The organism is Sulfitobacter sp. R18_1 (assembly GCF_017743915.1).
Lineage (GTDB): Bacteria > Pseudomonadota > Alphaproteobacteria > Rhodobacterales > Rhodobacteraceae > Sulfitobacter > Sulfitobacter faviae.
Window position 1 is genome coordinate 712,564 of record NZ_JAGHRG010000001.1, and the last position, 107,021, is coordinate 819,584.

A 107,021-nucleotide genomic window follows, 5' to 3' on the forward strand; every position below is an offset into this window, starting at 1 on the left:
TTCCGAAATCTCTTGCTTGCCAGGTATCCCGGAACAGCAACTGGGGAGCGGCGGCACAAGACATCCAGCAAGCAAGAGGCCACCAAAAGGCGGCCTCTTTTGATTAGTATCCGTTGCTAATTTGCGCTAGCTCCCTACTCCCAAAATTTGGAATTAGGTTGCCAAAATGCAACGAGGGTTTCTTACATCTTGGGAGTGCTAGTGGAGGCCTCTGGTTGCCAGGTCGCAGAAGTGTAGCTGGTGCCCTTGTAGAGATTGCCTAGAAGGCCTGCCTCATAGATCGCAGTAAACACCCGCTCTGCCTCAGCCTCTGTGGTGGCCTCCGCTTTCTCTTCGCGTTCCTCCTGAAGGATGTAATCGCAGGTGCCCTCGAAGTTACGGGGCTTGATGGTGAGATAAACGTAGCCGTAGCCACCTTCGTCTTCACGGATCTCAAGGTCGTGAAGTTCGCTATGTGCAATTGCGTGGCTTCGTGATCTCTGGTTGAAGCCTGTCCAGGTAAAGTCATCGGGTAAGCTTTCCGCAATGTCTTCGAGGGCATTATCCCAGGCGAATTCACGGCCATCGATATCTTCGGAATCGAGCTCTTCAAATGGCTCGAAGTGAATAGTGACCCCTCGGGAGTCGTGATAATGTCCAATACCCATCTTAGTACCTCTCTCGTTCACTCATTAAGTGATACGTTGGGTGCATTGATCAAGTGAGGAGTTATCAGAAGCTCAGTTGGCTGGCGAACTTGCTTTTCCATCCTCCGGTATCGCCAAAGCAGCCTACGGAGATTTCAACGTGCTGCGGGATTTTTTCGCTATCAATGTCTGCCCAGTATGAAATCAGACCGAACATGATGCTCACTTTCTTCTGTAGCACATTATAGCGGGTGTAATCGCCCCAAGCGTCACCATCCTTGATCTTACGGCCGACTACACGATAATTGCCATCATCCATTGGCTTTTGGGTCATAAACTATCACCTTATTGCTATCAATTGCGCGAATATCCAGCGGACAAACTGCTTAAGTTAGCTGCGCTATAGTAATTAGATTATAGATAGATTGTCAACTATTCAAGAATATTCGTAAGGGTTGCCAATCTAATCTTGGTATCCTTCATGGCCCCGGGCTGCTGGGTTCTGCGTAATGGTCCCTGGCGTGGTTTTCCCACAGAAAGCGCTGAGCTTCATCAAAAGACAAGGTGGAGCACTGTTGGTTGCCACAGATGACATAGTATGCTTCCGGATCTTGGGCTTGATCGACAACAATCCAGCTCCCATCCTCGTGTTCGATGATGTGAGTGTAGTCTTCCATCATGTCTGCGACGGCAGTGTCTTGGGCTTCTTCCATCGGAACGGTCTTGGCCGTTCCCTTCCATTCATCAAATGTCATATTTTCCATCCTCCTAGCCTAAATCTACGCCAGTAAACCAAAGTGGCAAGGGAAATTATTGCAGCCTCATTGTACTTGTCTATAGTTGACATTGCATGGTCATGATGTGATAAATAAAGAAATATAAGGGTTTTCGATGTGAATAAACTTGGGAATTTGGCTCCAGGAACTGTTTCTAGACTTCGTCGTGGGGTCTTTCTCGATCTGGAGGCAACCGGCTTGAATGAAGGCAGCTTTCCCATCGAGATTGGGTTTGCGTACATCCATACTGATGAGGTCGGCCGCGATAGCGTGCGCTCATGGTCGTACCTGATCAAGCCCCATAGAAGCTGGGATATTGAAGCTGTCTGGAGTACGGAATCCGAGAAAATTCATAAGATCCCGATGGCTGATTTGGCCTTTGGTGAGCCTGTTGAGAGAGTTGTAGAAGACTACACGAGAATGCAGAAAATGCGCGAGTGCTTCTTCTCCGATGCGCCATCTTATGACTGCCGATGGTTGGCCCCGGCAATGAAGGCCGGTCATAAAAGCGAGGCTTCATGTGAAGAGATTAGCATGCAGCTGGAATTTGGGTTTAAGCATCTGTTTTATGAGGGTCTGTACGATGTGCCGAGTGAGATCGTGGGCAATGTTATTAGCTATCTTGATCAAACGGCGCCCAATAATACTCCACATAGAGCGGGGCCTGACGCCGAGCTGATGGCCTTGCAGGCACTGGGGTTGGTTAGGCATCTCGAGGCGGGAACAATTACTCAATTCGAGAGCGCTTACGAATAGGTAGATGTTAGCCTTGCTCGATGTTTTTGTCGGGCAACTTTCGAGAAATATGACGATATATCATTTAAGCAAGACAGGCGATTGTATGGATAACTTTAGAGAAATGATCGAGCTTACCCCAGCTCCGGGCGAATATATCGACTTCGAGCGCATTTGGAGTATTTGGCCATATCGAATGACAGCGATGGACGGGTGTCCTCAGGATCCTTCATACCATGCTGAAGGTGACGTGGGTGTCCATACGCGTAGTGTGATGTCAGCTCTTGTTGGCTTGCCCGAATGGCAGCAGCGCTCTGAGGTGGATCGCTTTGTTTTGTTCTGGGCTACCGTACTCCACGATGTAGCTAAGCCTGTTACGACTGTGGTGGATGACGACGGGCGTATCAGTGCCCCCAATCACTCTCGTATCGGCGCTCAGATTGCCAGAGAGCTGCTCTACAAGGCGGATGTCGATTTCTTCATCCGTGAGCGTATCTGCGGGATCATCCTGGCCCACCAGCGACCCTTCCATTTCATGGAGAGCAGTGACCCAGATCGTGAGGCGATCAAGATGTGTTATATGGCCCCGGTTCGGGATGTGGTGCTGCATGCCAAGGCGGACCTGCTGGGACGCGATGGAATCGGGGTGGACGATGCGATGGAGAGCACTGAAATGCTTCTATCAGTTGCCGAGGATCGCGGCTGTGAGAGCCGCAAATATTGGTTCGATAGCTCCACCGCTCGGCTAGGATTTCTGCGTGATAACAAGCCGATCTCCTATATTCCTCATGTAGATTTCGGCAGTAAGGTTACGATGCTCTACGGTCTTCCTGGGTCTGGCAAAGACACATGGATCAAAAATCATGCGCGTGATCTTCCTGTGGTATCGACGGATGCTTTGCGGGTGGAGTTGGGTATCAAACCAGACTCCAAGCGGCAGGGTGAAGTGATGCAGGCTGCCAAAGAGCGTGCACGTGAGTACCTGCGTAAGAAGCAGGATTTCGTCTTCAATGCGACCAATATTGATAGCCGCATCCGCACGCCTTTCGTGGACCTTTTTCACGATTATGGAGCCCATATCACCGGGGTAAACATTGAGGTCGGATACCGTGAGTGGCGGCAGCAGAACGCTAAACGGCGGCATAAAGAGGTTGTGCCAGATGTCTACTTGGATAAGTCGGTTGCCCGTATGGAGCCGATAAGCTTTCGTGAAGTCCATGATGTAGATAACTTCGTTCAGCGGTTCGACCACAATCTGAGCCCTGAATTGCCCGCGTCCTCTATGGACGCAGGGCTATGAGTGACCTGATGATTGAGCTAGTTACCTGTACGCCTTCTCTGAGGGCGTACAGGATATAGTTTCAGTGCTTCGACCTAGTTAGGACAAAAGTACGTTAGCGATCCACTGTAGTGTCTGGTGGTCAGATGCAGATAAGACGCGCTTCAAGGCTTCTAGAGGCTTTCTCAAATAATCGAAATACTCGTATAGTGATATATTTAAGTCCAGAGCCGCCACCATGACCTCACGGTCAAGTACTCCTAGTAATTTTAGCGCTAAAATGGTGGTAAGCAGAATAAGAATTCCTAGTATATCCATAGCGTGTTCCGCTGACACGGGCCGCCATTTTAACCCTGTGAACAAACTATCTCGAAGAATGCGCTTTCCAATTGGCTCTTTTAAATAAAACCAGGCGATCCCGAATAGAAATGTATAACATAGTAATGTAGCTGGATTGCTCATCTTTAGTTTTCCTCTTAAGTTGGGGCAAAATTGCCTTCTACTATAGTAGATGATGACATTCTCAGGTTTTCCAACTTAGATGAGCAAAAAAGTTGACTCTATGTCGGTTTCATTTGCGTTATGTTTGAATGATCAAGTGGTCTCACTAGGATTATGCATGCTAAAGTTATACCTAGGTGGGGTATGAATAGACAAAAATATGATTAGCAATTTAGAAGATGGATGCCGTATGAGTGACCTGATGATGGATCCTGTTACCCGAGATTGGCTGGAAGATGACCGTGAGGGCGTATATCCGGTCTCTGACGAGCTTATGGCAGTCGCAGCGGCGTTCTGCCTAGAACGGTGGAGAGAACGCGCTGAGGAGCGTGGTTTGCCTGTCCCTCGGGATCTATCTTATGCCTGTAAGTTCACAAGCTTGTTTTTGCGTGAGCTTATTGGTGGCGAGATCAAAGGGAACTGGGATCATCAGTTTGTTGAACTCGATGGTGAGATTTATGATCTCAACCGGTCAGCCGAAGATGTAGCCAACTTGGTTGATCCTTGGCATCATGATCCTGAGTTCATGGGCAATCCAGAACATGTTGAAGCTCTGGAGAGCTGCATTCCTAGAGTGCGCACATGGGTAGAGAAATTCATGTCTCAATATAGTCCGGAGCCTGGCGCCGACTTTATCGGGTCAGAACCCTGTAGTATTAGCATGTAATTTGAGGAAGCAATTATGAGCGATAAACTTGTCCTAACCTACCAAGACTTCGAACTCACTCGAGTGGATGCGCCCAGAGATTGCTTTCCTAAGGGCAACCTTTTCAGTGCTGGTCCCCTGATGCCGGATACTCCGGTTCATATTTTCCATCAGGATTTCTTTGTTGTCAGGAAGCCTGATGGTCAGTGGTTTTACACCTCTGAAGCCCAGAAGAACGGTAGACTAGCAGAGACCTTTGATGAGGCTGTCTGGCGCCTCTACATGGATGATTACATCCTCAGTAGCCTGGATCCGAAAGATATCTCTGAGCCAGTAGTTCAGTCGATCTACCATAAGTATGTCGACCGTGAAGGCTTCCCTGACCTTGGTGCGGAAGAGCTGCTAGATGATATCACCAGTGGAAAGATTGAACTTTCTGAGGCTGATCGTCAGCATCACAAGATGATTTTGCTCCTCATCATCGAGCTTTATGAAACCGTAAAACAGTCAGCGGAAGACGAGGAAGAAGATGAGTGTGATATCATTGATAGTATAACCGAAACCGACATGCACGAGTCTTTAGTTACCGTGTGGGCCGCCCTCAACGACTACCGCGAAAAGGTGCTTACTGCCGGTGACCCGGTAAGCGATGAGAAGTGGAAGAAGATCCGCAGCGCGATGATCGATGTCGCGGAAAGCGTGGATGATGAGCCTACTTACGGAATGGGCTTCAGGTAAGGGATTTATATGACTGATTTTATCGAAACTTTTAACAAGCATGAGGAAGCCTGCTCAGGCATGATCCTTTGGCTCAACGAAAATGCCGATTTCCTGAGCAAAGAATGGGCTCTCCATCATAGTGGTGGTGGTTTCACTCATTATCGTGCTGAAGGTGACGTCGACGGACGTCAGTGCTACTTCCTTCTTTGCCATGACGGGGTAGCAGAGCCAGATCCCATGCAAGAGGAGGCATGCTGGACACTGAGTGCCAATCAGACGGACAAAGCCGGGGAGGATGTTTCCTTTGCGGTCTTGGCTGAGGACTTCAAGGATGCCCGGGACGCCGTTAAAGCTGCCAAAGAAGCTGTAAAGAATCCTGAGTGGGAAGATCTGTCAGCGCCGCCTGCCCCGCGTTGATCACGGGATCATCTTCATCCTGTCTTCCAATCCCAGCCCAGATCTCTCTAAGATGGAGCGCAGCCCTGCGTCACCTGGGCGCCAGGCGGTAAGTTTCTTGTCCGGCGCTTCCATCGTTAGAATGGTGCCGTCCAACAACGACCAAGCGTAAACACCACGAGCCCCTTCTGTCAGAGGTTTCATGGGAAGCTCGCAGAGCTGCTTTAAGATATCCGGATCCTGAGTGGGTGTCTCGATTTTAGAAGGTGGCAAGAAATCAGCGATCTTTTCACCGCTCCACTCTTCGAGGGCCTCCTGATCCAAAATTTCTGTGAACACGAAGCTTAGAAGATGGATGCGCGCAACGGGTTTGAGGTCCTCGGAAGGAGCTGATCCGTAAGCAATGCTGGGTGAGCGAGAAGCCAGGCGTCCAGCTGCGCACTGGCACCTTTCATAATAACGTTCAAGATTGGCGGCTTGATTTGCGTTGCCTTCAAATGCGAAGCGAATTTGACCGTTCTCTGAAATCACGGGCTTGCCATCTACCGAAGCGCACACAAGCGCTGATTTTGGCAGCACATCCGTGATCATCATGCGTCCACTTAAGAAAGGTCCGAGATCTTGGACGAGTGCATTTGGGCTAGGAACAAGGATCAATCCTTCAGTGGTGGGTCCATCGAAATTAGCAGGCCAGGACATCAAGAATACCTCTTTTGCATATAAGCCCTAATTATCCTCGTTCCCCTTAACTTTGCAATAAGCAAGTTCCTGTATCCTAAGAAGATACCAGTTGGGAATGAGCCAGTGATCGATAATAGAAGTTGGGATGCGCAGTTCGAGACAAAGGTCTTTGGTGGAATCAAAGACATCTTGAGAACCCGCTTTGGGGACAAGTCGGTGACGGATAATGTGGTGGGTGCAATCCTAGAACGGTACAAGTCGCAGCCTGCCATGATCAGAGATCGCGTGCATGCGGCTGCAACTCTGTTTGAGATGCTCCGCCATCAGGATTCTGGCGGGTTCTCTGAGCAGGAAGCTAGCGTGCTGGAAATCTCCTTGCGGCCGTCCATGCTAAAGCTGTCTGAATCCCGCCCAGAGTATTGATGCTCTCTAGTCTGACTTAGTGGATCGCCGGGGCAATAGAGATGTCCAGCTCATCTGCGCGTTTTTGAAGGGAATCCTCTTTATTTTATGGTTCTGGGCGTCTTTGAGGTAGGATTTCGAAGACTTCGTCATCGGTCATAGCTCCGACGTAGTCCTGGATGACGCTCTTAAGGTAGTCTTCATCGGACTTGGCGCTGTCGAGCATGTCACTACGCACGAAGTCACGGATGGAGTCCCATCCTTCAAGCATGTCGATTGAATCGGCTCCATAATGGTTGGTCATGTGGCTCTCAAGATCTGTTTTGCTCATCTGTGAAGTCCGCTGGAAAACGATCCCTTCGATGTTTCCGCTATCTTCAAAGCAGTCCTCCATCAGGAGATCGACGGCTTCTAGGCGCTCAGGTGAATTATTATTCATAGGTGTCATCTTCCATATTGATTGAAACACAAGAATAGAGTATCTCTCTGTCATGTATTATAATTGATAGTGCGAAAACTACAAGCATACTTGAAAGAGCAGGATACTTTATGACGTCGCCAATGACGGGTGATAAGCCCACCTTCAAGATCAGTGCCCCTCTCCTTGAGGGCTCCTCCCTAGCGTTCGCTTATGAAGTGGGGACGGAAACCGCAATCGTGAGAGAGCGCCTTATGCCGACACCGGTAAGCCGCTTCATCTATTTCTCTGACAAATCTGAAGCGATGGCTGAAGCCGCCAATATTCAACTCGGGATTCTTCGTAAAAAATATGATGAGGTCGATACGCGCTATAAGCGCAAGGAGCGTGCCGCAGCTCGTGAGAACCTCGATGCGCTGATCACGGAGGTCGATGCGGGTGTGGCTTCCGGCGACTACCGTTCAGTTGAGTTCATCCCTTCGCCTGCGCGTGAAATCGACGGTAGCTACCTGCCTGTTGGAGCGCCAATCTATGTGATCGATAACGAAAGCGATGATCCTAAAATCGATACCTACAAGGTTTCTCAGTATCTCTATTTCGGTGGTCGCGTACTCTACTACCAGTGCATGCCGGTAAGCACAGAAGATGACGAGGCTGCCGACTTCCGGATTACTTCTGATTACCTCCGTGAGGATGGTCAGGTATTTTTGCCCGCTTCCCGGGGTGAAAAGGTGTCCATGTTCTGGACGAAGTTCGCCGCTTCTGAGCGGCTTCACGAGCTTCTTAATTCAGATAAAAACCTGAACGAAGGCGATGCCGAGATGACGAATGCAGAACAGCTTGATGAGCTTTTGTCTCAGCTTCTGAACCCGCTTGGGGATGACCTTGACCAAGAGTCAGAAGGTCCCTCGATGTCGATGGGGTGACGAGATGATCAAGCGTTTGAGAGATATCTGTCTTCTGAGAATTCGAGCTGATGGCACCGATTGGTTCTGTGTGTTCGTGGTAACCTGCCTCTTGAGCGGTTTGGGGCTTATCGTCCTGATGGGTATCTATCAGGACGAACAGGCGCCAGGCTGGCCTCTATTGCTGATTTTATCGATGCCGTTTCTGCGCGGCATCTATGAAATCGTCATCTGGCTTGGTAAGATCAAGTTCGACCCACGCGGCCGACGGTTGCGCTGACTTAGAATTCGATAGCCAGTGTCAGGCAGGGAACGGCTGTAGCGACGATATCCATCGCCTCGACGTTCCCGCGCCCGGTACTGTCATAGAGTTCTTTACCCACACCGAGCGCCACAGCCGTCGCACAGGCGGCCTTACGGCTTTTTGTGACCTGGTACGCCCCGAAGGCGCCAGCGCTTCCTGCGGCCATGTGCATGTACTTGTCTTGAGCACATCCCGACGTCAATGTCAGTACGCCTAAACTCACAGCTATAATTCTAAAACGTGGCACACCAATCTCCTATGACTGATGTCTAATTGCGCCCTTTTGGTTTCTCTAAGTTGAATTCATGTGCCGTGTAAATCGTCCATTAATCACTGTTTCCGAATGTAGAACGATCACGCCAAATTAATGGACGATTAACCATAGAGGCGGTGACCTTAGTAAATCCTATTCATGTTCAAAGAATAGGATTTACTTGTGACACACTTAAAAAAATATGTGGCAGGCGCTGCTATAAGTACTGCTGCTCTCACTGCTGCCCTGCCCGCACATGCGAATGAAGCCGTGTTCGTTAATAACATGCTGGCGACCTATGAGGCGCATGCGATTGACCAGGATTATTGGAGGCATCAAGGCTTCCGCAGTAATAGCATTGTTGAAAGCGGTGAATACCTAGGCGCCCGTGCGGTGGAAGAGTTGTCTTATCGGCTAAGAAATACCTCGGGCGGCAACTCTCTATTGTTCCTCGCACAGCTGGTAAACTTTCAATATCAAACAGCCAACGCCATCATGTTTGGCCATGAATATGCGCATTTCGCGATGCACGACTGGTACGGTTTGGGTGAACACTACTTCTATAATCACGACGACAACGAAGAGATCAGCTTCGGTCAAGCTTATGGCTACACGTTGCTGTTCGGCGGACCTGGCGGGGCGTCGGCAACTTCGCGTAGCGGTGGCGTGTCTTACGGTGACCCGGCAAAGCGTATCCGTACCACGATGTCTGGTGTGAACTGGCAGATGAACTATTCCGAGAAGTGGCTACAACGCAACCTTCAGGGCCGCCCAAACCACGCCTATTCCTGGCCTGGATATGTCGCAAACCGAATTAAGACATTCACCTATACCCTTGGAGATCATCGGGAAAGTGATACTGCGGTCCAAGGCGACATGGTTAAGATCGCAGCTCATTACGAGGCGCGCGGATACAGTGACGCAGATGACGCTTTGGGTGAGATGCTTCTCTACAGCGGTATCGGTAACCTGCTGTCTCCAACCCTTTGGCAGATTCCTAAATCAATCAAACATGCTCGTAAAAATAGATTCGAGATGTCTGACCCCTATTTCCACCTAGGAAATGGTCTTCAGTTTACTTGGGATGTGCCTCAGTACCACAATCCGGATGGCATGACCCTCGCCCCTGCCTTCTATCTAAAAGCCGGACCTTTTGTTGGGGGCGTTCAAGTGGAGAAGGCTGTGATCGGCGATGCGACAGATGAGTTTACTGGCATCATCTTGAGTGATTTCCACAATGCTCAAGCATCCTTGAGCTATACTGTGAACCCCGATCTGGAAGGATCTCACATCGAGGCGAGCTTGAGCTATGACTTAACCGAGTTGCTTGGTTTCGAAATTCGCCATATCTCTAGTGATGGCATAACCCTGCGTGGTGATCGCAATAACCACAGTGGTACAGACGCCACTATGATTGGTGTTAAGTTGCGCTTCTAATTCACTAACTAAAAACGATTTACCCCTGAGAGCTTGCCTACCTAATATGGAGGACTATGCTCTCAGGGGTAAATTATAGGTGACTTCATGAAAAAAGGTTTTGCAGGTGCATTGGTAATCGCGCTGCTGCCATGTCTGGTCTCCGCAGAAACTCTTCCGAGTGATGGTTTCTGCGAGCGGATAGACAAGCTGTCCTCAGGCCTGGCTATCAGGACTTCCGTCGAGTGGAAAGATGGCAAAGCTACCGTAAATCACTATAGCAGGGAGATTTCTGGCGAAGTTGTCGGCATGAGATCATTCGATGGCGGATTCCGCTTTTCGGTCCAGTATATGGATGAATGGGGACTTCAAGAGATTGCAGTGTTCCAGCGCGAATATGGTGGAAAAACTTCCGCATCACTCGGGTGGGTTGGTTACGAAGAGCTTGAGAATGGTGAGCGGGTGGTAAAGACCGTGCAGGGATTTGGGCCTGCTACCTGTATTATAAATAGGGGCCTGTAAGTAGTCCTGGCCCCTACTATCAGTCTAGAAGTGTCTGCTTGCCATGCAGTCCGGTGCTCGCCTTCGCGATGGTGGCAGGATCGGATTTCCAGCCATCGAGAAGATCAATAATGGCATCCGCATCTCGTTTTGTAAGGAAGTTACCTGTCAGCGATACCGGCCGACGTAGGTCTCCATATCTTGCTCTGATAGCGTATCTGCGCGAGTTCGGGTACTTCGGTGGCCTCATTTGGTCAGGGTCATCCTCATCGGCGATCACGGTGGCATAGAAATCGTGCAACAGTTGTTGGCTGAGGATCCTTCCATCCGGGTTGATAAGCATCGCTCCCGAAAATCTTATCTGGTTCCTTTCATAACCGCGACGACTTTGCCGCCACAAAGGAAACCCTGTGATTGCGAGCGATGCAACACAAGACCAGAACACGGCCGCGCCTTTGCTTAGAAATGGAAGCAGATCGAACACAGCTGCAAACAATGCCGCCGCAGTCAAGGAGAAGGAGCCTGCGATGGCTATAAGTAGGTGTGGGTCCGTTAGGGGGCGTGCCCTACGGAAGCGAATGACATAGTCACCGCGATGTCGAAAAACGTCTGGTTTTCCTTTGTCTTTTTTCTCTGAAGAACGCGGGCCCCCACCCTCGTTCTTGGCAGCAGTAATCATAACTAGTATCCTTGTAGATAAGGCCTCAGCTTATGATATATACATGCTTCTGTCTATTGATGTGACATGGATAGAAGCCATACGTTAAGGTTCTGGTAAGCTTTAACGTATGGCTTGGCAGCTATCAGCCCATGCTTGGACCGTCGTTCATTGGCGGACTTTGTTGTGCTCTGATTTGGTTGCGAGACATGATTACGTCTACGAGTCTTGTGTTGGCCTCTTCCATAATTGCGAAGTCTTCTATGTCGACTGCATCCACAATCCTGGCGAGTTCACTTCCGGCGCCCAAAGTGGAGATGCGTGCAATACCAGTAAAGGGAGGCATGCCGGTTGCGGGGATCATCTCTATTTTCTGATAGGACGGCTGTGTTTCATCATCGAATGTTAGGGCATCTTGCCCAGGCTCCATGCTGCCTAGACCCACAAACATGCCACCTGCATGAATTGAGGCCTGCAACAGGGCCTCAACATCGGGACGGCTCCAATATTCGTGGGGTCCCATGTCGATATCCACGATGCAGCGGCCATCCACTTCATTTATGGAGTGATCGATCATGTACTCGATAATCTGGGTTTGCAGCTCAGGGCTGCGCGCGGGTCCTTGTATGGGATAATCGTAAACCTCAATGATCCGCTCCAGAAGATCCTCGGTGCAGGCTTCGTCGATTTCTGTCTTCAGGTTTTTGATAACTTGTGGGTCTTCGTCGGTAGCGATCAAAATTCTCATAATAATATCCTCAAAAATATGATTTCTTACATTGAAGGTGCGGCTTCCATCGCGTGGTCGTAGTCCACCTGTATTTGCGTCTCGAGGGCCTGCATTGCGCTCAGTACGTTTTCATATCGCCCTACAAGGCCTTGGCTGTCTGGATCGGTCTGGCGCAGGTACTGTGAGCGTACTGAGTACAAGGTGGCGCCAAATTCAAAGCCTGGATGACGAGAAGCAATAATTGCGTAGCCATCGTTTTCTTTGTCGAACAGTGCGAAGTGGGCACCCTTGCCTTCCGGGGCCTGTTTGAAACGTGTTGCCTCGGCGATCACATTCCAATCTCTAACGAGATCTTTCGCATGAAAGATGCTGGTGATCTTGGTTGCATCAATGAAGGATCCATCCGGCGCCACGAGAGCGATCATGACGGTGCTATTGGTTTCTGGATCGAACTTCTTGGGGTTCTTCAGGTCCCATGCCATAGCTTTCATGCCGCCCTCAAAGGTACGGGTCATGAAGACGTCTTTCTCGTCATTCTTGGTTGCCTTGAACTCCAGGTCCTTCAGGACGCGATCTAGGTGCGACATCGTAACTTCCTTCTGTCTCTAAGCGGAGATGCTTGAGAGGACGCAAGTTACGATGTCCTGGTTTCGTCAGAATGAATTTTTGAAGGAGATCAGGGCCAGGTTAGTTGGGACCCTCATGAACTCTGGGGCTATCTACTGACTTTCGCTCTCCATGTATTGTTGTGTAGGAGAACTTAGCGTTAGTCCCGAAACCCAGGCTTCATTGAAGCCGTAAGGCACCTGAAAGAATGAGCACCCCGGTAAGCACTATTTCTGTACCGGGGTGACGACCAAGCTTAGTCGGCGCCGATCATCTTTCTGATAATAACTGTGGCAGCCATTGCATTGCCGGTAGCATCTACAATGGCGGAGTGACGCTCGGCTACACTTTTGGCATCTTCTGCGTTCTCAAAGAAGCCGACCCGATGGTTTTCTTCGGAGAGGAAGTTGTGCACCAGATTCAGCGATACATGCGAGGTGGAGTTCGAGATGGATTGGATCTTATAAGACCAACCAGCCACATGACCCACCATGGCACCCCCTCCATCCTCGGTGATGTTACCGTACCAGTTAACATGTGGCGCTAGCGAGCCCGCGCCCCGATATTTTCCGATAGTGTCCCTGATCTCAATCAAGGCAGACTGCGCGCTTGCCAGGAAAGTGTCATGGTGAGCGTGCTTGATCTGTTCTAGCTTATCTACGGTAGTCATATTTTGCTTTCTTCTTGTCTGTGACCTTCGGCATCTGACTAAGGTCAGTCCTGCGGGGAAACACCGTGGTAGTCTTCATCCACACAGGTGATGTGATAGCGCGAACCATCTACGGTGACGCTATGACCCAACTTATCGAGTGCCATCACCAGAAGATCGGCCGGGCTGTAGTCCTTGCCATCATAGCAGGCAGCCTCACCCGGTTTATTGATGACTTCCTCACCATCAACGACAACGCGACCGCCTTCGGCCCATGCTTGACCACAGTCATCGCATTCGTGCTCGTCTTGATCGGTGGTGATCTCAATCTTCATACTTATTCAGCTTTCTACTTATCAATTTAACATCAAACAATGCCGGTTATCGGACATCTAACTGGAATTAATAGTAAGGCTAAATCTGAACAGTTGTCAACTATCTATGGTTAGACAAGAATACTTATCGGCCGGGCCCTGAAGGACCGTTATCTTGATCCGCGCTGGGCATTCTCACCTCTGGTTTAGCGGGCTTGCCGAAATGATTTGGGCTGGGCTCAACTTCCATATCGAGCCTGATATCGCATTTTTCGAAGCCTAGAGGATGGCCTTGAATACCAGCAGGCGACAGGGTTGGTTTGGCGTTCTTCAGGAAGTCTACGGGATGAAGCTCGTCATAGATTTTTGAGAGATTAATTGAAATCTTATCATCCCAGTTCTCGATAAAATACTTCGGGTTCGGATCGCGTGTAATCAGCTTCCATTCCTGGTTTTCAGGATCCATGTTTGGCTCTGCCTCCTCAGAGGTCGCGATCCACGCCCAACCATCTGAGTGCATCAATGTGTGGACTGTGAGAAAGCGGATATCCGAAGAGAATTCATTGCCACCATTAGCTCTCTCCCTGGCGCCACGGGAGACAGAAAAGCGCATGGTAGAGATCATCCCAGAAGGTTCTTCGACATCTTTTGTAGCGTTCCGGTTGGCCTTAAACTCGTTGAGCAAGGTTCCTTTCGCAAAAGTGCATAGGGATCGAATATGGGAATGAGCAGAGATGGTTGCGGTCGTGTTTAGAAGGTATCTTCTATCAGATGATGACATTGGTTCTCTCCTGTCTGTATGGGGGTAGATATGGCACCGATTTCTGCAAGCGGCCATCCTTGAAAAGAAAAAGAGGACCGCACATGATGCAGTCCCCTTTCAGTTCAAAAGAAATCCCACACGAAACGGGTGGTATCCTGACGACGAGGCGCGGCAGCCTCATCATAATAGTCTTCGTCGGCCGCATTCCGGCAATAGATAGCGTTCTGACGACGCAGGTGCCGAGCGCACTTCTTCTTAAATGCCTTACGGCGGCCACTTTCGGCGTAACGGCCATCCATGATGGAGTGCCGGTAGTCCAGTTTTGCCTCAGCCCAGATTTCCTCCTCGGAGGGGCGGGACAAGAGGCTCCAGTTATAAAGCCCGTTAAGCCAGCGATACTGGCCCTCTACAGAACGGCTCAGCTGGCTACGACGATAAGTTCGGCTCATGTTGGTCTCCTATGTATTTACCTACATAATCGACCTCCTGGGCTGTATGTTTTCATGATATAAACTCACACTTATTTGAACCTTGAATATACAAGTTTGACAGGTATCAGTCAAGGTGAGAGTCTAATTAATTGAAGGCAATATTTTATCTAATCATGTTGACACATGTATAGTTTGAATATAATGTTGACACTAACGGCGGTGATCATTGTCTATCGCCATTGGTTTTGGATTTATGGAGAATATAGATGGCATATGGTGATTATAACGGTCCTGATAAGGATGACAAAGGCCATGAAGGTGGTAGCTGCAATCGCACGCTGTGTCAGGCCCCGGACGCCATCTGGTACAACCATGGTTCCCTTTCTTGGTATTGTGCGGATTGCCGTCATGAGATCGAGAATGACATCGTAAATAAGCGCGACTGGGCGCTCAACTTTGAGCAAAAGTGCGGTCATCCGATGTTCGAGACTCGTGAGATGATGGATGATCGTGAACAGCAACAGCGCGATGACCGCGAGGCCGCATTGAGCGAAGCTTACCATACGAGACATTTGGACGGACTGCGTGAGATCATTTTGGAGAATGATGAAGAACGATACCAGTTCCCAGAGTTCTTCGGCACAGAGACAAACGCAAATTCCGGTCGTAAGGCGCGTGAGCAAGTCCGTGCTGCCACCGTTGAGGCGGGCGTATTAAAGGAAACCCGTCAGCAGCGTCGTGCTCGTGAACGGGATGCCGCTAAGGGGCGGTAAGCCGATCTTTAACCGACTATCTAGGGGCAAGCATCAGGTACGATGCCTGCCCCTAGATAGTCGGTGATCGTCTCGATCAGGTGCTCGAGAAATGTTAGATGTTTTGCTTGCTCATGCGCAGAGCGGGTACCGCAAAAGCAACAGCTGGTATCCAAAGCCAGAAGGTGACGAAAGCTCCCGCAGCAGCGAGGATACCAGCAATACTTGCCAAGAACCCGGTCATAACGATCTTCATGATTTCTGCCTTGCTCAAAGGACTTCCTCTCAACATGAGTTTGGGAGTTGGCTCCCTTGTGTTTGGGGCAACTAGCACTGTCCTTGTCTGTCCGCAAGCTGGTCTTGTCTGATTTTGACAGATGCCGTTACATCTTGGGACCGGAAGGTTCCGGGGCAGCTCTCTTTTCACCTAGGCGAACAGCGTTTTCCATCGCCATATCCAGATGTTGGAACTCACCGCAATCTTTTACCCAAAAGGTGGCATCATTATTGGGGTCATCCTGACCGTACTCGTTCAATACGTAGGAGGTGCCTTCTTCATAGGCACAGACCTGGATCCTGATATTTTCATCGGATTTCAGGACGTATTCATCGTCTTCTAGTTCAGGATTTCTGGCTTGGTTGAAGTTGAAGAGGTCTTTGGTCATCGTGGTTGCCCTATGTTTCTGGCTCATGCTCCCCTGTATTTGTCAGAAAATATGAAATCCAAAAGGGGTTTTGCGTCCGGCCTTCCAGGTGGCGTCGATCTGTTTATTCGCTAGCTAACGGAACTACCCCAACCTAGGTGAGTTAAATCAACACTGAAGATCATCAGTTCACTCCCACCTAAGATGTCCCCTGTGGCCCCTTGCTGAACGCTTGGGGCCACTTCTCATTTGGCTTTTGCAGTCAGTTGAATATAGCCTTAAATCGTGTCCACAGCTTCTTTTCGTGGGCTTCCTTTAGGGCGCTTTCCTTAGGAGCTGAGGTATAGGTGTAGTCTTCACGAGCGCCGGGTATAAGATCTGCGAAGCCCCATAAATCGAGCTGTGGTGCGTAGAGTTGCACTGCACACTGAGCGAACACGTACTGAAGTTTGCCCTCACCTAGCTTGAAACACTCAGGTGTCATCTCCAGGATAAATGCTGCCCCAAACGCCCGGGATTGAGCGATTGCAGTATCGAAGGATTTTTGTGAGACTATTTCCTCTGTTGCCGGTGCGATGATCGTAAGCCTACGGTTGCTAAATGTACCGTTTTTAGATGCGTATCCAAAATATGATGTTATATGGGCGATCATATCTTCTTCCGGAACGGAATGCTCACTTTCATATCCTTCACGATACCATTCGACTTTAGCCAGCGCTTTCTCAGGGGACTTGGAGTACCACATCAGCGCATCATGGTCTGCGTCACTTAGTGTCGTTTTTCCTCGAAGGTCGATAATGCGCTCCAGCTGCCCCTGCTCACTAAGGTGGCCCGACCGTGCAGCCAGAGCCTTGCCGACTAGGTAGTCTGCCTCATGTTTGATACGGCTAACCGTAAGTACTGAGAATGCCTGAAGATCTGCGCCCTTGAGTTCTTCAATCGGGAATAATTTTGATGTCATATTTTTGCTCCAAGTAATCCTTGTTGTGGATCTACCACGCTCACTCTTAATGTGGGTTTTAAGCATTAGATATGATTGACCTGTTTTGATTAGGCCAACATTCTGACCTGAATTCTGAGGAGGTAATTATGAGAATTTTAGGTTTATGCTTGGTGGTGTCCCTATTGGTGGCCTGCGCTCCAAACACAGTCGGGGATCTGAGAAAGTCGCCCGGTTCGGTCACTGAGATGCACCTGAACGAAAACTATCAATCTGTCTATCGACGACTGACGACCCAGGGGCGTGCTTGCTTTGATGTGAACCTAGTCACGGCTCAACGTATGATCCGCTCTGAATTGTATAGTGATCTTGGGGTGGCCGAGATCAGCTACGAGATGTTCGGGGTTAACAACGAGGTCTACGCAGTCGCAGATATCGTAAAGGACGGGGACGGTACGACGCTGAAGATTACTTCCGCCAAGGGAGCTGAAGAGATGGATGGGGTGATCAAGAAACACCTAGCCGGACGCTGCTAAGATCGCAACAATGTCGCTCGGAACATTTTCCAAAGTGAAGTGTTGGTAAGATACGGAAAACGTTCATTTTCGTGTGCGATCCTCAATAGATATCAAACTGGTCCCTAGCATATCAGCTAGGGGCCTTTTTTCTTTTTGTTTTTAGGCGTTACCACCATATTAATTATCGTTCCCTTTATTTTAAGAATTGGTTCTACGTGAGCTAATGGATTGAATAATATACAGAGGTTTTTTCATGAAGAAATTAGAAGTCGATCAGCAGATGCTTATAGAACAGCGTGTAGCGAACGAGGCAAAAACGCCTGTCGTGGCATATTTGCTATGGTTTTTCCTTGGGAGTTTTGGGGGGCACCGGTTTTATCTAGGTAAGAAAACCTCTGGCATCGTGATGGCGGTCCTGACCCTGGTTGGTATTCTGACCACAGCTATTCTGATTGGATTCCTCATCCTTATCGGGGTCGGCGTCTGGGTTCTGATAGATGCTATTATGATCCCTAAGGTTCTGGCTGAGCACCGCGAAGAGCTCCGCAAAGAGCTCGAGGCCGAATATGGGGCAACAGATGCTCCCAGCGAAGACGACGAGATCGGTTTAGCCTGAAGCCATCTTGAATTAAAACGTTTTAGCGGGTCTCCTTCGGGGGCCCGCTTTCTATTTTTCGAATGTTAAAGCATTATACGCAAAAAATTGACATGACACTTGCTTCGCAATCCCTTGAAAGCAATATAAAATACTGAAAGGGAGACTTATGAAATCACTTACAGATAGAGAGCAGGCATTTGAGAAGAAATTTGCTATCGATGAGGAAATTCAATTCAAGGATGCAGCGCGAAGGAACCGCCTTTTAGGCCTTTGGGCGGCCAAATTGCTAGGCAAAGAAGGATCAGATGCCGAAGACTATGCTGAAGATATCGTCAGGCTGAGCTTTGAAGCCACCAGCGAGCAAGGGGTTGTTGACCGCGTGTCTGCTGACCTAGGTAATAAAGTCGGAGATAGCGGCGTTAGCATTAAGATGTCAGAGCTAATGGCCGAAGTTATCGCTGAGAGAATTAAATCAGCAGCCTGATCAAGGTGTTCAGCATGCCAATATCGTCAGTGGTTTCCTGCTGACGATATTTTTATCTGCATATACCATACTGGACGATGAGACTGTCATGAGGGTGACATAACCCTCATGACAAGGCTAGCTAGGTTCGAGGTGTGAAGGAACCATCCTGCGTTTAGATGTGCTATATGAGAGCTGAGCCATAAGGATGCCATCAATGAACATCGAACAGATCAAGGCCCGCGCAGTAGAAGTGATAGGATCCGAGGAGGCCGCAGAGGAGTGGCTATCCTCCCCCGCTATTGGTTTGGAGAACCGTAGGCCTGATGATGTGATGGCTACCTCTGAGGGCGTTCAGAGAGTTGCTGAGTACCTCGTTCAGATCGAGTATGGGGTCTATGCGTAAAGATGTGTGGCAGCCCGCTCTGATGCGCAGCGGGCTGCTTAAGGTGCTATCGAGACGCTGTAATAGACGCTGGCAAATCTTCCGGCTTCTTCTTGAAGTAAAGTAAGAACCCTGTGGGCCTGACTTCATTGAGGTCCGTCATCATGTCTGCGAAGACATCTACCATCAGGTCTCTCTGATCGCCTTCTAGATCAGCTGCTTCCATGGCGTGACTTAGCATGTGAGCAATCACACGCTGGCGTTCTCTATTCATTCGTTGGGCTGCTTTGGTCGTGGACATCTTACTCTCCTATCGAAATGGAAAGCAGAGCCATCCGGCTACAGGCGTCATTAGCAATTATAGCTTACGATTAAGCGCCTATCCAGGCGCCGCCACTACTTGTGGTTAGCTTATGAAAAGAGGAAGACGGTGTCAATATGATCACCGGCTTCTACTTCTAATTTTGGTCTCAAGTAAACAATCAACGGTTTCTTTGGCTCCAAATTTCTTATGGAAGAGATCATTCACTTCTTTTCGATGTAATTTCAGCAACTCTTTGGCGTCCGGTTTTGAAATGCCTCTTGAGTAAAGCTCAGATAACATCATGATCCTGTGTTGAAGCGAAAGGCATATAGTCACGCAGGCCATAATGGTCACGATTGATAAAATGAATATTAGGGTTCCGGTTATCATAGTCCCATTTAACCTTTGGATGCCAATTCTCACTCCATCCATATATGGAGTGAGAATTCTCGACAAATAATCAAATGTTCAGATTTCGAAGTGGACTAGTTATGAGGGACCGAGCGACGGTGAGCTATTCAGTTCCTCTTCAATAGATTGAACTATTTCCGAAAATTCGTTTTCCGCTCGTATTTTTTCTGTTTTTTGAGTTTCTTGCGCAATCCTATTGCGTTCCTGAACAGCATTATTGTGGTAATTTCCTAGTGGTGATGCCGATTAGATATCGAGACAGGAAGAAAGTAACCAGTTGTATCCGGATCAATCCATAATGTCGATGTGGCGCATCGAATGTACGATTTGCGCCCCTTTAATTCTATTCAGGCATCCTCCTAAGTATCCATAGGAGGAAGACCATGACACTAAAGAGCAGCTTGAAGGATAACTATTTCTCGTTTTCAGGAAGGGCTTCTCGCTCTGAATACTGGAAGCTACATTTGTGCTATATAGTCATCAATGTAATCATGGGCGCTTTCATTGCGGCCTTTGGAACCAGCATGGCGTCCCCTAACGCTATCGGCGGAGCAGTATTCATCACCATGTTGTTTGTATCTGCCTACTTCTTCATTCCATTGATCTCAGTCAGTGTCAGAAGGCTGCATGATCTGGAACTCTCGGGGTGGTGGTCCCTTGTTCCAGCGATAATAGGCGCCCTTCTGTTTGTAAGAGTGTATGCGTCAATATTGTGGTCGGTCTCGTTGTGCTTGTGCATCGCTTGGCTGATCCTGGCCTTCATAAGGGGGACGCATGGGGAGAATGAGTATGGTGATGATCCTGCAATAGAGGCGGCGAAGTAAGCCGTGGTTCTACGTTGGAGAGCTGAAGCTGAAAATCAGCATTCTTAACAACTTTTAGAATGTCTTATGCCACCTGATCCTAAGGGTCAGGTGGCTATATCGATAAGCTCTGCCTGCCCTTGTTTGATGGGGGCGGCTTTGAACATCGCAGAGATCGAAACAGCAGTATCTGATCTCGCAGCAAAGCCGTTTGACTGCGATACCTTTTTCTATGATCTCATTGATGCCTATGGAGCACCCGCATCTACAGTTGCCCGGATCTTATCAGGAAGCTCTGGTAAAACCGATGTGGATGGTGCGTTGTTATGGGCCCCTAAAATACACTACGCCCACAGTACAGTAGTTGAAGTCCCCGATCTCTTGGATGAGTTGGCTAAGGGAAAAGCGGTTGGCTCCAAGGCTGCCAGGTTCTTGGTTGCCACGGATGGGGAAGATCTGGGGATCCGTGACACGAAACTGGATGAGACCTTATATTTTCCAATCAGCGATCTTGGGGAGAGGTTTGGATGCCTTCTTCCGGCGGCCGGTTTCGAGAGATACTCAGCCATTGAAAAGAACCCGGTAGATGTTAAAGCATCCAGCCGTCTGGCCAAATTTTATGATGCGATCATCAAGGAGAACCCAGACTGGGAGGATGAGGATCGACGTGATGCCATGAGCCGCTTTATGGCTCGCATGGTTTTCTGTTTGTTTGCTGACAGTATCGGAGTTTTTGAAGGCAATGCCTTTGCTAAAACGCTTGTTGATTATGGTGGTCGGGATGGGAGCGATGCCCCTGCCCTTATAGAGCGCATCTTCATATCACTGGGGACATCTTCAGGCGCCCGGGAAGAACTGGGATACCCAACCTATCTAGCATATCTGCCGTGTGTGGGTGGCGATCTATTCTCGGGCAGGATTGAGTGCCCTTCTATATCCAAGACAGCTTGGAGGCACCTTAGAGGAGCCATGGACCTCGACTGGGGAGGTATCAATCCAGACATCTTTGGCTCCATGCTTCAGGCTGTAGTGAAGCCCAATGAGCGCGATGACTTAGGCATGCATTACACGAGTGTGCCCAATATTATGAAAGTCCTCGGACCTTTGTTTTTGGATGGCTACAAAGCCCGGTATGAGGCTGCTGGACATAACGTTGAGCTGCTGCGCACCCTCTTGGTTGAAGTACGGCGCACCAGAGTGTTTGATCCAGCCTGCGGATCCGGAAACTTCTTGGTCGTTGCCTATAAGGAACTACGATCACTGGCCGAGATGATAGAGGGCCGCCTACGCACGATCTCCGGGCGCCCACTCCCTCCTGGTCGGATTCCTCTATCTAATTTCTATGGCATCGAAATAGATGACTTTGCGGCCGAGACAGCCCGGATAGCTCTCTGGATCGCGGAGCTTCAGGCTGACAAACATCAAGCAGATAGCCTTGATCAACAGATAAGGTCGCTTCCCCTTGGGTCGGGTGCAAACATCAGTTGTGGCAACTCCCTGCGATTGGATTGGTCTCAGGTCTGCCCCAGACAAGATGGCTATCATACTTATGTGGCAGGCAACCCGCCCTTTCTTGGTTATGGCCAGCAAAGCCCTGAGCAGAAGGAAGACATGAAGGCCGTGTTCGACGGCCACCTGAAGTCACCAAAGCTTTTAGACTTCGTGTCCTGCTGGTTCTTCAAGGGGAGCCAGTTTCTAAAATCTGGTCTCTGTTCTGGTGTGGCTTTCGTATCCACCAACTCGATCTGTCAGGGAGACAGTGTGCCAACCCTGTGGCCTCATATTTTAGATGGATCGGTTCGCATCAGCTTTGCTCATAGGTCCTTTAAATGGTCGAATAACGCCTCTCAAGGATCAGTGGTGACCTGCGTGGTGGTTGGGCTGGAGGCAAAAGGTAAAGAGGATGATAGCGATAAGCCGGTCATCGGGCCCTATTTGACCAGCTCTCTATCTATAGTGACGCCCTCTAGGACCCCTGCTGAGTGCTTGCCGTCCATGTTGCTGGGTAACGTTCCCAAAGATGGTGGAAACCTATTCCTGACCTCGGAGGAGCGAGAAGATCTGCTTTTCTATCATCCAGAGGCAGGCCGCTTCATCAAGAAGTTCGTGGGCTCCCAAGAGCTGATAAAAGGCATCCAAAAATATTGCTTATGGATACCTGATGAGGAAGTGGAGCTGGCGAGCAGCATTCCTATGATCTCTAGGCGCATAGAGGCTGTCCGCACCATGCGTCTTGCCAGCAAAAAAGAAGCGACGCAGAAGCTATCTGAGCGAGCGCACCGGTTTGGTGAGATCAGATGTGCGCCTTTTCATAGCTCTATTGTGGTACCCAGAGTGTCATCTGAGCGCCGGTACTGGATACCCATCGGCCGGTTGGGTGCGGATTACATCATTGGTGACAGGAATTTCGCTTTGTATGATGCTCCGGTTTGGAACCTGGCGATACTGTCATCTCGCCTGCATCGCGTTTGGATTGGCACGGTATGCGGTCGCATGAAGACTGATCTCAGCTACTCGAATACTTTGGGATGGAACACCTTTCCTATACCGAAGCTCACGATAGCCGAGAAGCATGATTTGTCCGCCTGTGCCCGCGCTATCCTGATAGCACGCGATACACACCCCACCAGATCACTGTCTGAATTATATGATCCCGATAAGATGCCAGACAATCTGCGAACAGCTCATACATGGAATGATCTCGTGATCGAGAAGATCTACGTTGGCCGTGTTTTTAACAGTGATCTAGAGCGCTTGGATCATCTCTTTGAGCGATATGAAGAAGCAAATTTCATCGCTCCCCAAACTGACTAAGACCTTTAACTCACGTTTCAAAAATAAAACGCAACTGACCCTTAGGGGTCGGTTGCAAAATTTCGCACAGCTGCTTGCCCCTTCACGACTTAGGGAGCAAGCCATTGAATATAACAGAGATCGAAACCGCCGTATCGGACCTCGCAGCTAAACCATTCGATCAGGAGACCTTCTTTTTCGATCTCATCACAGCCTATGGGGCCCCCTCCTCTACCGTTGAACGGATCCGGACAGGAAGCACCGGGAAATCAGACGTAAACGGTGCCGTTCTTTGGACCCCTAAGATCCATTACGTCTACAACAAGATGTCGGAGCTGCCTGCACAGCTGGATGAGCTGGCAGCCTCCAAAAAGACGACAAGCAAGAAGGTCCGCTTCCTGGTTGCTACGGATGGTGAAGACATCGGCATCCGGGACACCAAGCTTGATGAAACATCATATTTTTCGATTTATGAGCTAGCAGAGAAGTTTGGGACCCTTCTGCCTGTGGCTGGTTTCGAACGCTATTCGGCCGTGGAAGAAAACCCGGTTGATGTGAAGGCTTCCAGTCGTCTGGCCAAGTTCTACGATGCGATCATCAAGGAAAACCCGGAGTGGGCGACGGATGAACGCCGTCATGACATGAACCAGTTCATGACCCGGATGATTTTCTGCTTCTTTGCTGAAGATACGGGCATCTTTCCTCAAGAGAATATGTTTGCCAAAACATTGCATGAGTATGGTGGCAAAGACGGCGCCGACGGCCCTGCCCTGATTGAGCGCATCTTTACGATCATGGCGACCAGCATTGATGGCCGGGCTGAGCGCGATGATCCTCCGTATATCCGGCACTTCCCTTATGTGAATGGCGGCCTCTTCTCGGGGAGTGTTGAGTGTCCTGTTCTATCCAAGACTGCTTGGCAGTATCTGCGGGAAGCAGGCGATCTCGACTGGGCTGAGATCAACCCGGATATCTTTGGCTCCATGCTTCAGGCCGTGGTGGATCCCAAGCAGCGCCATGAACTCGGCATGCACTATACGAGTGTGCCAAATATTATGAAGGTTCTGGGCCCCCTATTCCTGGATGACTACAAGAAGCGCTTCGAAACCGCCGGACGCAACCGTAAGAAGCTACGTGACCTGCTTCGGGATGTGACCCATACCAGAGTGTTTGATCCCGCCTGTGGGTCCGGAAACTTCCTGGTGATCGCCTATAGAGAACTGCGGATCCTGGAGGAGCGGATTGAAACCAAGCTGGGCGAGCTAAATGGCGGCGCAAACATGATGATGTTCACTCACATCAACCTTGAGAACTTCTACGGTATTGAGATCGATGACTTCGCGGCCGAAACCGCAAAGCTAGCTCTTTGGATTGCAGAATATCAGGCAAACAAGCTTCTTGAACAAGCAATCGGCCGTCGTGTTCCATCGCTGCCCCTCAGGGCTGGTGCGAACATCCATTGTGGAAACGCTCTCAGAATAGACTGGGCCGAGGTCTGTCCGAAGAAGGATGAATATCTGACATATGTGGCTGGGAACCCGCCGTTTTTGGGGTCAAAATTCCAGGATAAAGAACAGAAATCCGACATGATGTCTGTGTTTGATGGCTACATTAAGGCCACACGCAACCTAGATTTCGTAGCTTGCTGGTTCTTGAAGGGCAGTCAGCACCTCAAATCCGGGAAATGTACAGGCGTCGCTTTCGTGTCTACCAACTCGATCTGCCAAGGCGACAGCGTTCCTACGCTATGGCCTCATATCCTTGATGGCTCTGTCCACATCACCTTCGCACATCGATCCTTCAAGTGGTCGAATAATGCATCCAAGGGTGCAGCGGTTTCTTGTGTAGTAGTCGGCTTAGGGAATTCGAACAAAGATGCAGTTATATATGATGGAGATGCTGCCAAAGATGTTTCGGTTATAGGTCCCTATTTAACCGGCTGTCTATCCTTTGTGACGCCTTCCCGCAGTCCTATTTCCTCACTCAGTAGTATGGTGCTCGGGGCTACCCCAAGAGATGGGGGTAACCTAATTCTGACTTCAGATGAAAAGGATAAGCTGATTTCTCGTCAAACTGAAGCGGGTAAACTAGTAAAAGATTTCGTAGGATCTCAGGAATGGATTAAAGGAAATAAAAGATACTGTATTTGGATCACTGATGACAATATACTATTGGCCCAAGAGATTCCAGAGATTGCGGATCGGCTAATCAGAATCTCTAATATGCGCTCTTCCAGTAGTAAGGCCGCAACCCGAAAATTAGCTAACGTGCCGCACAGGTTCGAGTACTCCAGTGGTACTGCCTGTCATCATTCTATTGTCATTCCAAGAATCGCGTCTGAGAGGCGAAAGTACATTCCTGTCGGGATCATTAATTTTGATGCAGTCGTTAGTATGAGTATGTTCGCCATGTATGACGCCCCCATCTGGAACCTATCCATCCTGTCATCGCGGCTCCATAGAGAGTGGATCGGAACCGTATGTGGACGCCTAAAAACTGATCTCAGCTATTCGAACACCCTAGGTTGGAACACGTTCCCCGTCCCTGCTCTCACAGATGTCGATAAGGCCGATCTGGAAGCCTGTGCACGTGGCATCCTTGAAGCACGTGACATGCATCCAACGAAGACCCTGGCTGATCTCTACGATCCGGACAGGATGCCCGACAATTTGCGGGCTGCGCACGAGCGCAACGACGAGGTGCTTGAGAAAATCTATATCGGCCGCCGATTCAAGAACGATACCGAGCGCCTGGATCATTTATTTGAGAGATATGAAGAGCTGACCAAGGATGACTGAAGAAGTGACGACAAGCACAGAGCTAGGTGAGCCCTCACTATGGGAGTCAGGGTTCACCTTTCTTGGGTTCCTGACAGGGTTTGCGATCAATGTGGGGCTGACCCAGAACGGGATACTGCCAGCTAAGGCGTACACGTTGTTGGCTGGTAGCACTGTCATACTAACACCCCTGATCACAGCGATGGTATTTAGTTGCGCCTACTGCTTTGTGATGGGGCTTCTGGCTGGATCTGATAAGGTGGCGGCCAAGCAAGGCTAGAGCAAATGGAGACTATCGATGTCTGATGAAGCTGGGAGAGTATTTTTGGGATCGGATCTAACCTCGAGACTGGAAGCTATAGCAGAGCGAACGGGTATCAGCGCCGAAGACTTGGCCGCCCGTGCGGTGAAGATGTATGTCGACCAAATCGAAGAAATTCAGGCAGGCATTGATCGTGGTTTGGCTGATGTAAAGGCGGGTCGAACGGTGACTATGGATGAAGCCAGAGAGACCATTCGAAAGTTAAGAAGTGACCATATTAAGGGTGGTGGTAATCACTGACCTGATCTCTTCAATATTCAAAGGTCATCTTGATGGTTTCTATCTGTGTCCAATCTCCTAATTATAATGACGGAGACCTGACATGGGGATTGAGCTTAGAGATCGTGTAAAACGCTTATTCGGATTGCAGTCAGTTCGGGTAACGAGCGATAGTGGTCCATCATACCAGATCGACACCCCTTCCCCTTACGAGGCTGAGATCAAAGAAGCCTATAGTCATCTGCAAGCGCTTCGTCGGAAATGCAAAGACTTCCAAAACCACGTTTATGCAGCAGAGGTATCCAACCCCAGGATCGAATTCTTGGACGACGATGAACTCGGTGAGGTGAAGCGGTCTGCACGAGAGATGTCCGGTCGAGTGGTTGCAGAGGCGCTACCGGGTGTTGTGAAGTCCTACGGCACATTGTTAGGCGACTACACGTCTGTCCTGATGGAAATCAAATATAGTGCCTCCGTTGGTGACGATCCTAGCTTATTGAACACTGATCAGAGGCTCCTGGACTTCAAGAAAGAGATCACTGGTTTGATTGATCATCTTGATCACGAAATGGCTAACTATGATGCGCAATCACCCTTTCAGTATCCTGACAATGAGGATCAAGTCCCCGTTCTCTCACGGCCCTGATAGAGATCCTCAATCCTTTAAGATCGGTTAACGACACCCGCATAGGTTACTCATTATGGCAAGCCTTTATGTTTGCTGGATAATAATGAGGTGATCGATGAGTGACATTGGGTTTGCACGTACAGGGCGCAGCAAGAAATCAGATGAGCGCGGAATGCGCCCGATGCAGGCAGAGGTCTATAAAGAGCGTGGCGCCCAGTATCTCCTTCTGAAAGCTCCTCCGGCCGCCGGTAAGTCACGCGCGCTCATGTTTGTGGCTCTCGATAAGCTCCGGCGCCAAAAACTCCGTAAGGTCATCGTTGCCGTCCCTGAGAAATCTATTGGGGGTAGCTTCAAGGATACAGACCTGAAGTCCTTCGGATATGACTTTGATTGGCACGTCGACGAAAAATATGATCTCTGCAAAGCCAGCTCTGAGACCTCCGCAGGTACAGTAGCTACCTTTCTTGAGTTTCTGGATGACGACCAGGCTGAGGTTCTCCTCTGTACCCACGCCACCCTCCGCTTTGCCTTTGAGAAAACCTCAGTAGAGAAGTTTGATGACTGCTTGTTGGCGGTGGATGAATTTCACCACGCAAGTGCGTCGGATGGGAACAAGCTCGGCAATGTAGTCCGCCTGCTCATGCAGCGTGATCGCGCACATATCATGGCCATGACGGGATCATATTTTCGAGGTGATAGGAACTCGGTCATGCGCCCCGAAGATGAGGAGCGCTTCACACCTGTGACCTTTAGCTACTTCCACCAGCTGGACGGATACGAACACCTCAAGAACCTCAACATCTCCTACCACTTCTATAAGGGCTCCTATCTCGACAGGATTGCTGAAGTCCTTGACCCCGATAAGAGAACTATCCTGCACATCCCGAATGTGAACTCAGGCGAAAGCTCTGGAGACAAGCGTGATGAGGTCGGCCGCATCATTGATCTCATAGGTAAGTTCACAGGCACTGATCCTGAGACCGGCTTCCTACTGGTAGAGCGGCCTGATGGGACAACCTTCAGGATCGCAGAACTGGTGGATGATGAGCCTCTTAGACGGTCCAAGGTTGTTTCCGCGCTTCGCAATATTGAAAGCCGCGAAGAGCTAGACATGGTAATTGCGCTGGGCATGGCCAAAGAAGGCTTTGACTGGGTGTGGTGTGAACGTGCCCTGACCGTGGGTTACCGAAAATCCATGACCGAGGTTATCCAGATTATTGGGCGGACAACACGGGATGCACCGGGCAAAGAAACCGCTGAATACATCAACATGATAGCCGAACCTAATGTAGAGGATGAACTGGTTATCTCGAATGTGAACAACCTCCTGAAGGTCATTTCAGCCTCCCTTCTGATGCACCAGGTGATGATCCCCAAAATCCGGTTCCACGAACCCGATAAGGACAAGGAGGATGGCGAGATCACAGTCGATGCTGAGACCGGCGACATGGATGTTATCATCAAGGGTATTAGAAAGCCGACCTCTGAAAAAGGTCTTCATATTTTGGAGAACCAGTTGGACGATGCGCGGGTCGCCATCACTACGGATCCTGTTCTCATGCGTAAAAGCATGGCCGGTGTTCCCGCTAGTGCTTTGATAGAAACCGATATGGCTGGCGTTCTGATCGAGAAGTTCCCAGGTCTCATCCAAGAGGATGCTGAAGCGATTGCCGAGCACCTTGTAGCTGAGAAGTTTGTCTCTCGCATGGCCGATGAGATGCCCGGACAAGGATCGAACAAGTTCCGGAATATCGGGCTGGATGCTGACCTAACAAGGCTCAATATAGACCTCATCAGAGACATTAACTACTTCGAAGAAGCACATGAGATCATGTCTAAAAATATGGATTCAGGTTTGCTTTCGCAGGTCGATTCATTGTTATCAGATAGACGTGGAGATCCAGCCCTCTCACCTGAAGAAGCCCGTGCTCTCTACGATAAGATCAAGGCTTTCATTGCCAAGAATGGCCGAGAGCCGAGTGTCGGCTGTGATGATCCCATAGAGCGCCGTCTGGGCCAGGCACTGCGTGAGCTGCGCCGGTTGGTAGCTGAGCATAAGGGAGGCGCCTGATGCCCCCTAGATCGATAGAAGAGATCATTGAACTCGACACTGACGGCCTTCTAGCAACCAAGCGGAAGACGAAGCAGACAACTGCGGAGCAAAGGGTGATCGCGATCATCAATGAGGCGAACAGTTTTTATGAAACTCACGGCCGCCTTCCCAAAGATCCGAGCCCTGATGATGACCTTGCTGAAGCCTCTATCGTAATCAAGCTCAAGCATCTTACTGGTCCAGATATGGACATTGCGAAGGAGTATGATGCCTGTGGCTTCTTTGAGGATTCAGAACAGCATGTGGAGGACATTGAAGCCCCACCAGTATCTTTAGATGCCTTGCTCAATGATCCTCTGTTCTCCGAGGGCAATATTTTTGAGATGAAGCATGTCACGGCTGTTGCCAGTGATATTAGAGAGGGAGCTAATATCATCGGGCGCCGTGAGCCTTGCAAGGATTTCTCGCGCTACAGCGCTGCATTCCAAAGCGTCAGCGATGATATCGATAAAGGTGTCCGTAAGGTCATGCCGTTTAATGCGGACTACCCTGATGAGGGAGATTTCTTCATCCTGAATGGTGTGACCGTCTATATAGCTGAGCTTGAGGATTTCTACTTTGAAGATAACGGCAAGATGAATGCCCGGGCCCGCTTTATCTTTGAGAACGGCACAGAGAGCCGTGGTCTCCTTCGGTCATTGCAGCGGTCACTATATGATGATCCCAGGGCACGTTTCATCACCCGAAGGAATTTCGGATACATCTACGTGGTCTCCAGCCTTTCTGACAACCCACAGATATCTAGACACGATGGCATGCTCTATAAGATCGGGATGAGCACCACCTCGATGAAGAAGCGCCTCGCAGGCGCAGATAAGTCCAGCACCTACCTCAAGGCCCCCGTTCGGCTTGATAAGGCCTACTATCTGAGTGCGCCTGAAGATGTGGCGCTAAGCACATGGCTGAAGGAACGCGAGGATAAACTGCATGACTTCTTCAGAGTAGTATGGGCCGACACCATCGTTCCTGAGATCGGAAGATCAGCTAGACGCCCCAGAGAGTGGTTCTTTGCGCCCCTTGATGCGATCAATGAAGCGGCCGAACTACTATGGCAGGACGAGCTTCACAACTACCGCTATGACCCGGACCTTCAGGAGGTTGTTAGGTCGTAGAAATCTACCGGTTATCAGGGGGATCCGAAGGGCGCGTGGTCATCAAATATCTGATCGAGCTCCGGGTCTCCATCAAGGCGATCACGCGAGATATAGCCGTTATCAATCCCGCTGTAAAAGCGATCCCTCGAATTCTCCCAGTGATCCTTCAGCTCATCCGTTGAGAGATCACTCAGTTTTGGAAGTGTCTCGAAGTGAGTTACAGCAGCCTCAACCTTTTCAGCTTCAGAATCGTAGTCCTCCAGGTCAGCAATAAGCAGATATGCGTCCGATAAGCGGATGCGATCCTCAAGATCAGCCCGGGAAATTTCGAGGTTTCCGTATTTACCATCGATAGTAAGCTTTGCTCTTCTGTCTTTGGACATCGTTCTCTCCTTTGAATTCCTTTCGTACGTTGCCCACTACCGGAAACCCACAAGACCTGATACGATTTTGGAGCGTATTTCCCGGAAACTCCATCCTGAACCGTCAGGTTAGGGTGGAGTAGTTCATACACTCTGAAGGCCAACACCGGCACGCTGGTCTTCAAGGATACTACTTGCATGAGTGCTGAGGGTGTCGCGCTCGATGTAAACAAGATGATGATCGCAAACCGCATCACAGCGCGTTACTCGCATGCCGATGCGGCCTTCTTGACGAATGTCGAGGATCACAAGCCAGGCAGCATGTTGCAGGCTCGCGGGATCTGCATCCAATCAAAAACCTATCCGGCTATCGGAGTGGTGCTCGAGTATCAGATCGAGGGTGACCATATTACGGGTGTGAAGCACGCTATGGCTGTGCAGGGGTGCAAGAAGTAAGGCGAGATCCGGGCGCAGGTATCTGTGTAAGCCGCCTGCCCCGCTTGTATATTTCATCAACATATCAATTTGATATCTAACTATTTTAAGTAGCGAGATATCGATATGACCCCGAAACTATTGGAAAGAGTTCAAGATTTTTTTGGGATGAAGCCCCAGGTTTTTAAGGCCAAGGAGGATACGATCACTCCTGATGCAGTGGTCGACTACAAGCCCACCCTTGCCCAGAGGTTTGCTCATGAGCTTCAGACCATAGTAGACCAGATGCTTGAGTTTGAGCGCGAGGCTGACCGGTTTAAATCGCACACCTACATCAATGAGCTTGGTAAGAAGAACTTTGGAAATATGAACAAGGGGCCTGCGCCGAGTTTCCAGCAACAGGCTATGCAGCTCGCTGAGAAAGCGCTTGATGATGTGGTCTCCTCGTTCGGAATGCCATTTGGGACGCCCTCGATGGCACTTGGGAAGCAGCGTTCAAAGCGCGACAAGGATGCATACGGGTATGACGCATCTAGCGATGCTGATCTCGATATGTCTAACAAGAGATCCTCAGTCACCCTCTTTGACGGGACCGTACTGACCTACACCAAAGAGGTCGCGTCTGACGGTGAGATTAAGGCCACCCAGCCTAAACTTGAGATCCTCACCACCGATGGTGAAAAGCTAACTGCAAACCTGTCTGACAGAGATGGGATCCAACGGATCATTGATGAGGTTCCCGAAGGGCAGATGGACAGCATCCTTTCGCAAGAAATGAGGTCACTTAAACAGTCCATCAATGCTTCTAGACATGCACTTGCAGATGCCCAATTTGGTGACTTTCTGCCGGGTCCAGATTTGGACAAGATGATGCTAGACGCTCGCCCAGGACCGAATGGACCCAACTAAGGTTTGATAAAGCTGGCGACTTGATCCGGCAGCAATAGTTGCCATTTGAATTCATAGTGTGCAAACTCTCCTTACCTTGGAGACGCTAACTATGAGCCCAGTAAGAGAATTCAACCCCGAAGACCTCGTCAACGCTTGGAAGGCTGCTTGGACTAAAACAAGTAAGCCAAAGCCGGTTGGGGGTAAGTATTCATATTTTATCGACATGGTTCACATGGGCTTTGACCAAAGCTTCCTCGATGAGAAGTTTCTCGGTGAGGTGGGTAACCTTATGTCAGCCCAAGATTTCTGGAAGCTTAGGCAGTCAGTGGAAGAGGTCGCAAGTGCATGGGCAGATGAGATCGCCCTCCCAGGGGGAAAGATGACCAAATACTTTGTCGAGACCTTTGTTATTCCGGTTGCTGGTAGAGCAGAAGATATCTCCAATATGATCTCTGCGGAGGATGGTGCAGGGATCATCCCCGAGGCGATGGCAAGAAGCGGGTTTTGTGGGTCAGGGTCCATGGTCCTACTGGTGAGCGGTAGCTTTGCGCCAGGCATGCTGAGCGCGTTCAGTCCCTTAGATATCTTCCGGCTTTCAGGGTACGTCCGTGATGCATACTTTGATCGGAAAAATCAGACCGATCACCTCAACAAGATGCATGATCAGATTGCAGATTTGATCGAGAAGTGCCCCAATTCTGAAATGCCAGATTTTGGAGATCACAAAAGTGGAGATGTTCACTATCTGATGGGCGTTTCTGTGCGGCCGGTAAGAGACGGGATGGATCACAGCGGTCTCACCAAGGCTCGTAAGAGCAGAGATGTGCTTCCGATCTTTGCGAAGTGGGACACACTTATCGGTAAGGCGTCAGATAAGTATAAAGTTATCTTCAGTATGCCTACTCCGTGGGACATGTCATCAGAATGCGTTGCCAGTACGATGTTCAATCATCAGTTGGCAGCTTTAACCCATAAGGTGATCTCCGTTGAGAATATTAGGGATCTTATGGTCTTTTGTCAGTTTCTACCAGATGGCCTGCACTTCACTCTATTTTACGAGAAAGAGTATCTCGGGAAGATTGGCATCCCTATGGAAGTTATCAAATACTCGACCCGGGAAATCCTGAGGTCCCTTGATGCGGTATTCAATATCGAATTTATGATGCCGGACGAAACTCTACCGGCGGCCAGGGTTCATTAGCGCGAAAGGGCTTCGACGTGATGATGGAAGTGGCCCTCTTCTTTAAAAATCACTTTAATATTAATTTAAGACTTCTTGTTTATGATGCCTCCAAACAAAGGAGTGTGTCGATGAGAACTATGAGAGAGCCGTGCCGAAAATGTGGAGCCAAGCCAAGTGAAAGCTGCCGTCATTCGATAGGCTGGACGAAGTCTTAATAGAACATATTAATCCATCAAAGGGGCTGGGATTACACTCTCGGCCCCTTTTCTTTTAGACGGCGATAAATCGAGTCTTGGATAAGAAATATACGTGAGTAATCGTGTTTTTCGAAGATTATGCCTGGTGATATCCGGCATTCATAATGACCACCGCATATATAAATACCAAAGCATTGTTACCAGCCATGAATCCGCAAGCTTAATTCTTGCGAGATTAGGCTCACATTTAAATGACCATTAATGCAAGCAAAGCATATGGCCATTGTATACGCGGGAGACATTTGATGTCGGAAGAAAAGAAGTTCAACGTCAAGAGTGAGGCAACCAGCATCGTAAAGGATGATTTTCTGGGTGCTGATGAGTGGAAAAAGTCCAAGGTTGGATACATTACCGGTGTATCGGGCATCGCTTCGGGCGTTAGAAAAGTTGGCTCGTTGGGTGCAGGTAGCATCAAACGCACAGCATCAGCCGCCAAGTGGCTGTTCTCCCGCGATAAGGCGCAACCCTTGCCGACCACTTCTGATGATCCCGCCCAGAGGTTTCAGGTTGCTATGCAGTTTTATGGTCGGACAGAAGAGGATATTCAAAGAATAACGCGCGCATCCCGCACGCACGCGTTCACTTGGATGTTCATTCTCTTGGCTTTGACGGTATGGGCATTCTATCAAATGCCGTTTGGCATGCAGGGTGTCAGCCTACGCCACTGGCTGTTCCCATTCTTCGCACATCTGTTTGTCGTTCCGATGACGATGCGTTCGTTGTTCTGGAATTGGCAGCTTAGAACTCGACGATTGGGTTCATGGAGCGAGTTTAAGTCAAACGCTTCCGATTGGCTCCCAGGTGTCAGTACGGTCACTAAGGCTATGCTGGGGATCGTTGCAGTGTCGGTGGCCTATGTTGCCGGTGCCCCGCAAGCCTTGGCGAATATGGACCCCTCAGATGGGGTCGCCGGTGTTCCAGGCGTTGCTTCGGGAGCCTTGGACTTCCTTTCCAACGCAGATAGCGGAAAGATTTTCTACCAGCTCCTGCAAACACTAGCGCCGGTTGGTCCAATTGAGCCTGGTGTTCGACTAAGCCCATGGGCTGGACCTCTTTCAAATGCTTTCGGCACTTTCAATACGATCTTGCTTACCGTGTCCGCAGCAATGCTGGGTTGGCAGACAGTTGCAGGTATGATTGCGACTGCGCACGAAGGTAAAATGCTGGGCCAGAGATGGCACCAGATCTGGGCTCCAGTTCGTGTTACCGCCGGTGTTGGTACCCTCGTTCCCATCGCAGGTGGTTTCAGTGCCATTCAGCTAGTTGTCCTTCAGATCGCTCTGTGGGGCTCAGGAATGGCTGATGTTGTCTGGAATAGCTATATTGAAACCTTCAGAACGACCAACTACCTCACGGAGCTACTCGATGGTCGAAATCCGGGTGAGCGTCAAGAATATGGAGCGGCTGTGCGCGAGATCGCGGACGGAGGTGATGCTCAAGATATCGCATTGGGTCTTCTTCAGAAACAAGCCTGCGTCGCAGGTATATCTCAAATTGCTACCCAAGCATCTAAGCTCCTCGCGGCTCAGGACCCAACCTGGGATCGAGATGTAGAACTCTATAGCATAACTGAAGCAGAATTTGACAAGCTCTACAACAAGATGTCGCAGATTGCTCCACAGCTTTCTGCGGGTATTACTTATGACGGTGCAGGATCTTCCTTGAAATATCAGGAAATGCTCACAGGCGCCGTGAGCCACAAAATTGGCTTCAATATCGGTGGTCAGAAGATTGCGATTGGGTCCGCACCTCCGTCCAGTGAGGATACGCGTCAGGTATTCCTAATGCAGGCTGCCCCAACGATTTCATGGTCGTTTGGTTCTTGTGGTTCGCTTAGTATGGACTTCATGGATGTTTCCGCTCTCGAGCAGAAGCTTGCTTCATCTGATCCCACTCGCCACCAAGAAGAAGCCGAAAATGTCTGGTTCTGGCAAGATGAAGGTGAAGTCGACCAGGAGCTAGTGGACGTCGACTTGGAAACCCACAAGCAAGCCTATGACTTGATCATGGCCTCTGCTGAGAGAGTTGGGGCCGCCATTGACGATAGTGTGCTTCCGAATACAGCAATAGCTGCTGATTTGCTAGTCAAAGCGGCGGTGGGGGATTCTGATAATGGAATACCTACGCAGCCTTACAAGCAGCAGCTTCACTCGTTCAATGGACCAGCTGTTCAAAGTTTGGCACACGCATATCAGTCATATGTTGATATTGTTGAATCCGAGAGATTTTCCGTCAACGAGTCAATCTTCGAGCTGACTAGAGACCGAAGTGCCTTCGAAGCATATATCGATAAATCTGTAGAAATGGGCTGGGCGTCTGCCGGGTCGTTCTATATGATCATTGCGAGAATGCAAGAAATGAACCACAATCTAGACAAGATTACTCTTGCAAATAGTGGTAGTTGGCCTCTTGCATCTTTTGATGCTGGTGAAGATGTTCGGGAAACTTGGATTAGTATTACTGAGGAATATTCAGATTTTGCTGAAAAAGCTCTATCCATCACCAGCCCAAGAGAGCTTCAAGAGAATTTCGCCTGGGATCTGAATTCTAGCCAGATGGCCGGTGACTCTGCACTAGGTGGAGTAATTGACAACCCAATCGTCGACTTTATCAGAGCTTGGGCTGGTAAGTTGCTAGACCAAATCGGTGAGGCCTTCGTGCTTCTGATCCTACAGATGGAGCCTGATCCTTACTTTGCATTGGTCGATATGGTAGAGTTTGGCCAAATGATCGTTGGCATTGCTGCACTCCTATTCATTGCGAGTATCGCTGTATCCCTCTTCTTCGGAGTTGGTGGTAAAGTGGTAGAGGCTCTCGCTCCAAAGAGCGTAGACAATCTAGTATCAGGCATTGGTTGGCTGCTGAAGATGACAGGTATCATCATTCTAGCTATCGGCGTTGTCCACGCCTACATCCTTCCAATGATCCCGTACATCATGTTCAACTTCTTCGTGGTTGGCATGTTGATCCTGATTGCTGAAGCACTGGTTGCGGCGCCTATCTGGGCATTCATGCACGTTCGTATGGATGGTCAAGAATTCGTCGATCAGGTCCAGAGACCAGGCTATATGATTGCCTTCAACCTGTTCCTGCGTCCTACACTGGCGATCTTTGGTCTCATCCTTAGCTTCTCAGTGTTCAGTGCTTCGATCTGGTTCCTGAACGCTACCTTTGAGATCGCAATGCGCGCTACGATGGCTGAAGGAAGTACGATAGTTGGTGCTTTGGTTATGCTGCTAATCATGACGTACATGCACTATCAGCTCGCGATCCGTAGCTTTAAGCTGATCAATGAGCTTCCAGATCGTGTTGTCCGCTGGTTTGGTCAGGGCGGTGAGCAGCTTGGTGAAGCTGATGAGGCGAACCGTACCACCGCACTATTCGTCGGTCAGGCTGAGGATCGCATGCAGAAAGCAGGCGCTGGCTTCCAAGCTGATAAAGACGGCGCAAAGGCACCTGGAGATACTCCAACGGATACTAACCCAAGTGGTGGAAGTAAGCCAAAACCTAATGGAGACCTTAAATAAAAATAAAGAGGGCGGGTTTCCCCGCCCTCTTTTCATATAACGGATATTTTCCGTATGAGGCTTTTCCAGCTGCCTATGTGAGGGCAGTTGTTCTCGATTATTCGCTTCAAAGAAGTCAAAAATATTCGATCCCGTTCCTGGATATTTTCACCTTCACGCTCACCATTCGGAATAACGACTTTAGTTTTGCTTTCCGCGCGGTAAGGGTTGTTCTCAGGGCCACCATGTTGAGCATCTAATGCTTCTAGAAGGGTGTCGATTACCTCACCCCGTGCTGAAGCCACGGCCGCCCATCCCCATACGTCATTTTCCAGCTCTTCAATTCGATCATTCTTTTCGTTGATGATCGTTTGAGCCTTGTGACCATTATGGCGAGCGGTGCGGGCCACGCTATTCGCGTACACCCGGTTGTAGGTATCAAACATGTCGCTCATCTTAGTTCTCCAGTTCCTCTTGGCGATCAAGTTATCCGCTTAAGTCGCTTCGGGCAATGACTGCCTTCGAAGGATTTGACTTCTAGAATAACTTCTTCACGTCGCCATTTATTCCTCTTTGCTTACACTTAATATAGCTTAATAAAAGGTTAACGTCAATAGGAGGCATGGATATTTGTCAACTTTATTTGCTTTATCTTGTGCAGAGGCCCCGCCCATCAACGAAATTGCACTGGCGATCCGGTAATCACTGATTATTAGCGGCTGATTAACGCATGTGTAGCCATATATTCACTAAGTTCACTCTGGAGTTCCTGATGAAAAATATAATGATTGGCGCCGCGCTTTCTCTACTGCCAACAATAGGGCAATCATATGAATATAAGCCTATGTTCACGGCACAAGACCTTGATGTCATGGCACCCATATATCAGGAGATGACGGGGGATCAGCCAACCTCTATAAGGCGACTACGCGCGATGACCATTGATCTAAATGGAGATGGCGAAAGCGAAGTTCTTATCAGAGATGAGAGCAAATGCAATGGGACCTACTTCTGTAATATTGTTATTGGTCAATTTGACGAAGAGGATCGCAAGTGGAAACTGCTGGGAGAGAGTTATGGGTATCAAGTCTCGCTCGGTGAGTTTGGTGAAGGCTACAGAAATATTTCTATTGGGTCATATTCACGTAGTGATGTTAATCACCTGACATATCAAGATGGTCGCTATAAGCGTGACCTAAGCAGATATGGTGAAATGGTTGCTTTTACCGACGCAGAGACCGCATTTGAAGGGAAAGAGGATTACCTTCAACGCGTATTGGCTCGTGGGTTGGGATCTAGATTTACGATGATAGAGCAGGCTATTTCTGACGATGATCGTACACTGGTAGCTGGGGCAGACCTAAATTATGATGGCGAGCCGGAATATATGATCTACGCAGATTATGCGGCGATTTGTGATAATTCAGGATGTCCCCTTATGATATTCAGCGACCTCGGTAAGAGGCCGTTTGCTATTCTTCACATAGCGGATACCCATCTGGCGATATCAGATGAAGTTAAAGAGGGAAAGCTGAAATCAATCATCAGCGAGAAAGGGTCCTTTGAATGGGATACTACTGGATACGAATTTAAGGAAGTCGATCAATGAAAGACAAGATTATTGGCTTCTTTAAAGGTCCACACTTCAAGAGGATGCTGTTAATTTGGATGGGGATCATGCTCTCTCCGCTTTGTATGGTCGGTATGGTTCTGGGTCGTATTAATGGTGCTTTGGAAAGGCTTATAATCCTCTCTGTAATTGGAGGGCTTCTCGGGTTTGCAAACATTCTTACAGCACAGTTTATCAATGTTACATTAGGTCATATTGAGGGCTTAGGTACTCACATAGACCATGTGATAATTTTCACTATAGCGGAAGTGGTTGCGCTACTTTTGGGTTGTATATCTGTGTCTGTTGCTCGCAGGATTCCGGGATCAATCCAGTTGGTTGGCTGGGGAGTACAAAAGTCTACATTGGTTTATGCTTGTGCGGCCGTCATGTCAGCTGGTGTCTATTTTGGGTTAGATGCCCAAGGAGGAGATGCATTCGCGAAAGCTTTCCGCGCCGCGAGCGTTATCAAAGATGCTGATGAAGAGACCCAACAAGAAATTCGTAATCGCTTAGCACCTTATACACTAATGAACGAGACGATGTCCTCTGAGGGTACTCAGGCTGAAGGGGAACAGCCATGACTGACGAAGTAAGCTCTTCAGACATCAAGGATGCCATGGATGTGTTGGCAGCCTCTATCGAGATCGAATACCGCCACATGACCGAAGAACAGGTAGCTGCAAAGTGGTACTTTGAATTCGATCCGGATAAGAGCGTGGAAGCCAACATGTACTCTTTTAGCCAGCACATAGAGATGTATCGCAGCTCATGCCGCAGATGGGAAACCATGCATCATGGCAGCAGCTGTGTTGTTGAGAGAGTACGCGACAAATACCTGATGCCGAAGATCAAAGAGTTCTCCAGGCAGGTTCTGACGACTTATGGTCACTGACTAGGGTCAGTGACCTGGCGGCTCTTAGAAGGCCTCACAGCCGCCAGGGATAGCTTTCAGGCATCGTGGATGGGCTCGACGGTTTTGAAGCTGGTGACAAAGCTACGGTGCGTCTCTGATCCATCCTGATCGTTATCATTTGAGGTTGACGTGATATACTGCATCATCAGGTTACCAGAGATTAGCACAGAATGATGAACACGCACGGGTTCGCCCTCCATCATAATTTCATATATGACCGTCCCCAGGCCCTGCTCATCGCCATCCTTGAACATCGCCGTCTCAAAGCTTACAGCAGATGGATCAATGAGGGATTGCCTAACGCTGTCTTTAATGGCGTCCATCACCATTTCAGTTTCCGGGACTGATCCAACGGCAATCATCTCAACAATGAGTTTCGCAGCTGTGCGATTGGTTCGCCACACGAACAGACCTTCAGGGGCATTCTTGTAGTGCATGCGCTGCCAAAGCTTTTTTGGGCAGAATTGGTAGTCCATTAAGACTGGATCGCATTCTTTTGGTTTTGCAGCCAAGGGGCCTGCGAGGCCCAATATAAGGGCAGCGGTCGCAACATATTTAAACATGGTATCTCCAACAATAAGTGGAGCTACGCTATCCGAGGATGATTAACGGCAGTTTAATGTAGGCGCCTGTTCATTGGTATGCGCGGAAACCTGCATTTCAACATCTCGGGTGAGATGGCGCCGATCAGATTTTTGCGAGCCTTTTCGAGCGAGTTAGTGTTGTCTTTCCCGGGCATTCTGCTCGCCTAGTCTCCAGTAGTCGCCTATGGGCTCCGCTTGGCTTTTGTAACCTCGAGATCCAGGTAGACACCCTCATCTGACAGGTACTTGTCAGGTAGCGGACCATTGAGATCCTGATAACCAATACTAGTCTCAGGATCGCCCTGCCACATGAACACGCGAGGCTTCTTGTCTTCCCCTTCAAAGGCTGACCGTAGATCGATCTTCGAATCCATGAACTTTTTCAGGTCTTCCTCTGAAATCAGTACCGAGGCGAAGATGTCATCCCCGATATCTCTGTTCTCCACCGGCTCGGCATCTGCGATCAGAATGCAAAGCTCCTGCCCGCGATCCGAAATCATCGGAAATAGTATCGGCCGATCATACCAGTATAGGTCTTCCTGAACCTCTACTTGGGTATGCGATTTGAAGTCAGATGGTTTCTTTGAAAATGTCATTGGATGTCCACTAATGTCTTACAGTTTGTACTCTGACTTTGCATGCTCATGGTCCACGTACGCCCCCTCTTCACACAGATATTTCTCCGGCAGAGGACCTCCAAAATCCTGGTATCTGATCGCGTTTACTCCGTGTCCAGCCCAAACAAAGGCCCTAGGATTCTCCACATCTTTGAAGGCGTTACGTAAATCGGTACGGCCCTCAAGCACTTCCTTGAAATCTTCATCAGAAATGGGAATGGAAACGAAGATGTCGTCACCATAGTCGCGATCTCCATAAGGATCAGTATCGTCGACCAAGATGCAGAGTTCCCGTCCGCGATCTGTGATCAGAGGAAAGAGGATGGGGCGGTCATACCACTCAAGGTAAGGCAGTACTTGGACACTGATTTTGTCCGCAAAATCGGTATATTTCTTTGAAATTGGCATCGTTGTCTTTCTAAAATTTTGGTTTTTATGGTTTCGGCCCGGACTGGGCAGGCTGCGGTTCAATATTATGGCGAGCCAATACCGCGTCTAGGATTGCGTTGGCATATTCTTTGTGTTTGCCGACGCAGCGGATGGGCACGAAAGGCTGCATGTCGGTCAGTCCGATAGCCTTAAGAGCTACCTGGATATCTTCAGCACCATGCTCGATACCAACTAGGGTGTTCATCACCCTGCCCGGCTCTTCGATCCGTTTGCGGAATTTGGCCTTCGTCTTATCACTTGCCGAAGTCGAAGTTCGGCCCAGCAGAATGCCCGCATCAATCATCTTGAGCATGGTTTCATCATCAAAGCGCTCAGTCAGACCCCCGTCACCGGAAAAGCTGAACAGAACCTGACCACCAACAAATTTGCCGTGACCATCGAAGACGTCTTCATCAAACATGACACGAACCTGATCTAGATCATGATCCCCGGTCTCGAGCTTGTCTGAGAGCCACTCCATGTAACGAACCGGGCGGGTCTCATCATCACGGTGTTTGATTGTCTGGGAGGCGAACAGAAAGGATGGATCGCTTGTAATCCATTTTGCTTCCTTATCGTCTGATGTGCAGAATTCGCCTACATCCTTAAGGAAGGCTTTGTCGTAGATGTCTCTAACACCATGGCGATAGTCATCATTGTGCTCTTCAGGGATGTCGAAGGCGACATCGGCATTCATTCTCACATCCATCTGCTCTGACTTGGGAGCAAACCATTGTCCGTTATGGCAATTGGTTTTTACATGGCCGAAGAAACGCATTTGCAGTTTATCGCTGAGCGCCATTTCGAACTCGAAGTGAGTATCCACGGAGGCCATCGTGATCGTGGCGAACTTAGGGTTCAACCCAAGAGCCTCCGGCTGCACGGCGGCAGGCAGGTTTGCATGAATCTTATCTAGAATTGTTTTGCTGTTCGAACTATCTGTCATGACTATCTCAATTTATTCTTTATATTCTAACTTTTATACATGTTGAGGTCAATCGAATTTAGCAAGTTGACGTAAGGGTTCTGGTGATTGACCGCCCTGCCCGGTTGTGAAACTTAGCAGGCATCAAACATCTGGAGACGACACATGAAAATCCTGCAAGTTGACTTCCCCATGCTGGGGCCTCTTGATAGCGAAGCTGAGAAGCAGTTCGAAGAACTGGCGCAGTCCATCAATGATGAGCCAGGGTTCCTTTGGAAAATATGGACTTGGAAGACAGATCCTTATGAAGGTGGTGGCATCTATGCCTTTGAGAACGAGGAAGCTGCTCAGAGCTATCTTGAGATGCACTCTGCCCGCCTGCGTGGGATGATGGGCGCCGATCTAGAAATCCGGGCGCGCATCTTCTCGGTGTCCGAGCACCTGTCTGGCATCAATAAGGCCAGCGAGATGATCGTTCGATAAGAATGCAGAGCTGATTAATTGGAATGCTATATTGATTTTCGTTCTCTTTGTTGATACATTGAGATCAAGATGATGAGTATATCCTAGAAGCCCTCAAGTGTTGCTGCGCTTGGGGGCTTCGTCATTTCTGCCTTTCATAAAATAAGGCTATCTATATCTGAATTATAATGGAGCACTTTATGACACTAACCTTTATGACACCGGTTGTTGAACTAGGCATCATCATCTTTAATGAAGGCGACGAAATTGGCGACGACACAATCTTGGTTGCGGCTGATACAGAGCATCAGGCTCGCAAGGTCTGTGATCGCTATCTTGATGATATTTGCCACCTGTGGGATGACAGGCTGCATCATAAGGCTTGTCATATTGAGTTTTCCCTGGTCGAGGATGCGGAGCCTGACGCGAAGTTTTGGTGCTTGGAGTCCAGCTCTGGTGATGATGACCCCAAAAATATGAAGCTGGTATCCAAAACGTTCTCTGAGTGCATTAGCACAGCTGGGATGACCCCCTAAAAAGGGGTGGTAGGTCATCTGAAATATAACCTATGCGGGTATATGGGCATCTGCTAGGCTCTTGGTGTTTTAACCAATCATAGAGACCTATTATGTCTATTCTGAAATCCCAAAATTCGTTTCGAGGGTTCTTGAAAGAGCACCTTTGTTTTCTTGTAGTCTCCTTTGTCTGCTATAACACGATGCCAGCTGTCGTACATGCTCAAGGGACTGGATCACCTACAGTTTTTACCGAAGCCCTCCCATTGTCGCGGGGAGAATATGTGCCGGGATCCCAAGGCGGTTTTGTGGTTCCTAAGTCGATGTGGTGTCCAATGGTTCTTAATGACTGGGGATGGGAATCATGTGATGGCATCGACAAGCTTCTGGTGGCTACCCAAGAGGGGTTAGACACCCTGCTTATCGAGAAGCCTAACTCGGAAGGCTATGTGAGCTTTGAAGACTGGGAGAGCAATGAGCGCGAAGAGGTAATTGACGACATTGAGGCTCATCTGCGTGCAGGTGCTAAGTCTCAGACTGCGAACACTGGGGGCGATATCCGGTTTGAGGGGTGGCAAGTCTACCCCACTCTCAATAAGGCACGCGGCTACATGTACTACGCATCCAGATACAACTGGGATGGGCGTGTCACGAGCAACATCACGGCTATCGTCTTTGATCGGAAAGGCTACGTTGAGTTCGGTATCGTACCAGAAAACAGCAACCTTTCAGAGCCGCAGGTTGTTGCGATGATCAATGGGGCCCTGGACAGCTATAAACCTGCCCCTCAGCAGAGCTACGCGAGCTTCGTGACCGGAGACAAGGTGGCCGCTGTAGGTGCGGTTGGCGTTCTTGCGGGCCTCGTGGGCGTCAAATATGGCAAGGCGGCCGCTACGGGCCTCATGGCGCTTGCTATGCTCCTTCTCAAAAAGTTGTGGATCCTTGTCTTCCTACCCTTCATCTGGATCGGTAAGCTGTTCAATCGTAAGCGCCCAGAGAGTTGACTGCCGCAAAGCGTGTCCTCAATAAGGCTGCCATCAAGGCGGCCTTATTTGTATGTGACGTGATATAATTCTTGCTTGACCTTGTGTTCTAACTTCTATAGTTGTCTTAACTTAATTTAAAACTTGTTCTAAGAGAATTTCTAATGAATAGCTTCATTGATGGGCCCCTTACCGCCGATACTGGCTTCTTGCTGCGAGAAGTGGGCGGTTTACTGGGTATCGAGGCCAAGCGCGTCGAGTATATCCGCAAGCGAGAGGTGTTTTCGGATGCGATGTCGTACCGTCTTAAACATCGCCTCAAAACCCATGTGATGGTTCGTGCCTGGGGCATTCCCCTGATTGCGTTCTCTTTGAAATATGAGGAGAAGATGTCCTTCTCGCTGCGTCATTCCTTATTCGCTGAAATGGGTGGCTACCTTCGTGATCACTGGGATGAACTCTGTTCTGATCCTTCGGCAGCCAAATTTTTCGTGTACGAGAATGAATCTGTTCTCATCGCCCCGGGAGAGGAAATCGAAGCTGTTTTGACGGATGCCATTCGTTTTCATGCTGCGATGAACAAGTTTACCTCTGACCCCGACGTCCAGGATGACAAGGCGATCTTCAGAGGTACAGAAATCAACGCCTATGAGGTCGCGAAGTTGGTGAAAGAAAGTGGTCTTGCCGCCACCCTAGAAGCCTACCCAATGCTTAAGCGTGATGATATTAAGGCCGCCCTGCTGTATGCGACCCTTCATCCTCGCGGCGGGCGCCCTAAGGGGGTTCCCAATAAACCCAAAGAAGAACACCTCCAGAGCACCTGAGTTGAGAAAGAGAGATATCGCATGTTGAACATTGGAACATATGAAGGCTTCGGGGCAAACTCGGTGATTTCTTTCAAGGAAGCGTCAGTGGTTCTTGGGTTCGACCATGACCATGTTCAGAACCGTATTGGGAATGAATGGTTTCCGGAACAAGCTATTGCGCGCAGATACCGCAGCCGTGCCTTGAAGCTTTCGGTCATTCCAGTGATCCCGTTCATTATCGATGAGGGAGAAAAATTCACGTCACCTTTTCGGTCACGCCTCGTTGTCATGGTCCATAATTTCTGCGCAGAGAACTGGGATAAGCTCAGGGTCGACCCTAAAGTCGCACAAGACCTGGTGATCGATAGCGGGTGCATGAAGATCCGCTTCGGAAATCGTGTGAGCGATGCCATGGCCGATCTGAACACCAATATCCTTTCGTTTCAGCGTATCTCGTTTGATACCAATGCAGATTGGCAGGCTCCCACTCTTGGAAAGCAGAAATATTGTGCCTTCGATATCGCGAAAGAGTTTCGGGATAATGGGATCGAAAAAACCTACGCCCGTTTCCCGGGTCTGGTTCAGGAGGACGTGGATGCGGCTGTACTGTATGTGAGCGCCAATCCTAAAATTGGGGCTGCTAGCGAGGCCGCTCGTGCAAGCCGAAAAGCCAGGATCACCGCGCCAAAAAGCGTATCAGCGCTGCAATGTTAGCTTTCGTATCTTCACATGCCGTAGCCTTGGTCTGACCCCATGTCAGGTCTCTCATAGCTCCAATCCCAGCGGGTCTTCTGGATCTGTTCAGCGAACCAAGCAGCGGTACGCCCCATTGTGGGAGCCTCATCTGTCTTTTCGATGCCAATCAGAGCGTGGAATGGGTGGTCGTCCTCATCCCATGGACGGCCGGGGTTGCCCACCAGCTCCTGAATGTCGTCTAGGCCGATCTGACCTGGAATGAAGTATCCAAGTTCATCGGTGCCCAGCTCAATCCCAACGCTGTTGTTGTCTAGGCAGGAAATGATCTCGCCTATCTCAGCGACAGATAGGGTGCCTTCCAGGATGATATGGCTCTGGGCACTGTACCCGGCGTGATCGGTGTAGCGATAGGTGATCTTGGTGTTCTGGCTCATGATGTCTGCCTCCTGTTTTTTATTTAAGTGCGCGCTACGGTGAAATCGGCAACCTGCTCTTGTGCTTCTTAGTAATCGGCGTGGCGGCTTGGCGAGTGGTTTATTCTTTCCAGGTGGAGACTCCCTTACAACTGAGTGGAAAAGTTTTATTCCTTCTTTGTCAACTTTTCATGATTAAGGGGTTTATTTTAGCATCATCTATGTTTAGATTTCTTCTATTCATGGATGTTTGCATCATTTGGCTGATATCCGATCTTGATTATAGGAGACTTTGATAATGAAAGAGCAGACACTTAAGGCGCTTGAAGAAGCAGGCATCCAGGATACAGCCATGCTGGTGAAGCGGCGCACCGCTTCTGGCACCGCCCGGGCCTATTTTACGGAAGCGGGTGAATATGTCGATCATAACGGAGAGGTGTTGACCATCAGTGCTGAGCAAGCTGAAAAGGGCGCCGTTGTAATTACGGCCGGAGATAACATTGGGGTCTTTACCTTTGAGGAAGCTGGCCTGACGGCTGAGGATCCCAACGTCATCCATGGCTTCAGCCAACACCTGCCTGCCTTCGATACATATGCCGATGCCGAGTACATTGGCGTGAACGATCAAGGTGATGTCGTCAGCATGGACGATGATGGTCAGCTTTCTGACACCTATACCGAAGAAGACGAAGATGGTTATGAAGAAACCTACACCGATAAAAAGGATGAGGCCTTTATTATCCGGGACATGGTTTTCGTGGACTCCGACGAGAATGTGGTTGTCAATCCAGCTGGTAAACCAAGCCTCAACGTGCAGCAGACACGTGAGCGTCTGATTGCGAATGCTGACAAGCTGGCACGTGACCCCCGCCCCTTCCTGAAGGGTATCCTGAAAAAGTATCAGGCTAAGATCGATGCGGCCGACGCTGAGTATGCCGTCACAGGCGCGATGCGTGAAGCTGTCCTGCTGAACAACACTCTGAACCCGCTGCCTGATGAGCTACCTGGAGAAGGTGTACGTCTGTCTCCGGTCCACGAAAAGCAGACCAAAGAAGCGTTTATTAAAGCGCACCCCGGTCTGAGTGCAGTTGTCGAAGGTACGCGCGATCTGGGCAGCTCTATGATGCAAGGCATGGGGGATGCGATCTATCAGCGGGCCCGCCTGATCTATGCAGGTGCAACCCAGACGCCGATGCAGGACATTCACATGAACATGGGTCATAGCGATTACGACTATGATACCGGTGAAGATCACAGCATGTCTCCACCTGAAATGCTGAACCTGATCAAAGCAGCTGGTGGTGTCGAGAAAGAGGTTTCCGAAAACACCTCTGTCGCGGTTGCCTCGATGTATGGCCGTGCTCCGAATACAGGTGAAGGGAGCGTGCAGATCAAGCAAGCTGAATTGGACGGTATGTCCTTCATGCTCGTGAACGACGGTATGAGCGGTGATGTCATGTATCTCTGGCCCACTACCCCCTTCTTGGTCAATGAAGCCGACTATCAGGACGAGCTGACGTATATGGCAGAAGAGCATAATACTGATCCGGAAGCACCTGTCCCCGGACAAGGCTTCTACTAAAGCCTAGGACATAAACTACTCAGCAGGCGTCTTCGGGCGCCTGCTTTTGTTTTGCACCCTACCCTTCTTTTTCTTAGCGTTCTGACAATTGGATCTGGGTGGTTGGCTGCTTAATAGGTATAGGCGCCCTCTACAACTGAGTGGAAAAGTATTTATTTTACTCAATAAGATGGTAGTGATCCCCTAACCAGAACACATGATTAGTTGACAATTATACCTGAATTGATGCATAATTTCTTTAACAAATAAGGTGTATTCATGTATTTCGAAAATCATAATTTTCCGACCGTTGGCTCTTTGCTTAAGGCTCTTGAGCCAAACGCGTTGAAACCGGTACGTTTCGAAGTTGATGGCGAGTTCCTTCATCCCGTCCGGTTCGGCACCTATGCTGATCCTATGGCTACCCCTACTCAGTTCATCTTTGTAGCCAAGGACTCAAAGGACACGCCTTTTATACCCGTTCATGAGCTGGTCGAGATGATCCAATACAAGCTCCATACCAATATTGCTGAGGAGACCGGCGGGATCGACGGTTTGGTGCACGAAATGGTGCATGTCATGGGGATGGTATCAACGCCTGAGAAGGAGGCTCACATGCCCCTCTCCCTGCTCAATATGCGTGTCGACGGTCAATGTGTGACCATCGAAGCTACCAGCGAGTGGTGGATCACCTTTGAGGCCTACTACGCTTACCGTAACACGGAAGCTGGCGCCGCGCGTATTAACGTGGCCCGTCTCAGTGATTTTGATCTTACCGACTTCTGCCCGAATGACGGAGATCCTAAACCTGATCTGGAGAAGCTCTATTCAGATGAGTATCATCCCCTAGGGTTTCGCTACCTGCATACGGAGGCCCGTGTGCGCCTTGGGGTAAAGAACCCGAACTGGACTATCGGCGATATCTGGGTTCGCTTGATCGGATGCGAGCAGCGCGGTCGCGATCTTGCCTATATCGGATTGCTGGAGTCACCTTTTACGGATGGAGAGGTGAAGTTCCGAGCCTCTAATGTTCTCGAGATCCACAATCAATATATCGACACCCCCTTTCTCTGAAGGGACGTTACCCTCTACAACTGAGTGGATTTTTGGTAATTTCATCCTTAGTAGGTGGAGTAAATGAACAAGATGATAAGATATTAAATATGAGTGATTATAAGATGACCGATGATCAAGTTAATGGGCCGATTGAGCTTACTCCTGAGGCTTTTACGGTTCCTAGAGGTAAGATCGAGGCGACCTACAAGAAGGAGGTTGAGTATCCGGATAATCCCGGCCAGGCTTTCTACCTTCATGAAGGCGAAGTAATGGAAGTTCCAAACGGCACGGCATACTACATCAAAGGTGATACCAAGTGGTATCATGCTCAGTTCTTCGAAGACGGTAAAATGACCGGTCCCGTCGTTTATGCCGAGGCAAAGATCGGGTGCATAAAAGATGTCTATATGAAGGATTTGGGTGGAAACGCCACACTCGTGGTTGGTGTCCCGTTCGCTGTTTGTGGAGGCATTCTCTCTTACGCACTGTCCCTCAACGTATCCCACGCTATCGGATTTGGGGGAGTACTTTCCATACTATTCATAAGCCTGATGCTTTTGACATTGTGGGTGTTGGTTAGCGGCGTCTGGATTTCATTTGTTACATTGCGGTGTAAGAGCAACAGTAAATATGCCATCAAAGCGATCAAGAAGGCGGAAAGCAAGTCGAGCCCGTATATTACACCTGGTGGTGTGAAGGCCGCTCATTGATTTTGTAGTTTGCCTTTTCAAGGATGGCTGCCAATTTCGCAGATCCACTGGATTTCTCAAGAGTGTTGTTTAGGTTGTTTACAGACTTATAACATCCCTCTAAAGTGGAATGCACATTATTAAAACTAGGATCGGTATAATGCGTCTTATTGGTAAAGCTTTGGTGGGTTTGATGCTTCTCGGCGTCATTCAATCATTTATTATTATGGCCAACGAGCGGGGTGGTGGAAGCTACCTGGTCTTTGCTATCATTGCTCTAGTCTTGGGATTCCTCGTAGTTGGTTCTTACAGAAAGGCTAACGATTCATTCGTAAGGAAGTCCGAAGGTACTGACGGAATTTCTAATGACAAGTTCGTCGAACGTATTCTGGATCGTGCTGAAGATATCTTGAATGACAAGATGCCTGACGGTGACTTCTCATTCAAGTTGGCAGATGTTCAGACGCGAGGCGCGAAGGATGAGTTGCAGGCGTTCTTCTACAAACTCTCAGATCCAGATATCGATCAACAGGAGGATCATGCAGGCAAATCCTATGGCTTTAGCTTCCTGATGAGCAAGAGTGCCAATTCATCATGCGTGATTGAAAAGGTTATGGGCATGAACGATCAGATGAAGGCCCTTGCAAAGAAAAGCACCTCTTCAGTCGAGCAGGGCGCAGAGTTTGTTGCGCAGCATTCCATCTCTGTTTCTAAGAATGCAGCGCAACGGAACAAAAAATTGTCTCGGGCAGCGTAATCGAACCGTAAAGGCAAAAATTTTCATCCATTCTTGGTGGACACTAGAGCTTTGATGTGAGAGCACTGTACACGGATAATGGCTCGTGAAAGCACCCCACTGATGGCAGAATATGAACTTCCTAGCTTCATCATCGAAGGCGTAGCCGAGCGCCTTCGACACGCAAGGCTGGCGGCGGGATACAAAACCCAAGCAGAGTTTGCCAAGGCCTTAGGGGTCGGTAAAACTACCTACAATGCCCACGAGAAAAGCCGGAACGGCATCCCCGTTCCTTGGGCGCTGCGCTACTCTAAGATGCTGAACTGCGATCTTGCATGGCTATTGACGGGAGAGGGCGCAATGCGCCCTGACGTTGTTGATGATAACGCCCTGCGCCTTCCTGAGACCTTACCGGAAGATGTTCAAGAGGCCTTGCGATTATTCTTATCACGGCTTGGCGCCAGATCGTTTGCAATCACAGGAGATGACGGTACGTCTTTCACTGATGTTGAGGTATCGATATTGCGAGAAGCCATCGATCTGTTCGAGCGCGTCCATGGTGATGCACGTCCGAACGATGCCAAAGTGGCCAAGTCAGCACTCGCCAAAGTAAAAACGTCTGGCACCTCTTAAGCCACTCGGAACGACACCCCTGCCCTCTGTCTACGGCATGCCAACTCCGCATGCTCAGTTTTCCATAGTTACTTAAACCTAATGAAATCGCAACCTAGTATAGGTTGCGCATCGTATTGTTTAGGGAATTATGGAAGGCAATAATTATGCGCGATGAAACGGTAGTCAAAGACACCTCTGCTCCAGTTGGACGGGAGCTGCCGAAGCAGGCGGTGCTTGCCCCCAAGGGCCAGGTGAATGCAACAATTAAATGGGAGGTAAACGAGCCTAATAATATCGGCACGGCATACTTTCTTGACGAAGGTGAGACCATGCGGGTCCCAGAGGGTAAGGCTTACTACATCAAAGGACGTGACAGCTGGTACGGAGCTCAGTTCTATGAACCAGGGACAATGATCGGACCGGTAGTTTATGCGGAGGGGAAAAGCCGTAAACCGACGGAAGTATATAAGTCCCTTGGTGGCGACTCCGGGATATTTTATTTTATATTTGGATGGTGTGTTATCGCTCCACTGATTGTATTGTTTGCAGCGAATTATCATTCGCAATCTGGCCTACCAACAGCTGCGGAGACTTGGTCACCATTTCAAGTCGTAGTAGCCACCCTCGTGAGCGTGTTCTTATTCTTGGTGGGTGCTGGTGGCCTCAAGGATATTTGGGAATCACGTTCTAAGGATGATTGTGCAATCCAAAAATTGAAAATGATTGAGAGCAGAAACAGTCCCTACATCCCGTGTGGAAAAATCGATATACCGATGGATGAGATTACGGCTTAAGATATATAATATGAGGGGGCGTCATATGTTAATGACGCCCTTTTTTATAGGTGGACTTCAGTATTGCTCACCTGATTTCACTGGTCGATGGATTTTTCGAATACATTAATTCGGTAGAAATGAATTTTCTATATCAATGCAATCGTATACGAAAATTACTTGAGGTATAAGATGACAAAGAAGACAGCTAATCCCCAGAAGAAATCTTCTGGTCCTATCGAAATAACGGCGGATGACGTCCCTAATTCTCTCGGAACAATTGATGCCACTATATCTTGGGAGCTAAGATGCGAACCAGAGGACTCGGGACGGATGTTTTTCCTGCCTCTGGGTGAAGTATTGGAAGTATCCAAAGGTGAGGCGTTCTACATCAAAGAAAGCGATGGAAATTGGCATTTTGCACAGTTCTTTGATGCAGGCACAATGAAGGGCCCATTGGTTTACGCTGAAGCAGAGATTATGAGTCCTAAGAGGGCAGTTGAAATTTATGAAAGTGTAGACCTTTATATACCTTTGATTGCAGGTATTCCCGCTACTATTCTCCCGGTTTGCCTCGCTATCGGTTTCCTCATGGATGCGGATAAGGCAATGGTGCGATCAGATTTGTTAGGCCTTATGTTTGTGTCTATTATGTTTGCAGCTGGAGTTACCTTCATTCGTCACTATTTCAAGATTGCTGTGAGCGATAAAGGCGCGTTAAGCCATCTGCGTAAAAGAAAGACCTGGATGAAGAATAGCTTTAGATGTAGCTATAACCCAAAAAATGATTTGGCGCCCAACGAATAAGGTGGTCTTAGGCTTATAACCTTACTGTTCCGAACGGCCACTTCCAGAAATGGGGTGGCCGTTTCCTATACTTGAACTTGATGTATTAACTTACTCGACTTATACTAGAATGAGTTGTAAAGGATAAATTATATGAATTACTGGAGTTGGGATGGCGTCCGTTAGGTAACAACCTAAGGAGAGCCAAATGGCCCGAACACATAGAAAACGAAACTTCCCCCAGTTCTTCTTTTCCTGGACAGAAGAAGACGTAAAAGAATGGGAAGATAACCTCGCCGGTCGTGATGGGAAATCATTCCGGTTCTGGAACCCAGAAGTGAAGGCAGTGACACGTCGTGAGCGTCGTCGTGACTGGAAACGTGCTGAGCGACAGATAATGAAGATCGACGATTATGAGGAAGTAGATGTCCCCCGCCTCGAGAAGAAGTATCTTGGGGAAATCTGGTTCTGGGACTGATCCTAAATTTCAGGTCTTTGACCACTCTCGTAGCCAGGCTAGAGTTGCTGGGTTACGAGAGTGGATCGCTTTGTGGTGTACGTTACAAACTGATATTAGGTTCTCGACCTCATTGCTGCCGCCATCCGCAATCTCATGAATATGATGGAGCTCTATGGTGAAGCGTGGGTCCCCTTCTGATCGATCTGCGGTAGACCAGTTACATCCTGGGTGCTGGCACCTCGACTGGTCCCTCTGTAGCACCTCTAACCTTACCTGATCACTGATGCCCCGGTCGTGCGGCTCGTCTTGCTCTGCGCTCTCTAGCACGTATACCCCGGCTGGGAGATCTGGTCGGCCGGTCTTTTGGGTTTTGATTTTCCACCCCAGCTCAACGCGAAGCTCTCTGATGCGCCTGGGCCATTCTGATATACCGGCGATTGTGCGTAGAGCTTCTCCTTCTATGGGCTGCCCGATACGTTGAAGAAAATATGAAAGAATTCTGCCACGTGCATCCTTGTCATCAATGCCATTGAGAGACATCCCCAGACTAGATAGTAGCTTGGTGGCGTGTTGATGATCGGGAAGCAGGTCGGCGTCCAGGTCACCTTTATCGACCTTATTAGACATTCTCTTCAAAACGCGGATGATGTCTTCAATGTGGTGCTTGGTAAGATTATCTTCTCCAAAGAGAGAACCTGTGGAAGACATAGCGAAATACCCTTTAGTAGGGCATGTTGCTTTCACAGTTTAATTCATGGTTTCCGGTATGATGAGTGTTTTGGTGTCATGCAAACCGTCGTCTAGATACATAGTCATTGGATGAAATGGATATAGAAAATATGACTGATTATAGCGAACATCACATGGTCGTTGAGGTCACTATGTTGACCGACGAAGAAATGCTTCACGAAAACGATGTTGATTCAGACGGAAACTGTAAAGTGGACGGTATGTATTTCATGAAGCTCGTCGCCTGTGATGAGGCCGACGTTGACCCCGTCAAAAAGGCACAAGAGATCGTCGAAAAATCAGGGCACATCGACTGTGTTTCCGACTTCGATTTTCACATTCGGACAGCTACGGCCGATGAGATCGATAATGCTAAGATTAGCAGTAGTTACTTCCGTGATAACTTGGGTTCCTACACCCTGCCGCTCTATACGCCCCGCCCGGGCATGTAACTGAGGTTTTCTGATGCAAAAATTCTGGCTTCTATCTCGTCATGATGACGGCGCTTCAATTTATGAGGTTTACGAGCCGGTCATGGCCCGGTCAAAATCTGAAATCGAAGGCAAGATTCTGGCTTGTGCGGAAGAAGTCAGGAAAGGGTATCGAGCGTACCATAAGGCAGATATGGAACTGCGGGACACAAAGAGAGCGGACGCGGATCCAGCCCTTCTTGATGCAGCGGTAAAGCGCGTTATGGAGGCCAAAAAGAAAGTGGTGAGGTATGTCGACATCAATGGCTTCCAAGTAGACCAGATCGTTGATGGTCAGGGTTCGATCTGCGAAGATTTTGAAATACTGAGCAATGATGAGTTCTTCACCTATAAGGCCAATCGGACCCCCCGTCTCGATGCTGAGGGAAATCCCGTACGTAGTGTTGAGGTATCAGTAGAGCCCCTGGTGGCACCTAGTGAGATGCATCACGATGACTTGGATCTGACAGGCCGCCTAACGGTAGCTAGGCGCTACCTGGTGATCATTGAGGGTGCCGACAAGGACACAACCAACTATGGCATCGAAGATGCGGCGCTTAATGCCTTCCATAGTGAGGTTTCGATATCTGGCCCGGAGTGTTTCTCGATTACCGCCAAGTGTACCGATCAGACAGACCCGGATCACCTCTATGGCGAAGTGATCCGGACTAGTTATGCGGAAGAGGCGCCCTCCCCTAAGTTCTAGTAAGGCGCCTTCAGGTAATCTCGATATCCATTCCGAATGACGCGCGATAGATTAGCTTTCGCATCATTGTCCTTAACTCCTGTAATGCCAATTTCGATGGAAGCATCATCTTCAGGACTGTGGGTGAACTTCGCCCGCACTTGGGCGCCAGAATATGGACTGTCCGATTGAGCCACGCCAAAAATATATCCGGAACAGATATCCGATTGCCTGACTTCAATATCAGCGTCTGAAAAACCCTGTTTGAGTGCGAACAGGCGCTGCCGGTTTTCTACCTGGTTCGGGCATGATGCGATCTTTTTGATGGTCTTCTCGGAGCGAATGTCAGTCTTTGTGTTCGTACAGGCCGCCATAGCAAGCCCTGCGAGCATGGCGGCCACCAAGTATGATCTCTTCATTACTTAGCGGCCCTTCATCTTTTTGTCGAAGCCTTCACGGAACTGATCCATAATCATTTTTGTCGTTTTCTTGGCATCCAAGGCTTTAATTGTGTCGGTTTTTGATCCGGTCACAGACATTAGCACACGGATGTTATCACCCTCCTCCGAGAAGAAGGTGTTAACCTCTGCGTCGTGGACGGCCGTGGATTTACCTTGAACGTATCCATCCGCAGGATTGTTCAACTGAACGCCGATATCTGCATGTTTCATGCCAGCAAGAACAGCCTCATAGACCTGAGTGATGTTTGCATTAGGAACCACCCACTCTGTGGCGTTCCATGCCTCGAACAATTCGGTTGCTTCCTGCGGTGCTGCTTCCTGCGGTGCTGCTTCCTGCGGTGCTGCTTCCTGCGGTGCTGCTTCCTGCGGTGCTGCTTCAGAAGGGTTGGTTTGGGTGAAAGACGCGCAAGCTGCCAGAGCAAGAACGGAAGTGAAGGCGACAATAAGTTTCATGTGTGTGTCCTGTAATTTCGTGTCCCCTTAATAATGGCAGAACATGAATAATATTGATTTAACGATGATCTATTGTCTCCAAAATCTCTCTCTTTCTTAGTCAATACCTAAGAGATGAGAGATCTCCTGTCCTAACTAGGTTATCAAGACTCTCTACGACTGAGTGGATTTTACTTATTTCTTCTCACATTAAAGCTGCCTTAAGGCAAAATTGTTACCTCACGAGAAAACATAGATATCATGGAGAGATGTATGGCGACTGAAGATTATGTAGTATTTGGGGGCAAGCTGAAGATGCCTGGCACCTTGGAGTTTCATGACCCAGACAAGCTGCATGTTGTTGGCAGATTTGCTGAGTATGACGATGCCTATAAGGCATGGCAGTCGCATGCCTACAGCACCATAGACGATGCCCACGCCTGCTATGTTGCTAAGAAGGTAAGTGACGAGGTTGTGACCTGGCATGCAGAAAAATGCCCTGAGTTAAAGACTATCCTTGGTTAATCCAAGATTAGAGTTGACTGAAGCCCCATCTATCCTTATTAATTCACGAAATTCAATGGTAGATGGGGCCCATTATGGCTGATGAAACAGATTATCGAGTGTATGCGCTGGTTCGCGATGACGTGAGATCGCTTGTAGAAGACAGCGGTAAGCCTGCTGCTCAAGCCATGCACGCTCAAAGCGCCTCGATGAAGCGTGTTTACTGCAATAAGCAGTGGGGCGACGAATGGGCAAACCTCTACGATCAGTGGCTCAACCAGTGCGAGGGCGACTTCGGTACTGTGATCGTGCTCAAGGTGCCGATGGAAGAAATCTATGGTCTGACGAAGGCGCTGGTTTCCAATCCTACTGGGATCATCCACGACCCGAGTTTCCCCATCATTGACGGTTCTGTAGGCACCACAATGCCGCTTGATACCTGTGGCTGGATCTTTGGTGATGCCAACCATCTTGCACCGTACATCGGTCACTATGAACTTCTGTAAATTCGTTTTCTAACAAGGAATTATGATGACAACCTCAACCTCAACTAAAACAGACAAGGGCATGGAAGCGCTGGCGGCAGCCACAATCCGTGCTCGGGAACTGGCTAACATAGCAACGCCCAGCGCTCCTCGTCAGATGCGTCCGGTAGTCCTGGACTGGGTTCAGTCTTCCCAAGGTCTCCATGAATCTTGGAACGCCCGTCACCCGGTGATTGGCAGCTATCAGATCACTCGCAGCGGATACGAAGGCCCCTACGAGATCGCCACCCCCTTCTTGGCGGGTAAGGTTATCTATACGTCTCGCGAGACCCTTGAGGAAGCCAAAGAGTTCGCCTCCGAGCATCTGTTTAGCGTGGCATGCAGCCTCCTTGCAGATAGCTGATCAAGAGAGGCAACGAGCATGAGCAAGAATAACGAGAAGACCGAAGCCAAGGTGCGCAGCCTTCATTGGGAAAGAAACACCACAACTGCGGTGGATACTTGGGAGGCTGTTAGCCCTCTGGGCCGCTTTACCGTCGCCCGTCGTTTTATTGGCAACGAAATGTACATGTGTACGCCCCCTCTCAACGGAGTGGTCCACGAAATCAGCTGTGTCGACTTCGATGATGGCACCCAGAAAGCTGAAGGTTTCATCCGAGACCTTATTGCTGAGCTGTCAGCTTAAGGGGGTTAGGTGTGCAGGCCTTGATCAAAATTGGAGTTGACCAAGTACTACGTCCGTTCGAATGGGTCGTCGCAGACGATGGATTACTTCAGCGGGCGCGCACCCCTGTAGGTGATTTCGAGCTAAGAAACACCGAAGGAAGCTTCGTTGTGAATGTGCCGGAAGCCATCAGCTTAGGCACCCCAGCGCGTGTCATTGAACGTTATAATCTCGTGCGGGAGAGTGAAGAGGCAGCGAAGAAATGTGCGGAAACGCGGCTGTCTCTTCACGTCCGCTCAGTCTTGTCGGGCCCCTCCATTCGCTTTACTAGCCAGAAAGACAAAGGCTGCTATTCTGCACAGCGGTTGGATAGTGATCTGGGTCCTTGGCTGGTCGGATTTCTGAGCGCTAAAGATGGCGCTGCTGGCTTCATGCTTCAAGGCAGTCAGTATGATAAGGAAGCGGCCAATCACTTCCCTGGCCCAATTTCTTGGAAAGAGCTTCGCGATCTCGCTATGGAGGAAGTGACCAGGCTCGCTCGTTCCTGCTTGGTAAGCGTATCTTCCCTTTTCGAAAATATGATCGACGATGAGGGTTACCCCAAGTTTGTTTGGCAGCGGTGTTCAAACAGTGGCCATCTGCATGCTGACACTCCCCTTGGCCGGTTCACAGTCGCTCCTGCGGATCTAAAGGAAACCATCTGGTCTGCGAGCCTACCAGCCATCGTTCGAGAGAACCTTGGTGTATTCAAGGAGGTCCATGCCTCTACTGAGGAGGACATCTGCGACGCGACAGAGAACCTTTTCTTACAGGTCGCCACCTATTTCATAGGTAAAGAGAGAACGGATCACTGAGATGCCTGATATCAAACCTCTTATCTGGAAAGATGGCCCCAAGCCTGGAATGTGGGTTGCCCCCACCGGTTTTGGAGACTTCCGCATCACGCAGTCCATTAGGCGATCTGAGTTCTACTGCGTGATCCCGGATGACATGGTGGGGCATGTGGTCACTGATAGCCGGGATGGCGGTCACTTCACCCGAGACAGCCTTGAAGGCGCTCAGGCGGCCGCTCAGGAGCTTGTGGCGTGTGTTGTGCAGGATATCGATGCTTCCCTCTCCTCTTTACTGGTGTCTTGGTCGAGAGATCCCAGAGTCCCCAGCCGAATGTATGTGGTTTCCCCTGTTGGGGTATGGACGATCAAACCGGATAGCCATCAGGGGTTTGTTTGTACGCCCCCTGCTTCAATGACCCGCATGAGTGAGCCTCGCATTTCAAATCAGAAAGCGGAGACGGTCTCCCGGCTTCAGGAATGGGTGCTAACGAAGCTCTCCGCTCTCTCAGACGAGATGAAGGCCCTTGAACCTCGGCTTTCAAAATCAACCATTTAAGAAATCATATTTTTGGAGATAGTTTATGTCAGATAACAAAATCACTTTAGATCAGCCACCAGTTCAGATGAAATACAAGAACTGGCGCGGTGAGACATCCGTTCGCACGATCATTCCGATCTCAGTGCGCTACGGCAACACTGAGTGGCACCCTGAGATGGGTTGGCTGATGTTGGCCTTTGATGTCGACAAGCAGGCAGAGCGCGAGTTTGCCCTGAAAGATGCCGACTTCACGGATGTAGGGTAAGCTATGTCCACGGGAAACGGATACTCGTCCCTACAGGTCGCTTACACCCTGCTGGAGCATGGGCCTGCGTCTCATATGAAGCTGCAAAAGCTGACGTTCATCGCCTATAGTGCTCATCTTTATAACGGCTTTCTTAGCAAGGCAGAGACCGTAAGTCTCCTGAATGAAGAACCAGTCTGCTACAAGTATGGGCCAATATTTCCGTCCATGTACCGTATTCTGAAGCCGCACGGGAAAAAGGAGATTGTACCCCCTGGAAGCGATGAGGGTGCGGTGTCCTTCTCGGTCCCGACGTCTCATCGGGAGACACGCGAATTTTTGAACGATATCTATCAGCAGTATGGCGCCTGCACTGATCTTGAGTTGTCTACGATGTGCCATATGAAAGACAGCGCCTGGGAGCGGTTTGCGCATAATCGCAAGTACCTTGTAGGTGAAAACGAAACGATCCCGGAGAACTATATAATCTCAGGGTACAGATCATTAATTAAAGGACATATGTGATGAAAAAGAACATACTTCGAATATTGATTACGGCAGCGGCAGTGGTATCAGGACCGGTTATTGCGTACGGTGCGGTTGCGATAAGCAATGCTCAGGGTCAGATTTTTACCGAAATGGCACTAACCTTCGCGGCAGAAAGCACTTCGAAGATCCAGTATGACCACGAACCTAGTGGTAGCAGCGTATTTAGATTTGGATTAAATGGAGCTTACTCAGTAGAATGCCAAGACGGATCCGTCGTTAATTCCATATTGCCGCGAGGTGCGTCCCTTCCCAGAAACGGCTCTGCTGAAACTGTTTGCGGTAAAATTAGCTGATAGTTCACCGCTACAGGCACTCCCAGAGTGAACCGATAGATTTTTAATAAAAACTGCATAAAAAATGCTTGCTTTTGTTTAAGGCTAGCATTTATGCTTGTCCTACGGCTACACTATCGACGAAAGACTTCTTCTATGAAATCGCTAATTCGATACTCGTGGGTCGTGGACTCGCCTTAATCATTTGGCGGAAAAATCAAGGAGAAGACGAATGCCTACTGGCACTGTAAAATGGTTCAACACGACAAAAGGTTATGGCTTCATTGCCCCCGACGCTGGCGGCGGAGATGTATTTGTTCACATTTCTGCGGTTGAGCGCTCCGGAATGACTGGCCTCGCAGACAACCAAAAAGTTTCCTATGACCTCGAAGATGGCCGCAATGGAAAAACCAGCGCGGTGAATCTTTCGGCGGCCTGACACAGACCGTCTGAAAATAAGAGGGCTGTCGATAGGGATATCGGCAGCCCTCTTATTTTTTAGTAGACTTCAGAATAATCGTCTCCATAAAATATGACGCAGAAGTGCCCGCCATGCGCGCATGTTATCCTTGAACATGTCGTGCACAGTCGGTTCTGGATATGCATTCAGGTCACGCAGAAGGTGCTCTTCATTACAGAGTGGTACTGAATGATTGATAAGCATGCCGTTGCCTGCAATGCAGCCTGCGTAGGACGTGTCTAAGGGGTTCGGCATAACAGCATGTGGAGAGCAAGATGTAAGGGCGGCCGCGACGGCAGCGACGCTATCTGTATCCCCGCCCGCTTCTATAGATAGCCGGATCGCTTCCCGAACGTCTCCATTCGCCCTGACAGCAAACCATGCCGCAGCGAAGGCTGAGTGCAGGATGTAACCACTTACACCTTTGCGGCACCCTATGGATTTCATCGCGTCTTCCGGATCGGCTGTATTGGGATCATGTTGATCGATAGCATTCATCATGGACTGCATCTCGGCTACATGATTTTGAGGGCATGCAAAATCGTTCAAGGCGCGATCAAGGGTTGATTTGACTTGGGTCCATAACAAGGGACCATCGCAGGCTTGGACTATAAGATCGGCTAGGAACAAAGCCATTACGACGGCTCTGGGATCCGTATGCGTGATCTTTGTCGAGACTCCGATGAACTCTCTCATCTTTTTCGGGTGCTCACGATACTTGACCGCAATCACGGGGACGCGCATCAAAGGACCATTCCCGGCAGACTTAACACCAGAGCTGCTGGGAGCCACTCCACAGGCCATCTTAAAGCACGACCGAAGGGTGGCGCCCCCGATGCCGGGAGGGCACGCCATAAACCACCGTTTTAGCTGTCGACCTAAAATTCTTTCAAATTGCTTTGGGTCATCATTTGCTTCTCCCAGAGAGCGTGCTGTTAGCAGAGCATGCTCTGTGCCGTCACTTAAGAGTGCCTCACCGCTTGGAAGCATGATCTGCTTGATCGCAGTTTTCTGGAATATCCTATTTACGTGAGATCGGCTTAGATTTTCGAACGGTAAACCAAGGCTATCGCCCAAGGCGGTTGCTAAGAGAACATTGTGTCTGATCTCTTTTCTTCTTGCATAAGTGTCTTTCATTTTTCCAGCAGCCTATAATTTTCTAATCATATAGACGCCAAGAAATCCAATAACAAAAATGGCCGCGATGAAAATTCACCGCGACCATTATTCCGATCAGATTTTGAGTTCTTTTATTCGCGCTCGCCCATCAATGACAAAAGCATTTGGAAGAGGTTAATGAAATTCAGGTAGAGACCCAAAGCTTCGGCGGCCGGGCTGATCGCCCCTCCCGTTCTGATGAAGTCAGACTTGATGCGCTGGGTGTCAGTCGCTGTAAGACCAGCGAAGACCAGAACACCGATGATCGTGATCACAAACTGGAGGGCGCCGGACCCGATAAAGATGTTCAGGATGGAGGCGGCCACGATACCGATGAGTCCCATGAACAGGAAGGACGCGATGCCCGAAAGGTCCTTCTTGGATGTGTAGCCATAAAGGCTAAGGGCCGCAAAACTGATGGAGGTCACCAGGAAGACCTGAACGATGGAGAAGTCCGTATAGACCAAGAAGATCGAGGACATGGAGGCACCGATGAGGCCCGAGATTAGGTAGAAGATACCGGCCGCCTTTCCGTGCGACATGCTATCCATCTTGAAGCCCATAAGGAGAACCAAAGCCAGTGGGGAGAACATCACGATCCAGCCCAGCATTGTGGGGGATCCGGTTTTCACGTCCAGAATAAGCGACAAGAGTGCCGGGGTGTTCGCGAAGAGCCACGCGGTCACGAATGTCAGGAAGATGCCACCGGCCATTGTCTTATAGACATTGGCCATGTGCGCCTGAAGGCTTTCACTAAATTTGGTAGGACTTCCGCTAAGAGCCTGTTCTTGAAAATTCACTTTATTTCATCCTTATAAGTGAGTGTTAATGGTATTAACATGGGAATTGGCTTTACCCGTTTCAATAGATAAGTTAACAGTTTTATGATTTTCGTTAACTGTTTTTATGGTTCGGGATCTACTCGAAGTAGTTCTTTTTCGTAGCGATCTTTCATCCTGAGCAATCCACCTAATAGCTGGACAAAAATGAGGATCAACACGATCTCAACCGCAAAGCCGTGCATCCAGGTCACCTCGGCAACGACAAGAAAGGAGGCTACAATCAGTCCGAAGAAGTCGCCTGCCAAACCGAGAATGATAACGAGTGCGGTCGTTAAGATACCTGGGCCCCTTGCATCAAGGGAGAAGTTGGCAACAGTGACAACCGCCAAAACTGTAATCAAGTTCTGATCAAAGTCATCATGGGTGCTTACGAAGAGCCACAGCGGCCCTAATGCGCATGCAAGGAAGACATAGAGAAAAAGCTTCAAATCCAATTTGGAGAATGGTTTCATATTCTTCAACATCTTAGTTTGCCGTCCCTTCTGGCACATCCAAAAGAGGCAAGACTGCCAGGCGATCTTGTAGCCATGCCCGCATCCGCGTGAGTTCATCGTTGAACTTGAGGTCCATGACTTCCAGCTCCTCTGGATCCTTCACGGCCGCCTGGCGGGCCTCTAGCGTCTTGGCCAGCATTTTTATGCCATCGGCGCCCTGCGCTCGATAAGTTGGGTCATTCTCTCTTGCCCGCCAATCTGCGATATGGGCTTCGATGGTGCGGATCGAGGCAAGAAGACCGTGGTCGTTCACCCGAAGGTAGTCTCTGAGGTCGGGGAGTTTTTGCACAGTTTCCTGAGCTTTTTGGGTTCGGCTGTTGGACCACCAGATCACTGCGATCAGGACGGCCAGCCCCACCAGCACTTGGATTGAAAAGATCATTATTATCACCTGTATTTTGTAGCGGCACTATAATAGACTTTGTGTTTCTCCAAGATTAAAGAGCACATATCATTGATACCGCGAAGTAAATCCTTCCAATAATTGAATTCTGCATGTATAGTGCGACATGGCATCATGAGCTTATAATGCTCCCCCTTGCCATCGGACACGGAGTTCCAGAAAATGATTGTGAAACTATTCTCAAAAAACGCCTACAGACTACCCGCAATTGAAGGTCCTGCTAACATCGTGAACACGTCGGAGAAGTCCCCGAGTGAGTTCGCCTCACCAGAGGAGATGAAAGCGTATCTTTTGGCTAAGATTGAGGACATGTCGGCCGACACGCTGCGGTTTTACACCACTTGGAACGATGATCGTGAGGTATCCGATCTCAGCTGGGCCGTGGCGGCTGATGCTCACAACGGCACGATGATCCGCTATAAGGATGGCCGACTGGGTTGGGAGCGGGCAAATAACCCCAATATCCGCTTGGATAGCAAGTCCTACTTCATGTCCCGGGAAGAGGCTTTAGAGACGCCGATGCGCCGTGACAATTTCTTCATGTCCCAGGCTGAGATTGCGCAAGGAATCCAGCCCTTCCCGGTGAATATTACTTATGAAGGTGATACGAGAGCCCTCAACATCGGGGCTTGGATCATGAATGAGAAAATTGGGGAGTGCGACATCGAGGAGTTGGTGGCGGGTTACTCACCGGCTCTCAACGATCTCGTGATAAGCTATAAGCAAGCTGGATGTCCGTCTGTCGATCACATCAAGCCACTCAGTGATCTTGAGATCGAGGTTGATGTTGAAGCCTTGCGTGAGTACCTCGAAGACCAGCGCCCAGAAATTATGAACTTCCAACCTGCTGTGAGTAAGCCGTGAACCAAGCTCAAGAGATCCGAGGCCTTCAAGGCCCTTACAGGTTCCTCTCTAACTTCCACTCCGCACGGGTCACCATGTACGGGGTGGAATTCCCAACGAACGAACACGCTTACCAGGCTGCCAAGATGCCGCAGAGGGACCTTCTGCGCACTCAAGAAGAATGGCTCAAGGATCTCAAGGCATTTGCCCAAATCGAAACCGCGAAAAAAGCCAAACGTGCAGGTCGCACACTACGAATGAGAGATGACTGGGATGAAGTTAAGTATGGGATCATGCTTGAGCTCACCCGTCGAAAATATGTCAGACATCCTCTTCTCGCAGGCAAGCTACTCAATACCGGGACCGCCTATATCTGGGAGCTTAACGACTGGGATGACACCTATTGGGGTGTCATCGAAGAGGGCGGCAAACTCATTGGTGAGAACAATCTCGGCAAGATCTTGATGCAGGTTCGCAAGGAACTGAATGGCGACTGATCGCTGACTTGCAAGCCAAACTCTTACATTACTTGTTGACAGCTATCCTTGTGTAGGGCATTGATAGTCAAGTATTAGGAGAAGCAGGCAATGATTATTATTTCGAATTTGATGAATCGCATGAAAACGCGCGCAAGTCTGGATCTTATGGGCCGTTATTCTGGTGGTGGCCGTCCGGCTGTGAACCGTGAAGCCCCTTTGGCTATCCGCGAGTATCACCGGGTTTTTGGCAAGACAGCGAACGCCGATGATGTATGGAAAGCCCGCGAGGCGCGCGAGGAAAGCCTGAACGCCAAGCGCCTGGCAGACTATGGGTCAATGCCCGCCTGATAAGTAAGAGGACATCCTATGGCCACTGATGCTCACACACTAACATTCTCCTTCCAAGATGGAGAACCTGTGGTCTCGCGCGGGGATCAATGCCCTAAGGATGTCAGCTTTCTTGAACTTCTGACCACCCGGCGCCGTTACATCACCTTTTCGAACGGCAATCCCCATATGCAATTCATCTTCCCTCGTGCGGAACTGAGTTTTGTGGATGACCTCGAAAAGCGTGGATACGATCTAGATACGTTCTCCCTGAGTCTGACGACAAAAGATGGGAAAGCGCCCCCCTCTGAGGCCCAGGAAGCGGACCCTGGTGAGCTTTTGCTCTGGTATGGTCTCGGCGATGATGAGGATGAAGGAGAGGATTTCCGGGGTTATTTTGGTGCCGAGGGTGCGAACAAGGCAGACCTGAACCTTGCCTTTTATGAACTCATCTCCAAGGACGACTTTGAATGGGATGATGAAGCTGGGGCAATCATCGAAAAGCCCGGGTTCATCATGCAAGCGGAAGATCTTGGCTACGACGTAACCTCGTTGACGATGAAGGTCAGCCAGAAGACACACACGCCCTTACCATCCCCTTAAAGGTCACATTGCGGGCGCAGGTGGCTCTGCTGAGATCTCCGCTAGGTAGTCTTCCAAATCGATCTGAGGAGCGCTTCTGCGGCGCTCAATCAGCGATTTGGGTGGTATTTGACCGTCATCTTCCAATTCAAGCACCGGTACCGATGGCCCGCAACTGCCACAGAATGCTCCTTTGGGGTCATCCATGATGTTGCTTCCAGACTGACATCTTGCGCAGCAGAGATTGGGGGTTAGTCCGCCCATTGTTATTTCCTGATGAGGCATAGGCCCGTCTTTCCAAATTGTATCCGGTCAATCTATCCCAGAGAGTTTAAGAAAAAATAGCGTCTGGCGCCGCCATGCGCAAGCTCACCCGCTTTTGTTTGTTTTCTTTGCCTCAACCTAAGTGTCAGCCGAACCTTAACTTTATCGAAAAGTGGCTTTGGTATGAGTGCGGCATGACGAATAGTTTTCAAATTAAGCAAGTGAATGATCGGGATGATACTTTAGCTGTATCATTGGACAGCAAGGCACGGGGAAGATCTCATGAGTGATATAGATAAAATGAGTGCCCTCATTATCGAGGCGCATGCAGGCCAGGTGGACAAGGCTGGAGAGCCCTACCACCTGCATCCTGCCGCTGTGGCCCGACGTCTTCAGGAAGAGCACGGCATCGACGATGAAGATCTGATCATCGGCGCTCTCGGGCACGACCTGATTGAAGACACCTATCTGACAAAACAGCTTCTTCTGGATATGGGGTACTCTCAGCGTTCTGTGAACTGCATCCTTTCAGTGACCAAGGAAGATGATGAGAGCCGCAAGGCTTATCAGGCTAAGGTCTTAGCCAATATCGACGGCTGCTACGTTAAGCGTGCCGATCTGGAAGAGAACATGGACCTTTCCAGGCTCGAGGAAGTCACGGATCGTGATCTCCGGCGGAATGAGAACTACGCGCGTTTCCATATAAAAATCTGCGCGCGTATCGAAGAGTACGAGGCAACTCTGAAAGCCTCATTGCCATAACCGGCAACTAAATCATATTTTTGGGATCATATTTTAATGAGTAATTTCACAGCTGACGACCACCACAGGGAAGGACAAGATTTTTCAGGTTCTTCTCTTACGCAAGATGACACCCTTTGCCTGGAACGTTTGGCGCAACTTGCGGAAAGATGTGATGGTAGCGTAGAGGCGCTTCGTGCCTTTCACGCAGAGATCGATGCGGTAGATCTGACCAGTATGATTAGCCGAATGCCTTTGGTGGATATCAGTACAGCATTCGAATCTCCACGCGCAGCCCTCGGAGCGGTCGAAATCTTGAAGCGCCTTCCCTATGATCTAGGAAGATATGTCAGGGATGCTATTAACACTCAGTTTTGGGTCAACGGTATCCCACCGGAGATGGCAAATGATAAGCGTGTAGTACTGGGTAGCATCGGGCTTTCCGCCATATGGTTTGATGGATCCAATGAGAGTATGCGAGCGCTGGCGACTGTATCTTGTGCAATCTCAACCGTAAGTGGATGGGACCATGTAACCGGCGGTGATATAGCTTCCCTCCTACGAGGGCCTTCCTTCGATCAGGCCAGGGTATTTGCTCTCAGCCATCTCCCGCCAAACCTATTCACGAAAGCAACCATCCTGTCGCAGTGCTTCTTCACACGGGATCATATCGAAGCCATCTTCCCGAAGTTCACGCATAATGCCGCGCCCACTGCGGAAGAACTGGAAGTTGTCTTTCCAGGGGCAGGAATCCTCACTCACGGCGGTTATTTCAACGATGACCAAGTGGCCTATGAATATTTGCATTCGATCACCTGCATCGGTGACTGGGATCTCATGTATCAATCAGCCCCAGCCTCATGGATTACAATGAAATTTTCAGCTGATAATGGCCAGTTCGAAGTCAATGACGTCGTACTATCAAAGCGCAAGTGGTCTGATGGCATTCTAGCAATCATGTTACTTCGCAAGAATATCCTCGATGAAAACATACAAAGACTTCAAGAAGATATGGCCGATTGAAGGTTCCTTTTGGACGCCAAATTGCACGCATTCTGACATAGAAAGATATGAATTTTATGATACCTCGCCCCCTTCCCATTGGCAGCAAAATGCTGTTGGCCAGCCACAACAAAGGCAAGATGGCCGAGATTTCGGATATGCTCTCCGGGTCCGGTATAGAAATCGTATTTGCCCGTGACCTTGATCTTCCTGAACCGGTTGAAACCGAAGAAACACTTGCTGGAAATGCACGTTTGAAGGCACATTCGGCCGCCAAGGCAACAGGTCTCCCTGCCCTTGCAGACGACAGTGGCCTAGAGATTGCCGCTCTTGACGGGCGCCCTGGTGTCCATACCGCAGATTGGGCGGAGATTGAGGGAACCGAGTACGGCCAGGCAGGGCGTGACTACAAAATTGCGGCAGACCGTATCCTGCGGGAGATTGAGGAAAAAGGCGTCCAAGGGGAAATCAAGGCTGCATTCAAGACGGTTCTCTGTCTTGCATGGCCTGACGGTCATGATGATCTCTTCACTGGTGAAACTCCGGGGTCCTTCCTACGCACTCCCCGAGGTGACAATGGTCACGATCTCGATCCCTACTTCCTTCCTGAAGGTACCAACCAGACATTTGCTGAAATCAGTATGGAAGAGAAGAACCGGCTAAGCTCTAGAGCAGAAGCGATTCAGATTTTCATCGAGACCTGCACCCCTCAAAAAGCCCCCGGAATGTGACTTAACGTAGGGTTAAATGCGTCATCTATACTTGCTTCTATCCGTTGACACGAAGAATAACCAAGATTAAACCACTATATATTAGTTATCGGGTCTGGTTATGATTGGAATCCAGTCTCGCATTATAGTTAGGTGATTGGAGTAAAGGTGTTGGACGAGATAAGTCTGGAGAAAGACGACAGAGACGAAGTCCTTGAAGAGATATCTAAAGCGGCCGAGGCCTGTTTGGATGGGGACGGAACCCTAGATGTCTTCAAGGCACTCGTTAAGTCGGCCGAACGGTCAGATTTCTTCAGATCAATCGGTCCCATAAGGGCAGCTCGCATCCTCAAGGCATACCCCAGATCTGCGCAAGATATGGTGCTGGATGAGTTCTCAGACGCGAAGGCGGATGAAATCTCTTTGGTCATCACAGCCTCCGAGGAGCTCGATGGCCTGATCGTCGCAAAAAATGCACTCAAAGCGTCTCGAGTGCCCGAGTTCATAAGCTTTGTGGCCGCCTTCCCTGACGATTTTCTGACGGTCTACGTGGCGCTACGTGATGACTGTGAGAAGACATTAGAGCTACTGATGGATAAGGCGCGCGAAATTGGCTTTGAGTTCACCTACTCGGCCGGTCGCTGGGAATGTCATCGCTACAATGAAAGAGAGCAGAAGTTTGATCTCGTAGTAAGGATACCGGAGACGACATACGTTCACTCCGGCATCCAAACACTTGTCCTGGCTCGGTTCTTCGAGCTGGACAGCGCCCTGAGAGATCTCACGTTCTGCGAACAAGAGGGTATCGGCAATGAGTCAGAATGATCACAACACCTCCTCCCCATACGGCGATCTTCCCGAGATCGCGCCACGTCCTGAAGGTCGGCTTCGGCGTATGGAGTGGGAAGAAGGCACCTATCAGGACGTCTCCGGTCACCGTTATAAATGCTGGATGTCTGTCGAGCGTATTCACGGCCTGAAACTTCACATCCTGGATACGAGAGATCTTGAGGCTCCTATTCTGATTTCAGGACATGCCTTCGACATCAGCAAGGTGCCTGACGAAGAGCGCCCCGCAAAGGCCTTCCTGCTAATCAATGCGACGACGACCAGGCCAAAGGTAGAGATCCCAATTTCGCTTCATCCCACCCGTGGCGAAGCCCAAGAGAGAGCTGAAAGGGTATACGCCAGATCAGTATTGCAACTGTTCAATGATGGATCTGAATTGGAAGGCAAGCCTGGCCAAGCGGCGAAAAAAGGCTTTGGTAACCTTATCGGGATTTTCAGGTGAAATTCACCTGCAAGTCACTATGAGAACCCCGCACGTCAGAGTGACTTGCAGGTGGTTCCGACATCACAAAAACTTGTGAAAATATTTCAAGATAAATCAACTATTTAGAAGTTAAATTTGTTCCCAAAAAATTTTGGGGGTGTGACCATGCTATGCGCGGGCAATGTTCCCATTAGGGAATGAAACCTTTGACAGGGAAGGCTCAGGGGAATGAATATCAATAAGTTGCAGGGGACCTTGGGGAAGGGGCGCTTGCAGAAATTTTACAACAAATCGTCTAAAGGATTTTCATCAAACCTGCGTAGCGCAGTGATCGGGATGACCATAGGCATGTCTACATTCGCGGTATCGGGTGTGTCGGTGCAACACCCGATATCCACCAATCTGATTGACGCTCAAGGAAATGTGCGCGGCAAACTAAACGTCGAAGAGCAAAAGGCAGAGCTGGAATTTGATGGTGTGGTCATCGAAGATGATGACAATATTCTTTTGAGAATACTTTATCAGACAACTTCGGAACCATATCCGATACTTCACCGTGAAATTTCTGCGCCCACAATAAATGCTAAGGATACTATAAAACTAGATCTTGGTGTCGCTCTAGATGGTGTATTTGAGGGATGCAATGCTCACAATACATTCTTGTTTGATGAGTGCTTGCAGACAGAAGCCGCCCCTGTGGTTGAAACGATTAATCCACATATCGACAGAAGTGGTACTGAGTCATTCTACAAACCTGCCGAACAAAATTGGGATAAACCAGAACACGAATCCCCTGTATTCGCATTTTGATAGTAAATACATATACTTGCAGTGCAAAGTTAAACAATAGCATAAAGTGCTGTCAGGCTATGCATCTTGAGGCGATTCCTCCGGAGCGTTTGTCTCAAGAAACTCTTGCAAGCCTCTGATATCGTTCTGCATCGTGACTTCTGGCATCTTCTGAGCGATTTTTCTGGCTTCGGCCGGATCGTCAGATGGAATGCGGATGAGCTGGGTGTAGGTGCCCTGATCGCCAGTTCGGCCATAAAGAACCCAGTTGGCGTGTCCCACACGCTTCGCCAACGCAGACATCAAACCGATGGCACGCGCAGCATCGCGCCGTTCGAAGATGAGCGAGTAGACGGCAGCTGCCACTGAGTTTTGGGCTGCAATATCGTCCTCGTTACCGGTAGCTTTCCTATACATATCCATGGCTTCATCGACGATCTTAATGTCATCTTCTGTACTGTCGTGAAGAAACCACCCACCCTTGGAGCGCATTCCATCAAGCACCACCAAGTAGCCCTTTGCTGTGTCTGGAACCTTCATTTCGTCCAGTCGTTCGATAGCCCATCGAGCCAGGCCATTTACGCCGCCAAGCCAGACTTTGTGCACCAGCTGGGAAGCTGCATTGATCACGAACATCTGAAAGATGGAATCTGGATCACGCCGGAAGAAATGTGAGAGAGCAACTCTGACCCATGCCTGATCACTGTCGATCTTGTTATCCCTGAGCTTACGGCTGAAGCTTTCGTCCGCTGCCATGATCCCTTTGGTGACCTTACCAACATAAGGATCCTCTCCCATCGCGTTGGTTTCCCTCAAAAGTGTTGCCACTTCAGGATCTCTGACCGCTGCTGCCGCACGCAGAGAAATGAGCTGTGCTTCGGTTGCCTCTACACCTTCGTCAGTAAGCCTGGAGGCAAAGGTCTCCGCCCAATACCGGTCATCACTCTGGATCTGCGCTGAGGCTCTCTTGATTGCCGCTGTGCGTTCCGTAACGGATTTGAAGACCTTCAGGTGAGCCATTGCCTTCAGAGCGGGGCTCTTGATGTTGTCATCCGCTGTTAAGGGGGAAAGGCCGGTGTGATTTCCAAGCATATGGTGTCTCCGATATTTTGGAGAAACCTACCATTCAATATTAAGATTGTGAAGCTTCAATAATGATTAGTTTTTCCCATATTTTTCACTTATGTTTCTTCTCTTCATTGCTATTTATTGGATAAGAAGAGTTGAACGATCTCTAAAACCTATCTAGAATAGACCGAAATGCTTCAATTGATGAGTGAGCCGATTGACTGATTTTATCGCAGACATTTTATTCTCAATGGGGCAATCCCCTCTTCCTCGAAAGACCGATGGTGTTGACCCGGATGAGCTGGCATATCTTCAAGAGATGCGCCAGTACTCCGAGCGACTTAAGGGTCGAGAGCTTTATTCGTTTGACGCCAGTGCGATGCGCGCGGCTGCCGACCTAAGAGTGGATACCCCTGAACGCGTCGAGCGTTTGGTTGCTGCCGTATTCTCCGAACCGAGACAGCTATTTTTCGAGGTTGATGTCAGTGATCGAGATAGCGCCATGGCAGAATTGCGTGGCTTCTTTGGGCACCTTCAGTCAGATCGCACCCCTGCCCAGCGCTTTGGTGTTTTTGTAGATGTTCTGGGTGAGGGCCGCGCCACCATTCAACCTATCTGGCTGCATTCTCGCTATACGGTAAGGGACCACCCTGCCCTCGGTCAGCATATTGCAGGCCATAGAAGCTATCCGGTCTCTGTGCGATCTGCTCTCTCGGCCGCCTACCGCCTGGCGCCATCACCACTGATCGGAACGATGGATGTCTCCAAGCATGTTGGGATCTCTAAGGCAGAGTTCGAGTTCGTCTTGGGGAAAGTCAAAGCTGGCTACGATCCTCTACTGGATAGAGCCCAGCGCGAGATCAAGGCGACAGAGGGCGTAAGGGCGACCAATCAAGCCCGAGATCGCTTCTGGCGCATGATGCGTTTCCGCGACATCACAAAGGTGGTTCCTTCTCCCGATTATCAGGATAGCGAGATCAGCAGTATGGTGCGGTCAATCTACCCGCGTGAAATGCTGGATCCCCTCGAAGAAGGTCTGCATGTGGTCGCTATGATGGCGCTTCTGGAGGTCGACACCGGGGATATTGCCAAGGAGCCTCGTAGGCGTTCCTCAGGGGGCCGTAAAGGGATGCCTAAGGGTAAGTCAGCCTCAAAGGGTGATATGGCGCCTGGTGTCTCTGTGGTAACCCTCAATATCGAGGATCGAGGGCTACAGCGTTTTTATGAGACGGGATCGGCCGGTTCCTTTGGTGGCGGTGGGGATTCATCTGCACGTGCACGCCACCCCGTCCGTGGACACCTTTTCCTCGCGAGGAATGGGAAAATTACGTGGCGCAAGGCACATTGGCGCGGGTCATTGGAGAAGTCCACCCTTAAGCGTGTTGTGGCGCCCTCGTACACATCAGAGTGAGTTGACCGGTTTCCACGAGCTAGCTTGGACAAGGGTCTCTCGATCCCATCGTATCTTGCATTCGGGCACCGTAGTTATGGTTTAGCATCCAACGGGCCAAACAATAGATAACAGAGAGATACAATATGATCGGCAACCCAAAACAAATGATCCCCGTGATCGACTTCAATGGCCAGGCGGCCTTTATCCAACGTGAACAGCTGATCCGCATGCTCGGCAATTTCGAGGCCAGCTCATTGATCAAAGAAGCTGATAGGGGTGAACTTGATGGCATCCTGAACATGACAGAGAAGGGCTTCGGCGGCTTCGAAAATATGTCGGATGGAAAGCTTACGAAGAAGTGGGATGAAACCCGTGATGACTACGAGCGCATGAGGGAAGGCGGCGAGCTGATTGCCGAAGATCACATCGACTTTCTTTTCGTTGGACCCGACGAGCAGGATGACGTCCTCAAGCAGATCGATCAGGCCTTGGAGATGCAAAAATATGACCCGCTGATGGTCCCTGTGGATCTCAGTGATTGGCAAACAGAAGATGAACGGTCCCCAGACGCACCGGAAAGCCTTCAGGGCCGGGTCGACGTTAACAAAGAGAGCATCGAACTGGTCATCTATGACTCTGAAAACCCCTTTGATCTAACAGCCGCTCGTACGGTGTCGGTTGAGCTTCAAAACGGCGATCTTCGGGTGCGCAATTATATGAGTGACTGCGAGGCTCCTCTGGTGACCGAGATGCCTGGCGATGGCGGGGAAATTCGGGTTAATCGTCACGACTACGACGTTGAGCGTATCAGTGCGGCCGAAGACACGCAGTCTGGCCCCAAGATCTGATCATGAAAACTTTTAGAGGGCGTCGGGTGAATACTCATCGCCCTCTAAATTTTAGACTTAATCAGGCATCTTTCTTGATCAGATCAGGGTGATCTTCCAAGAATTTCACCCGCTCATCATCGTACAAAAACTCAGCCCGCAGTTCGGGATCAAGATCCAGCAATTCTTTGGGCTCAAGATATTTCATATGCTCATAGTCTGTTCCAGAAAGATCATGAGTTCGCAGCTGTAACTGCGCTTTAGCATTCCACGATGGGCGATAGCGAACGATGTAGCTTTCGTACATGTTAGGTGGGTGCATTGGTCTAGTCTCCTTTTTGGTTTTCTGTCTTTGGTGTGGCTTGAATGACTTCAGATAGCCGCTCTCCATGCTTCGCATGCGACCATCCACATGTCGCACAGCGTCCCGTCGTGGGGGCTACGGATTTTTTGTGGTGCTTCAAACAAGCCATCCGAGAGAACAATGCCTTGAGAGCAAATGCCGCCCCGAGAGCCAGGGCAGCACCCAAGAATATGACGAGGCTGTCGGTCACCCGTCCTTCTCAGGTCTTTTAAATTTCACGCGCCGTGTAAGGGTTCCGCCGCTGGATACGCGATGAGGGTTTCCTAGTCTCTTGAGGAGGTCGTTCACTCGCGAAGCGGGCCATCCTCCGCTCTTCTTACGCAAGTCTCCTCTTTCAAAGAATGACTGCCACCAACGTAGCTGTGCTCTCTGCATGTGGATGCGGTGCTCCAGCTTCTTGATGTAGGCGTCTTTATCCATAGCTTACCCCTTTGCGTTCAACGCGCCGCCTCTCAAGGAGGCGCTATAGTTGGAGTTAGCGATCAAAGCTTTCAAAAGAGCAATCATCCAGGCTCGAGCTGTACGATCCCCCTCCCCTTTTTGCCACTCTCCGGAATCGTCGAGGATTTCCACGCCACCCGGAATCATAATTTTGACCTGAGCATCCGGCAGCATGTTGGCCTGCATGCCTTCTGCCGCACTCATGTTGCCACTCACAGCTTGGATCAGCGTGTATCCGGTATTCCAGTCATCAAAGATGGCTGTTGATGCGAGCCAGTCCGGGCTCAAAGATTTCTTCTCAGAGACCTTTTCAAGAATGGCGCCCAGCACTTCCGTATCAAGGGAACTGTTCTTATTGCGCTTACCCATGTAACTATCCTCGCTATCACTTCATCAAAATCTTGATGTCACATCGTGAGACATCAAGAAATCCAATATATTCTTGATTAATACATGGTCTTTCTGATGTAATCAATGGTATAGTGAAATGACTTCAGAATTTAGGAGATAGTTATGAAATCCGTTATCGAGAAAATCCAGGAATACGCCTTCCTCTCTGGCTTTGTTGCCGCCAAGAACCTTCCGGCGCACGAAGACTACAATGGCGTCAAAGAATATGCCAAGTTCGAGACCTTTCCAGACCACCTTAAAGAACTCGCAGAGCTTGAAGCCAACATCGTTGAGCCTGCTCAAGAACCCTACAACAAAAACAGTCCGCGATACCCTTACACCTTTGCGGCCGACTGGATTTGTCAGGCTGGCTTGGCCGCTAACCGTTCTGAGGCCAGCCAATGGTTGACAGACGTCGCCGAAAGCCGTGGTGTTACGCATGAGGAGCTTTGCTGCAAGGCTGCTGACCAACTTATCAGCTATCATAGCCGTATTGCCGCCCTCAAAGGTCAGGCGCTGGAGCAGTACGAAGAATGGGCTAACGAGGCTCCGGCGGACACGCCAGCTAGCATGCAGCCATAAGCGCGATTGGGGGCTTATGGTGTATGAGGAAACCTATAATATGGATTATCTCTAACGATCTATATTATAGGTTTTCCGAGTACCTAAAATATAGATCGTACTTTACGCAGATATCAATCTGACTAATCGGTACGAACACCACGCAGCAGATCGTCAAGATTGCGCTTTTCGCCCTCGTGGTACCGAGCCATCCGCGCGCGAAACCTCTTTCTCCAGACCGGCCCGGCGATAATCATGCCTAGATCCACGATGAGGGCGCCCAGCCTCCCGCGCAGCTTGGAGACCAATCTCCTTCGGGTATTAGGAAGCACGTTTTTTCTTCGCCTTCTTCTCTTTCAGGAAAAAGAGGCCCAATGGATATCCGTTGCTCACGTTGCACGCCCGCCCGACACCTACGCACTCATACTTATCATCGTAGTAAGCCTCGATGAACGCCTTCGCTTGCGTCTTAGTGCAGCTATCGATCCCGCGAAATTTGGATTTTTTGCAGGCCGCCTCGTATTTCTTAGGATCCCACTCACGCATTCGGTCAGAGTAAACACTGTCGATGCCATCCATACGTTCTTTGTTGAAGTCACGCCAAAGGTAATAGGGATCAAAGCTATAGCGATACTCGTCAGGGTTCCGCTTTTCTTGGCCGTCATCAAAGCACCAGTCATAGCGAGCGCTCATGATCATCCCGTAAATCCCGCCCTCAGTATAGCGTTCCTGCATTACGTGCCTCTCCAATGTTATCCAAATATACGCATAGAGTATCACCAAATTATCTGAAGTGTAAACGGGTTAATACATGTCACGCATGATTATCAAAGAGTAATCCATGTATAGATCAAAAAATCTGGGCCAGATCACAGCTTCCAGCCACTCGTTTTCTCAGATGAGATCAACGACCACCCTTTCTTGGTGATCAAATACTGAACGCCGGTCGCCAGAGCCATGCCAGCGATGACGTCGCGCCAGTAATGGTACCTGTTTTCCACGCGGGAGTATCCCACCAACATAGCTGCTGCGTAGGCAACCAGGCCAAAAGTGGGGCCATATCTGAAAAATATGAAAGCGGCGCCTTGAGTGGCATTGGAAGTATGCCCTGAGGGGAAGCTGAGGTCTCCCTCATTGGGACGACGTGCGTTGATGCCGCGCTTGATCGCGATTGTCAGGACCGAGTTCCAGATGGCACCTTCAACGACTTGTCTGGCGCCCTGCCTGTCGGACTTTCCGATAGCCATGAGAAGACCGGATATGGGGATTCCGACCTGACCAATATCTCCATAGCTTTCGAGCTTTGGGCTTTTTGATGCAGTATCGTGGGGCCCAGATGGTAGGCCTACTCCAAACGAAATTAGGGATGTGATAAACTTCCTACGATCCACCCTAATCTCCTAATATAGTTAGAATATTAGCGTGGACCGTATAAAGACGGGTTAAGGCTGGGGCGCTTAGAACTTCCAGCTGCCCATCACGTTGAAGCCACCCATTTTCGGGGATGCTGTCATCGACCAGCCTTTTTTGGTCACCAGGTACTGAACGCCGGTCGCGAGAGCCATTCCTGCGGCTACATCATGCCAATAATGGTAATCGTTCTCGACGCGAGAGTACCCAACCAGGGCTGCGGCTGCGTAGGCAGGAATGCCATATTTGGGACCATAGCGGAAGTAGATGAAAGCTGCGCCTTGGGAGGCTGCCGATGTGTGACCTGATGGGAAGCTACGGCCGCCTCCATTCGGGCGCTCAGCATCAAGACCGTATTTGACGGCCTGAGTGATGCCGAAGGTCCAGAAGGCACCCTCAAGCGCCTGTACGGCGCCCTCATAGTCCTCTTGAGCGAAAGCCAGAAGAAGGCCTGCTGCCGGAATGCCAACTTGCGCGATGTCGCCGTAGCGTTCGAGCTTGTAGTTCTCTGCGTCAGCTGATGCTGCAAATGTTGTGGCGCCCAGAATAAGGGCAAAGAATGCTGAAATGATTTTGCGTGTCACGATAATTCTCCAAAAATGTGGCTGGAGATTACCGGCGGTGTCTTAAGTCTCGGTTAAGTTTGGGCGGAATTACGCCTAAAGATAAGAAAAATTGTATCCATGCGTCTAGCGCATAACCGGTTTGCCATTCTGAGCATTGTGCAATTGCAGCATTCGCGCATGTCAAACGCATAAACCTCAATTGAATTTCAAGGAAATACCATGTCCATAGCACTTATCTCTAACGACTCCCCTTCCATTTTCCGGAAAATCGTAGAAAGCGCCAAAAGCTATCTGCGAGCGAGAAAAATGTATCGCAGCACTTTTAACTCTTTAAGCCTTCTGTCAGACCGCGAGCTGTCTGATATCGGTGTATCACGTGGAGAAATCCGCCATATCGCTACTGAGGCAGCAGAAACAGTTCGCTGATATCTTGTATAACAAAAAAAGACGGCTTGCCTTCGGGCGGCCGCCTAATGCTAAGGCCAGACCTCTGCCCTTTTCTTAGAGCAAAATAGTGCCTTCACGCGGGGCCATGGCTTCCTATCGTAGGCTTTCTGAATTGCCTTGCTCTTGGGGATCGACTTAAAAGAGTAGTCTTTGGGATCAGAGTCGAAGAGCCAGATGTATCCCCACCGGTCGAGATCAGGCGCATAGAGGTGGACCTGGCATAAATAACTGATTTCACGGAGCTTGTTGATGCCCAACCTGAAGCTTTCCGGGTTCATATCAAAGATCAAAGAAATCCCATGTGATCGTGCTTGCGCTAGGAATGCTTGGAAGACTTCCAGGCTCGCAACTTCTTCGGACACATCAATTGCAAGCGTTAGCCTGTCACTGCTCTGAAGCGCGTTTTTGCGACCGATGTACTGAGCGATGGCTTCCAAGCAATTCGGAGATTCCTCTACCTCCAGACTTTTCGATAACCCAAAATAAGCTATCAGGATCCTATGGTCGTCTTCAGATAAAGAAACCTTTCCGCGCAGATCCAAGGCATGATGTTCAGCGGCATTCTGTTTCGCATAATCTGCATTGCAGGTGACCACCTTGTGGATAAGATCGTCTGCTTCTTCTTTTGATCTTGATACGCATAGAGCGTGTGTAAAACCGACGGCATCGACGTCAAATTGTGAAAGTGGATAATACGGTAGATCACTTACGTGCATTCATTTGTCTCTATAGGTAAAGCTATACTGTATAAATAACATAATCTAAAATCATTTTCTAGCGTGCCGCTCCATTTGTTCTGTATAAGAGGCGAAAACCTTAAACTAGATGCGCTATATATAGGTTCATATGGGGAACCGATTATGACAACATCAGAACTTAAAGGTGAGGCTTTCGACAGAGCTAGGGAACGCGGCAAAGAGAGGGCTGAAGAAATAACTTCAGGACCCGAAATGATTACTGAAGAGGAAGTATCTAAGGTGATCGGCATGTCGCGATCCATCGTGGATGTATGCCGCCAAAACGGCCGCTTGATCGGCTTACCCAAGGATGATGGATACTGCTATCCTGACTGGCAGCTCGACAAAAAACACGGTGTTGTCGTGAAGGGCATAAAGGATGTGCTTACGGCATGTGATGGCTGCGCCTGGACCGCCTATCGCTATTTGGTGGAAACTTACCCTGACGAGCACGAGCAGACAGCTTATGAAAAACTCCGCCAAGGTGAGGTCGAACTAATTCTGAACCACATTGGCGCCATCCAATCTGGTGTGTTTACCTGAAGCTCTGGGGTAGTGATCAGAACTTCGGACCAGGCACCTCTTCCGGATCGATAACCGCGTAATTGTCGTTCCGGAGGTCACGCATCTTACCATCCTCGAGGAGAGCGAAATGCTGCGGTAGGACAGCCGTCGTGTTCACCAACTCATAGAGGTCGCCTTGCAACTCCTCAGCGAGGCCAAAAATGCGTATTCTTGCGTCCAGTGACTTGAACTCTTTCCCTGCAACTTCGATGGTTTTAATGAGGATGTTCGTTTTTATGATTGCTTCTAAAATATGATAGCCAAGTGAAAGTTCAAAGGATGCTTGCAGAAGCTCCGATTATATTATCCGCAAAGGAGAGTGCTATGTTGGATGATAAAATACAGGTTCTTGAGTTTGATGAGGCCTGGCACGTTGGGGATATGGACGTCTCAAAGCGCGATGTGACCGGGTACGAGGCTGACCTTCTGTCTGTAAGCTACACACCTGCGTCCTGGCGCAAGATAGCCAAGCTATCAGGTGATCTTTGGAAGTTGGAGCGCAGCGATAGCACCCCTGTCCGGTTGCTAGATGCCCACGCCTTCCACGATAATCACTGGCATCGAAGCTCCTTTACGTCTTGGGGTGTCATGCAAAATCTGATCAAGAACACTACGATCTTCATCGCCTCCTGGCATGATGACGAGATGGACACTGAAATGTCCCAGTGCTTTGAGACCATGGAAGAGTTGGAGCAGGAGCACGATCCTGAAGATGTAGATATCCAGCAGCGCTACCTAGCTTTCGTGTTGACCGATAAGGCGCTCGAAAAATATGGTCTGATCCGCAATGGCAGCCAGTTCAACTTGGATTATGCCTTCGTGGACTACGCACGTACAAAGCTTATGAACCAGCTGGATGTGGATGGCATCTACTGGGATGATGAGTTTGATCCCCTGAGGTATTCAGCGCCCAGAGGTGGCATTTTTAACGAGCGCCTGGATCAGTTCGACCTGATTTTGGAGCGCGGCCAAGAACTGGATGTTGAAGAGACCTTCCTTGAAGGGCCGAAGTCACCGGCTCCCTGATGTGACGCAACCTCATGTTGCCAGATGTCCTTAACGCGCCTATATTAGGACAAAAGGATACTGACATGCCGCTACAGATGATCGAGACATCGACGCCAGATTTCACACCGGATCCTATTACGGATGCGGAAGGGCTAGCCATGCTTCGTGCCGTCACCAATCTGTTTGGCAAGTGGGGTCTCACTGACGAGGATGCTGCCATCCTTCTGGACCTCCATGTGCGGACTTACCGGCGCTGGAAAATTGGCCAGATCAGCCGAATGGACAGAGATGCGAAAGCACGTCTGTCCAACATCCTAGGCATCCATAAAGCCCTCCGCATCATATTTTCGGATGCCCAGCGCTGCTATGATTGGATTAAAGCTCCCAACAAGGCTTTCGGAGGGGCGTCTGCACTTCAAGTGATGCTCGGTGGCGAGCTTACCGATCTCATGCGCGTACGGCGCTATCTGGATGCTGAACGCGGCGCATGGTGACATTGGAAGACGTTCCTGTCTCCCATGTACATTGGCAAGCAGGCACCCGCATCGTTCGAAGCGTGTATCCTCCCATTGATCTGTTCGAGGATATCTCGGATCCGGAAGATTGGCCCCTGCTAATTTCTGGGGAGCAGAAGACCAACCCGAGACTGATGGATACCATCGGGAACCTGGATCTGGTCCCGCCTGAAAGACGTGTTGGGGGCGCTGGATCAAGCTACTTGATGGCACCCTTCACCCATACAGGTGTGGATCGCCCTAGCCGGTTCTCAGATGGCCGTCTTGGTGTCTTATATATCGCAAGTGACTTCGATACTGCGGTGGAGGAGACCATTTATCATCACGCTCGCTTCATGTCGCTGACCAATGAGGCGCCGGGATGGACGTCACAGTTCAGAGAGATCGTTATGGAGGTGGATGCCAATCTTCATGATATCAGAGGCCTTGATCAAGCCGATATCCTATCTCATCCAACAGACTATTCTGCTGCCCAGCGCTTTGCAGGTATCGTACGGGCTGCCGATGGAGATGGTGTCGCTTACACGAGTGTGCGGGGGCCCGGGGACTGTGTAGGTCTCTTCTATCCGGACCTTGCGCGCAACCCCATCCAGGGACGTCATTTAGACTACCATTGGAACGGGAAGGCTGTTGATCTGGTTCGAGACGCCGGTACGGGGGATGTTTTCAGGGTTGTTCCCGTCACACAGTAAGCTTTGGCTCTTCGGAGATGCCCAGCATACGTGCTCGTTGCTCCACCACTTCGAAAGTGACTGCAAAGCGGTCTTTTGCCTCTTGGATGCCCCCTGATGCAATCGCTTCACGAAACTCATGTGCGGGCAAAAGAAAACTCACTGCAAAAGTGTCGGCCTCCTGCTCACAAAGCATCATAATTTTGTCTTCAGCATCTCCTCGCCGAGGACACTTCATTCCGACTCCGGGGGTTTGCTCTTTTAGCTTTGGCCAGTGCAAGACATAGTGACCCAACTCATGTGCCAGAATGAAGTTGTTCCGTACTCCGGGGCTAATTTTAGAAACACGTGCAACAAAAGATCCGTCTGGCTCAACGATCAGGGCGTCTTTTTGATTTTCCGTGTACTCATCAATCATCTCAACCTTGCCGTCGTTGGCTTCCATAAGGTCTCTGACCTGAAAGCCATTCATCAGGTTTGACTCCTTCCGAAGGTTTTCGGCAAACGTGGAGATTGCATCGCGCGAGGCGTTGCAGGGTACAGGCAGAAGATAATTGACGTCAGACATAGGTACTCCTCAAGGTATTCATGATGCAATATTAGCGTTACGTTGTATATACTTATGTAACATTGTTATTACATTATTTAAGCATGGGAACAATCAGAATCCCCCCTTTTTTGGGGGACAGAAAACCCCGTAATACTTGCTGAAGACATATTCTTTTCCGGGAAGTGTGCTGAAACTTATCCGGCTGCGGACTTTCACTGCATCGCTGTGATCGTCTTCCTGTTTGAATCCGGCAAACATACGGTGTTCATTGTAGAGATACCCAATCACGTTCAGAGATGGGTTTACGCGCTCATCGATCTGAAGGTTCGCATAGGGACGATTTCGAGTGAGATCATAGAAGGAACCATCCAAAGCACGGTAGATCTCTACAGTCCCATCCCTGCCCTCTCTGAAGCGCCGCAGCCTTGCATGGTTGGCACCCACAGCTGCCCCGGTGACCTCCATATACTCAGGTACTGAAGGCTCTCTGGCAAACAGTTGGGATTGGACTTCCTCTTCCAGATCAAGGCTGACATTATCAAGTTCGGTCTTCAGTACGGCTGTCTGGTCAAATGGGCGCTCCAAGACTGACCGCATGAGGTCACCAGTATCTAAAGAAGGGATCGTGCCAGGGAGGTCGATATCCGCGCCCTCTAGGTCTGCTTTCACATCCTTCGTGCTGATAGGCGTCTGAATACCAGGATAGGATATCTCCCCATAAGGTACAGAGACCAGAGGGCGTTGGAGGGCCACCACATTAGGCGTTTTGCAAGGTGTCCGTCTGTGACGGTTGATGCGCCCACCCAATTGTACCAGCGAACGGGTCATCGATAAGCTCGAGGGATCGACGACAGCCCAGTCGAAGTCAAGATCATTCCCGGTTTCGATTACGGGGCTCGCAAACACCAATATCTGAATATCACGCTGCCCATCGCGCCGGGCCATCTGAAAGGTTCCCGTTGTGTCGACAAATCGGGCAAGCTCATCAAGGTGGCTTTTCATATTTTTGCGATTCAAAACGCGATGCAGCATGCTTTCAATGCTGTCCCGGGTGTATGCCATCATGTTTGAATGCAGAACGATACTGCGCTGGGTGCACCTTCCATTCTGAGGGTAGCACTTCAGGAGTTTTACCAGCTGGTTGATCCTGGTGACCTTAATCAGCCCGACCGAAACCTTAAACTCCTCCATGCTTTCGGGATCATGGACCTTAAGGTGGTGATCCTGATGTAGAGTATTGGCTTCTTCCTGAATGATGGCAGAGATCTCATTGAAATCGTCTTCGCCACTCAAAGGACGCGAGAGGCGAAACTTCCGGTAATCAGCACCCTTGCTGGCCTTGAGGCGAGCTGCATTCTCACGCTCAATAGAGACCACACAATCCGCGTAGGCTGCGCTGATGCTCGTACATCCCGGCGCCGGTATCACCCCGCCCTCTGCGTGGCTGGCCACAAGAGCGTTTACCTGATCCCGTTTGTCATAGAGCAGAGCGAACTCACTGTACCCACGTCGGTAAGCCTGAAACAGTTCTTCCACGACGCTTTCCCGGGCCGTGGCAGAGGTGACCATAAAGCGTCTACCGGCCGCCCCTGTCAGGTAGGCTAGACGACAGATTGCGGCGATGTCCTTTTGGCTAAAGAGATCAATCTCATCAATAAGGACGTCTGAACTGGTCAGTCGCAGGGAAGCATGTAGGTGATTGGATCTCTCGGCTTGGGCCACAGGCATCAGGTGATCCAAGGTGGCTACAAGCAAGGGCTTCACAAACAGTCGACGTAGCTTCTCGGAGTTTCTACGGCTGCTTTCAATCAAACCGTAGGCAAAGGGGGAAACCTTATATTTTTCGTCCGGCTCACAAGGAACTGCCGAGGTAACCTCTTTATCTGGCTGTATGGACGCAATGAAGGTGGCATCCAGGTCTTCTTCCACTTCGTCTGTGAGGTCTGCCACAACTTCTTCATCGGCGTTCGGATCGCTCATCAAGCTTTCACCAATGATCAGGCCAATATCAGATGCCGCAAACCCAAGATCTCGGTGAAACTCTGAAGCATACTGGCTGGCCAGCGTTCTTAGCGGGAGACCAATCGCACAGCGCAGGCCACGGTTGCCTTCATCTGCGTCATTGAGAGCCACGGCCGCCATGGTGGTGATCCCACCTCGGGTTTTACCGCGACCGGTGTCTGAAATAATAGCACCAAAGAAACCGCCGACTTGACTTGCCGAAAGCTCTGCCGCTGCCTGGGCGGTATCATACTGCCAAGTGAAGGTGGGGTTATCGGCCCGTACAGGCGCCTGAATGGCCCCAGGGACGCGTTCACCCATCAACATGGGGTAGTCGTTGCGCTCAATCGTCAGGCTGCGCATAGCGGGCTCTACAGACGACATCACTGCCAGGGTGTGGGTAGCGAGATCATCTGCCGGATACATGACACCAAATTCATCAATGGTGTTGGCCAATGGTAGGTCTGCACGCGACCTTCTTGCCTTCTTGCGACGCGCGGATCCCAGGTGGTCAGCCATCATCAAGGTATTGCGTGCCAAAGCAGCTACCGATGGACATCTGATCAATTGCGCCGGGATACCCATTTTATGAATATTGCCTGCTGCGCTCTTAATGCGGACGATCAGTCTTTTATTTGCGAGAACATCCATTTCCGGATGGGAGATTGCAAAATAGTCGAGTGCTTCGGGAAGCCCTGCCCGCCCCTTCTTGAGGTCAGCAAGGTATTTCTTGCGGCCGGTCACATAGAAAGCGCTTTTTGGAATAGCGTCGCCAGCTTCAAGGTCATAGGAGAATGCCCGGTGGTGGGTCAAGATTAGGATGCCCACCAGTTTGCGCAATGGGCTTTCACTGGAAAAGCAGGTTAGCTCACCCAAGGATCGTTGATTACGCACAACTAGATCATAACAGAAAGCTTGCGCTTGGGATCGAGCCAGTGATCCGGTGTTGGTATCAAACGATCTCAGAAGCTCTAGGATCTCAGCGTCCCGCATACCTTCTGTCAGAAAGCTCCAGAATGCCGCAGAATAGAGTTCGTGACGTACTGGATCTGAGATAACTGCCCGTGTGCGGATGCCTTCGTTTAGCTTGTACTGGAAGCCTAGCGTGGCTTTACCGACGTCATGAAAAGCAGCCGCAAGCTTGATGATCGAGCACAAGCTGTCGAGCTGTCCTGCCACCAGTTCAGGCAATCCATACCCATGGTGCCAAGGTTGCTGATAATTTTGATCCTGCATGCCGACTTGGCTATAGCAGGATCAGTAAATTCATGAGTTAACAGCTAGTTAACGTTTTCGGTTAAGGTGCAGGTGCGGTGTTTGATGCGCGCACATCCTCAGCATCTCTAATCGCTCGATCAAGGTCCCGCGCCGAACCTTCAATCTGCTCTGAGCTGAACTTGAGTTTGATCCCCATACGCATCGAGGTCGCGGCCATGATCGCTCTCTCACACGTCTTTACATCATCAGAACGCGAGTTGCCGCTATGGTCAGTTGCCTGGAATTCTTTAGAAGCTTCATCGAAGACTTCAAGGGTTCCTTCCATATCCCAGCCCATGCCGTAAGCAATCAGCATGTTTTCGGCGGCATCGATCACTTTTAGGTGGGATGTAAGATCATCTGTCATAGTATTTTCCTCCTGTTAACAGGCATATGGTGGAAAGGTATGCACCCTTCCACCATATGCCTTGAGAAAATCATTCTTCAGGAAAGACGATTTCAGGAAGGCCAAGGACCTCTCGGGCTTTATCTCTGACCAGGCTGTGATCGTCCTCAGTATGGAAGTCTCCACTAGCAATCGCGTCCTCGCAGATTTCGCCAATTTTGGAGAATATTGGGTCATCCGTCAAATCAAGATATTGAAGGTTTGCTTCCATTGAAGATAGGTAGAGAAGTTCCCCCTCTTCGTCTATCAGGCAACTGTAGAATGGAACATGTGAGATGCCTGGAAGAACGACAGGTTCTTCAGAAATTCTGTCTTCAAAGGACAATTCAGATACAGGAATTCCAAGCTTTTCAGAGAGTATCTTATCCTTCTCTTGTGAAAGTTCCAACGTGCCTTCGTAGTCGATCATAATAACCATCTTTGAAGACTTTATCACCGACCGCAGGGCAAAAATAGGTTCTGATCCCAAATTATCTGGCATGAAAGTAGTCATTCCTCTATAGTAATGGGACCGTATCTTTCGGCTTATAGGGCCGACACCTCCACTGGTATCCAATTCTCCAACCTGTACGAGTACTGTGCCATTCTCTCGATGCTGTACGAATTCATCCACTGATTTCTCATACTGTGATCGGTTGGAGTCGATTAAGTCGCGCCCGCGCTTTGCGTGTTCGATTTCATCTTTGAAGCTGAACGATGCGACCACGCCAAAAAGTATATAAAAGGGAATCCCCGCTGCCAGCATCATTAGAAATGTGCCCCGGACGAATCCCGGCCAACCCTTTTTCGCTATATAGTGAACTACTGCCGCTATAATTGCGAGATGAAAGGCCAGATCGGTCTCGTTGAAATAGAGGCACACACCCAATATAGCTATAGCTGCCGCTATCACGTAATGTCTCTGCAAAAATTTAATTGCCATCATTTGTTTTCCTAAAAGTATTGTGTTGAAATTTTATATTGGAATTGTTCTTAATTTTATTCAGGAGTCACGTTATCCTCATGATCATGATTTAAGCGTGTTTTGGCCACCATTGCCTCCCACTTATCGCCCCCATGATGAATATTTTCCGCTCCTCGTCTTTCACAGAGATCCCGTATAGGGGCGAAGATGGGATCCTTCGTGAGATCCAAGTTTATGAGCCCAGCCTCAAGTGCGCTGAAACGGATGAGTTCATCGTCACCGTTCAAGAGACAAGAGTACACTACAGGTCTTGAGATCTCTCCAATTTCGGGATTTGAAAACAGAGGTAGACGCTCGTCTGAACCCGAAGCAATACTTTCAGCCTGAGATGCCTGTTCTTTCAGGTCGATCAGCATCACCATTTTCGATGCGTCTGAAATGGTAGCAATGGGAATAATGGGGTCCGGGCCAAGCTCATTTGGGATAAATGTATTCGCAGATCCCATCATGAAATTGAAGATGCCGACACTTGCGGGTCCCCAGTCTGTATGAACCGGTTTGAGAGAGTGGACTAGGCTCCCGACCAATCCTGCGTCCGCATTCGCCTTAAAATCGCCTACGAATTCCTCGACCTGATCTTTTCGATCATCCAGCGATGCCCGAGCGGTTCTTGCGCTTTCAATCTGATCAGTGAACAGCGCGTACCCTAAGATTGCACCAATCAAATATAGAGGAGCGCCAGACATCAAGAATATAGCTGGAAAAAGTCTGCGTTTCCTAGGAAGTCCTTTATGCATCCAAGAAACCACGAAGGTCGCAATAATACCTAGGTGGCCAGCAAATAATGGCTCATTGAGCGGGATAGCTATAATTACTGCTATAAATAATATAGCATAAATGTGCAGATCGAGTTTCGATATTTTCTTCATTGGGCTAGGTTCACTTTTAGTGCTGTTATTCATGCAGCTTACCGAAGTGACGTTAACCCATGGTTTCTTAAGCTAGATTTATTACGACCTACTCAGCATCGCGCTCTTTGGTTGCCTCATCCAAAAGCTTTTGGGTTCCGTGTAGGAGGTTAGATAGATAGCGAAGCTGTTCTGCGGCTTGCTCTACATGGAAATAATGGATGCCGACTTCACGTCCAGCATCAATCATGCGATCAAGCTTCTTAGCCAGATCTTCGATATCAGTGTGACTTGCGGGTGAGCGGTCTCTAGGCATTTTTTGTCCTTTTCAGAAATCTTGATTTTGCTTGGCTTATCTCAGTAATATTTTCTCGGTCGATCTTTGGGATTGTAAGGGAGCCTGAACGGACCGACGATGGTTTCCGAGTAGAAGTTGAAGAAATCCTGTCGTGCACAGTGCCACCACATTTTTAAAGGTGGCTTTCGAACAGGATCATAATGGCATCTACACATAGCGGTAGCGATCCTGTATCCCTGCCGTGCGGTCCGTTGCACTTCATGTAGGATACCCATCACAAAGTATCCAACCACACAGACGCCAATCGCAGCCATGATCCAGACAAGGATCATCATGCTGCCGCTGCGCCGTTTTGCAGGGAGATTTCCGCGTATCTTTGTTTGAGGAGTTCATAACGCTTTGCGACGTCAGGATTACTCAATAGGTAGGCCCGAGCTTCAGCGCCTTGCGGTCCCTCTCGCAGCTCTGTTGTGGTCCCCAAAGGATATTGACGGATGGTCAGGTCGACCCCATCGTTCCAGTAGTGGCTATCGGTACTGCCGTCAGGGAGAGTGGCCACGCCTCTCTGGACTGGAAAGCCATAGATGTCATCAACCAAAAGTGCGGTGACCGCACACTGGTCCGTTTCTGGACGTTCTGGCGTCCATTTCTCTGGGTCTAGTGCTGTCTCAGCACACCAAGACTTGCGGATAGTGTTAATAATATCGGTTTTCGCGAAAATCATATTTTAGTTTCCTGTATCTTTCTTATTGCTTGGCTTATTGCTCAGACCGCCATATCTACAAGGGTTCCGGTAGACCGGTTGCGCATCGCAGGCACATTTGGGTTCCAAGAGAAACGGTAGCGTCCCACGAAGGTGTCATCGTCGATCTGCATGAATTGCTTGAAGGACGCGATTGCTACCATCTTCACTGTTGGATACCGACGAAGTTTCTGTGTACGCGCCTGTGCTGTCGCAATTTTACGGCCCATACGAAAAGATCGGCGTACCTCCCAGGCAACCATATAGATCCCGAGGAGGTAGCACAGTGTACTCATAAAAACTGAAGGAACAACGAAACTTGACCACGCCATCACCATCAGATTACTTGTAGCCCCGCGAGGTGGGGAAGTTCGCAGGCATATTGCCAGGGGTTCTTCGCTGGTGCTCACGAAAGCTCTCATCGGATCTGGCGTCAGCGCGGGCTCCCGCGACTGCGGCGCACATGATGATGCCAGTGCTCAAGGCGGAGAGAGTTCCGAAGCCGATTAAAGCGACCAGCTCCCAAGTTTGCATGATACCGTCAAATGGCATGTAAGTTCCCCTTTATCCTTATTCGAATATGACGACTTTCATGCAACAGGTCAAGCATAGATAAGGATAGAATGGGTTCTTTCGTAATTGCGGTGCGTTTTAGTCATTGATATTCTATGCTGTCATGATATAAGTGAGTTAAGAAAGCGGTTTAAGTCCGATGGAGACAATGATGCCAAAGCAGCCCTCTACAGATGATGCTTCAAAGGAAGCGGCCCGCGCAGAATTAAAGCGCCAGAACGCTGCGGCGAAGAAGGCCCGCGAGCCATTTAGTCGAGGTGTGCATCCTCGTGTTGCTGCGATCAAGAACAAGAAAGACTGAATGATGTCCAATTCCCCATGGGTTCTCGTGACAGACGAGCCGGTCCCTGAAGATCGCAGTGTGATGCTGTATCTGGCAGAGGACCGCTTGGGCTCACGCTTTGCGATCAGCAAGGTCAATAAGATTTCCAATGGCTACATGCGTGTGATCGATGGTCTGTTTGACTTCGATTTCGATGGAAAGGTTCTGGCATGGCGTGACATGGAGAGTCTGGAGAGAGAGCTACCCCTCTCCCTGACTGGCGCCGAAGAGCAGCCGGTAAAAAAGCCTCGTGCGAGACTGGCCGATCAGGTTGGCATCAGCTTCGAGCAAGCTCTTGCGCTTGTACGCAAGCATGGAGGCATCGTACGCCCTTTTGAGGTGGATGGTGAAGGCAACTACGTGAGCCATGGCGTTACCTCCTCTGACAACCTAGTCGTTCCCATCCCAGGGACAGAAGCCTGGGATAATTATAAGAAGCGGTTTTTCCATGACCTGCTGATCGAACAAGATGAAAATGAAGGCAAAGACCAATGAGTGAAGAAACCAAACACGACAAGTTCCTGCGCATCCGTGATGCACGCATGGAGAAAGCAGTCAAAGCGATCAGCTTGCTGTCCAATCTGTCGAGTTCAAACTACGAATTCGAACCCCATGAGGCTCAGGCGATCATTGATGACATGCTGGGCGCTGTCGATGAAGTCCGAGCAGAGTTCAATCTGCCAGCTCCTTCGCTCGCGGTTCAAACAGAGGTTCCTGCTGCTGAGCCTGAGCAGGAAGCCGACGAAGAATTTGAAGACGAAGGTGTGGCAGAGAAGGTGGCCAAGAAAAAGGCACCGGTAAAGCATGACGGACCAATCGAATATATTGAAGTTGATCCAGCGGGCCAACCTGTCGGCGGTCTCCTTCTCGGCTGGGGACTTGTTGGCAAAGCTATGGAAGCTGTTGAGGATAAAGATCTCGATACGGCCCACGACTTCTTGAAGAAGGCTCTTTGCGCATAGTTGATGTGATTGTTTAAGGTCACATCGCAGTAAGTTGAAATTGGTGAATATTATGAATGATAGCCGTACTGATAAAGAACCTGAATGCCCGTCTTGCGGCCGAGAACTGATGTTTTTCCAAGACCTTCATGGTTCGGGCTTCAACTGTCATGCGATGGACTGCATGGTAACCTGGGATTACGACGAGATCGTTGAGCCGGAGCCGGTGGAAGCGATCCCAAAAGACCCGGATGCCGAGATGTGGAACAACATCGCTATCGTGGCGGCCAGCTGATGAGGGGTATCGCAAAAAATCATCCAGTTTGGGCCTCCATCGAAGAGATGCGAGGCGCGCTTCCCCCAGCATGGATTGATGCCGCCACGGCCATTCTGTCGACCATTGAGCGCGGCACTACCTACTCGTTCGGTGATCTTCGCTCCATCTGTGATGATAGCGCCACCGATGAGCAGGTGGTGGGATCTGCAAACTTCCTAACGAACTGCTGGGACGCCGTGTTTGATATCGAGCTTTTCCTGAAGGATGAAACCGGCCGTCATGTGCTCACAAGGGAGCAGGCTAACTTGGTACTTAACGATACCCCGTTTCGTCATCCAGTGACCGGAGACCTAATCGAAGAGCCTCAGAAGGCCACCTACCTATCCTACCGCTGCCTGGATTAGGCGAACCATTCGCCCTTTAGCGCGGTCAAGATGTCGTGTCCCTTCGGTCATCAATGAGTATCAACATCAAGCAGAAGATACGGGAATATTTTAGGTTAATCGGCTGTGCAAAGTTTAGGGCGACCAGCAGTTTTCAGTCCTTCTCGTAGTGGCCGAACTCCATCTTCGTCCAGATATCATCAAAGAAGGCTTCGGTATCCGCAAAGTTCTCAAAGGAGATCTCGACGTCGGCCACCTTCCCGTGCTCGCTTTCCACATGGAACTGAACCCAAGCACGGGCACTCCAGTGGTTGGAAGCTCGGATGCTGACAGCCCCCATATCAAACATGTCGATATTGAGAAAGTAGCGGGTACCATCATCATCCGCCACGCGCTTTTGGATCGAGCCCTGATAGAAACCAGGGGTTCTCTGGTTTTTCTGCGCTTTTAAGCTGTCAATATAGGGGCGATAGCCGCGCTCCTCACCTTCTTTTAGAAAGGCTTCATTGTTTTTTTCTCGAATGATGCTGTCCATAATTACCTCTTGTGAGCCTAGATCAAACTAGACTTCTGCCTCTTTAAATTTGCGCGCATTGGCGATGGCTTCACCGGAATTCCAAGCCAAGATGGCTTCCTCTTTAGTGCTATACCACTCGTAGAGATTGAGAGACCGAACTTCGCATCCCCATGCCTCAAGAGGGGATGTACCTTCCTTAAACATGGGATGCGACAGGTAATACCCGGTCACAACACCATTGCTTTCGATGGATTCGAAGAAGACCTTGATGTCGCCGCACCCGCAGCACGGACATGGGTTCGGCTTAGGCCCATCCGAACGAGATTTGATCGAGTTATCAACAGGCGGCTTCATGCTGCACAAATTATTCATAGTTATAACCTTTACTTACGAGGCATTCTTAATGCGATGGTTTAGCTGAGGTGCCCGCAGGACAATCATCCCGTAGCCATAAGATTTGTGGCGGCCGACGCCAGATAGGAGCCGATCCTTGAATGCCTTGGGATCAAGGACTTTCAGATTTCCCGTCACCTGAATTTCGTTGTTGTAGCGGATCTCGTTTCGCTGCCGAGGGACGTTCTCGGTCACAGTGATAGCAGTTAGCTCTCTGTCGAGCTCTGCGAACCCTTCGAGGCGCTGAGACAGCCAAGTCATATAGCTCGTGAGGCGGTCTGTGCCCGCCGTTTCTGCGTCCCGCTGAAATACGCCATTTCGCAGATCAAGTTCGTAAGCATCAACCTCTGTGCTTACGTGCGACCGTCGAACAGGGATGGTTTTCAAATCAAACCCAATGACCTGATCTCGCTCAAGGTCTGGCATGGCCTTCATTCGTAGAGAACCCATGCCGATAACCGACAGGCTATCGGGACATGCGACCAGCTGCGAGATTTGCTTGAGGGCTTCCTCATCCTGGCTGGTGTATCCGATCACTTGAAAGGTGTCTCCAGTTCCCGGATAAGCGCGGAAGGGTTTGATGGCACTGGGGCCAAACGTGGAATCCAGAAGATAGTGCAGGCTCGACTGTTGATCTCTTTTCCCACGGACCTTCAGCCACTCGTCATATGCGGCCTTATCGACATTAAGAGCAATCATCTGCACCATTTTATGCATCCATTTTAAGTCTGTTGGAAACACAATACAAGAATACGGAAGCACAGTAAAGGTCTATGCTTCCGTATATTTTGAGGGATAAACATCCCCGCTTTAGCGGGGATACCTGCCACTAGAGGCGCGTCGGTCAATTACTGGTCCATCCCCGCTATTGCGGGGGTTAGTGAATTGGTGACCATTATAATAAGCCCTCGAGTAGATCCCCGCTAAAGCGGGGGTTAATGTTTTCTGCAAAATGGCAGGGGCCGTAATTTGGTAGATCCCCGCTAAAGCGGGGGGCTTGGCACACAAGCATGATAGTCAGGATATTTGTGGTCCATCCCCGCTATTGCGGGGAACACCTTTTTCGAAATTAGACTGCATTATATAACCTCGGTACATCCCCGCTGTTGCGGGGAACACGCAACCTAAGCGAAAGTAACGCCGCCTTGTTCAAGTAGATCCCCGCTCTTGCGGGGAACACGAGGTTAGGAAACCCTTTGGCTTTCAGGTGGGCGGTACATCCCCGCTCTTGCGGGGAACACTCTGTCTGCAAGCGCATGAAAACATGCTTTAATGCTACCGATCTGAAATCCACCAGTTCAAAACTCTGCTTCAAGAACCTCCACTTCTGCGTTTCCAGAAACGCCTTCAACAAGGTTTTCAAAGCCTTTGTGCATACCAGATTTCCAATTGCGCAGGCCCGGATCGGAAACTACCCGAGAAACAGCTGCGGTATCATCAGGCCCCTGCCCCAATGGCCAGCGCGCAGGAACGCCAGCTTCAACGATTGCATTCAGAGCTTCATAGGCAGTGTCTGCCTCAAGAATACATGACTCGTTAGAGGGTGGCACCATAGGGGCGCTCGGCAAACAGGTTCTCCGACCAATGCTGATCGGGTAAACTGGACGCCGGAATGCCTCTGCAATTTCTTCAAGAGTGAAGCTGGATCCGTCCTTGAAGCCGATGATCAAACGCAGACGGGCGTCTTGCAGGTAATCCTTTGTCCGTCTTACTGATCGCTCATACGTCGCATCTCCACCATCCCGAGAGACCGGAGAACCTATTGTGGTCCACATCTTCTCCACAGCCAGTTTTGCGTTCTGCATATCACGCAGAATACCGTTCTCTTCCTCCAAAGCGCAGGCAAAAATGATCTTGTCTTGGAGATCCTGAAGCGCTTTCACATTAGAGCGCTCCAAGCCCAGTGCGGCCCCGATCATCCCGACAATCATCGACTTCGACGGGAAGCGCCCAGTAGGCGCAAACCGGTCAACGTTGATTGCCCCGAAGGACATCATGGGTGCTTGAAGGGTAACCTCAAGCCAGCGCATCGGCCGCTTCCTTAACAGTTTCCTCAACCCAGTCAGCCAGCTCAGCCACAGTGGACTGGTTGCCAAATGGGAGGTCTTCCAACACACGAGAAGTAGCAAGCATATAACGGCGATCCTCCTCGATCCCATAATTATGATCGATGACTGTGGCGAACTCACTCATTGCTTCCAGAGCCTCCTCAGTTTCGGATCCCGTCGGCTTCCGGAAAGCTTCCACATAGCTCATTGGAGCGCGATCACCTGCGGAGACCACAATCGAACTTGCGCGGGTATAAGGTGCTGTGGAGCCTGTCTTACCGGTCATGCGGGGCTCAGCGATCATATAAACGAAAGTCCGGGCAATCTTAGCGGCCAGCTCTTTGTCGCCGCCTAGGTTGTTCAGGAGATCACGGATATTAAGAACGGTGTAGCCGTAAAACAGGGATGTGTTTACTTCGGTTTCGCCCATGTGACCCGATCCGTTTTCCACAAGATCATCAACAGCGGTAAAGGGATCGATTTCCGCCTCGCTTTCGTGAACCGTGACAGAGTGGGCCACGCTTACGGCGCCATCAATATCAGCGTTACGATCCCCAGTAACCATGCGGCCGAACAGGGCCCCAGGAATGCCGCCAGCCAATGTGGCCTTTTCACGCATGGCCTTGAAGTTGTCCTGCTCATCCTTTGCGATCACTTTTTTGGCCACATCAATGAGCTTGATGCCTTTCTCTTTTTGTTTGGCCGTGTACTTGGCGTTTGGATGCTTCAGAAGCTCACCGTCATATTTTGTATGGCCATCAATTTTATCGATGCCAGCTTCCGTCTTCATGTCAGAGACCCGGATCGCAGCTTCCCGAACGCGCTCCTTCAGATACGCGATTTCTTTCATGCCAAAAAGAAGCATCGTCCTTTTGGTCTCGGCGGCTTCCTTTTCTTCGTCATCGTCAGATTTCTTGGCGGTAGATTTCTTGGTTTCTCCCTGACCGTAGACGGCTTCGTTCATAATTTTACCCGTCACCTCGAGAACATCGGCAGGGAAGTCTTCCGCCAATTCAGGAATGAGCAATTCTGTAACGAGGTTACGCGTGCGCACCGAGCCCATGTCTTCACCCAGATCCTGAAGGGTGTTGGGACCGTCCGCATGACGCCAATGGTACTTGAGACACTGAGATGAGACGCGCGTTCGAAGGACGCCACCAAGGCTGATTGCCTTTGCCCGGCCGAAGTCGTCACGGTTCAGGAGTGAGGGGCCAAAAGGGGTGAGGCTGTGAAACTGAATGAACATATTTTTCATGGTGTATTCCTTGGTCTTTATTGAACGTGTCGATAATATTCGCGGGCGATCTTGCGATCTGGAAAACCGGATTTTTCATCGAGAATGGCCCAGGCCAGTTCTCCAACGTTGATCCTGTAGGGAGGGTGGGAACGCGACTTCACCATTTTCATTACACGGTGAAACTGCTGACAGCGCTGCGTGCCACGAAGCTTTGTGAGATGAGCGAGCCTTACTTCAGATAGCAGAGGCTTCGTGGTTCGCCCTTGATGCTGGATGCCACCTGTTGCGAGCAGCATGCCAAGGGGAGCTTTAAAATCATGTGTGAGAGTTCGACCCCGACCCATGCCATCCGCAGTGATAAATTCTGCAAGCGAGGCTACGATATAAATCCACCGCGCTGGGTTTTTGTCGACCGTATCCGTAAATTTTGCTGCCAATTGCCAAAACGCTGGACATCCAGTTTTATCTGCACGCCGAAGTTGGGCGAGATCCCCGGCGGGCAGCATTGATAAGTGTTTGTAGACAGATATCGCGTCTCTGGTAACTGTGTCGAGCATGTAAAGTATAGTTCCCAATTTATTCTTTGTTTATACTTGTTATGCTCAGATTAAGTCAAGCGGCTTTCCTTTTCATTCCTTGAATAAGTGCATCTCTTGCCCGAGATTCCGACCGCAAACGCGTGGACGATGGAACCTGCCCTCTGCTGAGGAACTCATCGAACACCTTCCAGCACGTCTTCTTCAGTCGCTTCTCAAAGACCACCAAGCGTTCTTCCAGTGCTTCATCATCGTCAGCAACATCAACAATGGCAGCCCATTCACGCATGAAATATCCGTCGATATCCAGATGCGCCTGATCTGAGACCATATTAACTGCTGCTCCGGTGGCTGGTTTCCTGATGAATTTGATATCTCTGGCACGATCCATGTCCCCTCGGGCAACATAAACTCGCACCGACTTTGAGAGCGAACTTAGATACTCTTTTGTGAGTTCTATCATCTGTTTCATAATGCTGTTTTTATCTTCCCCACCAAAGAAGATGTCTTTGGCTGCACGCGGCAAGGGCACGAAGATGTGCTTATGGCCGAGTGTCTTACCCTGCCCCTTGCGTACGAAATCTATAAAGATACCGAGGTTGTCAGCTTCCCAATCCACATAGTCACGGTGAGCGAACCGGTACTCATCGTTGGTGAGGAAATCACTGATCATGCGGTAGTCGAAGGCTCTTGGGCTCTTCTCCGGATAGCCCCATGGGGTGTAACCCACCTGCCCCTTTTTATCGTCCTTGTAGGCAAGGATCGCCCAAGGATCGGTGTCTTTTTGAAACTCCGCTGCATGTACGCGTTCGGCGGTAGAACCCAGCGCGATAGCCTCAATCCGACCATTATGTTGAAACAACTTCAGGACACGGGCTTGATCAATATACAGCGGATCAAGTGAGGTCACTGGAAGACTGTTTTTTGGGATCACAGCCCTTTTTTGCTTTTTCTCACCCTCTTCTTTGCCTTCGCCTTTTTTGGGTTTCGGCTGAACGTAGCTGTAGTCCCACTTCAGATGCCAAAGCACGCCTGGCTTCTTAAAGCGTTGCTGTTCTTTGCTGCTAGCGGCCGCCCGATTAGAAAGCAATGCCTGCACGTCTTGCTGGAACCAGGATGATGCGTCGATGGTCATGAACTTACCGGCAATCTGGAAGACGCCAGCAAATACACGAGACTGGTTTCCTGAAGCCGCACGCGCGGTACCATAGTTCATGACGCCGCCATATCCGGATTCTGTTTGGTGAACGATCAGAGCGTATAGCCAGTCTTCCATGGAAGCGTCATAATTTCGGTTCTGTTTGACGTAGTGGTTGTTGGCTGTGACCAGAATATCAAGAGCATCCGGCGTGCGTTTTGGGTCTCGTCTTGAGCTTGCGTGAACCATGGCTTGATCATCTTCGTTCAACGGAGACTGCATGAAGGCTGGCTTTCCAGGCTCAGAAATCAGATCCCAGTACTCATCGCCATTGGTCAACATCGACAGAGCTTGGGCCCATTCATCCGATGATGCAGGCTCCTTATCGAATTTGGTGATCGCCAGAACTGCCAGCTGGACCAAGAAGCAGTGCCAGACTTTGGCATGATAAGAGATCAGATTTGGGAAGGACGTTACCAAACCCTTGGATAATCCATCCATGACTTCAGGCAGCGTCATCTGGTCACCGGTCTGGACCGTAATTACAGGCTCACTTAACAGGTTGAAGGTTTTCATATAATCAGTCTCCAGCATTTTCTTCGGTCATAATTTTGAGGCCCTGACGGGTGTAGGTGTATGCGCGTACGACATTACCCTCCTCGCCCATCGCCCAGATATTCAGTCCACGATCACGTCGAAGTTGGACACGTAAAGGAGGGTTGTCTGGCAGCCCTTCCGACATGTGGGAAGGCACCACGATTTGGCTGACGAAGTTTCCAAAGGGCCCTCTGGTACCGCGCGGGAACATTAGTGTTGCCCCAAATTCACCCAGACGGGTACTGGCACGCTCATCATAGTCTTCTGGTAAGGGAGCAGATCGATCCAGACACAAACGGCCTGCATGGCGGGTGTCATCAAGGATCCGGCCCATGACTGCTTCCTCATATTGGCGCCAGGCGGCCCCTAACTCGTTTAGTAGCTCTTCGCGGGCATCAGGATGCGTGGCCATCTCTACCAGATACCGGTTCATTTCAGGGATCACCCACTCCGGTCGGTCATGGATCAAGCGGCGGGTTTGCTCGAGACCAACGACATCGGTGTAGATACCATCAACTGCACCATCTCTAATGATAGCACCAAGGCCTTCCGTAAAGTTGGGTTCGGTAAGATACTGCATCCCGTAATCCGGCGTACAGACAATACATCGTGGGGTTTCATATCCGGCCGGTCTTGGCATTCCAGTGATCCGACGGTGCAAACGTCCGATCCGTTGAAGGAGAACATCCATTGGGCAGAGATCAGTAATCAGACAGTCCGCATCAATGTCCAAAGACTGCTCAACGGTCTGCGTTCCGATCACAATTGCCGATCTTTGTTGCCGATGTTCATCGTTCTCCAAAACGGCTTCAACAGCTTGGTCTAGCTGCTCTCGATCCTCTGTCGCAAAGCGGGAATGGTGAACAGCTGGGACACCGTTTACGTCGAAGAGGAGGTGCCCTCCACCCTGCTCAATAATGGCGTTATATACGCGCTGGGCGGAGCTTACGAGGTTCTTGATGATCAGAACCCGGGCGCCGCGCTGGGCATTCAAAATCGCAATCCGGGCCACTTGATCTGGCTCCATTGAGGGAACCTCTCGCATGGTGACAGACTTCTGCTGGGCGCCGGATGCATCCACAAAAACGGGTCCGTTTTGCCGATCTGTCCAGATGGCTGGATAGGGGTGTTGGGCGGAAACATCAAAGGGCTCAATGTCGCGCCCCATCCATTCTTGGCGGGCAACAGAACCAAGTGTGGCAGACATCAGCAGGGCATGACCACCGAGCGCACAATGCCCATCCAGGAGGTTCTTGATGATCCGGGTCATATAGGCGTCCGAGGCATGCACCTCATCGACGACGAGCAAGTTTTTCGCCAGAGCACTGCCGCGCATATGCGCATGTTTCGTGCGCAAGCTGGCGATCATGGCTTGGTCAACTGTGCCGATAGCCACTGTGGCGGCCAGATATCTGTCGGTTTCCACAACTGCCCAGCGCTGGGCAGTCCGATTATCATTCCAGATCGCTTCAAACTTGCCGATCTTGAGGCCTTCGTTATCGCCCATCTTCATGTAGCCAGGCACAGCAAGGACCGGTTCAGGGAAGATATCTCCAAACATGCGCTTCATAGCTTCCACACAGCGCGTATGAAGCTGCTTGGCCGCTGCACGGGTGGGAACCGCGAAATACATGCCAGCGACCTTTCCTGCCCCATACAGGAGCCCAAAACGGGCTAATGCGGCTTCGGTCTTGCCTGAACCGGTATCCGACTCCAAAACCACGAGGTTTGCATCCAGGTCCAGATCACGCATGGAAGCTTGAGCGGGCCGTAGGTTGGTGAACCCATAGAGGGTTTCGTCATCTGTTCCTTGTAGCTTGAAGTCGCCAGGATCGATGCCGGTGGCAATCATAATTTCGGCAGCTTGCTTGCGAGCCCACTTACTGTGTCCGAAGTCGATCTCTTCGTAGTAATCGAAAAACTCGTTGCTGGAAGCCATCTGGTCAGCCAGAGCGGTAAGCCCATTCAGGAAGTGGCAGAGCGCATGAGAGTTCTTAATCGGTCGGGCTTTGGGGTCGAAAGCTTTGGGGAACCAGGCTTTTGCAGCCGCTCCCAGATCCTTGGTGTTTTCCGCCAAGTCATACTCGAGGTCTTTTGGCTTATCCCATGCAATCGGCATGGGACGGGCCGGTGTGCCGTGGTGCGCTAAAATATGACGCATCACCGATGTCATGGTCTCCCCACCCATTGTGCGGTGTACCTGCATAAACAGAGAATGGAACGGATGGTCCTTTTTGCGGGCTTGCTTGATGAAGTTGAAGCCATCACTGGCATGTGGCGAGCTTGACTTGCGGAACCGCTTCATCTGGAAGTTGGGGTTCAGCTTACCTACGTCATGTAGGAACACCAGAAAAGACAGGCGCTGAATATCGAAGTCATCCATATCGCGCTCAATTAGAGCTTCGAGCTTATTGCGATAAACCGGGAGGGTGACAATTGCCTCAAAGCAGGCAGCAACATCCATCAAGTGGTGTGCAAGGCGATGGACCTGGCCATCCTTACCAAGCTTGGCCCATGCGACCGGATTTCTGTGGATATTCATTTATAGACAACCTCTTTGCGGAGGTTATCCATAATTATTCATGCTATTGCAAGCATAATATTGTTCCTATGCTTAGGGGGCCGCTGTTGGTGAGTCCGGATATTGAAGGTCATTGCGGTTCTCTCGTAGCCAGACTTCGAGAGCTTTAGCATCCACGGACACGGATCCGACCTGCGCTTCACACCAGCTCTGAGGGCTCCAACGCTCGTGAGCGATCTCGAACTTGAACTCGTGAACATCGTCTAGATAGTCACCCTTGTCCAAAATTTGCTCGAAAATAAAGCCTTCCCACCGCATCATTTGATCGATAACAGCACCCACATCCGAAGCATTCATTTCAAAGCCACGGGCTGCCAGATCCTCAATCTTGTCACCGTCCTCGGACATCAAGAACTTGGCGATGTCCACGCTCGCAAGATTACCGATAGGAGTGACCACTTGCATAATCATGGGGTCTACATGGCGCATTCCGGCATGACGGATGACAGTGTCATCTAAGAGAACAGTGAACCATCGGTCGGACACGGCTCTCTCGTCACCACAGACATTATCGGCCACGTGATTGTAGTAAAACTCGTCATCCCGGACAGCATCGAGGGTGTTCATCCCACCGTCATCTTGAAGGTCTAAGACGCGCCAGTCATTACCTGCTCTAGACCAGACTTGCCACGTGCCAGGAAGGTTTGCCTCAACAGACTGAACCTCGCGCCCCAGGTACGCCTCAATGGCTTTTTTCTGATCGTGAGAGGACATACCGGGTTTAAGCACGTCATCTGGGATATCCATTTCTAGTTTGATTTTCATATTTTTACCTCAAGGTGTCGGGGTTGTATTGGGATAGTTCACGTCTGATCGGTTATGCCGCAGCCATGCCTCGAGCTTTTCGGAGTCGATGAAAGCTGCGATCTTGTGACCTTTGGTTTTAAGCAAGTAGGCTTCAAAATCATCTCTGTCATGGAGGAGCTCAGGCATAAAAATAGCAGCTGTCCCGTCCATTGTTTCGTTTAACTTTTTACCTTCAAGAGCCGCCCTGAAAGCCGGATGAGATCTTTGTTTGAGGCCTTCGAGCGCAACACCCACGTGTAGGAAGCCAATCTCCCAGCGGGAAAGTGCTATCGTCTCCAGATCAATTTCTCTCGCTTCCATCAAGAACGATGAAATGTCCAGATGGGTTTCTCCATGATCTGGAGTGTAAACGGTAACCGTGACTGGATCATAATTCCGATCATCTTCATGTCGGATAACTGGTGAAATGTGCCCCTGAGAAATCTTTTCCCCAAGGTATACCAAGGCGTCATTCGACGTGAAGCAGGTCATATGCTGAAGAATTTTGTAGGTTTCATCACCTTGCACAGCGCTTCCGGGAACGCCAAAGGAAGTTGAATCCGCGACTACCCACCCGTCACCATTCTTATCTTTGAACCATACCTGCCAGACCGGGTCTGCTGATATCTCGATAACGGATGAAAGCTCAATCGGGCGCTCGGCCGTGCTGAGGAGAGCTTGAAGCTTTTGTGCTATTACATCGCTCTCTTCATGCTCTCCGCATAGTCCCTCTGGGATCTCAATTTCAATTTTTGCTTTCATCGTATCCTCGCAGGAAAAGTATTTCTCTTCTACTTAAATTCGGGCGTCACTGTGAAACCTACAAGGAACCCTTCTTGCTTAGGATTAAGAGCAGCTTTAATCTTGGCGGCGATCAACTCCCACGTTTCCTTATCCGGCGCCATAAGAAGATGACCTTCTTTCAGGCCTACATGGTACTGGTCGCCTTCCAAGGTGCAGGAGTAGCCTCCCGCCTCTTGATGGATCAGAACACCAGCAGCATGGTCCCAAGGTTTCGTATTGGAGGTCAGAGAGAAGTCTACAGAACCCTCTGACAGCATGCGGTATTCATGGGCTGAGCACCGCAGAGACATGATGCGATCAAACTCAGGGAAAAGCTTCAGCAGACGATCCCGGGCTTCCTGACCATGGGTGTATCCAAAGATGTAGTAAGGGATGAAGCCGATCATCTCAGAAAGAGGCTTGGCAGGCGAAGCAGTCAGTGGTTTCAGCTTACCATCGTCACCTTGAGACCAGGCGCCACCATCTTTTACGGCCATATCCCAGGTATCAGAGAGCGGATCATAAAGAAGTCCGAAAACTGTCTCACCCTTCTTAATCACTGAAACAATGACCCCGAAGTTGTTGTTTCCCTTCGCGAAGTTCCATGTTCCATCAATCGGATCAATAATTATGACCAGCTCTTTCTCTGGAAGGCTGTCGAGCAAGCTGGGATCGGCCGCCACGGCTTCCTCACCAATAATAAAGGCTTCCGGAATGATGCATGAAAGCCGCTCCGTAATGGCAGCTTCGGCCTCTGTGTCTGCAATGGTGACGAGATCAGACGCGTAGTCTTTGGAGTCCACCTCACCCGCCGCAAGGGCCCGGTAACGCGGCAAGATGAGTTCTTTTGCCACCTCGCGTACAACTTCGGTAATTTGGTGGTACATTGCGGTCGAGATATCCATTAGGGCTTCCTGTCAAAAACTATTTGACAGAGGGGTACAATGCCTCGATTAAAGGTGGATTAATATTGAGTTGAGATTCCTGATAATTGTACCTCGACTGCAACTATTTCTCTAAATGATCATGATTTATGCCAAACTAACCATTGCATATCCTTATCTATTTTAGTTAAAGTCAAGTGAAGAAAACTTTCAAAGGACTTTAGCAATGACCAAATCATTCAAATCTCTTTCTGCTATTTCGGCAGCTCTCCTATCCGCTGTTTTGGTTTCCGGGTGTGCCGCACCGGCCCCGACCACAAGCACCGCTATGAAGCAGACTTCGGTAGCGCCGACGCAGACCCGCCAACCGGCCCGGGCCACCCCAAAAGCAGCTCCCACTGCTCGCAAGACCAGCACCACATCCTCCACGCGCACAGCGTCGACGACCAAAAAGAAGAAAGAGGAAGAGAAGACCACGCGTGTTGCATCGTCTACTTCTCTGAGCCGTCGTGGACCTGTCGACACCACCCAGCGCGCAGCCGCAACCGGCACCTCTGATGCGCCTGCCCCCATTAAGGTGAAGCTCTACGATTAAGAGCTCGAGCGCAGAGGCGCTACAACACATTAGATAAGCAAGGATTTCGAAGGGGATTGATTTGAAAAGTAAGCATTACGTTTTTCTGTTTTTGGTAACAGGTGTTTACCTCCTCTTCGAGCTTGCCTTCAATGCGAGGCTTTTGGACGTGGTGGGATCCACTTTGGATCATGATGCGGTTGATGAGATTGAATTCTTCGGCCGTATCATCAGTGGCATCGCCTTCACCCTTGTCTTGTGGCCTATGGTTTTGAAGTACGCGGCGCGGGATGATCGCGAGAAGCAAGTTTACACGCTGGAAACCGAACGTGAGATTTCCGCGCCCACACGTATTGAGCTACCATCGAAAGCGCCTAAGAAACCTTATGGTCTGGTACGTACCGGATTTCTGCTAGCGATCACTCTCGCTCTTGGGGTTGCTACCAGCTACGGCATTCAAGAGGGTATTCTCAAAGGCATCACGGCCACCTCCAGTGCTGCTCAGAAGCGGGCAGCAGCAACACTTGTGGCCCTTACAGGTGCCATGCACTCGGAGAACGTCAGCTTGGATGGGTTACCCATGGATCAGGTTGACTTGGACAGCCCTGAGGGAAAGACGTTCTTGGCAATTCTGCCTGCTCTAGCTCTTTCCACAGATAACCTGGAAGAAAAGACGGAAAACGAGCTTGGTCAAATTGTTCGCCAGCGTACTGTACATGCATTGGGCGGTGCGTTGGCGTTCTATAACAAAGCTTACCTACCGAGCGAGGCTGCCCTGAAAGAGAGCTTCAATGGGTATCTTAGGTTGGCCGATCCTCACTTCGAAGCTGCCCAGAAAATACCAGAAGAGCAGGCGAAAGCCTACCGTCAGTACCGGAATGGCCTTGGTAAATACTCCCCTTACACGCTCCCAAAGAGCCTCTACAAAAGGGTGCGCAGTAATGTGAGAAAAAATGGGGTCTATGTTGATAGCTATTGGGACCCGCGTGATAAGGCTGGCTTTTATGCCGCCGTTGAGAAAAAGATTAGAAATCGGATCGACCCTCAATACAACCACCAAATGTTCCAGCATTTTGGCTTCCATCTACCGTCAGACTTGAATTTCCAAGGCTTCATTCAGCATAAAAAGATGCAGGGATACTGGCACTCCAAGATGAGCACGCCAAAGCATCTGACGCTAGCAACCGGCTGGAGCTTTGAGGAGTTCAAGGCGCGGATGTTCGATCCTTGGATGGATTATGTCGTTGAAAACGAAGTAGAGCGCCTCTTGTCGCCTATTGAGACCTTTGAGGATGGGGGAACTAACGTCACGCTCGGCAACGATGCGATACGGGCAGCTTATATCCCTCTTGTCGCCTTCATATTTTCAACTATCGGCGCCTTGGTTCATACGTTCAAGACAGCGGCCTTCGCACTGTTGATGGGGATGTACCGATGGAAGCCCATCGCCTACGCTGTGGCAGGCTGCGCAGCGGCCGTGCTGACCTACGTTTGGGTGATACCGGCAGCCACCACGTCCAACTCCGTGTCAGAATCCTTGCTCTTTACTAAGCTTGAAGAAGACACAATTGAGAAAGCAGGTCCAGGTATGGCGATGGTAATGCGTGGTCTCATACAGGTTCAGACAGAGTTCTACCCTATATCCGAAGCGATACGTACGAAGGTTCTATTCGGGATACGCTATGAAAAGGACTGGGAGCTTAAGGACTTGGAAGACTGGATATCAAACTTCTTGTCTTGATCTCACTTGCTCGCTCTACGATGTCGTCCAGCATGGGCGACATCTAGGACAGTGAAGATCCCGGGTAGAGGGTAATTTCGCTGGCCACCGAAAAGCAAAAGCCCCCGAACCGGAACTTGGCTCGAGGGCTTTCGCATTAGCGGGATGATCCCTGATTAGTTCTTTGGTGCGATTGCTTCCGGGGATAGCAAGCTCCCCAACCCCATAAGGTCCATCTTGAGAACCGCGCCCCTTAGGTCGATGCTGGAGATCGTAGACGGCTGCAAACTCGTCTGCTCCCATTTTTCCTTCAGGTAGTCAGTCACTTTTGCCATGTCGCTGTCATCTGGAAGAAAGGAAATCTGCAACAATGATGAAAAATCATTGCGCAGCACTCTGAGCTTGGAGGGCGCCACGCTGTTTGGTAACATACTGTTATCACGCAACAGGAACTCAAATCTGTGTTGGCTCAACGTGTCTGTTGCATCGTATGCAGACATGATCTGGTGAAAGGTGAAATCGATGCGCGTTGGAAGAACGTTACCGAAAACATCGGTCAGGCACAAAAAGGCTTGATCTACGTAAATCACGTCTTCCTCAGACCATTCCCCATTAAGATAAGCATCATAGAGGTCCAAATCTGGTGTCATATAGATAGATTGGTAGCCATCTTTGTTGTCATGCTCGAAGAGTGAATCTTTTTGCTTGGAGAGGTCACGATACCCGTTTGGACCCTCCTCTAACATCTTCTTACGCTCGTCTGCGGTCAAAATGGCGTAGCCTGAGTAGCAACCAAGATAATTAAGAGGGCTGAAGCCTCTGGGGTTGCGATTGTAATAGTTCCTCGCGCGCTTGCCCTCTTCGCTCAGGAAGAGCTCGTAACCTTGAGGTGTCAGAAAACCAATGGCCAAACTATGCGGTTCCATGGGCTTTCCACCCGCGCTGACTGCAACCTTTCGGCGTAGGAGTGCGTAGCCCTCCATCTTGCCGTGGAGGGGCTCTAGATCCCAAGTAACGTCGTAGGCGAGCGTTCTTTTCCCGTGGTATTTAGGCATCATTGATCCTTAAGTGTGGATGTCTTTCAGGTCTTATGGCGAAGGCGATGGTGCGAGGCTTGTGATTAGATCACCTTCATGTTCCAAGATCGAAATCACGGTGATTTCCTCAATCTCGCGCAACATGTGCCGACGTGCTGTCTCGAAACTGTAGTCCGGCTCCCCTTCTACCTTCCAGGGTTTGTACTCATCGTCGATTTTGAGCAGTTCGGCAGCCACAACCTGCATGCCTTCCAGAAACGCATCAGAGGCTTCAAGGAAATCATCGCGCCGCATGTAGCTATCAAAGAACGTGAACACGCCATTACGCTTCATTCGAGATGTTAGTTTGCGCAACTCCTCACCAGGCGCACTCCAACCGCTTTTAGGCTCCATTTCATTCTGAGGCTGTGGTCGAAGGCGGTTAAGCTTATGAATGGTTTGCTCAACCGTCCATTTCTGACCCCGCATAAAATCATCGTTGATCTTTTGCCCCTCTTTGAGCTTCGCGGCTGCGAGGTGATCACCAAGCCCCTCCAGGAAAGCTACTGCGGGTCCGAACTCGGTCTTATGCGTGTTCCGGATGTCTTTCATTTTGGCTTTTAGGGTGGACAAAGCCTGATTGGCAGAATTGCGTTGTTGCTCAAGTCTGGCAATTTTTGAGTTGTCGTCCATTCCAATATCTTTCCGGTATTGTTAGAAATCAAAAAACAATGCCCCCAAAAGGAGGCATTGTCAATAATTACTATGCATAGAAATATGCTATGTGTTTGCTTATTCTTTAGGAGAGCCTTCCGTCTGAGTCTTTGGATAGATCCCGGACTTGCTTCTAGAATTTCAGTTTTATCGCATACTACGCATATGTTCACTATACTCTTTGTATCCATTCCACTGACTGTTGCGAGGGTTGTTGCCCTCACGCGCGGGTTGGGCTGGCTTCTTAAATGTCCAAGGTCTTTCCCTGCCTGTTGTATCATTTTTATAGCGCGGGTTGACATATCTTGTGTCTGACTTCCAAGTTTCCTTCTTACGGGTGACTGGATTGGTGACTTTCTTAGGAGTCCAGCGTATTACTTTGTGAGGTGCCTCATCCTCCCGGCGTGGGTTCACGTATCTCGTATCAGACTTCCAGGTATCCTGATTGCCGTTGTTCGGCTTGCTAACGTCTCTTCTGGAAACCGGAGGCTTAACGATTTCTCTTGAAACCGGAGGCTTAACGTAACCGGTGTTCGGCTTGCTAACGTCTCTTCTGGAAACCGGAGGCTTAACGATTTCTCTTGAAACCGGAGGCTTAACGTAACCGGTGTTCGGCTTGCTAACGTCTCTTCTGGAAACCGGAGGCTTAACGATTTCTCTTGAAACCGGAGGCTTAACGTAACCGGTGTTCGGCTTGCTAACGTCTCTTCTGGAAACCGGAGGCTTAACGTAACCGGTGTTCGGCTTGCTAACGTCTCTTCTGGAAACCGGAGGCTTAACGATTTCTCTTGAAATCGGAGGCTTAACGTAACCGGTGTGCGGCTTAGTGGGTTTCTTAAACGTCCAAGGCTTCTCTGTACCTGTCTTGTCGTCCTTATAGCGCGGGTTGACATATCTTGTGTCTGACTTCCAGGTATCCACCTTACGAGTGTCTGGTTCGCTTGGTTTTTTGAATGTCCACGGCTTTTCCGTGCCGGTTGGGTCATCCTTATAGAGAGGGT

Annotated in this window: 141 protein-coding genes; 79 read left to right on the forward strand and 62 right to left on the reverse strand. The window is 49.8% G+C overall.

Annotation, left to right across the window (positions count from 1 at the left end; all coding sequences use genetic code 11):
• Positions 1-182: 182 nt before the first annotated feature.
• The 3 genes from J7392_RS04430 to J7392_RS04440 all read right to left on the reverse strand — a co-directional run bounded on the left by J7392_RS04430 (position 183) and on the right by J7392_RS04440 (position 1,381).
• Positions 183-647 carry a hypothetical protein gene (locus J7392_RS04430; RefSeq protein ID WP_209216356.1) on the reverse strand — a complete coding sequence of 155 codons (465 nt, stop codon included), beginning with the start codon at positions 645-647 and terminating at the stop codon, positions 183-185.
• A 64-nt stretch (positions 648-711) separates the two neighbouring features.
• Positions 712-960, reverse strand: coding sequence for a hypothetical protein (locus J7392_RS04435; RefSeq protein ID WP_209216357.1), 249 nt, complete (start codon positions 958-960; stop codon positions 712-714).
• 145 nt (positions 961-1,105) lie between these two features.
• Positions 1,106-1,381: a hypothetical protein gene (locus tag J7392_RS04440; protein ID WP_209216358.1), complete on the reverse strand. Its 276-nt coding sequence runs from the start codon at positions 1,379-1,381 to the stop codon at positions 1,106-1,108.
• A gap of 138 nt (positions 1,382-1,519) precedes the next feature.
• Between J7392_RS04440 and J7392_RS04445 the strand changes: the two genes are divergently transcribed.
• Positions 1,520-2,158 (forward strand): hypothetical protein, encoded by a 639-nt coding sequence (locus tag J7392_RS04445; protein WP_209216359.1) that lies wholly within the window; start codon positions 1,520-1,522, stop codon positions 2,156-2,158.
• An 85-nt stretch (positions 2,159-2,243) separates the two neighbouring features.
• The gene (locus J7392_RS04450) at positions 2,244-3,437 is read left to right on the forward strand and encodes an AAA family ATPase (protein WP_209216360.1); all 1,194 of its coding nucleotides are present in this window, start codon (positions 2,244-2,246) and stop codon (positions 3,435-3,437) included.
• A gap of 78 nt (positions 3,438-3,515) precedes the next feature.
• Here the strand turns inward: J7392_RS04450 and J7392_RS04455 are convergent, their stop codons facing one another.
• Positions 3,516-3,878, reverse strand: a complete 363-nt coding sequence (locus J7392_RS04455) for a hypothetical protein (RefSeq protein WP_209216361.1) — start codon at positions 3,876-3,878, stop codon at positions 3,516-3,518.
• Between the two features lie 229 nt (positions 3,879-4,107).
• Here J7392_RS04455 and J7392_RS04460 point away from each other — a divergent pair, with 229 nt between their 5' ends.
• Genes J7392_RS04460 through J7392_RS04470 form a run of 3 tightly spaced genes read left to right on the forward strand, consistent with a single transcriptional unit; the run spans position 4,108 to position 5,700 of the window.
• Positions 4,108-4,584, forward strand: a complete 477-nt coding sequence (locus J7392_RS04460; protein WP_209216362.1) for a hypothetical protein — start codon at positions 4,108-4,110, stop codon at positions 4,582-4,584.
• Positions 4,585-4,599: 15 nt separating this feature from the next.
• Complete coding sequence (locus tag J7392_RS04465) at positions 4,600-5,301, forward strand: hypothetical protein (protein ID WP_209216363.1); 702 nt, start codon at positions 4,600-4,602, stop codon at positions 5,299-5,301.
• 9 nt (positions 5,302-5,310) lie between these two features.
• Positions 5,311-5,700, forward strand: a complete 390-nt coding sequence (locus J7392_RS04470) for a hypothetical protein (protein ID WP_209216364.1) — start codon at positions 5,311-5,313, stop codon at positions 5,698-5,700.
• On the opposite strand, the gene J7392_RS04475 is transcribed toward J7392_RS04470, so the two are convergent.
• Complete coding sequence (locus J7392_RS04475; protein WP_209216365.1) at positions 5,701-6,273, reverse strand: hypothetical protein; 573 nt, start codon at positions 6,271-6,273, stop codon at positions 5,701-5,703.
• Positions 6,274-6,483: 210 nt separating this feature from the next.
• Here J7392_RS04475 and J7392_RS04480 point away from each other — a divergent pair, with 210 nt between their 5' ends.
• Positions 6,484-6,783 carry a hypothetical protein gene (locus J7392_RS04480; protein ID WP_209216366.1) on the forward strand — a complete coding sequence of 100 codons (300 nt, stop codon included), beginning with the start codon at positions 6,484-6,486 and terminating at the stop codon, positions 6,781-6,783.
• Between the two features lie 85 nt (positions 6,784-6,868).
• Here J7392_RS04480 and J7392_RS04485 read toward each other — a convergent pair whose 3' ends face one another.
• A complete protein-coding gene (locus J7392_RS04485; RefSeq protein WP_209216367.1) occupies positions 6,869-7,201 on the reverse strand; it encodes a hypothetical protein in 333 nt (110 codons plus the stop codon).
• 110 nt (positions 7,202-7,311) lie between these two features.
• Between J7392_RS04485 and J7392_RS04490 the strand changes: the two genes are divergently transcribed.
• Positions 7,312-8,106 carry a hypothetical protein gene (locus tag J7392_RS04490; protein WP_209216368.1) on the forward strand — a complete coding sequence of 265 codons (795 nt, stop codon included), beginning with the start codon at positions 7,312-7,314 and terminating at the stop codon, positions 8,104-8,106.
• Between the two features lie 4 nt (positions 8,107-8,110).
• A complete protein-coding gene (locus tag J7392_RS04495) occupies positions 8,111-8,365 on the forward strand; it encodes a hypothetical protein (protein ID WP_209216369.1) in 255 nt (84 codons plus the stop codon).
• A 1-nt stretch (position 8,366) separates the two neighbouring features.
• On the opposite strand, the gene J7392_RS04500 is transcribed toward J7392_RS04495, so the two are convergent.
• Entirely contained in the window at positions 8,367-8,561 is a 195-nt protein-coding gene (locus J7392_RS04500) for a hypothetical protein (protein ID WP_209216370.1), read from the reverse strand.
• 264 nt (positions 8,562-8,825) lie between these two features.
• Here J7392_RS04500 and J7392_RS04505 point away from each other — a divergent pair, with 264 nt between their 5' ends.
• Both J7392_RS04505 and J7392_RS04510 read left to right on the forward strand, forming a co-directional pair.
• Positions 8,826-10,079: a hypothetical protein gene (locus tag J7392_RS04505; RefSeq protein WP_209216371.1), complete on the forward strand. Its 1,254-nt coding sequence runs from the start codon at positions 8,826-8,828 to the stop codon at positions 10,077-10,079.
• Positions 10,080-10,166: 87 nt separating this feature from the next.
• Complete coding sequence (locus tag J7392_RS04510; protein WP_209216372.1) at positions 10,167-10,580, forward strand: hypothetical protein; 414 nt, start codon at positions 10,167-10,169, stop codon at positions 10,578-10,580.
• A gap of 19 nt (positions 10,581-10,599) precedes the next feature.
• On the opposite strand, the gene J7392_RS04515 is transcribed toward J7392_RS04510, so the two are convergent.
• From J7392_RS04515 to J7392_RS04545, 7 genes are all read right to left on the reverse strand, one after another.
• Complete coding sequence (locus J7392_RS04515) at positions 10,600-11,238, reverse strand: hypothetical protein (RefSeq protein ID WP_209216373.1); 639 nt, start codon at positions 11,236-11,238, stop codon at positions 10,600-10,602.
• A 124-nt stretch (positions 11,239-11,362) separates the two neighbouring features.
• Positions 11,363-11,965, reverse strand: a complete 603-nt coding sequence (locus J7392_RS04520) for a hypothetical protein (protein WP_209216374.1) — start codon at positions 11,963-11,965, stop codon at positions 11,363-11,365.
• Between the two features lie 26 nt (positions 11,966-11,991).
• The gene (locus J7392_RS04525) at positions 11,992-12,534 is read right to left on the reverse strand and encodes a hypothetical protein (RefSeq protein WP_209216375.1); all 543 of its coding nucleotides are present in this window, start codon (positions 12,532-12,534) and stop codon (positions 11,992-11,994) included.
• 275 nt (positions 12,535-12,809) lie between these two features.
• Positions 12,810-13,223 (reverse strand): hypothetical protein, encoded by a 414-nt coding sequence (locus J7392_RS04530; RefSeq protein ID WP_209216376.1) that lies wholly within the window; start codon positions 13,221-13,223, stop codon positions 12,810-12,812.
• Between the two features lie 44 nt (positions 13,224-13,267).
• Positions 13,268-13,537 (reverse strand): hypothetical protein, encoded by a 270-nt coding sequence (locus tag J7392_RS04535; protein ID WP_209216377.1) that lies wholly within the window; start codon positions 13,535-13,537, stop codon positions 13,268-13,270.
• A 124-nt stretch (positions 13,538-13,661) separates the two neighbouring features.
• Entirely contained in the window at positions 13,662-14,297 is a 636-nt protein-coding gene (locus J7392_RS04540; RefSeq protein ID WP_209216378.1) for a hypothetical protein, read from the reverse strand.
• Positions 14,298-14,401: 104 nt separating this feature from the next.
• Entirely contained in the window at positions 14,402-14,728 is a 327-nt protein-coding gene (locus J7392_RS04545) for a hypothetical protein (RefSeq protein WP_209216379.1), read from the reverse strand.
• Between the two features lie 248 nt (positions 14,729-14,976).
• Between J7392_RS04545 and J7392_RS04550 the strand changes: the two genes are divergently transcribed.
• Positions 14,977-15,483 (forward strand): hypothetical protein, encoded by a 507-nt coding sequence (locus J7392_RS04550; RefSeq protein WP_209216380.1) that lies wholly within the window; start codon positions 14,977-14,979, stop codon positions 15,481-15,483.
• Between the two features lie 94 nt (positions 15,484-15,577).
• Here J7392_RS04550 and J7392_RS04555 read toward each other — a convergent pair whose 3' ends face one another.
• The 3 genes from J7392_RS04555 to J7392_RS04565 all read right to left on the reverse strand — a co-directional run bounded on the left by J7392_RS04555 (position 15,578) and on the right by J7392_RS04565 (position 17,067).
• Positions 15,578-15,736, reverse strand: a complete 159-nt coding sequence (locus J7392_RS04555; RefSeq protein WP_209216381.1) for a hypothetical protein — start codon at positions 15,734-15,736, stop codon at positions 15,578-15,580.
• Between the two features lie 109 nt (positions 15,737-15,845).
• The gene (locus tag J7392_RS04560) at positions 15,846-16,127 is read right to left on the reverse strand and encodes a hypothetical protein (RefSeq protein ID WP_209216382.1); all 282 of its coding nucleotides are present in this window, start codon (positions 16,125-16,127) and stop codon (positions 15,846-15,848) included.
• A gap of 241 nt (positions 16,128-16,368) precedes the next feature.
• Positions 16,369-17,067: a hypothetical protein gene (locus tag J7392_RS04565; RefSeq protein WP_209216383.1), complete on the reverse strand. Its 699-nt coding sequence runs from the start codon at positions 17,065-17,067 to the stop codon at positions 16,369-16,371.
• Positions 17,068-17,195: 128 nt separating this feature from the next.
• On the opposite strand from J7392_RS04565, the gene J7392_RS04570 reads away from it, so the two are divergent.
• The 4 genes from J7392_RS04570 (at position 17,196) to J7392_RS04585 (ending at position 19,031) form a co-directional block, all read left to right on the forward strand.
• Positions 17,196-17,582, forward strand: a complete 387-nt coding sequence (locus J7392_RS04570) for a hypothetical protein (RefSeq protein ID WP_209216384.1) — start codon at positions 17,196-17,198, stop codon at positions 17,580-17,582.
• A gap of 235 nt (positions 17,583-17,817) precedes the next feature.
• Positions 17,818-18,180: a TM2 domain-containing protein gene (locus J7392_RS04575; protein WP_209216385.1), complete on the forward strand. Its 363-nt coding sequence runs from the start codon at positions 17,818-17,820 to the stop codon at positions 18,178-18,180.
• A gap of 148 nt (positions 18,181-18,328) precedes the next feature.
• Positions 18,329-18,646 (forward strand): DUF1476 domain-containing protein, encoded by a 318-nt coding sequence (locus tag J7392_RS04580; protein ID WP_209216386.1) that lies wholly within the window; start codon positions 18,329-18,331, stop codon positions 18,644-18,646.
• 196 nt (positions 18,647-18,842) lie between these two features.
• Positions 18,843-19,031 (forward strand): MbcA/ParS/Xre antitoxin family protein, encoded by a 189-nt coding sequence (locus J7392_RS04585; RefSeq protein WP_209216387.1) that lies wholly within the window; start codon positions 18,843-18,845, stop codon positions 19,029-19,031.
• 46 nt (positions 19,032-19,077) lie between these two features.
• Here J7392_RS04585 and J7392_RS04590 read toward each other — a convergent pair whose 3' ends face one another.
• Positions 19,078-19,311, reverse strand: coding sequence for a hypothetical protein (locus tag J7392_RS04590; RefSeq protein ID WP_209216388.1), 234 nt, complete (start codon positions 19,309-19,311; stop codon positions 19,078-19,080).
• A gap of 797 nt (positions 19,312-20,108) precedes the next feature.
• On the opposite strand from J7392_RS04590, the gene J7392_RS04595 reads away from it, so the two are divergent.
• From J7392_RS04595 to J7392_RS04625, 7 genes are all read left to right on the forward strand, one after another.
• Entirely contained in the window at positions 20,109-20,549 is a 441-nt protein-coding gene (locus J7392_RS04595) for a DUF805 domain-containing protein (protein ID WP_209216389.1), read from the forward strand.
• A gap of 138 nt (positions 20,550-20,687) precedes the next feature.
• A complete protein-coding gene (locus tag J7392_RS04600; protein ID WP_209216390.1) occupies positions 20,688-23,342 on the forward strand; it encodes a DNA methyltransferase in 2,655 nt (884 codons plus the stop codon).
• 104 nt (positions 23,343-23,446) lie between these two features.
• Entirely contained in the window at positions 23,447-26,119 is a 2,673-nt protein-coding gene (locus J7392_RS04605; RefSeq protein ID WP_209216391.1) for a DNA methyltransferase, read from the forward strand.
• A 277-nt stretch (positions 26,120-26,396) separates the two neighbouring features.
• Entirely contained in the window at positions 26,397-26,660 is a 264-nt protein-coding gene (locus tag J7392_RS04610) for a hypothetical protein (RefSeq protein ID WP_209216392.1), read from the forward strand.
• Between the two features lie 82 nt (positions 26,661-26,742).
• A complete protein-coding gene (locus J7392_RS04615) occupies positions 26,743-27,285 on the forward strand; it encodes a hypothetical protein (RefSeq protein WP_209216393.1) in 543 nt (180 codons plus the stop codon).
• A gap of 97 nt (positions 27,286-27,382) precedes the next feature.
• Complete coding sequence (locus J7392_RS04620; RefSeq protein WP_209216394.1) at positions 27,383-29,338, forward strand: DEAD/DEAH box helicase family protein; 1,956 nt, start codon at positions 27,383-27,385, stop codon at positions 29,336-29,338.
• Positions 29,338-30,492: a GIY-YIG nuclease family protein gene (locus J7392_RS04625; RefSeq protein ID WP_209216395.1), complete on the forward strand. Its 1,155-nt coding sequence runs from the start codon at positions 29,338-29,340 to the stop codon at positions 30,490-30,492. The genes J7392_RS04620 and J7392_RS04625 overlap by 1 nt, the downstream gene beginning before the upstream one ends.
• Positions 30,493-30,506: 14 nt before the next feature.
• On the opposite strand, the gene J7392_RS04630 is transcribed toward J7392_RS04625, so the two are convergent.
• Positions 30,507-30,857 carry a hypothetical protein gene (locus J7392_RS04630; RefSeq protein ID WP_209216396.1) on the reverse strand — a complete coding sequence of 117 codons (351 nt, stop codon included), beginning with the start codon at positions 30,855-30,857 and terminating at the stop codon, positions 30,507-30,509.
• 177 nt (positions 30,858-31,034) lie between these two features.
• Between J7392_RS04630 and J7392_RS04635 the strand changes: the two genes are divergently transcribed.
• From J7392_RS04635 to J7392_RS04650, 4 genes are all read left to right on the forward strand, one after another.
• Positions 31,035-31,292 carry a hypothetical protein gene (locus tag J7392_RS04635; RefSeq protein ID WP_209216397.1) on the forward strand — a complete coding sequence of 86 codons (258 nt, stop codon included), beginning with the start codon at positions 31,035-31,037 and terminating at the stop codon, positions 31,290-31,292.
• Between the two features lie 105 nt (positions 31,293-31,397).
• The gene (locus J7392_RS04640; protein ID WP_209216398.1) at positions 31,398-32,180 is read left to right on the forward strand and encodes a hypothetical protein; all 783 of its coding nucleotides are present in this window, start codon (positions 31,398-31,400) and stop codon (positions 32,178-32,180) included.
• A 91-nt stretch (positions 32,181-32,271) separates the two neighbouring features.
• A complete protein-coding gene (locus J7392_RS04645; protein WP_209216399.1) occupies positions 32,272-33,363 on the forward strand; it encodes a hypothetical protein in 1,092 nt (363 codons plus the stop codon).
• Between the two features lie 484 nt (positions 33,364-33,847).
• On the forward strand, positions 33,848-37,129 hold the full coding sequence (locus tag J7392_RS04650; protein WP_209216400.1) for a DotA/TraY family protein: 3,282 nt from the start codon (positions 33,848-33,850) through the stop codon (positions 37,127-37,129).
• 32 nt (positions 37,130-37,161) lie between these two features.
• Here the strand turns inward: J7392_RS04650 and J7392_RS04655 are convergent, their stop codons facing one another.
• A complete protein-coding gene (locus tag J7392_RS04655; protein WP_209216401.1) occupies positions 37,162-37,563 on the reverse strand; it encodes a hypothetical protein in 402 nt (133 codons plus the stop codon).
• A gap of 317 nt (positions 37,564-37,880) precedes the next feature.
• Here J7392_RS04655 and J7392_RS04660 point away from each other — a divergent pair, with 317 nt between their 5' ends.
• The 3 genes from J7392_RS04660 to J7392_RS04670 are packed head-to-tail and all read left to right on the forward strand — an operon-like array spanning position 37,881 to position 39,612.
• Positions 37,881-38,717: a hypothetical protein gene (locus J7392_RS04660; protein ID WP_209216402.1), complete on the forward strand. Its 837-nt coding sequence runs from the start codon at positions 37,881-37,883 to the stop codon at positions 38,715-38,717.
• A complete protein-coding gene (locus tag J7392_RS04665) occupies positions 38,714-39,301 on the forward strand; it encodes a hypothetical protein (protein WP_209216403.1) in 588 nt (195 codons plus the stop codon). Before J7392_RS04660 ends, J7392_RS04665 begins: the two co-directional genes overlap by 4 nt.
• A complete protein-coding gene (locus J7392_RS04670; RefSeq protein ID WP_209216404.1) occupies positions 39,298-39,612 on the forward strand; it encodes a hypothetical protein in 315 nt (104 codons plus the stop codon). The genes J7392_RS04665 and J7392_RS04670 overlap by 4 nt, the downstream gene beginning before the upstream one ends.
• A gap of 56 nt (positions 39,613-39,668) precedes the next feature.
• On the opposite strand, the gene J7392_RS04675 is transcribed toward J7392_RS04670, so the two are convergent.
• From J7392_RS04675 to J7392_RS04690, 4 genes are all read right to left on the reverse strand, one after another.
• Positions 39,669-40,196 carry a hypothetical protein gene (locus J7392_RS04675; RefSeq protein WP_209216405.1) on the reverse strand — a complete coding sequence of 176 codons (528 nt, stop codon included), beginning with the start codon at positions 40,194-40,196 and terminating at the stop codon, positions 39,669-39,671.
• A gap of 203 nt (positions 40,197-40,399) precedes the next feature.
• Positions 40,400-40,813 carry a hypothetical protein gene (locus tag J7392_RS04680; RefSeq protein ID WP_209216406.1) on the reverse strand — a complete coding sequence of 138 codons (414 nt, stop codon included), beginning with the start codon at positions 40,811-40,813 and terminating at the stop codon, positions 40,400-40,402.
• An 18-nt stretch (positions 40,814-40,831) separates the two neighbouring features.
• Positions 40,832-41,242 carry a hypothetical protein gene (locus J7392_RS04685; protein WP_209216407.1) on the reverse strand — a complete coding sequence of 137 codons (411 nt, stop codon included), beginning with the start codon at positions 41,240-41,242 and terminating at the stop codon, positions 40,832-40,834.
• A gap of 25 nt (positions 41,243-41,267) precedes the next feature.
• Complete coding sequence (locus J7392_RS04690; protein WP_209216408.1) at positions 41,268-42,209, reverse strand: hypothetical protein; 942 nt, start codon at positions 42,207-42,209, stop codon at positions 41,268-41,270.
• A gap of 144 nt (positions 42,210-42,353) precedes the next feature.
• Between J7392_RS04690 and J7392_RS04695 the strand changes: the two genes are divergently transcribed.
• The 5 genes from J7392_RS04695 (at position 42,354) to J7392_RS04715 (ending at position 45,668) form a co-directional block, all read left to right on the forward strand.
• Positions 42,354-42,671 carry a monooxygenase gene (locus tag J7392_RS04695; RefSeq protein WP_209216409.1) on the forward strand — a complete coding sequence of 106 codons (318 nt, stop codon included), beginning with the start codon at positions 42,354-42,356 and terminating at the stop codon, positions 42,669-42,671.
• Between the two features lie 179 nt (positions 42,672-42,850).
• A complete protein-coding gene (locus J7392_RS04700; protein WP_209216410.1) occupies positions 42,851-43,186 on the forward strand; it encodes a hypothetical protein in 336 nt (111 codons plus the stop codon).
• A gap of 92 nt (positions 43,187-43,278) precedes the next feature.
• Entirely contained in the window at positions 43,279-44,169 is an 891-nt protein-coding gene (locus J7392_RS04705; protein WP_209216411.1) for a DUF2167 domain-containing protein, read from the forward strand.
• Positions 44,170-44,312: 143 nt separating this feature from the next.
• Complete coding sequence (locus J7392_RS04710; protein ID WP_209216412.1) at positions 44,313-44,972, forward strand: DUF433 domain-containing protein; 660 nt, start codon at positions 44,313-44,315, stop codon at positions 44,970-44,972.
• 21 nt (positions 44,973-44,993) lie between these two features.
• Positions 44,994-45,668: a hypothetical protein gene (locus J7392_RS04715; RefSeq protein WP_209216413.1), complete on the forward strand. Its 675-nt coding sequence runs from the start codon at positions 44,994-44,996 to the stop codon at positions 45,666-45,668.
• 11 nt (positions 45,669-45,679) lie between these two features.
• Here the strand turns inward: J7392_RS04715 and J7392_RS04720 are convergent, their stop codons facing one another.
• Entirely contained in the window at positions 45,680-46,084 is a 405-nt protein-coding gene (locus J7392_RS04720) for a hypothetical protein (protein ID WP_209216414.1), read from the reverse strand.
• Between the two features lie 277 nt (positions 46,085-46,361).
• Here J7392_RS04720 and J7392_RS04725 point away from each other — a divergent pair, with 277 nt between their 5' ends.
• The 8 genes from J7392_RS04725 to J7392_RS04760 all read left to right on the forward strand — a co-directional run bounded on the left by J7392_RS04725 (position 46,362) and on the right by J7392_RS04760 (position 52,757).
• Positions 46,362-47,645: a hypothetical protein gene (locus J7392_RS04725; protein WP_209216415.1), complete on the forward strand. Its 1,284-nt coding sequence runs from the start codon at positions 46,362-46,364 to the stop codon at positions 47,643-47,645.
• Between the two features lie 258 nt (positions 47,646-47,903).
• On the forward strand, positions 47,904-48,698 hold the full coding sequence (locus J7392_RS04730; protein ID WP_209216416.1) for a hypothetical protein: 795 nt from the start codon (positions 47,904-47,906) through the stop codon (positions 48,696-48,698).
• 104 nt (positions 48,699-48,802) lie between these two features.
• Positions 48,803-49,390 carry a hypothetical protein gene (locus J7392_RS04735; protein WP_209216417.1) on the forward strand — a complete coding sequence of 196 codons (588 nt, stop codon included), beginning with the start codon at positions 48,803-48,805 and terminating at the stop codon, positions 49,388-49,390.
• Between the two features lie 139 nt (positions 49,391-49,529).
• Positions 49,530-50,126, forward strand: coding sequence for a hypothetical protein (locus tag J7392_RS04740; protein WP_209216418.1), 597 nt, complete (start codon positions 49,530-49,532; stop codon positions 50,124-50,126).
• 102 nt (positions 50,127-50,228) lie between these two features.
• Positions 50,229-50,738, forward strand: a complete 510-nt coding sequence (locus J7392_RS04745; RefSeq protein ID WP_209216419.1) for a helix-turn-helix transcriptional regulator — start codon at positions 50,229-50,231, stop codon at positions 50,736-50,738.
• A 146-nt stretch (positions 50,739-50,884) separates the two neighbouring features.
• Entirely contained in the window at positions 50,885-51,514 is a 630-nt protein-coding gene (locus tag J7392_RS04750; protein WP_209216420.1) for a hypothetical protein, read from the forward strand.
• 171 nt (positions 51,515-51,685) lie between these two features.
• Positions 51,686-52,300 (forward strand): hypothetical protein, encoded by a 615-nt coding sequence (locus J7392_RS04755; protein WP_209216421.1) that lies wholly within the window; start codon positions 51,686-51,688, stop codon positions 52,298-52,300.
• Positions 52,301-52,487: 187 nt separating this feature from the next.
• Entirely contained in the window at positions 52,488-52,757 is a 270-nt protein-coding gene (locus J7392_RS04760; protein WP_209216422.1) for a hypothetical protein, read from the forward strand.
• Between the two features lie 9 nt (positions 52,758-52,766).
• Here J7392_RS04760 and J7392_RS04765 read toward each other — a convergent pair whose 3' ends face one another.
• Complete coding sequence (locus J7392_RS04765; RefSeq protein ID WP_209216423.1) at positions 52,767-53,447, reverse strand: HNH endonuclease signature motif containing protein; 681 nt, start codon at positions 53,445-53,447, stop codon at positions 52,767-52,769.
• Between the two features lie 131 nt (positions 53,448-53,578).
• On the opposite strand from J7392_RS04765, the gene J7392_RS04770 reads away from it, so the two are divergent.
• Positions 53,579-53,920: a hypothetical protein gene (locus J7392_RS04770; protein ID WP_209216424.1), complete on the forward strand. Its 342-nt coding sequence runs from the start codon at positions 53,579-53,581 to the stop codon at positions 53,918-53,920.
• Positions 53,921-53,933: 13 nt separating this feature from the next.
• On the forward strand, positions 53,934-54,644 hold the full coding sequence (locus J7392_RS04775; RefSeq protein ID WP_209216425.1) for a hypothetical protein: 711 nt from the start codon (positions 53,934-53,936) through the stop codon (positions 54,642-54,644).
• On the opposite strand, the gene J7392_RS04780 is transcribed toward J7392_RS04775, so the two are convergent.
• A complete protein-coding gene (locus J7392_RS04780; RefSeq protein ID WP_209216426.1) occupies positions 54,641-55,042 on the reverse strand; it encodes a hypothetical protein in 402 nt (133 codons plus the stop codon). The two genes, J7392_RS04775 and J7392_RS04780, sit on opposite strands and share 4 nt — an antisense overlap.
• Positions 55,043-55,045: 3 nt before the next feature.
• Positions 55,046-55,537, reverse strand: a complete 492-nt coding sequence (locus tag J7392_RS04785; protein ID WP_209216427.1) for a hypothetical protein — start codon at positions 55,535-55,537, stop codon at positions 55,046-55,048.
• A gap of 252 nt (positions 55,538-55,789) precedes the next feature.
• Here J7392_RS04785 and J7392_RS04790 point away from each other — a divergent pair, with 252 nt between their 5' ends.
• From J7392_RS04790 to J7392_RS04835, 10 genes are all read left to right on the forward strand, one after another.
• Complete coding sequence (locus J7392_RS04790; protein ID WP_209216428.1) at positions 55,790-56,041, forward strand: DUF4170 domain-containing protein; 252 nt, start codon at positions 55,790-55,792, stop codon at positions 56,039-56,041.
• Between the two features lie 74 nt (positions 56,042-56,115).
• A complete protein-coding gene (locus J7392_RS04795; RefSeq protein WP_209216429.1) occupies positions 56,116-56,526 on the forward strand; it encodes a hypothetical protein in 411 nt (136 codons plus the stop codon).
• 25 nt (positions 56,527-56,551) lie between these two features.
• On the forward strand, positions 56,552-56,908 hold the full coding sequence (locus J7392_RS04800) for a hypothetical protein (RefSeq protein WP_209216430.1): 357 nt from the start codon (positions 56,552-56,554) through the stop codon (positions 56,906-56,908).
• 18 nt (positions 56,909-56,926) lie between these two features.
• On the forward strand, positions 56,927-57,190 hold the full coding sequence (locus tag J7392_RS04805; protein WP_209216431.1) for a hypothetical protein: 264 nt from the start codon (positions 56,927-56,929) through the stop codon (positions 57,188-57,190).
• A gap of 11 nt (positions 57,191-57,201) precedes the next feature.
• Positions 57,202-58,023, forward strand: coding sequence for a hypothetical protein (locus J7392_RS04810; RefSeq protein WP_209216432.1), 822 nt, complete (start codon positions 57,202-57,204; stop codon positions 58,021-58,023).
• A 1-nt stretch (position 58,024) separates the two neighbouring features.
• Positions 58,025-58,558, forward strand: a complete 534-nt coding sequence (locus tag J7392_RS04815; protein WP_209216433.1) for a hypothetical protein — start codon at positions 58,025-58,027, stop codon at positions 58,556-58,558.
• Positions 58,559-58,583: 25 nt separating this feature from the next.
• Positions 58,584-58,805 carry a hypothetical protein gene (locus tag J7392_RS04820; RefSeq protein ID WP_209216434.1) on the forward strand — a complete coding sequence of 74 codons (222 nt, stop codon included), beginning with the start codon at positions 58,584-58,586 and terminating at the stop codon, positions 58,803-58,805.
• Positions 58,806-58,808: 3 nt separating this feature from the next.
• Positions 58,809-59,309, forward strand: coding sequence for a type II toxin-antitoxin system antitoxin SocA domain-containing protein (locus J7392_RS04825; RefSeq protein WP_209216435.1), 501 nt, complete (start codon positions 58,809-58,811; stop codon positions 59,307-59,309).
• Positions 59,309-59,626, forward strand: a complete 318-nt coding sequence (locus J7392_RS04830; protein WP_209216436.1) for a hypothetical protein — start codon at positions 59,309-59,311, stop codon at positions 59,624-59,626. The genes J7392_RS04825 and J7392_RS04830 overlap by 1 nt, the downstream gene beginning before the upstream one ends.
• Before the next feature lie 211 nt (positions 59,627-59,837).
• Positions 59,838-60,044, forward strand: coding sequence for a cold-shock protein (locus tag J7392_RS04835; protein WP_209216437.1), 207 nt, complete (start codon positions 59,838-59,840; stop codon positions 60,042-60,044).
• Positions 60,045-60,113: 69 nt separating this feature from the next.
• On the opposite strand, the gene J7392_RS04840 is transcribed toward J7392_RS04835, so the two are convergent.
• From J7392_RS04840 to J7392_RS04855, 4 genes are all read right to left on the reverse strand, one after another.
• Positions 60,114-61,202 (reverse strand): ADP-ribosylglycohydrolase family protein, encoded by a 1,089-nt coding sequence (locus tag J7392_RS04840; RefSeq protein WP_209216438.1) that lies wholly within the window; start codon positions 61,200-61,202, stop codon positions 60,114-60,116.
• A 113-nt stretch (positions 61,203-61,315) separates the two neighbouring features.
• Complete coding sequence (locus J7392_RS04845) at positions 61,316-61,957, reverse strand: Bax inhibitor-1/YccA family protein (protein WP_209216439.1); 642 nt, start codon at positions 61,955-61,957, stop codon at positions 61,316-61,318.
• A 170-nt stretch (positions 61,958-62,127) separates the two neighbouring features.
• Positions 62,128-62,529: a hypothetical protein gene (locus J7392_RS04850; protein ID WP_209216440.1), complete on the reverse strand. Its 402-nt coding sequence runs from the start codon at positions 62,527-62,529 to the stop codon at positions 62,128-62,130.
• A 1-nt stretch (position 62,530) separates the two neighbouring features.
• Positions 62,531-62,941, reverse strand: coding sequence for a hypothetical protein (locus J7392_RS04855; RefSeq protein WP_209216441.1), 411 nt, complete (start codon positions 62,939-62,941; stop codon positions 62,531-62,533).
• 183 nt (positions 62,942-63,124) lie between these two features.
• Between J7392_RS04855 and J7392_RS04860 the strand changes: the two genes are divergently transcribed.
• From J7392_RS04860 to J7392_RS04905, 10 genes are all read left to right on the forward strand, one after another.
• Positions 63,125-63,826: a hypothetical protein gene (locus J7392_RS04860; protein ID WP_209216442.1), complete on the forward strand. Its 702-nt coding sequence runs from the start codon at positions 63,125-63,127 to the stop codon at positions 63,824-63,826.
• On the forward strand, positions 63,823-64,302 hold the full coding sequence (locus J7392_RS04865; protein ID WP_209216443.1) for an NADAR family protein: 480 nt from the start codon (positions 63,823-63,825) through the stop codon (positions 64,300-64,302). The genes J7392_RS04860 and J7392_RS04865 overlap by 4 nt, the downstream gene beginning before the upstream one ends.
• A gap of 90 nt (positions 64,303-64,392) precedes the next feature.
• Positions 64,393-64,632, forward strand: a complete 240-nt coding sequence (locus J7392_RS04870; protein WP_209216444.1) for a hypothetical protein — start codon at positions 64,393-64,395, stop codon at positions 64,630-64,632.
• Between the two features lie 18 nt (positions 64,633-64,650).
• Entirely contained in the window at positions 64,651-65,214 is a 564-nt protein-coding gene (locus tag J7392_RS04875; protein WP_209216445.1) for a hypothetical protein, read from the forward strand.
• Between the two features lie 525 nt (positions 65,215-65,739).
• A complete protein-coding gene (locus tag J7392_RS04880) occupies positions 65,740-66,219 on the forward strand; it encodes a hypothetical protein (protein WP_209216446.1) in 480 nt (159 codons plus the stop codon).
• A 36-nt stretch (positions 66,220-66,255) separates the two neighbouring features.
• Complete coding sequence (locus J7392_RS04885) at positions 66,256-67,221, forward strand: hypothetical protein (protein ID WP_209216447.1); 966 nt, start codon at positions 66,256-66,258, stop codon at positions 67,219-67,221.
• A gap of 47 nt (positions 67,222-67,268) precedes the next feature.
• Positions 67,269-67,931, forward strand: coding sequence for a non-canonical purine NTP pyrophosphatase (locus J7392_RS04890; RefSeq protein ID WP_247744452.1), 663 nt, complete (start codon positions 67,269-67,271; stop codon positions 67,929-67,931).
• Between the two features lie 150 nt (positions 67,932-68,081).
• Positions 68,082-68,735 carry a hypothetical protein gene (locus tag J7392_RS04895; RefSeq protein ID WP_209216448.1) on the forward strand — a complete coding sequence of 218 codons (654 nt, stop codon included), beginning with the start codon at positions 68,082-68,084 and terminating at the stop codon, positions 68,733-68,735.
• Positions 68,722-69,201, forward strand: coding sequence for a hypothetical protein (locus tag J7392_RS04900; RefSeq protein ID WP_209216449.1), 480 nt, complete (start codon positions 68,722-68,724; stop codon positions 69,199-69,201). The genes J7392_RS04895 and J7392_RS04900 overlap by 14 nt, the downstream gene beginning before the upstream one ends.
• A 210-nt stretch (positions 69,202-69,411) precedes the next feature.
• Entirely contained in the window at positions 69,412-69,993 is a 582-nt protein-coding gene (locus tag J7392_RS04905) for a hypothetical protein (RefSeq protein WP_209216450.1), read from the forward strand.
• 57 nt (positions 69,994-70,050) lie between these two features.
• Here the strand turns inward: J7392_RS04905 and J7392_RS04910 are convergent, their stop codons facing one another.
• Positions 70,051-71,064 carry a hypothetical protein gene (locus J7392_RS04910; protein WP_209216451.1) on the reverse strand — a complete coding sequence of 338 codons (1,014 nt, stop codon included), beginning with the start codon at positions 71,062-71,064 and terminating at the stop codon, positions 70,051-70,053.
• 193 nt (positions 71,065-71,257) lie between these two features.
• Between J7392_RS04910 and J7392_RS04915 the strand changes: the two genes are divergently transcribed.
• Complete coding sequence (locus tag J7392_RS04915) at positions 71,258-72,451, forward strand: hypothetical protein (RefSeq protein WP_209216452.1); 1,194 nt, start codon at positions 71,258-71,260, stop codon at positions 72,449-72,451.
• Positions 72,452-72,576: 125 nt separating this feature from the next.
• Positions 72,577-73,281 carry a hypothetical protein gene (locus J7392_RS04920; protein WP_209216453.1) on the forward strand — a complete coding sequence of 235 codons (705 nt, stop codon included), beginning with the start codon at positions 72,577-72,579 and terminating at the stop codon, positions 73,279-73,281.
• Between the two features lie 61 nt (positions 73,282-73,342).
• Here the strand turns inward: J7392_RS04920 and J7392_RS04925 are convergent, their stop codons facing one another.
• From J7392_RS04925 to J7392_RS04935, 3 genes are all read right to left on the reverse strand, one after another.
• Complete coding sequence (locus J7392_RS04925; RefSeq protein ID WP_209216454.1) at positions 73,343-73,582, reverse strand: hypothetical protein; 240 nt, start codon at positions 73,580-73,582, stop codon at positions 73,343-73,345.
• Between the two features lie 228 nt (positions 73,583-73,810).
• The gene (locus tag J7392_RS04930; RefSeq protein ID WP_209216455.1) at positions 73,811-74,044 is read right to left on the reverse strand and encodes a hypothetical protein; all 234 of its coding nucleotides are present in this window, start codon (positions 74,042-74,044) and stop codon (positions 73,811-73,813) included.
• Positions 74,045-74,047: 3 nt separating this feature from the next.
• Positions 74,048-74,434: a hypothetical protein gene (locus J7392_RS04935; protein ID WP_209216456.1), complete on the reverse strand. Its 387-nt coding sequence runs from the start codon at positions 74,432-74,434 to the stop codon at positions 74,048-74,050.
• Positions 74,435-74,578: 144 nt separating this feature from the next.
• On the opposite strand from J7392_RS04935, the gene J7392_RS04940 reads away from it, so the two are divergent.
• Positions 74,579-75,037, forward strand: a complete 459-nt coding sequence (locus tag J7392_RS04940; RefSeq protein ID WP_209216457.1) for a hypothetical protein — start codon at positions 74,579-74,581, stop codon at positions 75,035-75,037.
• Between the two features lie 300 nt (positions 75,038-75,337).
• Here the strand turns inward: J7392_RS04940 and J7392_RS04945 are convergent, their stop codons facing one another.
• The 3 genes from J7392_RS04945 to J7392_RS04955 form a co-directional block, all read right to left on the reverse strand.
• Positions 75,338-75,751, reverse strand: coding sequence for a hypothetical protein (locus J7392_RS04945; protein ID WP_209216458.1), 414 nt, complete (start codon positions 75,749-75,751; stop codon positions 75,338-75,340).
• A 134-nt stretch (positions 75,752-75,885) separates the two neighbouring features.
• Positions 75,886-76,263 (reverse strand): phosphatase PAP2 family protein, encoded by a 378-nt coding sequence (locus J7392_RS04950; RefSeq protein ID WP_209216459.1) that lies wholly within the window; start codon positions 76,261-76,263, stop codon positions 75,886-75,888.
• 210 nt (positions 76,264-76,473) lie between these two features.
• Positions 76,474-77,010, reverse strand: coding sequence for a phosphatase PAP2 family protein (locus tag J7392_RS04955; protein WP_209216460.1), 537 nt, complete (start codon positions 77,008-77,010; stop codon positions 76,474-76,476).
• Between the two features lie 201 nt (positions 77,011-77,211).
• Between J7392_RS04955 and J7392_RS04960 the strand changes: the two genes are divergently transcribed.
• Positions 77,212-77,418, forward strand: coding sequence for a DUF1127 domain-containing protein (locus J7392_RS04960; protein WP_209216461.1), 207 nt, complete (start codon positions 77,212-77,214; stop codon positions 77,416-77,418).
• 50 nt (positions 77,419-77,468) lie between these two features.
• Here the strand turns inward: J7392_RS04960 and J7392_RS04965 are convergent, their stop codons facing one another.
• A complete protein-coding gene (locus J7392_RS04965) occupies positions 77,469-78,155 on the reverse strand; it encodes a hypothetical protein (RefSeq protein ID WP_209216462.1) in 687 nt (228 codons plus the stop codon).
• Between the two features lie 144 nt (positions 78,156-78,299).
• Between J7392_RS04965 and J7392_RS04970 the strand changes: the two genes are divergently transcribed.
• From J7392_RS04970 to J7392_RS04985, 4 genes are all read left to right on the forward strand, one after another.
• Entirely contained in the window at positions 78,300-78,719 is a 420-nt protein-coding gene (locus J7392_RS04970; protein ID WP_209216463.1) for a hypothetical protein, read from the forward strand.
• A gap of 345 nt (positions 78,720-79,064) precedes the next feature.
• Entirely contained in the window at positions 79,065-79,766 is a 702-nt protein-coding gene (locus J7392_RS04975) for a hypothetical protein (protein ID WP_209216464.1), read from the forward strand.
• Between the two features lie 65 nt (positions 79,767-79,831).
• Positions 79,832-80,242: an MbcA/ParS/Xre antitoxin family protein gene (locus J7392_RS04980; RefSeq protein WP_247744453.1), complete on the forward strand. Its 411-nt coding sequence runs from the start codon at positions 79,832-79,834 to the stop codon at positions 80,240-80,242.
• Positions 80,236-80,955, forward strand: coding sequence for an RES family NAD+ phosphorylase (locus J7392_RS04985; protein WP_209216465.1), 720 nt, complete (start codon positions 80,236-80,238; stop codon positions 80,953-80,955). The genes J7392_RS04980 and J7392_RS04985 overlap by 7 nt, the downstream gene beginning before the upstream one ends.
• On the opposite strand, the gene J7392_RS04990 is transcribed toward J7392_RS04985, so the two are convergent.
• The 8 genes from J7392_RS04990 to J7392_RS05025 form a co-directional block, all read right to left on the reverse strand.
• The gene (locus J7392_RS04990) at positions 80,945-81,502 is read right to left on the reverse strand and encodes an ImmA/IrrE family metallo-endopeptidase (RefSeq protein ID WP_209216466.1); all 558 of its coding nucleotides are present in this window, start codon (positions 81,500-81,502) and stop codon (positions 80,945-80,947) included. The genes J7392_RS04985 and J7392_RS04990 overlap by 11 nt on opposite strands.
• Positions 81,503-81,595: 93 nt before the next feature.
• Positions 81,596-84,721 carry a CRISPR-associated endonuclease Cas3'' gene (locus tag J7392_RS04995; RefSeq protein WP_209216467.1) on the reverse strand — a complete coding sequence of 1,042 codons (3,126 nt, stop codon included), beginning with the start codon at positions 84,719-84,721 and terminating at the stop codon, positions 81,596-81,598.
• 61 nt (positions 84,722-84,782) lie between these two features.
• Positions 84,783-85,109 (reverse strand): hypothetical protein, encoded by a 327-nt coding sequence (locus tag J7392_RS05000; RefSeq protein WP_209216468.1) that lies wholly within the window; start codon positions 85,107-85,109, stop codon positions 84,783-84,785.
• 70 nt (positions 85,110-85,179) lie between these two features.
• Positions 85,180-86,073 (reverse strand): hypothetical protein, encoded by an 894-nt coding sequence (locus J7392_RS05005; RefSeq protein WP_209216469.1) that lies wholly within the window; start codon positions 86,071-86,073, stop codon positions 85,180-85,182.
• Positions 86,074-86,126: 53 nt separating this feature from the next.
• Complete coding sequence (locus J7392_RS05010) at positions 86,127-87,014, reverse strand: hypothetical protein (protein ID WP_209216470.1); 888 nt, start codon at positions 87,012-87,014, stop codon at positions 86,127-86,129.
• A 55-nt stretch (positions 87,015-87,069) separates the two neighbouring features.
• The gene (locus J7392_RS05015) at positions 87,070-87,276 is read right to left on the reverse strand and encodes a hypothetical protein (protein ID WP_209216471.1); all 207 of its coding nucleotides are present in this window, start codon (positions 87,274-87,276) and stop codon (positions 87,070-87,072) included.
• A 313-nt stretch (positions 87,277-87,589) separates the two neighbouring features.
• The gene (locus J7392_RS05020; protein ID WP_209216472.1) at positions 87,590-87,982 is read right to left on the reverse strand and encodes a hypothetical protein; all 393 of its coding nucleotides are present in this window, start codon (positions 87,980-87,982) and stop codon (positions 87,590-87,592) included.
• A 41-nt stretch (positions 87,983-88,023) separates the two neighbouring features.
• Positions 88,024-88,170 (reverse strand): hypothetical protein, encoded by a 147-nt coding sequence (locus J7392_RS05025; RefSeq protein WP_209216473.1) that lies wholly within the window; start codon positions 88,168-88,170, stop codon positions 88,024-88,026.
• 554 nt (positions 88,171-88,724) lie between these two features.
• Here J7392_RS05025 and J7392_RS05030 point away from each other — a divergent pair.
• The 5 genes from J7392_RS05030 (at position 88,725) to J7392_RS05050 (ending at position 90,517) form a co-directional block, all read left to right on the forward strand.
• Positions 88,725-88,874 (forward strand): hypothetical protein, encoded by a 150-nt coding sequence (locus tag J7392_RS05030; protein ID WP_209216474.1) that lies wholly within the window; start codon positions 88,725-88,727, stop codon positions 88,872-88,874.
• Positions 88,875-89,390, forward strand: coding sequence for a hypothetical protein (locus J7392_RS05035; RefSeq protein WP_209216475.1), 516 nt, complete (start codon positions 88,875-88,877; stop codon positions 89,388-89,390).
• Positions 89,387-89,857, forward strand: a complete 471-nt coding sequence (locus J7392_RS05040) for a hypothetical protein (RefSeq protein ID WP_209216476.1) — start codon at positions 89,387-89,389, stop codon at positions 89,855-89,857. Before J7392_RS05035 ends, J7392_RS05040 begins: the two co-directional genes overlap by 4 nt.
• A 109-nt stretch (positions 89,858-89,966) precedes the next feature.
• The gene (locus tag J7392_RS05045) at positions 89,967-90,131 is read left to right on the forward strand and encodes a hypothetical protein (RefSeq protein WP_209216477.1); all 165 of its coding nucleotides are present in this window, start codon (positions 89,967-89,969) and stop codon (positions 90,129-90,131) included.
• Complete coding sequence (locus J7392_RS05050; protein ID WP_209216478.1) at positions 90,098-90,517, forward strand: hypothetical protein; 420 nt, start codon at positions 90,098-90,100, stop codon at positions 90,515-90,517. The genes J7392_RS05045 and J7392_RS05050 overlap by 34 nt, the downstream gene beginning before the upstream one ends.
• Positions 90,518-90,650: 133 nt before the next feature.
• Here J7392_RS05050 and J7392_RS05055 read toward each other — a convergent pair whose 3' ends face one another.
• From J7392_RS05055 to J7392_RS05105, 11 genes are all read right to left on the reverse strand, one after another.
• Positions 90,651-91,031, reverse strand: coding sequence for a hypothetical protein (locus J7392_RS05055; RefSeq protein WP_209216479.1), 381 nt, complete (start codon positions 91,029-91,031; stop codon positions 90,651-90,653).
• A gap of 27 nt (positions 91,032-91,058) precedes the next feature.
• Positions 91,059-91,385, reverse strand: a complete 327-nt coding sequence (locus J7392_RS05060; protein ID WP_209216480.1) for a hypothetical protein — start codon at positions 91,383-91,385, stop codon at positions 91,059-91,061.
• A 15-nt stretch (positions 91,386-91,400) separates the two neighbouring features.
• Positions 91,401-92,114, reverse strand: coding sequence for a type I-E CRISPR-associated protein Cas6/Cse3/CasE (locus tag J7392_RS05065; protein WP_209216481.1), 714 nt, complete (start codon positions 92,112-92,114; stop codon positions 91,401-91,403).
• A 590-nt stretch (positions 92,115-92,704) separates the two neighbouring features.
• Positions 92,705-93,436: a type I-E CRISPR-associated protein Cas5/CasD gene (gene cas5e / locus J7392_RS05070; protein WP_209216482.1), complete on the reverse strand. Its 732-nt coding sequence runs from the start codon at positions 93,434-93,436 to the stop codon at positions 92,705-92,707.
• The gene (locus J7392_RS05075; RefSeq protein WP_209216483.1) at positions 93,423-94,709 is read right to left on the reverse strand and encodes a type I-E CRISPR-associated protein Cas7/Cse4/CasC; all 1,287 of its coding nucleotides are present in this window, start codon (positions 94,707-94,709) and stop codon (positions 93,423-93,425) included. The genes cas5e and J7392_RS05075 overlap by 14 nt, the downstream gene beginning before the upstream one ends.
• Positions 94,710-94,726: 17 nt before the next feature.
• Positions 94,727-95,248, reverse strand: a complete 522-nt coding sequence (locus J7392_RS05080; protein ID WP_209216484.1) for a type I-E CRISPR-associated protein Cse2/CasB — start codon at positions 95,246-95,248, stop codon at positions 94,727-94,729.
• A 55-nt stretch (positions 95,249-95,303) separates the two neighbouring features.
• Positions 95,304-96,959, reverse strand: a complete 1,656-nt coding sequence (locus J7392_RS05085; protein WP_209216485.1) for a hypothetical protein — start codon at positions 96,957-96,959, stop codon at positions 95,304-95,306.
• A complete protein-coding gene (cas3, locus tag J7392_RS05090) occupies positions 96,946-99,504 on the reverse strand; it encodes a CRISPR-associated helicase Cas3' (RefSeq protein ID WP_209216486.1) in 2,559 nt (852 codons plus the stop codon). Before cas3 ends, J7392_RS05085 begins: the two co-directional genes overlap by 14 nt.
• Positions 99,505-99,576: 72 nt before the next feature.
• Positions 99,577-100,308, reverse strand: a complete 732-nt coding sequence (locus J7392_RS05095; RefSeq protein WP_209216487.1) for a hypothetical protein — start codon at positions 100,306-100,308, stop codon at positions 99,577-99,579.
• A 9-nt stretch (positions 100,309-100,317) separates the two neighbouring features.
• Entirely contained in the window at positions 100,318-101,091 is a 774-nt protein-coding gene (locus J7392_RS05100) for a hypothetical protein (protein WP_209216488.1), read from the reverse strand.
• 29 nt (positions 101,092-101,120) lie between these two features.
• Complete coding sequence (locus tag J7392_RS05105) at positions 101,121-102,017, reverse strand: inositol monophosphatase (RefSeq protein WP_209216489.1); 897 nt, start codon at positions 102,015-102,017, stop codon at positions 101,121-101,123.
• 205 nt (positions 102,018-102,222) lie between these two features.
• Between J7392_RS05105 and J7392_RS05110 the strand changes: the two genes are divergently transcribed.
• Both J7392_RS05110 and J7392_RS05115 read left to right on the forward strand, forming a co-directional pair.
• Complete coding sequence (locus tag J7392_RS05110; RefSeq protein ID WP_209216490.1) at positions 102,223-102,591, forward strand: hypothetical protein; 369 nt, start codon at positions 102,223-102,225, stop codon at positions 102,589-102,591.
• Positions 102,592-102,652: 61 nt separating this feature from the next.
• Positions 102,653-104,311: a hypothetical protein gene (locus J7392_RS05115; protein ID WP_209216491.1), complete on the forward strand. Its 1,659-nt coding sequence runs from the start codon at positions 102,653-102,655 to the stop codon at positions 104,309-104,311.
• Positions 104,312-104,466: 155 nt separating this feature from the next.
• Here J7392_RS05115 and J7392_RS05120 read toward each other — a convergent pair whose 3' ends face one another.
• The 3 genes from J7392_RS05120 to J7392_RS05130 form a co-directional block, all read right to left on the reverse strand.
• Positions 104,467-105,345 carry a hypothetical protein gene (locus J7392_RS05120; RefSeq protein WP_209216492.1) on the reverse strand — a complete coding sequence of 293 codons (879 nt, stop codon included), beginning with the start codon at positions 105,343-105,345 and terminating at the stop codon, positions 104,467-104,469.
• Between the two features lie 33 nt (positions 105,346-105,378).
• Positions 105,379-105,999: a hypothetical protein gene (locus J7392_RS05125; protein WP_209216493.1), complete on the reverse strand. Its 621-nt coding sequence runs from the start codon at positions 105,997-105,999 to the stop codon at positions 105,379-105,381.
• 168 nt (positions 106,000-106,167) lie between these two features.
• The coding region (locus J7392_RS05130) for a hypothetical protein (RefSeq protein ID WP_209216494.1) at positions 106,168-107,021 on the reverse strand (854 nt) is incomplete at its 5' end.

What these genes read in the sequence shown, in the direction of transcription:
- J7392_RS04430 (WP_209216356.1), bottom strand. Translation starts at nt 647, where the DNA reads ATGGGTATTGGACATTATCACGACTCCCGAGGGGTCACTATTCACTTC.
- J7392_RS04435 (WP_209216357.1), bottom strand. Translation starts at nt 960, where the DNA reads ATGACCCAAAAGCCAATGGATGATGGCAATTATCGTGTAGTCGGCCGT.
- J7392_RS04440 (WP_209216358.1), bottom strand. Translation starts at nt 1,381, where the DNA reads ATGACATTTGATGAATGGAAGGGAACGGCCAAGACCGTTCCGATGGAA.
- J7392_RS04450 (WP_209216360.1), top strand. Translation starts at nt 2,244, where the DNA reads ATGGATAACTTTAGAGAAATGATCGAGCTTACCCCAGCTCCGGGCGAA.
- J7392_RS04455 (WP_209216361.1), bottom strand. Translation starts at nt 3,878, where the DNA reads ATGAGCAATCCAGCTACATTACTATGTTATACATTTCTATTCGGGATC.
- J7392_RS04460 (WP_209216362.1), top strand. Translation starts at nt 4,108, where the DNA reads ATGAGTGACCTGATGATGGATCCTGTTACCCGAGATTGGCTGGAAGAT.
- J7392_RS04465 (WP_209216363.1), top strand. Translation starts at nt 4,600, where the DNA reads ATGAGCGATAAACTTGTCCTAACCTACCAAGACTTCGAACTCACTCGA.
- J7392_RS04470 (WP_209216364.1), top strand. Translation starts at nt 5,311, where the DNA reads ATGACTGATTTTATCGAAACTTTTAACAAGCATGAGGAAGCCTGCTCA.
- J7392_RS04475 (WP_209216365.1), bottom strand. Translation starts at nt 6,273, where the DNA reads ATGATGATCACGGATGTGCTGCCAAAATCAGCGCTTGTGTGCGCTTCG.
- J7392_RS04485 (WP_209216367.1), bottom strand. Translation starts at nt 7,201, where the DNA reads ATGAATAATAATTCACCTGAGCGCCTAGAAGCCGTCGATCTCCTGATG.
- J7392_RS04490 (WP_209216368.1), top strand. Translation starts at nt 7,312, where the DNA reads ATGACGTCGCCAATGACGGGTGATAAGCCCACCTTCAAGATCAGTGCC.
- J7392_RS04495 (WP_209216369.1), top strand. Translation starts at nt 8,111, where the DNA reads ATGATCAAGCGTTTGAGAGATATCTGTCTTCTGAGAATTCGAGCTGAT.
- J7392_RS04500 (WP_209216370.1), bottom strand. Translation starts at nt 8,561, where the DNA reads ATGCACATGGCCGCAGGAAGCGCTGGCGCCTTCGGGGCGTACCAGGTC.
- J7392_RS04510 (WP_209216372.1), top strand. Translation starts at nt 10,167, where the DNA reads ATGAAAAAAGGTTTTGCAGGTGCATTGGTAATCGCGCTGCTGCCATGT.
- J7392_RS04515 (WP_209216373.1), bottom strand. Translation starts at nt 11,238, where the DNA reads ATGATTACTGCTGCCAAGAACGAGGGTGGGGGCCCGCGTTCTTCAGAG.
- J7392_RS04520 (WP_209216374.1), bottom strand. Translation starts at nt 11,965, where the DNA reads ATGAGAATTTTGATCGCTACCGACGAAGACCCACAAGTTATCAAAAAC.
- J7392_RS04525 (WP_209216375.1), bottom strand. Translation starts at nt 12,534, where the DNA reads ATGTCGCACCTAGATCGCGTCCTGAAGGACCTGGAGTTCAAGGCAACC.
- J7392_RS04530 (WP_209216376.1), bottom strand. Translation starts at nt 13,223, where the DNA reads ATGACTACCGTAGATAAGCTAGAACAGATCAAGCACGCTCACCATGAC.
- J7392_RS04535 (WP_209216377.1), bottom strand. Translation starts at nt 13,537, where the DNA reads ATGAAGATTGAGATCACCACCGATCAAGACGAGCACGAATGCGATGAC.
- J7392_RS04540 (WP_209216378.1), bottom strand. Translation starts at nt 14,297, where the DNA reads ATGTCATCATCTGATAGAAGATACCTTCTAAACACGACCGCAACCATC.
- J7392_RS04545 (WP_209216379.1), bottom strand. Translation starts at nt 14,728, where the DNA reads ATGAGCCGAACTTATCGTCGTAGCCAGCTGAGCCGTTCTGTAGAGGGC.
- J7392_RS04550 (WP_209216380.1), top strand. Translation starts at nt 14,977, where the DNA reads ATGGCATATGGTGATTATAACGGTCCTGATAAGGATGACAAAGGCCAT.
- J7392_RS04560 (WP_209216382.1), bottom strand. Translation starts at nt 16,127, where the DNA reads ATGACCAAAGACCTCTTCAACTTCAACCAAGCCAGAAATCCTGAACTA.
- J7392_RS04565 (WP_209216383.1), bottom strand. Translation starts at nt 17,067, where the DNA reads ATGACATCAAAATTATTCCCGATTGAAGAACTCAAGGGCGCAGATCTT.
- J7392_RS04570 (WP_209216384.1), top strand. Translation starts at nt 17,196, where the DNA reads ATGAGAATTTTAGGTTTATGCTTGGTGGTGTCCCTATTGGTGGCCTGC.
- J7392_RS04575 (WP_209216385.1), top strand. Translation starts at nt 17,818, where the DNA reads ATGAAGAAATTAGAAGTCGATCAGCAGATGCTTATAGAACAGCGTGTA.
- J7392_RS04580 (WP_209216386.1), top strand. Translation starts at nt 18,329, where the DNA reads ATGAAATCACTTACAGATAGAGAGCAGGCATTTGAGAAGAAATTTGCT.
- J7392_RS04585 (WP_209216387.1), top strand. Translation starts at nt 18,843, where the DNA reads ATGAACATCGAACAGATCAAGGCCCGCGCAGTAGAAGTGATAGGATCC.
- J7392_RS04590 (WP_209216388.1), bottom strand. Translation starts at nt 19,311, where the DNA reads ATGTCCACGACCAAAGCAGCCCAACGAATGAATAGAGAACGCCAGCGT.
- J7392_RS04595 (WP_209216389.1), top strand. Translation starts at nt 20,109, where the DNA reads ATGACACTAAAGAGCAGCTTGAAGGATAACTATTTCTCGTTTTCAGGA.
- J7392_RS04610 (WP_209216392.1), top strand. Translation starts at nt 26,397, where the DNA reads ATGTCTGATGAAGCTGGGAGAGTATTTTTGGGATCGGATCTAACCTCG.
- J7392_RS04615 (WP_209216393.1), top strand. Translation starts at nt 26,743, where the DNA reads ATGGGGATTGAGCTTAGAGATCGTGTAAAACGCTTATTCGGATTGCAG.
- J7392_RS04620 (WP_209216394.1), top strand. Translation starts at nt 27,383, where the DNA reads ATGAGTGACATTGGGTTTGCACGTACAGGGCGCAGCAAGAAATCAGAT.
- J7392_RS04625 (WP_209216395.1), top strand. Translation starts at nt 29,338, where the DNA reads ATGCCCCCTAGATCGATAGAAGAGATCATTGAACTCGACACTGACGGC.
- J7392_RS04630 (WP_209216396.1), bottom strand. Translation starts at nt 30,857, where the DNA reads ATGTCCAAAGACAGAAGAGCAAAGCTTACTATCGATGGTAAATACGGA.
- J7392_RS04635 (WP_209216397.1), top strand. Translation starts at nt 31,035, where the DNA reads ATGAGTGCTGAGGGTGTCGCGCTCGATGTAAACAAGATGATGATCGCA.
- J7392_RS04640 (WP_209216398.1), top strand. Translation starts at nt 31,398, where the DNA reads ATGACCCCGAAACTATTGGAAAGAGTTCAAGATTTTTTTGGGATGAAG.
- J7392_RS04645 (WP_209216399.1), top strand. Translation starts at nt 32,272, where the DNA reads ATGAGCCCAGTAAGAGAATTCAACCCCGAAGACCTCGTCAACGCTTGG.
- J7392_RS04650 (WP_209216400.1), top strand. Translation starts at nt 33,848, where the DNA reads ATGTCGGAAGAAAAGAAGTTCAACGTCAAGAGTGAGGCAACCAGCATC.
- J7392_RS04655 (WP_209216401.1), bottom strand. Translation starts at nt 37,563, where the DNA reads ATGAGCGACATGTTTGATACCTACAACCGGGTGTACGCGAATAGCGTG.
- J7392_RS04660 (WP_209216402.1), top strand. Translation starts at nt 37,881, where the DNA reads ATGAAAAATATAATGATTGGCGCCGCGCTTTCTCTACTGCCAACAATA.
- J7392_RS04665 (WP_209216403.1), top strand. Translation starts at nt 38,714, where the DNA reads ATGAAAGACAAGATTATTGGCTTCTTTAAAGGTCCACACTTCAAGAGG.
- J7392_RS04670 (WP_209216404.1), top strand. Translation starts at nt 39,298, where the DNA reads ATGACTGACGAAGTAAGCTCTTCAGACATCAAGGATGCCATGGATGTG.
- J7392_RS04675 (WP_209216405.1), bottom strand. Translation starts at nt 40,196, where the DNA reads ATGTTTAAATATGTTGCGACCGCTGCCCTTATATTGGGCCTCGCAGGC.
- J7392_RS04680 (WP_209216406.1), bottom strand. Translation starts at nt 40,813, where the DNA reads ATGACATTTTCAAAGAAACCATCTGACTTCAAATCGCATACCCAAGTA.
- J7392_RS04685 (WP_209216407.1), bottom strand. Translation starts at nt 41,242, where the DNA reads ATGCCAATTTCAAAGAAATATACCGATTTTGCGGACAAAATCAGTGTC.
- J7392_RS04690 (WP_209216408.1), bottom strand. Translation starts at nt 42,209, where the DNA reads ATGACAGATAGTTCGAACAGCAAAACAATTCTAGATAAGATTCATGCA.
- J7392_RS04695 (WP_209216409.1), top strand. Translation starts at nt 42,354, where the DNA reads ATGAAAATCCTGCAAGTTGACTTCCCCATGCTGGGGCCTCTTGATAGC.
- J7392_RS04700 (WP_209216410.1), top strand. Translation starts at nt 42,851, where the DNA reads ATGACACTAACCTTTATGACACCGGTTGTTGAACTAGGCATCATCATC.
- J7392_RS04705 (WP_209216411.1), top strand. Translation starts at nt 43,279, where the DNA reads ATGTCTATTCTGAAATCCCAAAATTCGTTTCGAGGGTTCTTGAAAGAG.
- J7392_RS04710 (WP_209216412.1), top strand. Translation starts at nt 44,313, where the DNA reads ATGAATAGCTTCATTGATGGGCCCCTTACCGCCGATACTGGCTTCTTG.
- J7392_RS04715 (WP_209216413.1), top strand. Translation starts at nt 44,994, where the DNA reads ATGTTGAACATTGGAACATATGAAGGCTTCGGGGCAAACTCGGTGATT.
- J7392_RS04720 (WP_209216414.1), bottom strand. Translation starts at nt 46,084, where the DNA reads ATGAGCCAGAACACCAAGATCACCTATCGCTACACCGATCACGCCGGG.
- J7392_RS04725 (WP_209216415.1), top strand. Translation starts at nt 46,362, where the DNA reads ATGAAAGAGCAGACACTTAAGGCGCTTGAAGAAGCAGGCATCCAGGAT.
- J7392_RS04730 (WP_209216416.1), top strand. Translation starts at nt 47,904, where the DNA reads ATGTATTTCGAAAATCATAATTTTCCGACCGTTGGCTCTTTGCTTAAG.
- J7392_RS04735 (WP_209216417.1), top strand. Translation starts at nt 48,803, where the DNA reads ATGACCGATGATCAAGTTAATGGGCCGATTGAGCTTACTCCTGAGGCT.
- J7392_RS04740 (WP_209216418.1), top strand. Translation starts at nt 49,530, where the DNA reads ATGCGTCTTATTGGTAAAGCTTTGGTGGGTTTGATGCTTCTCGGCGTC.
- J7392_RS04745 (WP_209216419.1), top strand. Translation starts at nt 50,229, where the DNA reads ATGGCAGAATATGAACTTCCTAGCTTCATCATCGAAGGCGTAGCCGAG.
- J7392_RS04750 (WP_209216420.1), top strand. Translation starts at nt 50,885, where the DNA reads ATGCGCGATGAAACGGTAGTCAAAGACACCTCTGCTCCAGTTGGACGG.
- J7392_RS04755 (WP_209216421.1), top strand. Translation starts at nt 51,686, where the DNA reads ATGACAAAGAAGACAGCTAATCCCCAGAAGAAATCTTCTGGTCCTATC.
- J7392_RS04760 (WP_209216422.1), top strand. Translation starts at nt 52,488, where the DNA reads ATGGCCCGAACACATAGAAAACGAAACTTCCCCCAGTTCTTCTTTTCC.
- J7392_RS04765 (WP_209216423.1), bottom strand. Translation starts at nt 53,447, where the DNA reads ATGTCTTCCACAGGTTCTCTCTTTGGAGAAGATAATCTTACCAAGCAC.
- J7392_RS04770 (WP_209216424.1), top strand. Translation starts at nt 53,579, where the DNA reads ATGACTGATTATAGCGAACATCACATGGTCGTTGAGGTCACTATGTTG.
- J7392_RS04775 (WP_209216425.1), top strand. Translation starts at nt 53,934, where the DNA reads ATGCAAAAATTCTGGCTTCTATCTCGTCATGATGACGGCGCTTCAATT.
- J7392_RS04780 (WP_209216426.1), bottom strand. Translation starts at nt 55,042, where the DNA reads ATGAAGAGATCATACTTGGTGGCCGCCATGCTCGCAGGGCTTGCTATG.
- J7392_RS04785 (WP_209216427.1), bottom strand. Translation starts at nt 55,537, where the DNA reads ATGAAACTTATTGTCGCCTTCACTTCCGTTCTTGCTCTGGCAGCTTGC.
- J7392_RS04790 (WP_209216428.1), top strand. Translation starts at nt 55,790, where the DNA reads ATGGCGACTGAAGATTATGTAGTATTTGGGGGCAAGCTGAAGATGCCT.
- J7392_RS04795 (WP_209216429.1), top strand. Translation starts at nt 56,116, where the DNA reads ATGGCTGATGAAACAGATTATCGAGTGTATGCGCTGGTTCGCGATGAC.
- J7392_RS04800 (WP_209216430.1), top strand. Translation starts at nt 56,552, where the DNA reads ATGACAACCTCAACCTCAACTAAAACAGACAAGGGCATGGAAGCGCTG.
- J7392_RS04805 (WP_209216431.1), top strand. Translation starts at nt 56,927, where the DNA reads ATGAGCAAGAATAACGAGAAGACCGAAGCCAAGGTGCGCAGCCTTCAT.
- J7392_RS04815 (WP_209216433.1), top strand. Translation starts at nt 58,025, where the DNA reads ATGCCTGATATCAAACCTCTTATCTGGAAAGATGGCCCCAAGCCTGGA.
- J7392_RS04820 (WP_209216434.1), top strand. Translation starts at nt 58,584, where the DNA reads ATGTCAGATAACAAAATCACTTTAGATCAGCCACCAGTTCAGATGAAA.
- J7392_RS04825 (WP_209216435.1), top strand. Translation starts at nt 58,809, where the DNA reads ATGTCCACGGGAAACGGATACTCGTCCCTACAGGTCGCTTACACCCTG.
- J7392_RS04830 (WP_209216436.1), top strand. Translation starts at nt 59,309, where the DNA reads ATGAAAAAGAACATACTTCGAATATTGATTACGGCAGCGGCAGTGGTA.
- J7392_RS04835 (WP_209216437.1), top strand. Translation starts at nt 59,838, where the DNA reads ATGCCTACTGGCACTGTAAAATGGTTCAACACGACAAAAGGTTATGGC.
- J7392_RS04840 (WP_209216438.1), bottom strand. Translation starts at nt 61,202, where the DNA reads ATGAAAGACACTTATGCAAGAAGAAAAGAGATCAGACACAATGTTCTC.
- J7392_RS04845 (WP_209216439.1), bottom strand. Translation starts at nt 61,957, where the DNA reads ATGGCCAATGTCTATAAGACAATGGCCGGTGGCATCTTCCTGACATTC.
- J7392_RS04850 (WP_209216440.1), bottom strand. Translation starts at nt 62,529, where the DNA reads ATGTTGAAGAATATGAAACCATTCTCCAAATTGGATTTGAAGCTTTTT.
- J7392_RS04855 (WP_209216441.1), bottom strand. Translation starts at nt 62,941, where the DNA reads ATGATCTTTTCAATCCAAGTGCTGGTGGGGCTGGCCGTCCTGATCGCA.
- J7392_RS04860 (WP_209216442.1), top strand. Translation starts at nt 63,125, where the DNA reads ATGATTGTGAAACTATTCTCAAAAAACGCCTACAGACTACCCGCAATT.
- J7392_RS04870 (WP_209216444.1), top strand. Translation starts at nt 64,393, where the DNA reads ATGATTATTATTTCGAATTTGATGAATCGCATGAAAACGCGCGCAAGT.
- J7392_RS04875 (WP_209216445.1), top strand. Translation starts at nt 64,651, where the DNA reads ATGGCCACTGATGCTCACACACTAACATTCTCCTTCCAAGATGGAGAA.
- J7392_RS04880 (WP_209216446.1), top strand. Translation starts at nt 65,740, where the DNA reads ATGAGTGATATAGATAAAATGAGTGCCCTCATTATCGAGGCGCATGCA.
- J7392_RS04885 (WP_209216447.1), top strand. Translation starts at nt 66,256, where the DNA reads ATGAGTAATTTCACAGCTGACGACCACCACAGGGAAGGACAAGATTTT.
- J7392_RS04890 (WP_247744452.1), top strand. Translation starts at nt 67,269, where the DNA reads ATGAATTTTATGATACCTCGCCCCCTTCCCATTGGCAGCAAAATGCTG.
- J7392_RS04900 (WP_209216449.1), top strand. Translation starts at nt 68,722, where the DNA reads ATGAGTCAGAATGATCACAACACCTCCTCCCCATACGGCGATCTTCCC.
- J7392_RS04905 (WP_209216450.1), top strand. Translation starts at nt 69,412, where the DNA reads ATGAATATCAATAAGTTGCAGGGGACCTTGGGGAAGGGGCGCTTGCAG.
- J7392_RS04910 (WP_209216451.1), bottom strand. Translation starts at nt 71,064, where the DNA reads ATGCTTGGAAATCACACCGGCCTTTCCCCCTTAACAGCGGATGACAAC.
- J7392_RS04920 (WP_209216453.1), top strand. Translation starts at nt 72,577, where the DNA reads ATGATCGGCAACCCAAAACAAATGATCCCCGTGATCGACTTCAATGGC.
- J7392_RS04925 (WP_209216454.1), bottom strand. Translation starts at nt 73,582, where the DNA reads ATGCACCCACCTAACATGTACGAAAGCTACATCGTTCGCTATCGCCCA.
- J7392_RS04930 (WP_209216455.1), bottom strand. Translation starts at nt 74,044, where the DNA reads ATGGATAAAGACGCCTACATCAAGAAGCTGGAGCACCGCATCCACATG.
- J7392_RS04935 (WP_209216456.1), bottom strand. Translation starts at nt 74,434, where the DNA reads ATGGGTAAGCGCAATAAGAACAGTTCCCTTGATACGGAAGTGCTGGGC.
- J7392_RS04940 (WP_209216457.1), top strand. Translation starts at nt 74,579, where the DNA reads ATGAAATCCGTTATCGAGAAAATCCAGGAATACGCCTTCCTCTCTGGC.
- J7392_RS04945 (WP_209216458.1), bottom strand. Translation starts at nt 75,751, where the DNA reads ATGCAGGAACGCTATACTGAGGGCGGGATTTACGGGATGATCATGAGC.
- J7392_RS04950 (WP_209216459.1), bottom strand. Translation starts at nt 76,263, where the DNA reads ATGGCTATCGGAAAGTCCGACAGGCAGGGCGCCAGACAAGTCGTTGAA.
- J7392_RS04960 (WP_209216461.1), top strand. Translation starts at nt 77,212, where the DNA reads ATGTCCATAGCACTTATCTCTAACGACTCCCCTTCCATTTTCCGGAAA.
- J7392_RS04965 (WP_209216462.1), bottom strand. Translation starts at nt 78,155, where the DNA reads ATGCACGTAAGTGATCTACCGTATTATCCACTTTCACAATTTGACGTC.
- J7392_RS04970 (WP_209216463.1), top strand. Translation starts at nt 78,300, where the DNA reads ATGACAACATCAGAACTTAAAGGTGAGGCTTTCGACAGAGCTAGGGAA.
- J7392_RS04975 (WP_209216464.1), top strand. Translation starts at nt 79,065, where the DNA reads ATGTTGGATGATAAAATACAGGTTCTTGAGTTTGATGAGGCCTGGCAC.
- J7392_RS04980 (WP_247744453.1), top strand. Translation starts at nt 79,832, where the DNA reads ATGCCGCTACAGATGATCGAGACATCGACGCCAGATTTCACACCGGAT.
- J7392_RS04985 (WP_209216465.1), top strand. Translation starts at nt 80,236, where the DNA reads ATGGTGACATTGGAAGACGTTCCTGTCTCCCATGTACATTGGCAAGCA.
- J7392_RS04990 (WP_209216466.1), bottom strand. Translation starts at nt 81,502, where the DNA reads ATGTCTGACGTCAATTATCTTCTGCCTGTACCCTGCAACGCCTCGCGC.
- J7392_RS04995 (WP_209216467.1), bottom strand. Translation starts at nt 84,721, where the DNA reads ATGCAGGATCAAAATTATCAGCAACCTTGGCACCATGGGTATGGATTG.
- J7392_RS05000 (WP_209216468.1), bottom strand. Translation starts at nt 85,109, where the DNA reads ATGACAGATGATCTTACATCCCACCTAAAAGTGATCGATGCCGCCGAA.
- J7392_RS05005 (WP_209216469.1), bottom strand. Translation starts at nt 86,073, where the DNA reads ATGATGGCAATTAAATTTTTGCAGAGACATTACGTGATAGCGGCAGCT.
- J7392_RS05010 (WP_209216470.1), bottom strand. Translation starts at nt 87,014, where the DNA reads ATGAATAACAGCACTAAAAGTGAACCTAGCCCAATGAAGAAAATATCG.
- J7392_RS05015 (WP_209216471.1), bottom strand. Translation starts at nt 87,276, where the DNA reads ATGCCTAGAGACCGCTCACCCGCAAGTCACACTGATATCGAAGATCTG.
- J7392_RS05020 (WP_209216472.1), bottom strand. Translation starts at nt 87,982, where the DNA reads ATGATTTTCGCGAAAACCGATATTATTAACACTATCCGCAAGTCTTGG.
- J7392_RS05030 (WP_209216474.1), top strand. Translation starts at nt 88,725, where the DNA reads ATGCCAAAGCAGCCCTCTACAGATGATGCTTCAAAGGAAGCGGCCCGC.
- J7392_RS05035 (WP_209216475.1), top strand. Translation starts at nt 88,875, where the DNA reads ATGATGTCCAATTCCCCATGGGTTCTCGTGACAGACGAGCCGGTCCCT.
- J7392_RS05040 (WP_209216476.1), top strand. Translation starts at nt 89,387, where the DNA reads ATGAGTGAAGAAACCAAACACGACAAGTTCCTGCGCATCCGTGATGCA.
- J7392_RS05045 (WP_209216477.1), top strand. Translation starts at nt 89,967, where the DNA reads ATGTTTTTCCAAGACCTTCATGGTTCGGGCTTCAACTGTCATGCGATG.
- J7392_RS05055 (WP_209216479.1), bottom strand. Translation starts at nt 91,031, where the DNA reads ATGGACAGCATCATTCGAGAAAAAAACAATGAAGCCTTTCTAAAAGAA.
- J7392_RS05060 (WP_209216480.1), bottom strand. Translation starts at nt 91,385, where the DNA reads ATGAATAATTTGTGCAGCATGAAGCCGCCTGTTGATAACTCGATCAAA.
- J7392_RS05065 (WP_209216481.1), bottom strand. Translation starts at nt 92,114, where the DNA reads ATGGTGCAGATGATTGCTCTTAATGTCGATAAGGCCGCATATGACGAG.
- cas5e (WP_209216482.1), bottom strand. Translation starts at nt 93,436, where the DNA reads ATGCGCTGGCTTGAGGTTACCCTTCAAGCACCCATGATGTCCTTCGGG.
- J7392_RS05075 (WP_209216483.1), bottom strand. Translation starts at nt 94,709, where the DNA reads ATGAAAAATATGTTCATTCAGTTTCACAGCCTCACCCCTTTTGGCCCC.
- J7392_RS05080 (WP_209216484.1), bottom strand. Translation starts at nt 95,248, where the DNA reads ATGCTCGACACAGTTACCAGAGACGCGATATCTGTCTACAAACACTTA.
- J7392_RS05085 (WP_209216485.1), bottom strand. Translation starts at nt 96,959, where the DNA reads ATGCTGGAGACTGATTATATGAAAACCTTCAACCTGTTAAGTGAGCCT.
- cas3 (WP_209216486.1), bottom strand. Translation starts at nt 99,504, where the DNA reads ATGAATATCCACAGAAATCCGGTCGCATGGGCCAAGCTTGGTAAGGAT.
- J7392_RS05095 (WP_209216487.1), bottom strand. Translation starts at nt 100,308, where the DNA reads ATGAAAATCAAACTAGAAATGGATATCCCAGATGACGTGCTTAAACCC.
- J7392_RS05100 (WP_209216488.1), bottom strand. Translation starts at nt 101,091, where the DNA reads ATGAAAGCAAAAATTGAAATTGAGATCCCAGAGGGACTATGCGGAGAG.
- J7392_RS05105 (WP_209216489.1), bottom strand. Translation starts at nt 102,017, where the DNA reads ATGGATATCTCGACCGCAATGTACCACCAAATTACCGAAGTTGTACGC.
- J7392_RS05110 (WP_209216490.1), top strand. Translation starts at nt 102,223, where the DNA reads ATGACCAAATCATTCAAATCTCTTTCTGCTATTTCGGCAGCTCTCCTA.
- J7392_RS05120 (WP_209216492.1), bottom strand. Translation starts at nt 105,345, where the DNA reads ATGCCTAAATACCACGGGAAAAGAACGCTCGCCTACGACGTTACTTGG.
- J7392_RS05125 (WP_209216493.1), bottom strand. Translation starts at nt 105,999, where the DNA reads ATGGACGACAACTCAAAAATTGCCAGACTTGAGCAACAACGCAATTCT.